The organism is Shewanella sp. (assembly GCF_048265805.1).
Taxonomy (GTDB): Bacteria; Pseudomonadota; Gammaproteobacteria; order Enterobacterales; family Shewanellaceae; genus Shewanella.
Genome location: NZ_JBLXAT010000001.1, coordinates 1 through 115,343 on the forward strand (window position 1 = coordinate 1; position 115,343 = coordinate 115,343).

The 115,343-nt window shown below is 48.9% G+C and carries 91 protein-coding genes and 1 riboswitch (1 of these 92 running past the window's edge); of the genes, 46 read left to right on the plus strand and 45 right to left on the minus strand.

Annotated elements, in window-relative coordinates; all coding sequences use genetic code 11:
• Positions 1 to 350: 350 nt before the first annotated feature.
• From ACN0TT_RS00005 to ACN0TT_RS00020, 4 genes are all read left to right on the plus strand, one after another.
• Positions 351 to 2,786, plus strand: a complete 2,436-nt coding sequence (locus ACN0TT_RS00005; RefSeq protein ID WP_417760100.1) for a 6-hydroxymethylpterin diphosphokinase MptE-like protein — start codon at positions 351 to 353, stop codon at positions 2,784 to 2,786.
• Positions 2,787 to 2,924: 138 nt separating this feature from the next.
• Positions 2,925 to 3,404 carry a DUF2947 domain-containing protein gene (locus ACN0TT_RS00010; protein WP_417760101.1) on the plus strand — a complete coding sequence of 160 codons (480 nt, stop codon included), beginning with the start codon at positions 2,925 to 2,927 and terminating at the stop codon, positions 3,402 to 3,404.
• 19 nt (positions 3,405 to 3,423) lie between these two features.
• Complete coding sequence (locus ACN0TT_RS00015) at positions 3,424 to 3,990, plus strand: chalcone isomerase family protein (RefSeq protein ID WP_417760102.1); 567 nt, start codon at positions 3,424 to 3,426, stop codon at positions 3,988 to 3,990.
• Between the two features lie 244 nt (positions 3,991 to 4,234).
• The gene (locus ACN0TT_RS00020; RefSeq protein ID WP_417760103.1) at positions 4,235 to 6,244 is read left to right on the plus strand and encodes a methyl-accepting chemotaxis protein; all 2,010 of its coding nucleotides are present in this window, start codon (positions 4,235 to 4,237) and stop codon (positions 6,242 to 6,244) included.
• A 190-nt stretch (positions 6,245 to 6,434) separates the two neighbouring features.
• Here ACN0TT_RS00020 and ACN0TT_RS00025 read toward each other — a convergent pair whose 3' ends face one another.
• The 3 genes from ACN0TT_RS00025 to ACN0TT_RS00035 form a co-directional block, all read right to left on the minus strand.
• Complete coding sequence (locus ACN0TT_RS00025) at positions 6,435 to 6,839, minus strand: YbaY family lipoprotein (protein ID WP_417760104.1); 405 nt, start codon at positions 6,837 to 6,839, stop codon at positions 6,435 to 6,437.
• Complete coding sequence (tesB, locus tag ACN0TT_RS00030) at positions 6,839 to 7,723, minus strand: acyl-CoA thioesterase II (RefSeq protein WP_417760105.1); 885 nt, start codon at positions 7,721 to 7,723, stop codon at positions 6,839 to 6,841. Before tesB ends, ACN0TT_RS00025 begins: the two co-directional genes overlap by 1 nt.
• A gap of 185 nt (positions 7,724 to 7,908) precedes the next feature.
• Complete coding sequence (locus ACN0TT_RS00035) at positions 7,909 to 8,790, minus strand: SDR family NAD(P)-dependent oxidoreductase (RefSeq protein ID WP_417760106.1); 882 nt, start codon at positions 8,788 to 8,790, stop codon at positions 7,909 to 7,911.
• 500 nt (positions 8,791 to 9,290) lie between these two features.
• Between ACN0TT_RS00035 and ACN0TT_RS00040 the strand changes: the two genes are divergently transcribed.
• Positions 9,291 to 10,166, plus strand: coding sequence for a 1,4-dihydroxy-2-naphthoate polyprenyltransferase (locus ACN0TT_RS00040; RefSeq protein ID WP_417760107.1), 876 nt, complete (start codon positions 9,291 to 9,293; stop codon positions 10,164 to 10,166).
• 96 nt (positions 10,167 to 10,262) lie between these two features.
• Here the strand turns inward: ACN0TT_RS00040 and gndA are convergent, their stop codons facing one another.
• Positions 10,263 to 11,792, minus strand: coding sequence for an NADP-dependent phosphogluconate dehydrogenase (gene gndA / locus ACN0TT_RS00045; protein WP_417760108.1), 1,530 nt, complete (start codon positions 11,790 to 11,792; stop codon positions 10,263 to 10,265).
• A gap of 199 nt (positions 11,793 to 11,991) precedes the next feature.
• Positions 11,992 to 13,908, minus strand: a complete 1,917-nt coding sequence (locus ACN0TT_RS00050; RefSeq protein WP_417760109.1) for a propionyl-CoA synthetase — start codon at positions 13,906 to 13,908, stop codon at positions 11,992 to 11,994.
• Positions 13,909 to 14,170: 262 nt separating this feature from the next.
• Here ACN0TT_RS00050 and ACN0TT_RS00055 point away from each other — a divergent pair, with 262 nt between their 5' ends.
• From ACN0TT_RS00055 to ACN0TT_RS00100, 10 genes are all read left to right on the plus strand, one after another.
• Positions 14,171 to 14,575, plus strand: a complete 405-nt coding sequence (locus tag ACN0TT_RS00055; RefSeq protein WP_417760110.1) for a MerR family transcriptional regulator — start codon at positions 14,171 to 14,173, stop codon at positions 14,573 to 14,575.
• A 55-nt stretch (positions 14,576 to 14,630) separates the two neighbouring features.
• Entirely contained in the window at positions 14,631 to 15,800 is a 1,170-nt protein-coding gene (locus ACN0TT_RS00060) for an isovaleryl-CoA dehydrogenase (RefSeq protein ID WP_417760111.1), read from the plus strand.
• A gap of 26 nt (positions 15,801 to 15,826) precedes the next feature.
• Positions 15,827 to 17,428: a carboxyl transferase domain-containing protein gene (locus tag ACN0TT_RS00065; protein ID WP_417760112.1), complete on the plus strand. Its 1,602-nt coding sequence runs from the start codon at positions 15,827 to 15,829 to the stop codon at positions 17,426 to 17,428.
• 8 nt (positions 17,429 to 17,436) lie between these two features.
• Positions 17,437 to 18,237: an enoyl-CoA hydratase-related protein gene (locus ACN0TT_RS00070; protein WP_417760113.1), complete on the plus strand. Its 801-nt coding sequence runs from the start codon at positions 17,437 to 17,439 to the stop codon at positions 18,235 to 18,237.
• Positions 18,230 to 20,227: an acetyl/propionyl/methylcrotonyl-CoA carboxylase subunit alpha gene (locus ACN0TT_RS00075; protein ID WP_417760114.1), complete on the plus strand. Its 1,998-nt coding sequence runs from the start codon at positions 18,230 to 18,232 to the stop codon at positions 20,225 to 20,227. The genes ACN0TT_RS00070 and ACN0TT_RS00075 overlap by 8 nt, the downstream gene beginning before the upstream one ends.
• Positions 20,227 to 21,114: a hydroxymethylglutaryl-CoA lyase gene (locus ACN0TT_RS00080; RefSeq protein WP_417760115.1), complete on the plus strand. Its 888-nt coding sequence runs from the start codon at positions 20,227 to 20,229 to the stop codon at positions 21,112 to 21,114. The genes ACN0TT_RS00075 and ACN0TT_RS00080 overlap by 1 nt, the downstream gene beginning before the upstream one ends.
• Positions 21,115 to 21,235: 121 nt before the next feature.
• Positions 21,236 to 21,934 carry a CoA transferase subunit A gene (locus ACN0TT_RS00085; protein WP_417760116.1) on the plus strand — a complete coding sequence of 233 codons (699 nt, stop codon included), beginning with the start codon at positions 21,236 to 21,238 and terminating at the stop codon, positions 21,932 to 21,934.
• A gap of 18 nt (positions 21,935 to 21,952) precedes the next feature.
• Positions 21,953 to 22,609: a 3-oxoacid CoA-transferase subunit B gene (locus ACN0TT_RS00090; protein ID WP_417760117.1), complete on the plus strand. Its 657-nt coding sequence runs from the start codon at positions 21,953 to 21,955 to the stop codon at positions 22,607 to 22,609.
• A gap of 190 nt (positions 22,610 to 22,799) precedes the next feature.
• Positions 22,800 to 23,060, plus strand: a complete 261-nt coding sequence (locus ACN0TT_RS00095) for a hypothetical protein (RefSeq protein WP_417760118.1) — start codon at positions 22,800 to 22,802, stop codon at positions 23,058 to 23,060.
• A gap of 251 nt (positions 23,061 to 23,311) precedes the next feature.
• Entirely contained in the window at positions 23,312 to 23,866 is a 555-nt protein-coding gene (locus ACN0TT_RS00100) for a GNAT family N-acetyltransferase (protein WP_417760119.1), read from the plus strand.
• A gap of 60 nt (positions 23,867 to 23,926) precedes the next feature.
• Here the strand turns inward: ACN0TT_RS00100 and ACN0TT_RS00105 are convergent, their stop codons facing one another.
• The 9 genes from ACN0TT_RS00105 to ACN0TT_RS00145 all read right to left on the minus strand — a co-directional run bounded on the left by ACN0TT_RS00105 (position 23,927) and on the right by ACN0TT_RS00145 (position 36,910).
• Positions 23,927 to 25,381, minus strand: a complete 1,455-nt coding sequence (locus ACN0TT_RS00105) for a S10 family peptidase (protein WP_417760120.1) — start codon at positions 25,379 to 25,381, stop codon at positions 23,927 to 23,929.
• 13 nt (positions 25,382 to 25,394) lie between these two features.
• Complete coding sequence (locus tag ACN0TT_RS00110; RefSeq protein ID WP_417760121.1) at positions 25,395 to 27,083, minus strand: hypothetical protein; 1,689 nt, start codon at positions 27,081 to 27,083, stop codon at positions 25,395 to 25,397.
• Entirely contained in the window at positions 27,083 to 27,514 is a 432-nt protein-coding gene (locus ACN0TT_RS00115) for a RidA family protein (RefSeq protein ID WP_417760122.1), read from the minus strand. The genes ACN0TT_RS00110 and ACN0TT_RS00115 overlap by 1 nt, the downstream gene beginning before the upstream one ends.
• Positions 27,511 to 28,794, minus strand: coding sequence for an aminotransferase class V-fold PLP-dependent enzyme (locus ACN0TT_RS00120; RefSeq protein ID WP_417760123.1), 1,284 nt, complete (start codon positions 28,792 to 28,794; stop codon positions 27,511 to 27,513). Before ACN0TT_RS00120 ends, ACN0TT_RS00115 begins: the two co-directional genes overlap by 4 nt.
• Before the next feature lie 25 nt (positions 28,795 to 28,819).
• The gene (locus ACN0TT_RS00125; protein WP_417760124.1) at positions 28,820 to 29,302 is read right to left on the minus strand and encodes a RidA family protein; all 483 of its coding nucleotides are present in this window, start codon (positions 29,300 to 29,302) and stop codon (positions 28,820 to 28,822) included.
• Positions 29,303 to 29,397: 95 nt separating this feature from the next.
• Positions 29,398 to 31,425, minus strand: coding sequence for an amidohydrolase family protein (locus tag ACN0TT_RS00130; protein WP_417760125.1), 2,028 nt, complete (start codon positions 31,423 to 31,425; stop codon positions 29,398 to 29,400).
• Entirely contained in the window at positions 31,422 to 32,894 is a 1,473-nt protein-coding gene (locus tag ACN0TT_RS00135) for a S10 family serine carboxypeptidase-like protein (protein ID WP_417760126.1), read from the minus strand. Before ACN0TT_RS00135 ends, ACN0TT_RS00130 begins: the two co-directional genes overlap by 4 nt.
• Positions 32,882 to 34,558: a hypothetical protein gene (locus tag ACN0TT_RS00140; RefSeq protein WP_417760127.1), complete on the minus strand. Its 1,677-nt coding sequence runs from the start codon at positions 34,556 to 34,558 to the stop codon at positions 32,882 to 32,884. Before ACN0TT_RS00140 ends, ACN0TT_RS00135 begins: the two co-directional genes overlap by 13 nt.
• A gap of 60 nt (positions 34,559 to 34,618) precedes the next feature.
• Positions 34,619 to 36,910: a TonB-dependent receptor gene (locus ACN0TT_RS00145; RefSeq protein WP_417760128.1), complete on the minus strand. Its 2,292-nt coding sequence runs from the start codon at positions 36,908 to 36,910 to the stop codon at positions 34,619 to 34,621.
• Between the two features lie 372 nt (positions 36,911 to 37,282).
• Here ACN0TT_RS00145 and ACN0TT_RS00150 point away from each other — a divergent pair, with 372 nt between their 5' ends.
• On the plus strand, positions 37,283 to 38,023 hold the full coding sequence (locus tag ACN0TT_RS00150; protein ID WP_417760129.1) for a helix-turn-helix transcriptional regulator: 741 nt from the start codon (positions 37,283 to 37,285) through the stop codon (positions 38,021 to 38,023).
• A gap of 36 nt (positions 38,024 to 38,059) precedes the next feature.
• Here ACN0TT_RS00150 and ACN0TT_RS00155 read toward each other — a convergent pair whose 3' ends face one another.
• The gene (locus ACN0TT_RS00155; RefSeq protein ID WP_417760130.1) at positions 38,060 to 38,773 is read right to left on the minus strand and encodes a DUF554 domain-containing protein; all 714 of its coding nucleotides are present in this window, start codon (positions 38,771 to 38,773) and stop codon (positions 38,060 to 38,062) included.
• Between the two features lie 377 nt (positions 38,774 to 39,150).
• Between ACN0TT_RS00155 and ACN0TT_RS00160 the strand changes: the two genes are divergently transcribed.
• Entirely contained in the window at positions 39,151 to 39,537 is a 387-nt protein-coding gene (locus tag ACN0TT_RS00160) for a hypothetical protein (RefSeq protein WP_417760131.1), read from the plus strand.
• A gap of 54 nt (positions 39,538 to 39,591) precedes the next feature.
• Here ACN0TT_RS00160 and yaaA read toward each other — a convergent pair whose 3' ends face one another.
• Together yaaA and ACN0TT_RS00170 are read right to left on the minus strand one after the other, a co-directional pair.
• Positions 39,592 to 40,368, minus strand: coding sequence for a peroxide stress protein YaaA (yaaA, locus tag ACN0TT_RS00165; RefSeq protein ID WP_417760132.1), 777 nt, complete (start codon positions 40,366 to 40,368; stop codon positions 39,592 to 39,594).
• Between the two features lie 104 nt (positions 40,369 to 40,472).
• A complete protein-coding gene (locus ACN0TT_RS00170; protein WP_417760133.1) occupies positions 40,473 to 41,921 on the minus strand; it encodes an alanine/glycine:cation symporter family protein in 1,449 nt (482 codons plus the stop codon).
• A gap of 385 nt (positions 41,922 to 42,306) precedes the next feature.
• Between ACN0TT_RS00170 and ACN0TT_RS00175 the strand changes: the two genes are divergently transcribed.
• From ACN0TT_RS00175 to ACN0TT_RS00195, 5 genes are all read left to right on the plus strand, one after another.
• On the plus strand, positions 42,307 to 44,673 hold the full coding sequence (locus ACN0TT_RS00175) for a phosphoketolase family protein (protein WP_417760134.1): 2,367 nt from the start codon (positions 42,307 to 42,309) through the stop codon (positions 44,671 to 44,673).
• A 231-nt stretch (positions 44,674 to 44,904) separates the two neighbouring features.
• Positions 44,905 to 46,014: an OmpA family protein gene (locus tag ACN0TT_RS00180; protein ID WP_417760135.1), complete on the plus strand. Its 1,110-nt coding sequence runs from the start codon at positions 44,905 to 44,907 to the stop codon at positions 46,012 to 46,014.
• Positions 46,015 to 46,266: 252 nt separating this feature from the next.
• Positions 46,267 to 47,220 (plus strand): transaldolase, encoded by a 954-nt coding sequence (gene tal / locus ACN0TT_RS00185; RefSeq protein WP_417760136.1) that lies wholly within the window; start codon positions 46,267 to 46,269, stop codon positions 47,218 to 47,220.
• A gap of 20 nt (positions 47,221 to 47,240) precedes the next feature.
• A complete protein-coding gene (pgi, locus tag ACN0TT_RS00190; protein WP_417760137.1) occupies positions 47,241 to 48,878 on the plus strand; it encodes a glucose-6-phosphate isomerase in 1,638 nt (545 codons plus the stop codon).
• A 187-nt stretch (positions 48,879 to 49,065) separates the two neighbouring features.
• Positions 49,066 to 49,251, plus strand: coding sequence for a DUF3545 family protein (locus tag ACN0TT_RS00195; RefSeq protein ID WP_417760138.1), 186 nt, complete (start codon positions 49,066 to 49,068; stop codon positions 49,249 to 49,251).
• A gap of 68 nt (positions 49,252 to 49,319) precedes the next feature.
• Here the strand turns inward: ACN0TT_RS00195 and ispH are convergent, their stop codons facing one another.
• The 6 genes from ispH to murJ are packed head-to-tail and all read right to left on the minus strand — an operon-like array spanning position 49,320 to position 56,625.
• Positions 49,320 to 50,249, minus strand: coding sequence for a 4-hydroxy-3-methylbut-2-enyl diphosphate reductase (gene ispH, locus ACN0TT_RS00200; protein ID WP_417760325.1), 930 nt, complete (start codon positions 50,247 to 50,249; stop codon positions 49,320 to 49,322).
• Positions 50,250 to 50,280: 31 nt separating this feature from the next.
• Complete coding sequence (gene fkpB, locus ACN0TT_RS00205) at positions 50,281 to 50,706, minus strand: FKBP-type peptidyl-prolyl cis-trans isomerase (RefSeq protein ID WP_417760139.1); 426 nt, start codon at positions 50,704 to 50,706, stop codon at positions 50,281 to 50,283.
• Complete coding sequence (gene lspA, locus ACN0TT_RS00210) at positions 50,699 to 51,205, minus strand: signal peptidase II (RefSeq protein WP_417760140.1); 507 nt, start codon at positions 51,203 to 51,205, stop codon at positions 50,699 to 50,701. Before lspA ends, fkpB begins: the two co-directional genes overlap by 8 nt.
• Before the next feature lie 10 nt (positions 51,206 to 51,215).
• On the minus strand, positions 51,216 to 54,035 hold the full coding sequence (gene ileS / locus ACN0TT_RS00215; protein WP_417760141.1) for an isoleucine--tRNA ligase: 2,820 nt from the start codon (positions 54,033 to 54,035) through the stop codon (positions 51,216 to 51,218).
• Between the two features lie 30 nt (positions 54,036 to 54,065).
• Positions 54,066 to 55,001, minus strand: a complete 936-nt coding sequence (ribF, locus tag ACN0TT_RS00220; protein WP_417760142.1) for a bifunctional riboflavin kinase/FAD synthetase — start codon at positions 54,999 to 55,001, stop codon at positions 54,066 to 54,068.
• 58 nt (positions 55,002 to 55,059) lie between these two features.
• The gene (murJ, locus tag ACN0TT_RS00225) at positions 55,060 to 56,625 is read right to left on the minus strand and encodes a murein biosynthesis integral membrane protein MurJ (protein WP_417760143.1); all 1,566 of its coding nucleotides are present in this window, start codon (positions 56,623 to 56,625) and stop codon (positions 55,060 to 55,062) included.
• Positions 56,626 to 56,880: 255 nt separating this feature from the next.
• Here murJ and rpsT point away from each other — a divergent pair, with 255 nt between their 5' ends.
• Entirely contained in the window at positions 56,881 to 57,147 is a 267-nt protein-coding gene (gene rpsT, locus ACN0TT_RS00230; protein ID WP_417760144.1) for a 30S ribosomal protein S20, read from the plus strand.
• A gap of 64 nt (positions 57,148 to 57,211) precedes the next feature.
• Here rpsT and ACN0TT_RS00235 read toward each other — a convergent pair whose 3' ends face one another.
• Positions 57,212 to 57,508 carry an ArsR/SmtB family transcription factor gene (locus ACN0TT_RS00235; RefSeq protein WP_037444692.1) on the minus strand — a complete coding sequence of 99 codons (297 nt, stop codon included), beginning with the start codon at positions 57,506 to 57,508 and terminating at the stop codon, positions 57,212 to 57,214.
• A gap of 133 nt (positions 57,509 to 57,641) precedes the next feature.
• Between ACN0TT_RS00235 and ACN0TT_RS00240 the strand changes: the two genes are divergently transcribed.
• Both ACN0TT_RS00240 and ACN0TT_RS00245 read left to right on the plus strand, forming a co-directional pair.
• Positions 57,642 to 59,036, plus strand: coding sequence for a M20/M25/M40 family metallo-hydrolase (locus tag ACN0TT_RS00240; RefSeq protein ID WP_417760145.1), 1,395 nt, complete (start codon positions 57,642 to 57,644; stop codon positions 59,034 to 59,036).
• A 185-nt stretch (positions 59,037 to 59,221) separates the two neighbouring features.
• Positions 59,222 to 60,352, plus strand: coding sequence for an FUSC family protein (locus ACN0TT_RS00245; protein ID WP_417760146.1), 1,131 nt, complete (start codon positions 59,222 to 59,224; stop codon positions 60,350 to 60,352).
• Positions 60,353 to 60,648: 296 nt separating this feature from the next.
• Here ACN0TT_RS00245 and ACN0TT_RS00250 read toward each other — a convergent pair whose 3' ends face one another.
• Positions 60,649 to 61,227, minus strand: a complete 579-nt coding sequence (locus ACN0TT_RS00250) for a thymidine kinase (RefSeq protein ID WP_417760147.1) — start codon at positions 61,225 to 61,227, stop codon at positions 60,649 to 60,651.
• A 235-nt stretch (positions 61,228 to 61,462) separates the two neighbouring features.
• On the opposite strand from ACN0TT_RS00250, the gene ACN0TT_RS00255 reads away from it, so the two are divergent.
• Positions 61,463 to 63,640 (plus strand): M3 family metallopeptidase, encoded by a 2,178-nt coding sequence (locus tag ACN0TT_RS00255; RefSeq protein WP_417760148.1) that lies wholly within the window; start codon positions 61,463 to 61,465, stop codon positions 63,638 to 63,640.
• Between the two features lie 75 nt (positions 63,641 to 63,715).
• Here the strand turns inward: ACN0TT_RS00255 and ACN0TT_RS00260 are convergent, their stop codons facing one another.
• From ACN0TT_RS00260 to ACN0TT_RS00270, 3 genes are all read right to left on the minus strand, one after another.
• Complete coding sequence (locus ACN0TT_RS00260) at positions 63,716 to 65,299, minus strand: Na+/H+ antiporter NhaC family protein (RefSeq protein WP_417760149.1); 1,584 nt, start codon at positions 65,297 to 65,299, stop codon at positions 63,716 to 63,718.
• A 75-nt stretch (positions 65,300 to 65,374) separates the two neighbouring features.
• Positions 65,375 to 65,560, minus strand: a riboswitch (Lysine riboswitch).
• A 79-nt stretch (positions 65,561 to 65,639) separates the two neighbouring features.
• Positions 65,640 to 66,563, minus strand: a complete 924-nt coding sequence (locus ACN0TT_RS00265; protein WP_417760150.1) for an electron transfer flavoprotein subunit alpha/FixB family protein — start codon at positions 66,561 to 66,563, stop codon at positions 65,640 to 65,642.
• A gap of 1 nt (position 66,564) precedes the next feature.
• Complete coding sequence (locus ACN0TT_RS00270) at positions 66,565 to 67,314, minus strand: electron transfer flavoprotein subunit beta/FixA family protein (protein WP_417760326.1); 750 nt, start codon at positions 67,312 to 67,314, stop codon at positions 66,565 to 66,567.
• A gap of 290 nt (positions 67,315 to 67,604) precedes the next feature.
• Here ACN0TT_RS00270 and ACN0TT_RS00275 point away from each other — a divergent pair, with 290 nt between their 5' ends.
• From ACN0TT_RS00275 to ACN0TT_RS00305, 7 genes are all read left to right on the plus strand, one after another.
• The gene (locus ACN0TT_RS00275) at positions 67,605 to 68,000 is read left to right on the plus strand and encodes an H-NS family nucleoid-associated regulatory protein (protein WP_417760151.1); all 396 of its coding nucleotides are present in this window, start codon (positions 67,605 to 67,607) and stop codon (positions 67,998 to 68,000) included.
• A gap of 160 nt (positions 68,001 to 68,160) precedes the next feature.
• Positions 68,161 to 71,199 carry an amidohydrolase family protein gene (locus ACN0TT_RS00280; RefSeq protein ID WP_417760152.1) on the plus strand — a complete coding sequence of 1,013 codons (3,039 nt, stop codon included), beginning with the start codon at positions 68,161 to 68,163 and terminating at the stop codon, positions 71,197 to 71,199.
• Positions 71,196 to 72,470 carry an amidohydrolase family protein gene (locus ACN0TT_RS00285; protein WP_417760153.1) on the plus strand — a complete coding sequence of 425 codons (1,275 nt, stop codon included), beginning with the start codon at positions 71,196 to 71,198 and terminating at the stop codon, positions 72,468 to 72,470. The genes ACN0TT_RS00280 and ACN0TT_RS00285 overlap by 4 nt, the downstream gene beginning before the upstream one ends.
• Before the next feature lie 78 nt (positions 72,471 to 72,548).
• The gene (gene rcsF / locus ACN0TT_RS00290; RefSeq protein ID WP_417760154.1) at positions 72,549 to 72,926 is read left to right on the plus strand and encodes an Rcs stress response system protein RcsF; all 378 of its coding nucleotides are present in this window, start codon (positions 72,549 to 72,551) and stop codon (positions 72,924 to 72,926) included.
• 15 nt (positions 72,927 to 72,941) lie between these two features.
• Entirely contained in the window at positions 72,942 to 73,694 is a 753-nt protein-coding gene (tsaA, locus tag ACN0TT_RS00295) for a tRNA (N6-threonylcarbamoyladenosine(37)-N6)-methyltransferase TrmO (RefSeq protein ID WP_417760155.1), read from the plus strand.
• Positions 73,694 to 74,359 (plus strand): acyltransferase, encoded by a 666-nt coding sequence (locus ACN0TT_RS00300; RefSeq protein WP_417760156.1) that lies wholly within the window; start codon positions 73,694 to 73,696, stop codon positions 74,357 to 74,359. The genes tsaA and ACN0TT_RS00300 overlap by 1 nt, the downstream gene beginning before the upstream one ends.
• A gap of 253 nt (positions 74,360 to 74,612) precedes the next feature.
• Entirely contained in the window at positions 74,613 to 76,325 is a 1,713-nt protein-coding gene (locus ACN0TT_RS00305; RefSeq protein WP_417760157.1) for a proline--tRNA ligase, read from the plus strand.
• A gap of 128 nt (positions 76,326 to 76,453) precedes the next feature.
• Here ACN0TT_RS00305 and grpE read toward each other — a convergent pair whose 3' ends face one another.
• Positions 76,454 to 77,095, minus strand: a complete 642-nt coding sequence (grpE, locus tag ACN0TT_RS00310; protein ID WP_417760158.1) for a nucleotide exchange factor GrpE — start codon at positions 77,093 to 77,095, stop codon at positions 76,454 to 76,456.
• Between the two features lie 92 nt (positions 77,096 to 77,187).
• Here grpE and nadK point away from each other — a divergent pair, with 92 nt between their 5' ends.
• From nadK to ACN0TT_RS00340, 6 genes are all read left to right on the plus strand, one after another.
• The gene (nadK, locus tag ACN0TT_RS00315; protein WP_417760159.1) at positions 77,188 to 78,066 is read left to right on the plus strand and encodes an NAD(+) kinase; all 879 of its coding nucleotides are present in this window, start codon (positions 77,188 to 77,190) and stop codon (positions 78,064 to 78,066) included.
• Positions 78,067 to 78,715: 649 nt separating this feature from the next.
• Complete coding sequence (locus tag ACN0TT_RS00320; protein WP_417760160.1) at positions 78,716 to 80,359, plus strand: L-lactate permease; 1,644 nt, start codon at positions 78,716 to 78,718, stop codon at positions 80,357 to 80,359.
• A gap of 82 nt (positions 80,360 to 80,441) precedes the next feature.
• The gene (locus ACN0TT_RS00325; RefSeq protein ID WP_417760161.1) at positions 80,442 to 83,246 is read left to right on the plus strand and encodes an FAD-binding and (Fe-S)-binding domain-containing protein; all 2,805 of its coding nucleotides are present in this window, start codon (positions 80,442 to 80,444) and stop codon (positions 83,244 to 83,246) included.
• A gap of 288 nt (positions 83,247 to 83,534) precedes the next feature.
• Positions 83,535 to 84,278 (plus strand): (Fe-S)-binding protein, encoded by a 744-nt coding sequence (locus ACN0TT_RS00330; RefSeq protein WP_417760162.1) that lies wholly within the window; start codon positions 83,535 to 83,537, stop codon positions 84,276 to 84,278.
• Positions 84,279 to 84,288: 10 nt separating this feature from the next.
• Positions 84,289 to 85,665, plus strand: a complete 1,377-nt coding sequence (locus tag ACN0TT_RS00335; RefSeq protein WP_417760163.1) for a lactate utilization protein B — start codon at positions 84,289 to 84,291, stop codon at positions 85,663 to 85,665.
• Between the two features lies 1 nt (position 85,666).
• Positions 85,667 to 86,236 (plus strand): LutC/YkgG family protein, encoded by a 570-nt coding sequence (locus ACN0TT_RS00340; protein ID WP_417760164.1) that lies wholly within the window; start codon positions 85,667 to 85,669, stop codon positions 86,234 to 86,236.
• Between the two features lie 72 nt (positions 86,237 to 86,308).
• On the opposite strand, the gene ACN0TT_RS00345 is transcribed toward ACN0TT_RS00340, so the two are convergent.
• From ACN0TT_RS00345 to glyA, 9 genes are all read right to left on the minus strand, one after another.
• The gene (locus ACN0TT_RS00345; protein ID WP_417760165.1) at positions 86,309 to 86,806 is read right to left on the minus strand and encodes a phosphatidylglycerophosphatase A; all 498 of its coding nucleotides are present in this window, start codon (positions 86,804 to 86,806) and stop codon (positions 86,309 to 86,311) included.
• Positions 86,807 to 87,763, minus strand: a complete 957-nt coding sequence (thiL, locus tag ACN0TT_RS00350) for a thiamine-phosphate kinase (protein ID WP_417760166.1) — start codon at positions 87,761 to 87,763, stop codon at positions 86,807 to 86,809.
• A 124-nt stretch (positions 87,764 to 87,887) separates the two neighbouring features.
• A complete protein-coding gene (gene nusB / locus ACN0TT_RS00355) occupies positions 87,888 to 88,295 on the minus strand; it encodes a transcription antitermination factor NusB (protein WP_417760167.1) in 408 nt (135 codons plus the stop codon).
• Between the two features lie 12 nt (positions 88,296 to 88,307).
• Positions 88,308 to 88,784 (minus strand): 6,7-dimethyl-8-ribityllumazine synthase, encoded by a 477-nt coding sequence (gene ribE, locus ACN0TT_RS00360; RefSeq protein WP_417760168.1) that lies wholly within the window; start codon positions 88,782 to 88,784, stop codon positions 88,308 to 88,310.
• Between the two features lie 120 nt (positions 88,785 to 88,904).
• The gene (gene ribBA, locus ACN0TT_RS00365) at positions 88,905 to 90,011 is read right to left on the minus strand and encodes a bifunctional 3,4-dihydroxy-2-butanone-4-phosphate synthase/GTP cyclohydrolase II (RefSeq protein WP_417760169.1); all 1,107 of its coding nucleotides are present in this window, start codon (positions 90,009 to 90,011) and stop codon (positions 88,905 to 88,907) included.
• 95 nt (positions 90,012 to 90,106) lie between these two features.
• Entirely contained in the window at positions 90,107 to 90,760 is a 654-nt protein-coding gene (locus ACN0TT_RS00370; RefSeq protein WP_417760170.1) for a riboflavin synthase, read from the minus strand.
• A 3-nt stretch (positions 90,761 to 90,763) separates the two neighbouring features.
• Positions 90,764 to 91,888: a bifunctional diaminohydroxyphosphoribosylaminopyrimidine deaminase/5-amino-6-(5-phosphoribosylamino)uracil reductase RibD gene (gene ribD, locus ACN0TT_RS00375; protein ID WP_417760171.1), complete on the minus strand. Its 1,125-nt coding sequence runs from the start codon at positions 91,886 to 91,888 to the stop codon at positions 90,764 to 90,766.
• Between the two features lie 2 nt (positions 91,889 to 91,890).
• Positions 91,891 to 92,343 carry a transcriptional regulator NrdR gene (gene nrdR, locus ACN0TT_RS00380; RefSeq protein WP_238895752.1) on the minus strand — a complete coding sequence of 151 codons (453 nt, stop codon included), beginning with the start codon at positions 92,341 to 92,343 and terminating at the stop codon, positions 91,891 to 91,893.
• 110 nt (positions 92,344 to 92,453) lie between these two features.
• On the minus strand, positions 92,454 to 93,707 hold the full coding sequence (gene glyA, locus ACN0TT_RS00385) for a serine hydroxymethyltransferase (protein ID WP_417760327.1): 1,254 nt from the start codon (positions 93,705 to 93,707) through the stop codon (positions 92,454 to 92,456).
• Positions 93,708 to 93,908: 201 nt separating this feature from the next.
• Between glyA and ACN0TT_RS00390 the strand changes: the two genes are divergently transcribed.
• Positions 93,909 to 94,913: an alpha/beta hydrolase gene (locus tag ACN0TT_RS00390; protein ID WP_417760172.1), complete on the plus strand. Its 1,005-nt coding sequence runs from the start codon at positions 93,909 to 93,911 to the stop codon at positions 94,911 to 94,913.
• 245 nt (positions 94,914 to 95,158) lie between these two features.
• Here the strand turns inward: ACN0TT_RS00390 and ACN0TT_RS00395 are convergent, their stop codons facing one another.
• The 3 genes from ACN0TT_RS00395 to ACN0TT_RS00405 all read right to left on the minus strand — a co-directional run bounded on the left by ACN0TT_RS00395 (position 95,159) and on the right by ACN0TT_RS00405 (position 99,269).
• Positions 95,159 to 97,621 carry a PepSY domain-containing protein gene (locus ACN0TT_RS00395; protein ID WP_417760173.1) on the minus strand — a complete coding sequence of 821 codons (2,463 nt, stop codon included), beginning with the start codon at positions 97,619 to 97,621 and terminating at the stop codon, positions 95,159 to 95,161.
• Positions 97,622 to 97,794: 173 nt separating this feature from the next.
• Positions 97,795 to 98,145 carry a DMT family protein gene (locus ACN0TT_RS00400; RefSeq protein ID WP_417760174.1) on the minus strand — a complete coding sequence of 117 codons (351 nt, stop codon included), beginning with the start codon at positions 98,143 to 98,145 and terminating at the stop codon, positions 97,795 to 97,797.
• Between the two features lie 230 nt (positions 98,146 to 98,375).
• Entirely contained in the window at positions 98,376 to 99,269 is an 894-nt protein-coding gene (locus ACN0TT_RS00405; protein WP_417760175.1) for a LysR family transcriptional regulator, read from the minus strand.
• Positions 99,270 to 99,447: 178 nt separating this feature from the next.
• On the opposite strand from ACN0TT_RS00405, the gene ACN0TT_RS00410 reads away from it, so the two are divergent.
• A complete protein-coding gene (locus tag ACN0TT_RS00410) occupies positions 99,448 to 100,203 on the plus strand; it encodes an SDR family NAD(P)-dependent oxidoreductase (protein ID WP_417760176.1) in 756 nt (251 codons plus the stop codon).
• 186 nt (positions 100,204 to 100,389) lie between these two features.
• Here ACN0TT_RS00410 and ACN0TT_RS00415 read toward each other — a convergent pair whose 3' ends face one another.
• Positions 100,390 to 100,812: a DUF6491 family protein gene (locus ACN0TT_RS00415; protein ID WP_417760177.1), complete on the minus strand. Its 423-nt coding sequence runs from the start codon at positions 100,810 to 100,812 to the stop codon at positions 100,390 to 100,392.
• Positions 100,813 to 101,561: 749 nt separating this feature from the next.
• On the minus strand, positions 101,562 to 103,463 hold the full coding sequence (locus ACN0TT_RS00420; RefSeq protein ID WP_417760178.1) for a methyl-accepting chemotaxis protein: 1,902 nt from the start codon (positions 103,461 to 103,463) through the stop codon (positions 101,562 to 101,564).
• Positions 103,464 to 103,839: 376 nt separating this feature from the next.
• On the opposite strand from ACN0TT_RS00420, the gene ACN0TT_RS00425 reads away from it, so the two are divergent.
• The 3 genes from ACN0TT_RS00425 to ACN0TT_RS00435 are packed head-to-tail and all read left to right on the plus strand — an operon-like array spanning position 103,840 to position 108,414.
• Positions 103,840 to 105,066 carry an efflux RND transporter periplasmic adaptor subunit gene (locus ACN0TT_RS00425; protein WP_417760179.1) on the plus strand — a complete coding sequence of 409 codons (1,227 nt, stop codon included), beginning with the start codon at positions 103,840 to 103,842 and terminating at the stop codon, positions 105,064 to 105,066.
• A 3-nt stretch (positions 105,067 to 105,069) separates the two neighbouring features.
• Positions 105,070 to 107,013: a MacB family efflux pump subunit gene (locus ACN0TT_RS00430; RefSeq protein ID WP_417760180.1), complete on the plus strand. Its 1,944-nt coding sequence runs from the start codon at positions 105,070 to 105,072 to the stop codon at positions 107,011 to 107,013.
• 3 nt (positions 107,014 to 107,016) lie between these two features.
• Entirely contained in the window at positions 107,017 to 108,414 is a 1,398-nt protein-coding gene (locus tag ACN0TT_RS00435) for an efflux transporter outer membrane subunit (protein ID WP_417760181.1), read from the plus strand.
• 541 nt (positions 108,415 to 108,955) lie between these two features.
• Here the strand turns inward: ACN0TT_RS00435 and ACN0TT_RS00440 are convergent.
• Positions 108,956 to 109,597, minus strand: a complete 642-nt coding sequence (locus tag ACN0TT_RS00440; RefSeq protein ID WP_417760182.1) for a VOC family protein — start codon at positions 109,595 to 109,597, stop codon at positions 108,956 to 108,958.
• A gap of 325 nt (positions 109,598 to 109,922) precedes the next feature.
• Between ACN0TT_RS00440 and ACN0TT_RS00445 the strand changes: the two genes are divergently transcribed.
• Entirely contained in the window at positions 109,923 to 110,999 is a 1,077-nt protein-coding gene (locus ACN0TT_RS00445; protein WP_417760183.1) for a GGDEF domain-containing protein, read from the plus strand.
• A 963-nt stretch (positions 111,000 to 111,962) separates the two neighbouring features.
• Entirely contained in the window at positions 111,963 to 112,172 is a 210-nt protein-coding gene (locus ACN0TT_RS00450; RefSeq protein ID WP_417760184.1) for a cold-shock protein, read from the plus strand.
• A gap of 1,397 nt (positions 112,173 to 113,569) precedes the next feature.
• Here the strand turns inward: ACN0TT_RS00450 and ACN0TT_RS00455 are convergent.
• A protein-coding gene (locus tag ACN0TT_RS00455; RefSeq protein ID WP_417760185.1) for a TonB-dependent receptor crosses the window boundary here: on the minus strand, positions 113,570 to 115,343 show its 3' portion. Its footprint extends 275 nt past the window's final position; the window shows 1,774 of its 2,049 coding nt (coding positions 276-2,049); its start codon lies off the right edge, out of view — the gene reads right to left on this strand; the stop codon is at positions 113,570 to 113,572.

Here is a 115,343-nt window from a genome sequence, read left to right on the forward strand (position 1 = left end):
GCAGCGGCGGTAGTTCTAGCTGAGCAGCTCTTAAAAAATGGCTATGCACTGGCGGATTTATGAGGGGATCCTTCAGTGCATTGTCACCAAGCGTTTCTGAAGGTGACTGTTGTATCTAGATTGTAGACATTTCTATGCCTACGTAAACACCGCTCATATTCATGTCCGGTTGAGAGCTATAATCTCACCCAGCTTGCCGCAATGGATTTCACCCATTTAGCACTGATGTGGTAGCCTTTTTACAACACAGCCAATGTTGGTAATGACTGAACAATAATCCTGCAACAGCCATCCACTAGCGGTCTGAGTTTTGCAGTGAAAAATAATTGTGCGTTACCCAAGGACCCAATATGCAATCAATCTCACCAGAAGTACTCCAGACTGTCACCGTCAGCCCATTCGGAGAAGTCTACTTTCCCGCCCTCAATCCAGCGACGTTTGAAAAAATCGACTCCAAATCATTATACGATCAGTCCTATAAAAATTTTTTCCAAATGAAGGATGTACTTCATATCGTTATCGGCTCAGATTCGGGATTGCTTGCTGACTACCTCCTCAATCTTGAAAAGCAAGAAGGTAGCCAGATTATTGTTGTCGAACTTGAAGATGTCACCAATCTGCTGAATATCGAAGTACCAGAAGAGTACAAAAACTATTTTCACACCACCACTTTTGAGGGATTGTCGCGACTTATTAATGATACCCAAATAAGTATCAGCGTTGGCAAAGGAAACTTTATTATTCATGAATCAAAGTCAGTACAGTCTAACCATATTCCAGAATATTTAGATTTAAAACTAAAATGCCAAAAGCTGATTAATACCAAAAAAATTATTGAACAGGTAAAATTACAGCAGAAAATCTTTTTAAGAAACCAGATATTTAGCATTCCAGATAACCGCATTGCTGCAAAAACGCTTTGTCAAAAGGCGAAGGATGCAACCATACTTCTTGCTGCTGGAGGCCCATCATTAGATCATAATTTAGAATGGATAAAGGCCAATAGAAATAATCTTATTATAATTACCATATCAAGGGTTGCTAACAAGCTAATATCCTATGGAATCCTCCCGGAGATTGTTGTCACTGTCGATCCACAAAAAGTAAGTTTTGATATTAGTAAGGACATGATGCGACACCAAGATAAATTTTTACTCGCATCGGCGTACCATACAACTCCATATATATCTAGCCAATGGTCTGAAAATTATGTCTATTTGGGTAACCGCTATCCATGGAAGAATGAAGACAATATAGAACTGAAACAAACAACGGTCACCAACTCTGCTATAGAATTGGCAGTACAGATGGGAGCTAGCAGAATTTTATTAACAGGGGTAGATCTCTGTTACTCCACCACAGGAAAAACACATGCCAAAGGCACCAAAGAGGAAGCTGCTGGAGCCGATCTAGTCACTCTCGGCGAATGGGTCACCACCTATGCAGGCGAGTTAGTTGAGACAACCGTCCAAATGAAGCTAGCTATCCAATCATTAGCAGAACAAGCATCTTTGTTAACAAGCAGTAAAATCATCAACTTATCCCCGCATGCAGCTAAAATAGAAAATATCGAACATATTCCTCAAGATAAAATTACACTAGAGGAAAGAAAGGATGATCTCACTAACGTTATTGAAGCGATACTAAAAGATGAACATAACAAAGTGGAATCTTTGTTAGCAACAAAAAAGGAGATAACCAAGGCGCTAAGAAATATCACCGAGATAAACGAACAGGCAGCGAAAGCGCTAAAATTATGTCAGCAAAACCAACACGCATTGTCGCCAGAAGCCGCTAAAAAGATCGAAAAAATCGAAAAAGAGATCAATAAATCGCCAAAAAAACTACTTTCATCAATAAAAATCTATGGCTTTTCAGAGTTTTCATCATTCTTAACCAGCCGCACGAAAGAGGACTGGGATGATAATTACATTAAAGAAATGAACTCAAACTACTATCAAGCCATGTTGTCATCAACGTCAGAATTAATACCGCAATTAACGCAAGCCATTGTGCGTACGCAAACGAGAATTGATGAGTTAGATGCAGAGTATCCGATCGAAAAGTTAGACAAGCTGTGGCGACAAGAAAATACCATCGGAAGAATATATAGCCGTGAGCAGGCATTAGGCACAGTCTTAAATGACGATATTAGTTTAAATCTAAAAAATGACTTCCATGAACTGGTAGAACATGCTGCTGATGGCTTCGCTCAAAAATTGGACTCAAGAAGAAAGAACCACGATTTAATCACTAAGAAAATTTTCCACTTAAAAAGTCAAAATAACGACATTGGTCTTAAGCGGATGGTAGATGCATTAGCCGCAAAGCAAAAAGACAGTGATGAATACACCACTGATTTCAACCTCGCCAGTGCCTACTACAACATTATGATAGGCAATAACACGGAAGCGTTAGCGCATTTACTGAACATTCCTGCAGACAAAATCGATCACATTCAACGCCGAGACATCGCCGCACTATCGCTCAAATTACAGCGACTTGATGTGGCAGAACATGCCTTGGCTGAACTGCAACTCAATTTTGACGACTTTAAACCCATCTATGCGCGAGTACTGCATTTGAATAATAAGTCGCAGGATGCGCTCAATACTTATCTCAACTTTTTAGATAAGTACCCTGAAAACATTCCAGTGTTACTTAACTTTGCCGAGTTTTTGCTCAATGTTAGTCAACATACCGCAGCTAAAACCATTTTTGAACAAGTATTGGCGCTAGATCCTCGTAATCCCGTGGCGTTAGGAATGATGAAGCATTTTGACTAAACTCTGTTTTACGGCGACAGTGCTGCATTGACACGCGTCCATATCGATACGCCCACCTTAGCGGCCAGTCAGCGGTTCTTGGGTTGTGCTGCATAACCAGATATAATCGCGCGATCACGTTATGTTAGGAGTGTGGGCTTGTCGCTTAGTTATCAACCGTTAGACCAATACCGTCGTCGTTGGATGTTCAATCACCACGAGTTACCTGTGCCAGAACAGGACCAGCCCTTCATTAAGCCGCTGACACAAAAATCAGCGATGGATGTGTGGAATCGTTGGGTGAGCAATAAAAACGTAGCGCCGGATGAATTTGCTAAGGGTGATTGGGCCGCACGCAGTAGCACTTGGCATCAGTCCGACGAATGGCAAGCAGCATGGGACAGCGATGATCATGAATTGCCTGAGTTAGTCAGCGGTTTTGTTGATTGGACTGAAGATACCGTAGTGTTTTTCTGCTACGAGAAATATGACGTAATCGAAACAACTTGGGGATGCTTCAAGCGTCATTGGAAGTGTTTCCTGTTTAACGACAATGAACCGCTGTTAATCAGCAGTCAAAACCGTCAAGCAGTTTGGTTCCACCAAGATGGTATGTGTGATATTGGCTTACGCGGTTAAACAATACGAGAAACTTATCATGAAAAAACTGTTTGTTTTTTGCCTTGCTTGGCTGTCAGTAGCGTCATTTCAGACGTCTGCCATTGAAGTGGCAGATACCCAAGTTGCCGACACCATGCAACTTGAAGGAGTACCAGCCTTAGTGCTTAACGGGGCGGGTGTGCGCACCAAGTTTTTTATGGATTTGTATGTCGGCGGCCTGTATTTACCTAGTAAAACCAAATCTGTAACCGAAGTGCTTGAGACAGATTACGCCGCCATCAATCTGACCATTTTATCAGGGCTAATCACCTCAGAAAAAATGGAAGATGCCATTCGTGAGGGCTTTGATGATGCCACCCATGGCAACACAGCATCGATTGCCACAGAGATTGAGCAATTCATCGGCTTATTTAAAGATGACATTAAAGTAGGCGATCAATTTTTACTGCTGTTTAGTAAAAAAGATGGCGTTTCAGCCTTTAAAAACCAACAACTGCAAGCAACGGTAGGCAACGATGCCTTTCGTGTGGCACTTATGAATATCTGGCTCGGAGATGAACCAGCACAGAATAGTCTCAAGAAAGCGATGCTCAACGCCAAGTAAGGCGAACAAAAGCAGTTAACGCGGGTTAGCTGCTTTTTTATATGCACAATTGGGGCTAATTTTGGCCCCTGTTAACGGATTCACTTTTTAGATTATCTAGTTAGTTAAACTAACAAAATCTGGTGGATGGCCGATACAAGCTATACTGAACATCGAACGTCCTGATGTAACCTCAAGCACGTCGCCGTATACTCAACCATGGCTAGCGCTTGAACAATCAATAATTTTAATAAGAGATTAGACAATGAACTACCGTAACTGGCCAATCGCCAAACAGATAGGGACGCTGTCATTTATACTAACCATCGTCGTGTTTGGCCTGATAGGTGCCATTTCGTATAAGTCCGCCGCGAATGCGCTGCGCGACAAGGCACTGACTGGTGTGCAAGCTCAAATGCATTCAGTTGAGGACTTACTGAAGCTGCAATACGACACATTACTTATTCTCGCTCGACGCAATAGTGAGGTGTTTCGCGAGATGTATCCAGGGCAGTTCTACAAGCCCGCCAATAAGACCATCAATATTCTTGGTAAAGAAACGCCAGCCTTGATGCAAGGTAACGAGCTAATCAACTCATCCAAAAGTAAAGTAGACCGCTATGCCAAACTCACTGGCGGTAACGCCACTATTTTTGTGCGCGATGGCGATGACTTCCTTCGAGTATCCACATCACTGACTAAAGCTGATGGCTCCCGCGCTTTAGGAACTTATCTCGGTCAAAAACACCCTGGCTACAGCAAATTGATCAAGGGTGAGACCTATGAAGGCTACGCTAAGCTGTTTGGTAAAGACTACATGACCATCTACCATCCGATGCGAGATCCACAAGGCAATGTGGTGGCCATTCTTTATATCGGTTTTGATATTACCGATTCGCTGCTGCAACTTCAGGAATCGATGAAGCAACTACGCATCGAAGAATCGGGGTATTACATGGTACTGCGTCAGGCTGATAACGCCCTAATTGCGCATCCATCATTACCTATTGGTAAACCAGTAGAAGCAAGCCAATTAGATGGTTTACCACTGGACCAGTTGCTGACTCAACATGATCAGATGTTTCATTTCGCCAACCACAGCGGTGACGAGATGGTGAGCTTGAGTGCTGCTATTCCCGGCTGGGATTGGGTGATTATTGGCCAAGCAAAATCAGCAGAACTGAATGAAGAAAGTCAATTCTTACTGTACGTCAGCATGCTGATTTCTCTCATCGGAATTTTGGCGATTACTGCATTGCTGTCGATAGTGCTGGTAAAAACCGTTAAGCCATTGCGCCGTTTGCAAGAGCACATGGAACAGCTTGGTAACGGTAACCTCAGCACTGATTTGCCTAACATCAGCAGTTCCAGTGAAAACGAAGTAGACCGTATCAGTTACAGTGCCAGCCTAATGACACAAAACTTACGCAAACTGATCCGCTCTCTGCTTGATTCTGTACAAACTTTAGAAGCTCAAGCCAGCACCGCGCAAAACACTGCCAGATTGAACGGTGAAGAGGCCAAAGCGCTGATGTCACAAACCGACCAAATCGCCACGGCTATTGAAGAGATGTCGACCTCAATCCGCGATGTGGCCAACCATGCCAACCAAAGTGCGGACCAAAGTCGTCAAGTAGATAGTGCCTCACAAGAAGGCCAACAAGCACTACTGCAGGTAGTACATGGCTTGGAAACACTGTCTGAACAGCTTACCCATAGCCATCAAGCAGTGGAAGGCGTTGCTAAAGAGAGTGAAGCTATCAACAAGATCACCGAAGTGATCAACGGTATTGCAGAACAAACCAACCTGCTGGCACTTAACGCAGCAATTGAAGCGGCGCGTGCTGGTGAGCAAGGCCGCGGCTTTGCGGTGGTAGCTGATGAAGTACGTACTCTAGCTAGCCGGACGCAAGCGTCGATCTCTGAAATTAGCCAAACAATTTTGCAACTGCAAAGCAAGGTACGTGATACTGCAACACGTATGGATGAAAGCCATACGCTGGGGCAAAAATCATCTGAGCAAGGCTCAGCTGCAAACCAGCAGCTAACTCATATTGCTCAGCGTATCGCCGACTTAGCAGTATCGGTCAGCAGCATCGCCAGCGCTACTGAACAGCAAAGTTCTGTGGCTGCTGATGTGACCCGTAGCTTGCATGAAATCACCGACTTAGCCAAAGAGGGCGATGCGCGGGCAAATGATACCGTACAGTCTGCCGATCAGTTAGCTGAGTTGGCGACCACTTTGAAGCGTCAAATTAGCGTGTTTAAAGTGTAATGTGCTAACTCGAGATGCAAAAAAGGTGCTGATATCAGCACCTTTTTTATTGCTCTTATTCCCCGCCCGGCAATACGTTGACATATAGAGAACGTCTTTATGACAACTCTCTACTCCGCCCTAGAAGGCGAAGTCTCTATACACCGCGAACCGATCTTAGGACGGACATAACGCTTGCCGCTGGCAACCGCTATTGAAGATTTTCCAGCGGTACCGCCTTCATCATCACTTCAACCGTATTTTTACCGTTATTAATAACAGGGTACTTATCATAGGTTTGGAAAATCACCTTGTTGTTGTACTGGATTAACGACACCACGCCATAGTTGATGCTGCTGCTGATGGTATCAGCTGGCAAAATGAACTTAAATGGCACAGGCACGCGAGCTATGTTAAAGGTCTTTTGCGCAACAATGACACCCGGAGTGTCTAAATCAATCACCGCGATGGTAATCGAACACCCCTGTGGCAGAGCCAGTTTTTCTCGGTAACTCGCCGCGCCATTAATCACTATAGGTGGATCTGGTTCAACCGTAACGCATCCCGCTACTGACAGTAGCATCACCAGTGCAAATACACCTTTAAGCAGCTTCATTAGTCATCCTTTTTTGTTTGATGTGAGTCAGTCATTCGCATAAGTCCTTCCTGCGTACATGAAGCAATTAGTCGACCTTGTTGGTCGAAAAACTGACCGCGAACATAACCTCGACCACCGCAAGCATTAGGACTTTCGATGGCGTACAGCAACCAATCACTTAAGTTAACTGGGCGATGGAACCAGATCGAATGATCGATGGTTGCCATGCGCATACCTGGTGTCAAAAACGATACACCATGTGGCTGAGCTGCAGTAACAAGAAAATTGAAATCAGACGCATAGGCTAGCAGATAATCGTGCATATCATGATCTGGCGGGACATGGCCGTTAGCACGGATCCACACGTAGCGGCGTGGTTCAGTTTCGTTAGGAGTTATCGGATTGAGTGGATTAACCAACCGCATCTCAATCGGTGCATCAGCCATAAATTTTTCTAACATTTTTGGCGGGACTTTGTCTCGCAACGTCATGGCTAATTCTTGTTGGTTCAGCAAGCCTTCAGGCCCTTGAACATCTGGCATAGGACTTTGATGGTCAAAGCCTTTTTCCTCGACCTGGAAAGAACAGGTCATGTAAAAAATTGGCCGACCTTTCTGTACGGCTTTCACGCGGCGCGCGCTAAAGCTACCGCCATCACGCATGGTTTCAACATCATAAATGATGGGTAATTTTTCATCACCAGCCCGTAAAAAATAGGAGTGCAATGAATGAATATGACGATCTGCTGGTACGGTTTGTCGTGCCGCGCTAAGCGCCTGCCCCATGACCTGCCCACCAAAAACATGGCCAAAGCCCAAATCTTGGCTCTGGCCACGATACCAACCCGTTTCAATACGTTCTAACGCCAAAAGTGACATTAACTCATCTAGCACGTGACTCATGAATGATCCTGCATCTGATATTCTCTTCGCCAAAGATTACCGCAGACCCATAACGGAATACCAGCGTTAACATTAGGAAGGTGCGAACTAGCCATTAGGATACGCCGAAATTGAGATCCACAGCTATTTTAAGCGGTTAACTCACCGGAACGGCGGCGTTTGCTTCATTCTTAGTAAACCATCCCCTATTTGAGTAACACCCCGTGTTCCTTGGAAGCTTGGGTTGCCCACTTCACTATCTGCTCCTCACCACTGCGGCTCACTGCTGAGCTGGTGCCCTCATTTAATTTGTGCCACAACTTCTTGAGCGCCTCCGGTGTGCAGCGGGCGGCGGACAAGTACAAAGGTTTGGATTGGGCAATATAGGCGCGACTAATACTGCCTGCCGCCGCGAGGAGATGCTGTCCAGATGGCGCATTTTCACTCATTAAATAGATGGCGGCAGCGACGGGAGTCTCCATGGAAAACATAGGCGCCACATCTGCGGCTAGATGCTGATATGTCATCGGTGTAAGCGCCTGCGCGCATAAGGTGTTTACGTGAATATTGTAATTAAGCCCTTCTTGGCTCATGCAGTTGGCAAGCCCAAGCAAGCCCATTTTGGCGGTGGCGTAGGCTGACTCAAAATAATCACCGAACAAGCCGCTAACCCCAGTTAACAGCAAAATGCGGCCATAGCCTTGGTTTTTCATATGCGGCCAAAAGGCGCGACAAAGCAGAAAGGCACCATCAAAGTCGACATCAATTTGCCGCCGCCATTCCTGTAGAGGAATGTTTTCCAGTGCATTGCGGTGGTGCACGCCCGCAGCGAGGATCAAGCCATCTATTTGTGAAAAGGTGGCAAGAATATCCTGAGTCACGTTATCAATGTTGGCCTCATCCGTGACATCACATTGCCAACAAACTACGTCTCCCCCCACCGCCTCTACTGCACACTTAACTTCCATTAGCGATTGGCTATCAATCAGCGCTAAGCTTGCCCCACGCTGTGCTAACGCGATGGCAAATGCTCTACCCAATCCGGACGCAGCGCCAGTAATGACCACAGTCCTATCGTTGAAGCGCATGTAGACTACTCCTGTCTTTAACGCACAGAGTTGCGCAGACGCGTTGTGTTGGTGGTACACATGACGTAAGTCCACCACAGCGGCGTTATGACTATCGGGACGATTCCTTGGCCCACGCCCAAATCCAATAAACTGTGACGCTAGCAGCTGGCGAACATTCATGTTTGATGATGGATCAAACGAAACATGTAATGAACGAGGCGCTGCCAACGACACTAACTCAACTAAACAGGCTGGATGCAGCAAGGTTCAACAACGATCTACCGTCCCTAGCAACCAAGGTCTACAACGGAGCGGGCAAAAGCTTGTCAGTTCAGACCTAAAACTCATGACAAATTTGTCGTGTACTATTGAGTATGGAGCCATTTTTTAGTTAAGGAAGGACAACAAATGTGCGCTAATTCAAACTCTTTTACATGCATTCTTCCTGTTGTACTAACTTTCCCAACAGAAATTGTTATCCTATAACCTTAGTATTTGGTCTAACTCACTGGTACAGAATGAACCCTTGGATCCTCGCCATTCGGCCGCGTACGCTACCTGCCGCTGCCGGTCCGCTGCTGATTGGTAATTTTCTCGCGCTACCGCTCGACAAATTTAGTATGCCAGTAGCAATAGCCTCTATGGTATGCGCTTTGTTGTTACAAATTGCTGTCAACTTAGCTAATGACTATTTTGATTATCGCAACGGTATTGATACCGCCGAGCGTGTCGGCCCAACTCGCGTAACCCAGAGCGGCATGATTAAGCCTGAAAGCGTGCGTAATGCCATGACATTCTGCTTATTGCTGTCATTGATCGTTGGCTCATTTTTGATTTGGCATGGCGGCTGGCCAATTGCCATTTTAGCGGTAGCCTCCATATTAGGTGCCTTAGGTTACAGCGGTGGCCCTTACCCGCTGGCATCACACGGTTTAGGTGAATTAGCGGCATTTGTATTCTTTGGACTGGTCGCCGTGGTGGGCAGTTATTACCTGCAAGCAGGCGCCACCACAACGGCTTCTTGGTTGTTAGGTTGTGCCGTCGGTTTGCTTAACGCAGCTATTATGCTGGTGAACAACACCCGTGATATTCGTACTGACACCCAAGCGGGCAAGAAAACTCTTGCGGTACGTATCGGTGAAGCACAGGCCAAAGTAATGTATCAAGCATTGGTATATTTGCCGTTCGGCTTGATCATTGCCGGCTTTTTACTGGGACAACTGCCAGGCTTTCCAGTGCTATTGGCTGGTCTATCACTGATTATGGCCCGTAAACTGTCATCCGATTTTGCTCAGCACTCTGGCGCGTCGCTGAACCCATTATTGGGACGTACAGCTAAACTCACCATGATGTTTAGTGCACTGTTTAGCGTGGGCTTAGTGGTCGGCGTATAAACATCGCAATTAATTTTACAACATCAAAAAAGGCTTCCCGAGGGAAGCCTTTTTGCTAAGATGCAAAGATTCGTTCGCACCTTCTTACTCATCTGATTAGCGAATTTTCACCAACTTACGTGGCGATTCACTCCAAGTGATATGGTAGAACTCACCTGCTGGCGCATCAGTACGTTCAAAGGTATGTGAACCAAAGAAGTCACGTTGGCCTTGCAGTAAGTTAGCAGGCAACACTTCACAACGCAGTGAGTCAAAGTAAGCCAATGCAGAGCTGATACATGGTACTGGAATGCCCTTCACTACCGCTTGCGCCACGACTTGGCGCCATTGGCCTTGCAACTCATTCAGCTTAGAAGCAAAACCGTCAGCCAGCAGCAAGTTGGCCAGATGGCCATTAGCTTCAAAAGCGTCGCTAATGGTGCTGAGGAAACCTGCACGAATGATACAACCTGCACGCCAGATACGCGCGATAGCCGCGTAGTCCAGTTCCCAATCTTGCTCTTTAGCTTGCATGGCAATCATCTGGAAGCCTTGAGCGTATGCCGTCACTTTGGCGCAGTACAAAGCGGCTTCCAATGCATTGATGGTTTGTTGCTGCTCTTCAGCAGAAACAGGGGCAATGGCGGGGCCTTGCAGTGACGTTGCCAGTTGTTGGCGCAGTGTTTTTTGCGTGCTCATTGAGCGGGCAAAAACTGCTTCAGCAATGGTTGATGCTGGGCAACCCAACTGCAAGCTGCTCACCGCCGTCCATAAGCCAGTACCTTTTTGACCCGCTTTATCGAGGATGATGTCCACCAAAGGCTTGTCGGTTTGCGGGTCAACTTGGCGCAATACTTCAGCACTGATTTCGATCAAGTAGCTATTCAGAACACCTTTATTCCAACGCTCAAACACTTCAGCGATTTGGACAGTGTTCATGCCTAAGCCGATTTGCATAAAGTGGAAGGTTTCGCAGATCAGCTGCATATCGGCATATTCAATACCGTTGTGCACCATTTTGACGTAGTGACCAGCACCCGCTGGGCCAATGTAAGCGGTACAAGGTTCACCTTGTTCGATCACGTCACCCGGTTGGTGACGTTCCAGTGGTTGGCCTGTCTCGCCATCAACTTTAGCCGCAATGGCTTGCCAGATTGGCGCAATACGATCCCAAGCGGCTTTATCACCGCTAGGCATTAATGAAGGTCCAAAACGTGCCCCCACTTCACCACCTGATACGGCTGAGCTAAAGAATGTCAGCTTGCCTTGATAGTGTTTCTCACGCGCAACGGTATCAGTCCACAAGCTGTTACCGGTATCGATAACGATATCTTCGGCAATTGCGCCCGCATCGATTAAGGCATCACAAATACTATCAACTGCTTTACCTGCGGGTACAGACAGCAAAAATACTCGTGGAGCCTTAACACTGGCCAACATATTTGCTAAGGAGTTTACCCCGAACAAACGTTGCTCACGTCCTGCAACCTCAGTGGCTGCTTGTTGCTCCACTGCCTGAACTTTTTGCTCGTCCAGATCAAACGCTGCAACAGAAAAACCATTATCAACAATATTGAGTGCGAGGTTTTTACCCATCACGCCCAGACCAATAACACCAATATCTGCAGCTTTTAACTCGGGTTCCATAATGTTTTCCCACCAAATTCTGTTCACACAACAGACAAAAATGTGCGATACATCCAATAATTAGTTCGCATTCTACTGAATGAGCTATTACCGATGCAAATAGATAGTAGTGATGAAAACTTACGGAAAAATCGATTGTTCCGAATCAAGATCACAAAAAGACCCGCCAACGCGGCGGGTCTTTACCAATCAGCAGCAATTAGGCATGTGCTTGCAACAATGAATCAGCATAGCCCATACGCGTGAGTGCTGTGCGTACAATGTCGAGCGTTTGCGGATCTTCAATGGTTGCTGGCGGGGTAAAGCTCTTGTTATCAGCAATATTGCGCATAGTACCACGTAGAATTTTACCTGAGCGAGTTTTCGGTAACTTCTGAACCGCGCTAACCAGCTTAAACGCTGCTACAGGGCCAATTTCCTGCCGCACAAGAGCGACGAGTTCGTTATGCAACTGCTCGTCACTGATGTCGACACCATTCTTCAGCACTACCAGTCCCAGCGGCACTTGGCCTTTGAGTTTATCGTCAACACCAATCACCGCGGCTTCCGCTACTGCCGCATGTTGGCACAAAACCTCTTCAAAACGACCAGTGGATAAACGATGCCCTGCCACATTAATAATGTCGTCGATGCGACTCATGATGTAGAGATAGCCATCTTCATCCATATAACCCGCGTCACCAGTGAGATAGTAGCCGGGATACATGCTCAAATAGCTATCGGCAAACCGCTGGTCGTTTTGCCATAACGTGGTGAGTGTGCCCGGCGGCAAAGGTAGTTTAATTACTACATTTCCGGACTGACCTGCGGCGACGTTTTCCCCCAATTCATTGAGCACGTCGACTTGATACCCAGGAACCGCACGCGCAGGTGAGCCCGCTTTTACCGGAATTGGATCAACGCCCATCAGGTTTGCCGCCACTGGCCAGCCAGTCTCGGTTTGCCACCAATGATCAATTACCGGTTTACCCAGTTTGCTGGCCGCCCAGTTAAGCGTTTCAGGATCGCAACGTTCACCTGCCAGAAATACGTTTTTAAGGCAGCCGAGGTTCACTTTAGCCGCATATTCAGCGTTAGGATCTTCACGCTTAATGGCACGAATCGCCGTCGGCGCGGTGAAAAAAGACTTTACCTGATACTTTTCAATGGTGCGCCAGAAGATCCCTGGGTCCGGAGTTCCTACCGGTTTGCCCTCATATAATACAGTCGTGGCCCCCACCAGTAGCGGCGCATACACTATGTATGAGTGCCCAACGACCCAACCCACATCAGAAGCCGCCCAAAAAGTATCACCGGCATCAATGTCGTAGACATGCTTCATTGACCACGCCAAGGCGACCGCATGACCACCATTGTCACGCACCACACCTTTAGGTTGTCCCGTCGTACCCGAGGTATACAAAATATAGAGTGGATCGGTAGCCGCCACCGCCACACAATCGGCCGCAGAGGCTTTGCAAACGGCCGCCTGCCAATCGACGTCACGCGGTTCAATCAACTCAGCTTGGTGCTGGCTACGTTGTAGAATCAGGCAGTGGTCAACCCTATGTGTGGCTTGTGCTAATGCTTTATCCAATAACGGCTTGTATGGCACCACGCCTGAAGGTTCTACCCCACAGGAAGCACTTAGCACTAACCTAGGTTTCGCATCATTGATACGCGTGGCCAGTTCGTTGGCCGCAAAGCCACCAAAAACCACGGAATGAATGACCCCAAGGCGAGCGCAAGCCAACATGGCATACACGGTTTCAGGCACCATCGGCATATAGATCACCACCCGATCACCTTTCACTAGCCCAAGCGATGCAATATAACCGGCGAGTCGACTCACCTGCGCCTGCAGTTCAGCGTATGTCACCGCATACTCCGTCTGCGTGACAGGGCTAAAATAACGAATCGCTACCCGCTCTCCCGCCCCACGGTTAACGTGTCGGTCAACGGCGTTAAAACAGGTATTAAGTTGGCCTTGGCTAAACCAGTGATAGAACGGCGCCTTGCTATCATCTAGTACCTTTTCCCAGGGCTGGTACCAGTCAATTAATTTGGCACACTCGCCCCAAAATGCGTTTTTGTCATCGAGTGACATTCTGTACAGGGCTAAACCTGATTGTGTCATTCAACTGTCCTCCCCAAGGACTACCTTTACGGCAAAAACACCCCTTCCTTTCCAACTTCATTATGAGTTGCTTTTTTAAGCACTCCCTATTAGACGTTAGCCTATAACCCTTAACCGAGCAGGGATTAACAGCGCCGACCACTGCGTTAATCTCAGCAACGTTCAGAAATTTGGCTAAAATTAAACAAGGTTATATTTACCTTTACGTAAACTTCATATATCTTGACTAGGTTGTTGTATTTTATGCAGGAAGCCGTAGCTCATGAGTATTAAGCCAAGTCCACAAACCTCTTATTCAATCAGCGAACTGTCGAAAGAGTTTGATATCACGACACGTAGCATTCGCTTTTATGAGGATCAGGGACTGCTTAAGCCCAAGCGCCGCGGCCAAACGCGCATCTACAGTATGAAAGACCGTGTGCGTTTGAAGTTGATTTTACGGGGTAAAAGACTGGGGTTTTCTCTAGCAGAAACGCGCAGACTATTTGAGCTCTATGATGCCGACAAAAGCAGTACATCACAACTCAATACCATGCTAACGCTGATAGAAGAAAAAAAACATGCCCTACAGCAGCAGATGGACGACATCAAAATTGTGCTGATGGAACTGTCATCCGCAGAAAACCAATGTCGCCAGTCGTTAGCAGAGGTCACCGATAAACGTTAACTAACGTTGGTCTCTGTACTGTTGTTACTGGGTTTCACAGTGACGGAGACCATGCATGGCGAGCAGCTACACACCACTGAATTTTGGCCTACCAGAAGAGCTCAATCTATTGCGCGATGCGGTGGCCAACTTTAGCAACACCGAAATTGCACCTATCGCTGCGGCTATCGACGCCGACAACCGTTTTCCAAAAGAACTTTGGCCGAAACTCGGCGAACTTGGCCTACTCGGCATTACTGTCAGCGAACAATATGGTGGCGCGGATATGGGCTATTTGGCGCATGTCATCGCCATGGAGGAGATCTCCCGCGCTAGCGCCTCAGTTGGCCTATCGTATGGCGCGCATTCTAATCTTTGCGTCAATCAGATTTATCGCAATGGCAGCGACGCACAAAAAGCCAAATACCTCCCCAAGCTAGTCAGTGGCGAGCACATTGGCGCCCTAGCGATGAGTGAACCCAACGCTGGCTCAGATGTGGTCTCCATGAGCCTTAAGGCCACTCGCCAAGGCGACCACTTTATCCTCAATGGCAACAAGATGTGGATCACCAACGGCCCTGATGCTGATGTATTGGCGGTGTACGCTAAAACCGCGCCAGAACTTGGCTCCCACGGCATTAGCGCGTTTATTGTTGAGCGCACTTTTAGTGGTTTTAGCACCGCGCAGAAGCTCAATAAACTCGGCATGCGCGGCTCTAGCACCTGCGAGTTGGTGTTCAACAACTGCGAAGTCCCCAGCGAAAACTTGCTCGGCGGCCTTAACCAAGGGGTTAAAGTGCTGATGAGTGGTCTCGACTACGAACGCGTAGTCCTAGCGAGCGGCCCGCTTGGCATTCTCTCGGCTTGCTTGGATGTAGCGCATCCCTATACCGCAGAACGGGTGCAATTTGGTAAAGCCATCGGCGAGTTCCAACTGGTACAAGCCAAATTGGCCGACATGTATACCGCCATGAACAGCGCCAAAGCTTATGTTTACGCCGTGGCACATGCTTGTGATAGCGGCCATGTCAGTCGCAAAGATGCGGCGGGTGCCATTCTTTATAGTGCGGAAGCGGCTACCAAAGCGGCGCTAGACACCATCCAACTGCTTGGCGGTAACGGCTACATCAATGATTATGCCGCTGGCCGCTTATTACGTGATGCCAAGCTGTACGAAATCGGTGCTGGTACGTCAGAGATTCGCCGCATGCTGATTGGCCGCGAGTTGTTTAACGAGCTTAAATAACCAAGCCCAACCAAGGAGCGATTGAGATGAGTGTGATAAGCAGCCAGATCAACCGTCATGCCCCCGAGTTTCAGGCGCGTTACAACGCCATGCAGGCATTGGTTGAGCAACTCAAACACGATAGTGAGCAGATCTGCCAAGGCGGTGGTGCTGCGGCACTTGCCCGCCATTGCAGCAAAGGCAAATTAGCACCGCGGCAGCGGTTAGCACAGTTATTAGATTGCGGCAGTCCGTTTTTAGAGATCGGCCTATTTGCCGCTCATCAAGTGTATGAGGAGTTCGTGCCAGCAGCGGGCGTCATTGCCGGTATTGGCCGTATTCACGGCATCGACTGCATGATCGTAGTGAACGATCCGACAGTGAAAGGCGGCAGTTACTTTCCGCTTACAGTAAAAAAACACCTACGTGCTCAGGCCATCGCCGCGCGCTGCCACCTCCCCTGCCTCTATTTAGTCGATTCCGGCGGTGCCTATCTGCCGTTACAAGCCGAGGTATTTCCCGACCGTGATCATTTCGGCCGCATTTTCTATAACCAAGCGCAAATGTCTGCTCAGGGTATCGCCCAGATTGCCGTAGTGATGGGCTTGTGCACCGCGGGCGGCGCTTATGTCCCTGCGATGGCTGATGAATCGATCATTGTCGCTAATCAAGGCACCATTTTCCTGGCGGGGCCGCCGCTGGTGAAAGCCGCCACAGGCGAAGAGGTGTCCGCCGAAGCACTGGGTGGCGGCGATGTGCACACCCGTTTGTCTGGTGTTGCCGACCATTTAGCGCAGGATGACAGCCATGCGCTGCAACTGGCGCGGCAAGCGGTTAATCACCTTAACCGCCCTGCGGTAAAACTGCCGACTGACTATCTGCCACCGCGTTATGCCGCTGATGAGCTGTACGGCATTGTCGGCACTGATCTTAAAAAACCCTTCGAAGTGCGCGAAGTCATTGCCCGCTTAGTGGATGACTCAGATTTTGCCGAGTTTAAAACCAACTATGGTGCTACCTTAGTGTGTGGCTTTGCCCATGTGCACGGTCATGCAGTTGGCATCGTGGCCAATAACGGCATTCTGTTCTCGGAGTCGGCCGAAAAAGGCACTCACTTTATTGAGCTGTGTTGCCAGCGCAATATTCCGCTGATTTTTCTGCAAAACATCACGGGGTTTATGGTTGGCCAAAAATACGAACAGCAAGGCATTGCCAAACACGGCGCGAAGATGGTGATGGCCGTCGCTTGCGCTAACGTGCCTAAGTTTACCGTTATTATTGGCGGCAGTTATGGCGCGGGTAACTATGGCATGTGTGGCCGTGCCTATGAACCGACGATGATGTGGAGTTGGCCCAATGCCCGTATTTCGGTGATGGGTGGTGAGCAAGCGGCTAATGTGCTCGCCACTGTGAAACGTGACAGCCTCGCTCGCCAAGGTAAGTCGTGGAGTGCCGCGGAGGAAGCTGAGTTCAAAGCGCCGATTCAGGCAACCTATGAACATGAAGGACATCCCTACTACGCCAGTGCCCGCCTGTGGGACGATGGCATTATCGACCCGGCACAGACCCGCGATGTTCTCGGATTAGCGTTGGGCGCGGCCAGTGTTGCCCCCATTGAACCGACGCATTTTGGCGTATTCAGAATTTAGGAGTCAGCATGCCATCAGTACTGTTCGAAAGTGATCATCGCGGCGTCTGTCGCCTTACCCTTAATCGCCCCGACAGCGCCAACGCCTTTGATGAACAGCTAATTGCCGAACTCACCGACGCACTGCAACATCTGGCTACATGGCAGGATTGTCGTGCTTTGATATTACAAGGTAATGGCAAACATTTTAGTGCGGGTGCAGATCTTAATTGGATGCAGCGCCAAGCACAGATGGACTTTGCCGCTAATGTTAGCGATGCCAACACGCTGGCGTTGCTGATGCGCACTTTGGATGAGTTTCCTCATCCCACTATTGCGTTGGTGCACGGTGCCGCGTTTGGCGGCGCACTTGGGCTATTGTGCTGCTGCGATATCGCCATTGCCCACCACTCTGCTCGTTTTTGCCTCAGCGAAGTCAAACTGGGGCTGATCCCTGCGGTGATCTCTCCCTACGTTGCCAGAACCATAGGTATGCGGCAAATGCGGCGCTACGCACTGACTGCCGAAGTCATCAACGCGCACGAAGCGTTATCACTTGGATTAGTGCACCAACTGGCAGACGAGTTACAGCCCACCTGTGAGCAGTTAGTCAATGCTCTGCTCAAGGGCGCGCCGCAGGCGCAAAAATACTGCAAACAGTTGTTAGGTCAAATCGCCCAACAGCCTATTGATACCGAACTGCATCAACTCACGGCACAGGCAATTGCCGAGGTACGCGCCAAAGCCGAAGCGCAGGAAGGCATTCACGCCTTTTTCGATCAGCGCTCACCGCAATGGCGCAGCCAAAACACGGAGGGCAACCATGGCTAATATTCGTACGCTATTGATTGCCAATCGTGGCGAAATTGCGTGTCGCATCATGGCAACTTGCCAGCGCTTAGGCGTTCGCACTGTTGCCATCTATTCTGATGTTGATCGTCACGCCAAGCATGTATCGCTGGCTGATGCTGCCTATTACGTGAGTGGCGATACTCCAGTCAGCGCGTATCTCAATATTGCAGCGATCATCGCCATCGCCAAACAAGCGCGCGCAGATGCCATTCATCCCGGCTACGGCTTTCTATCCGAAAATACCGACTTTTCTGCCACCTGCGATGCTGCGGGCATTATCTTTGTCGGGCCGCCAGCTAGCGCCATTGCGGCGATGGGCAGTAAAAGCGCCGCCAAGGCGATCATGGCTGCGGCGGGAGTTCCACTCATTCCCGGCTATCACGGCAGTGAGCAAACACTTACCGCATTGACGAGTGCCGCCGAGCACATCGGGTATCCGCTACTGATCAAAGCCGCGCTCGGCGGTGGTGGTAAAGGCATGCGCGTGGTTAATCATGCCGATGAGTTTGCCCCACAGCTTAATGCTGCCAAACGTGAAGCCAAAGCCAGCTTTGGTGACGAGCAGATGCTACTGGAAAAGTACTTCACCGGCCCACGGCACATTGAGGTGCAAGTGTTTGCCGACCAACAAGGCAACTGCATCTATTTGGGCGATCGCGACTGCTCACTGCAGCGTCGCCATCAAAAGGTGATTGAAGAAGCGCCTGCACCGGGGCTCAGCGCTGCCACCCGCCAAGCGATGGGGCAAGCCGCCGTTGCCGCGGCGCAGGCCATCAATTACGTCGGTGCTGGCACGATTGAGTTTCTGATGGATGAACAGCAGCAGTTCTATTTTATGGAGATGAATACGCGGCTACAGGTGGAACACCCCATCACCGAGATGATCACTGGCGTTGATCTGGTGGAGTGGCAACTGCGCATCGCCAGCGGTGAACCATTACCCTTAACCCAATCACAAGTGCAATTACACGGCCATGCGGTTGAAGCGCGTATTTATGCCGAAGATCCACAGCAACAATTTTTGCCCGCTTCGGGCATCTTGCAACGGCTGATATTTCCCGCCAGCAGCGCGCAACTGCGGATTGACTGTGGCGTGCATACTGGCACACAAATCGAAGAAAATATTAGCGCCTATTATGATCCGATGATCGCCAAGCTGATCGTGCATCAGCCCAACCGTGAACTTGCTTTGGCACAACTGCAACGGGCACTGCAACAAACGTGTATCGTGGGCGTTAAACACAATCTGGCATTTCTTGCAGCGCTAGCAAGCCATAGCGAGTTTGTAGCCACTCACTTTACCACGCACTTTATCAGTAACCATCTTGACCAATTGCTGCAGCAACCTAGCGACACTTGGCGTACTTGCGCCGCAGCGCTAGCGGTTATTTTGAGTGACCCGCATAGGGCAGCACTCACGGCGTTGAGACTCAATAGCCCAGCGACTTGGCATATCTACCTCGAACCCGTCGGCATGCAAGCGCAAGCCGTTTGGCTATTGGTGCAGCGCACAGATGCGGGCTATCGGCTATCCCTTAATGGGCAACAGCTGGCGTTTGAAGGCCAATTGTTAGCGGCAGAAATCCTACAAATCACACTGGCAGGCCGCAGTGAAACGGTGCCGTTTATGCGCCGAGGCGAGCGGCTCAGTCTGCTCTATCAAGGCCACACCTTTGATTATCAACTTATTCCCACGCATCAACCACAGCATTCCGCTAGCGAACACAGCTTTTGTGCCCCCATGAACGGTACCATCGTCACTCAGCTCGTCCCGCCTAATCAGCCCGTAAAGCAAGGACAAGGCTTGATAGTGATGGAAGCGATGAAAATGGAATATCAGATCAATGCACCGAGCGACGGCGTGGTCAGCGAGTTCTGTTTTACTGCCGGTGAGTTAGTCCAAGAAGGTGCCTTGTTGCTGCATTTTGTCGCGGACGAAGCCGATGGCGTCAGTGCAGGAGGTGTTTGATGTACCCAGCCCACATTAGCATCTACGAAGTTGGCCCCCGCGACGGTCTACAAAACGAAGCACCACTGCACATCGCTGACAAAATTAACTTGATTGAAGGTCTTGCGGCCGCTGGCATTCAGCGTATTGAGGCCGGCAGTTTTGTATCTCCCAAATGGGTACCACAAATGGCGGATTCCGCTGCAGTGTGCCAACAAATCACTCGTGCCCCGAAGGTGCGCTATTCAGCGCTAACGCCCAACATCACAGGGCTTAAGCATGCGGTAGCGGTTGGTATGGACGAAATTGCCGTATTTACTGCCGCCTCTGAAACCTTTTGTCAGCACAATATTCATTGTTCGATTAGCCAATCATTAGCCCGTTTTGAAGCGGTGTTTACTGAGGCACAACGGCTCAACTTGCCAGTACGCGCCTATGTATCATGTGTGCTGGGGTGCCCATATGAAGGCGACATTGCCGCCGAGCAGGTAGCGGCGGTAGCCCATACTTTACTGGAGATGGGCGCCTACGAGGTGTCACTGGGAGACACTATCGGAGTGGGCACGCCAGCGAAAGTCCGCCGCATGTTAGATACCGTTAGTGTCTGCGTGCCACCAGCCCAGCTGGCATTACATTTTCACGACACTTATGGCCAAGCACTAGCCAATGTACTCGCTTGCCTTGATAGCGGTATTGCCACTATCGATAGTGCCGTGGCCGGTCTTGGTGGCTGCCCTTATGCGCGCGGCTCATCTGGCAATCTTGCCACTGAAGATCTGCTGTATATGTTACACGGCCTCGGCATTCATACTGGTATCGATGTCAAGCAGTTGGCATCCGTTGGTCAGCAGGTCTGCCAGCGGCTAGGCATTGTCAATCGCAGCAAAGTGGCATTAGCGCTGCTATAGGGGCTGTTGATGTTGACCTTTGTTGAACGTTTCTGCAGCAGACAGAGCGGGATTTAGGCAAGGCAGGTGATATGCAGTGTAGTTATTCTCCACAAACAGCGCCTAACACAACGGAGGCGATATGAGCGGATTCAATAAAGTGGTCAGCACCTATCAGCAAGCGCTAGCAGGGCTGACCGATAATATGACCATCATGGTCGGCGGGTTTGGCTTGTGTGGCATTCCCGAAGGATTAATCGCCGAGATGGCGCGCATGCAGGTACGTGGATTAACCGCGATATCAAACAACGCAGGCGTCGATGATTTCGGTCTCGGTTTATTACTACAACAACGTCAGATCCGCACCATGATTGCTTCCTACGTAGGTGAAAATGCGCTGTTTGAGCAGCAGATGCTGAGTGGCGAGCTTGACGTTATCCTCACGCCGCAAGGCACCTTGGCGGAGAAAATTCGTGCCGCAGGCGCAGGTATTCCCGCCTTTTACACTGCGACTGGCTATGGTACCCCTGTTGCAGAGGGCAAAGAAACGCGCGAGTTCAATGGCCGCCACTATGTATTAGAACCCGCATTACCTGCCGACTTTGCGCTGATAAAAGCGTGGAAAGCGGACACCATGGGCAACCTTATCTACCGCCACACCGCAGCTAACTTTAATCCGGTGATGGCGACCGCTGGCAAGATCACTGTGGCAGAGGTGGAGTTGATTGTCCCTGCTGGCGAACTGGATGCTAACCATGTGCACACACCAGGGATTTACGTTGACCGACTGATTGTTGGCCAATTTGAAAAACGTATCGAAAAGCGCACCGTGCGCGGCTAACAGTCAAGGAGTCAACAGATGGCACTCACTCGTGAACAGATGGCTAAACGCGTGGCGCAAGAGTTACAAGATGGCGATTACGTCAATCTTGGTATCGGCATTCCTACGCTAGTGGCTAACTATATTCCGTCAAATATCCAAGTCATGCTGCAGTCCGAAAATGGCTTACTCGGCATGGGTGCCTTCCCGACTGAAGCTGAAGTGGATGCGGATCTGATCAATGCCGGCAAGCAAACTGTCACCGCAGTCAAAGGCGCCGCGTTTTTCTCCAGCGCTGACAGCTTTGCCATGATCCGCGGCGGCAATGTCGATCTGACAGTACTTGGCGCATTTGAAGTCGATGTTAACGGCTCCATCGCATCGTGGATGATCCCCGGCAAGGTGGTCAAAGGCATGGGCGGTGCCATGGATTTAGTCGCTGGCTCTAACAATATTATCGTCACCATGATGCACGCAGATAAGGATGGCCACTCTAAGTTACTGCCACAATGCCAGTTGCCGTTGACCGGCTATCAATGCATTCAGCGAGTATTGACCGATTTAGCCCTGCTTAAAGTTAAAGATGGCGCTTTTCATCTATTAGAACGCGCACCAGGAGTTAGTGTGGAAGAAATTCAAATGAAAACAGCAGGTAAGCTAGTATGCAACGATGACACACCAGAAATTGACGTTTAATAAACTTCAAAAACAAACAGTTACGTTAGTGTAAACAAAAAGATGTTTTGTGACACTGATCACATTAAAGTCTTTCTATCCTTTGTCGTCATACTGAATTCGCCTAAGGTGTGCGCTTCTTTTTTATCGCTGCTGTTTATTCACGCAACGACAGCGGTAAATCATACATTCACATTATCACTAGTAGATTATGGATACTTATCTTACTTCGCTGCTTTGTCTCGTGACTGGCGGCTTATTATTGATGCGTAATATCAGTCACCTACTGGATAACAGCCAACTGCACTGTTACTTACAACGTAGCCCCAGAGCACGCCGCTGGGTAAACTACTTTGGCTTTGACCGCAGCTTTCGCATTGCCAAAAAGCTGATCCTGCCGCTCGGTTGTGGCATCAGTTTAAGTCTTATCGCCTTTGGCGGCTGGAGCCTTTTCAGCGTTGCGGCGGCTTAACCGCCACCTTTTTATAGGCAACTTGCCAAATGGACTGAGCGTGCACGGTTAGCTCCACTTGGCGTCATCCTGCTTTTCGCGTATAAATATCAGTCAATTAACGTCACTAAAACATTAGATTAAGTCAACTGACCTTTGTTGCATTTAGCTTGTTCAGTTGACTAAGTGTCACTGACAGCGCCTCATTTATAACGCGGTTAATTTGAAAAATTCAAACACGCAAGGTCAATAGCCCCCAAGTAGGATTCGTTATGTTTCAGCCCCGCGAAACCACCATAGGTCCGCTCCAACTCACACCATTAACGCTGACACAAGCTCCTGCCTTTTTCGCTCATATAGAGCAGCAACGCCTGTGCTACCAAGACACTATCCCTTTCGTCAGTCGCACTCATACACTCGAACAGCTAACCGAATTGCTAACCACGAGTCTTGGCAAACAGCAACGCGGTGAAGCGCTGTTCTATACCTTGTGGCAAGGACAACAGATGGCAGGTTATCTGCTAGTACGAGAAATGGATTTACAGGCAAAGTGGGCTGAAATTGGCTATATGCTTGGTGTTGAATGGCACGGTCAAGGCATTATCACCCGCGCATGCCAATGGCTGATAAAGCAGTTATTTGATGAGCTACACATGAATAAAGTCGTCATCTGCTGCAATGACGATAACCATGGCAGCATCGCCGTAGCTAAGCGGCTAGGGTTTACTCACGAAGGGACACTGCGGCAGCACTTTGTGGTGAATGGCGTAAGACGCAATCTTTGCTACTTTGGCTTGCTACGGCATGAGTGGCAAGCCAAAGAGTAAAACGTGTTAGCACTGACATTATCAAAAGGGTCGCTGCGGCAACCCTTTTTATAATTAACATCAATGATGAGTTAGCAAACTACGCAAATCATCAGTGAATTGCTGCAAATTCGCTTCTACGGTGTAAGCCATATGTCCACCAGCATAGTATTTCAGCATTACTTGCGATTTCGGCCATGGTTCCTGCTTTAGTAAATACTCAGTTGCCCCAGTGGTGGTTTGCGTATCGTAATAACCCACGCCCACATATAACTGCAACTTTGGAAATGCCTTAAAGCCAGCGGTAACTCCATCCGCATATGGCCAGTTGCCAAAAGGTCCAGCCTTAGAGCCCCAATCCCATTGTGTTAGTGAGGTAATTGGGGATGAGACGTTATAGCTATCGGCATTGTCAACACCTAATTCGTTAGCCGCATATTGGTGAAACGCCTTATACAAAGGCGGATAAACTACCGTAGCACCATCCACCAGTTGCCCTTCCTTAGATGCTTTAGCGGTATACCTTCCGTCAGAGCCGCCCAACACCAACTGCTGTGATTTGAGTAATTCCAAACGGAACTGATTTTTGCTCAATCGCAGATTATACGCTAAGTGCTCTTCAGCACTGACACCGGTATAGCTGGCTAATTTAGAGGCAACCGCTTCACGTTCCTCAACTGACGCGGTATTACCTGCCAACAACACCCGCAAATATTCACCTTCAGCAAACAGACCTACTTGCTGCAAAACCTGTGGCAATGTTCTGCCCTGTTTATCCACCTTATCGTGATACCAAGCTAACGCGGCTAAGGTTTTCAATGAAACCACGTAAGTCATCACGTTACCTGGGCGTTGGGCAGTCTCCACCAAGTTCAACGCTTGTCCAAACAGATAGATACCGCGCAGATTAATCCGTTTATCCTCGGCACTCAGCTGTTGCACCGCGGCAGCAGTGCGCATGGTGCCATAGCTTTCACCAAGGATATAGACGGGTGATGATTGACGCTGGTGACGTTGCAACCAAGCATGCACAAAGGCAACAAACTGCTTAGCATCATTCACATTGCCGTAGTATTCCCCGGCTTTGTCTGCTACTTGCATTTTACTGAAGCCAGTATTGGCAGGGTCATAAAATACAATATCGGTAACATCCAGTGGTGAATACTGGTTAGCTACTAGGGCAAATGTCGCAGGATCCGCCTCAAGGTCATCAGGTATGGCTAGTCGCTTTGGCCCTAAAGCTAACATATGCAAGTAGATGGAAGGTGAGATTGGTCCACCATTAAACGCAAACAACACCGGACGTTGCGCGTCGTTGCCCACCTGATAGCTGGTACTCACAATCTTCACTGGATTATCGTTAAGCGGTGTCAGTAAAAACGGCTCAACTACCGATTGATAATGCAGTGTCTTACCAGCAAACGTTCCCTGATGCTGTTTAATAATCGGCGCTGAGATATCAGCCTGCTCAGCCAATACCCCCCCAGCGCACAAGAGCGCTAACATTAGCAGCGCAGATTTAATCATTCTGTTCATTCATCATATTCCTTTACTCAAAATGGCACGCTGCGGGACCTCGCTCGTTAAAATGCCATTGCCAGCCATCGACGAATGCTCCACGAGGTAGAAAACTAAAATATAAGGTTTGCTCACCGCGCTTGACGGTAATAGCCATCTTTTTCGAAGGATCAGCTTTTAACTCTGCCAGCGGCGTTATATGCACGATTTTATCGCCAGTTTTCAGCCCCGCTTTGGCGGCCTCGCTAGCGTCACGCAGTTTAAAGACCTCGCCAAGGCGCATCTCATCAAAGCCCAAGTCGAACGGACGGTATTTTTCCGCTTTCGCATCTAGGCAGCCAAAGGCCGTAGTTGAGGGTATTTGCAGTGCGCCTTGAGTCATCTGCTGAAAGTCGATTACCGCTTGTTCGCCAAGTTCGCGTTGAATGATTTGCTGCCATTCAGTGTTACCTATGGTTTCACCTTGCTGCTGGCGCTGATAAATCTCCAACACTAAATCATCCACACTACGCTGACCATTCGAGGCTTGCTGCAACCGTTGATTCAAGTCAAACAGGTACATAAAGCCACGGCCATAAGGCACTTTTTGTGCTCTGGCATCTTTCCAGAACAGTTCACCGGCATCATGATTGGTCAGCTTGACGTAGGGGTTGGCGTAATACGCGGCGGCACGCAGGTTAATTTGCCGCAGAAACTCTTTAGGATCTGATATGCCAGCACGTAACGACATCAGAATGGCGTAATATTCGGCGGTACCTTCGGTGTACCAAGCGGTTTGCGCATGTGATTCGGATGAATTCAGTTTCGGCCATGTGTGCGCCATTTCGTGAGCCAACAATACCTGCACACCTTCAGCAATAGTTTGCCCTTCACTGCCATAACCAAACATAAATGAATGAGCTAACCCCGTACCGCCCCCCGCGGGATATGGGTTAGAACGCGCAAAAACCCGATAATCGCGCTTATCTCCAAAGAAGTTGGCCATATAGCGGTAGAAAGTCTGTGTTTGTGGTGCCAATTGAGCCATATCGAACGGCGGCTTATCCAGCCAATACATAGTGAAATTACTGTTGTTTCCCTTCGGCCACTGCTGCAACTGCCCAGCGGCATAGTAGGCAAAACGCAGTGCCTCAGCAGGCATCACTGTATTTAATGTATTTTCACCATAGCTCGAAACCCCTCGGCTAGCGCTAGGCATTTTGGAGAGGTCCCATTTAAGCGTCACGCTAAAAGGCTGACCTTCCGCTGGCAAAGCCAAGAAATACACCCCTGCGCCCATGACCCCTTGTTGCTGAGTGCGTAGGTCAAATAAAGGACCGTTACGGGTACTGGCGTCGACGGCTCGCGGCGGAGTGTGGTACTCATAAGTTACATCACCAACGGTCGCTCGATCAGCAAAGTAACGCCGATATTGACCACTTGGATCAGCAGGCATTTCCTCGGCGGTTAGCGTCAATACGCCTTGCGCATCTTTAGCAGAAATGTCACGCGCTTGATAGGCGGCGGTTGGCGTTGAAACCAACTCAATCGGCATTGTTAATAGTGATTGACCAGCGGCTATCTGTGGCGCCTGTTGTGTCATGTGAATAGCCACATCAGTAACAACACTGTCCTTCATCGTAGGCATAATAGTGAGTGTCAAACTCGGTGGGGCATCGGCGGCAACAACTTGGCCTACGGCACTGGCGAACAGCGCAGCAGCTAATACTGATTTAACCATTACTTGGCCTCCTGCGGCTGATAAACGATACATTCCAGTTCGGCGGCGGCTCCTAGGGCTAAACCGTTAACGCCAAATGCGCTACGAGCGGGGAGTTTTTCTGGTGAGAAATAACTGATGTAGATACGATTGAAGTCCTGCCATTTGTTCATATCGCTGATCATTACCGTACATTTAATGATATCGTCCATGGCAAAATGCAGCTCCTGCGCACGGGCCTTGAGGTTGTCCATCAACTGAGTAATCTGCAGGTTAAAATCACTGGGAATGGTGCCATCTGGTCGGCCACCAATCATACCGGAGAGATACAAAGTGTCTCCAGCTCGAACCGCTTTGGCAAACGGCGCACCTTTTGTAGCGTAAAAGGTCGGTTCATCGGCCAATACCGCACAACTCAGTAGCAGCAATGCTACGGTGAACAAGGTTTTCATTTTAAGGCTCCTAGCAGGCGCTCAATGTCGGTTACGCTGTTATAAAAAGAGGGCGCTATGCGCAAATAGTGGCGATAAACGGTGACGCTAACTCCGGCTTTTTGCAGTTTGTTATACAACTTGGTGGCATCATCATTAAAAGCAAACGACACAATCGCGGAGGTGGAATCTACAGGCGTTAACGGTTGAAAACCTAGTTTGGGCATTTCAGTTTGCAGTTGTTGCAGTAATGGCTGACGCCATGCCTTGATGTTGTCCAAGCCCAGCTTATCGAGATAACCGAGTGAATAGGCCAACGCCGCTACCGCACCGTTCCCTAACGTTCCCACTCCCACAATTCCCGATAAGCCGCTCGTGGCTTGGGTTTCAATTAACGGGTAACCCGGTTTATCCATCGGCAGATAATGCGTGATGACTTTTCCTTCTTGACGGAAACCAATCTGACTGCGTTTTAGTGCTGCTTGGCTATCGCGGCGGGCATACATAATGCCGATGCCAAAATCGCCCATCAGCCATTTGTAGGTAGAACACGCCGCAAAATCTACGCCCGAGCCATGTAGGTCGATTGGCGTATTACCGGCAGCCTGAATGATGTCGGCATAGACCATCACGCCTTTGGCATGAGCCATATCGCACACAGCTTTTAAATCATGTTCAAAGCCGGCAACATTCGAGACTAACGTCAACGCAATTAACCGCGTATCAGGTTTAATTGCTTTAGCAATATCTTCCACATGAATACGTTGGTCACGGGCTTCAACGATGGTGTATTTCAGCCCCTGTTTAGCAAACTCGTTATACATAAATAGTGAGCCGCTAAAATGATAGACATCGGTGACCACACTGCCTTTTTCATGAAGCCCTAGACCATCAACAACGAGGTTTTCTGCCACGGTGGTGCTGGGAATCCACGCGAGCTCATCGGCATCAGCATTAAACAGTTTGCCAAAAAGCTTTATCGCTGTATCGCGGTCGCCGCTCATATTGACTTGCTGTTGTCCGGCATTCATGAGTCGAGCATCAAGGTATTGTTTAATGGCATCGGCAGCGCCAGTCGCAACTGGGTGCATATATGCCCCATTTAGAAAGGTGCCTTCAAATTCAAAATCGCGGCGGCTATTGTTAAGACCACCATAGGTTGTCTCACGTGGAGCCGCTGACACTGCAGTAGTAAAAGAGCTAGCCAACCCCATAGCAAGTGGCGCCGCGACAATTTTGCCCATCAAACTACGACGCTGTTGATCAACGGTTTTATCTACAGTGATATGTTGGTGTTTCATTAAAAACTCCTGTTAAATTTGGCCGCTAGTCAACTAGCTCAACTTCACCTTCAATCTCAACGCAGATCCCAAAAGGTAACTCCGCCATGCCAATAGCTGTCCGGCTATGTTGACCAACCTCCTCACCAAAGAGCGCGATAATCAAGTCAGAAAAACCATTGATCACATGGGGTTGCAGAGAAAACCCAGGAGCCGATGCCACCATGCCGAAGATACGTCCCCAGCGCGAAATACGCTCCAGAGATCCAAGTTCACGCTTTAAACTCGCTAAAATAGATAACGCCGTAGCCTGTGCCGCTTGGTAAGCCATCTCGGTAGATACATCCGCGCCGACCCTGCCAAAAAAGCCCAGTGTTCCATCTGCATTTTGCGGTCCATGACCGGAAATCAGGGCACGGTTGCCGAGTACTCGTACCATACGAAATGGCAGTACGACCCCGGCGGGGGGAACGAGTGGCGGAGGCAATACTAAGCCCATCTCACTCAATCGTTGTTCAATCACATTCATAAATTTTCCTCTGTTTTGCGGCCCGGCTGTCACGCATATGAATTGGTTAACTCAGCAGCCTACGACCGCAGCGCCATCAATGAGGGCGCTGATCGTTATTGTTGTTTTTTAGGGGGTTGGGTAAAGGGCTTAACACCTAGCGCTTGGTAAATCTCACTAGGAAAATACAGTTGCTCATCTTTAGCGACTAAGCGCGCACTACGCACCGCACTGATATCTTGTAACGGGTTGTCGGCAAGCAGCACAAAATCCGCTTTTTTCCCGACAGCGACACTCCCGAGCATTTGTTGCTGGCCTAGATATTCAGCACAACCTAATGTTGCCAATGTCATCACTTCGTGCGCAGGAATACCGGCTTTTACGTAAAGCTCCAGCTCTCGCAACACGGTAAATCCGGTCGTATCATCAGTACCGGGAAGTAGTTGAATATGATGCTCATGCATTAACTTAAGCACCGCCAAGATTTTGTTAAATGCGGTGCGATAATCTTTGTCAAGCGCAGGAGTGAGATCAGGTACAAAGGTACGTTGACGATACCTTTGATAGCCGATTGGCATATGTGACAGGTAGGCTTGATCGCCTGCTGCCACCTCCCCAGCTCTGCTCAACATTAATCGTTCAAGGATGACTGCGGTTGGGTCAATGGCAATCTGTTGCTGCGACATGGCCGTTATTGTGTGCTGCACCTTGTCGCTAGCAAGCTCTAAGTTCGCCGCGCGCGCCATTGCCGTTAAGCGCAACGGCGTACGGGTGTCCTCATCTGGCGTTAACAACCAACCCAACATCAATTGATTAATGTGAGTGATCTCGTCATAACCTGCTGCGATCATATGGTCAGCATCAGTAAAGGCGGGAATATGCCCAGTAACCCCCATGCCTAATCGATGGGCTTCTTTAGCAATCGCAGGCACCCACTCTGGAGTCATCGAATTGTAGATTTTGATCTGCCAATAGCCGTGATCTTTGTACCAACGTACTTTTTCTAATGCTTCAGCCTCAGAGTTCACCACAAAGCCATCGCGTGCCGAATAAGGACTACGGCCTTCGAGAAAGCCGTTCCGAGTAATCCGTGGCCCCGCCAACTTATCGGCGTTGATTTGTGGAATAAGTCCCAGCAAAAACTGGTTGTCATTGCCCATATCGCGTGTATTGGTGACACCAGCCGCCAAATACCAAAGTCCCGACGCTAAGGTGCTGTGGGAATGCATATCATGCAGTCCCGGAATTACCGTACCGCCTTCGCCATCATAAACCGCCACATCGCGACTCGCTTTGGCTGTCTGTGTCATTGGCGTCACCGCAGCGATCTTGCCGTTGTTAACAGTAATTGACACTAAGTCAGATCGTTTGCCGATTTCTGGCATAAATAGGTGCACATTGTCCAAACGCCAGCCGTGGTCGAAACGATGTGCCAGTTGCTGCTGTAACTGCTGCATCCGATCACTTTCTAAGGTGCTAGCCAGTTGCTGCAGTTTAGCCGCATCCGCTTCATAGCCTTTACGCACATTGACTTCTTGCGCACTAAACACGGCAAACAACTGCTGCTGGTCATCAAGTAACAACAGCGATGGCGATAATGACAGTCCTGACAACATGTATGCCTGTAGCACAATTTGCTGTTGGCCCTTGCCTAAGGTGACACTACGTAATTTGGTGAGATACGCATTGCCTGCCGGAAGTGTCGGCAATTGAGTCTTGCCCGATTGCAAAATGGCGCTGGCGTAACGGCCTAATAACCAAGGATCACCGTCGTTAGCAATGTACAGCGCTGGACTGCTGATGTTTAGCTTTCCTGCATCCGCTTGGCTTTTCCAGCTTACCTGTTGCTGTTGCCAACTAAAGCTTTCAGCCACATCACCGCCCATCAACGACGTGCCTTTGATGGTTAATTGCTGCGGAATACCTTGTGCGTTAACCGACAGCTGCGCCTTATGCTTTGGGCCGCGGCCATTGTTATCGACATAGTAAGTCACATCGCTATGACTCTGTTCGGTATCAGCTTTGATATAGCCCACGTTTTCACCATTGGCGATAACGCTGAACTCTTCAAGCTGCGCGAAGGCAGTATGTGCATAAAAGCCCAATGTGGCGAGAACCGCTGCACCTAAGGTGTTAAGTTTCATTTGATGAACTCCTTCAGCAACTTATCCAACTCAGGTCGCGCTGCTTTATCAGCAAACACCGAGTGGCCAGTTTGGAGTATCGCTAATGTCAGGTTCTGCTGCGGAATATCAGCTTGATTGAGCGCAAATTCCACCGCTTGTGTCGGTATAGCTAAGTCGTAGTAACCGGAAAGCACCAGCAGCTTGCTATCGGGCTTTTGCTTCACAAAGTCAGCCAAGTTAGCGGTCGGATTAAAGTAAAACGCTTCACCTTCAAAGCCTTCACGATGTGGTGCGTACTGCCAATGGAAGTTAATGTTGAGGTTCAATGCTTTATAAGGCGCATCATTGCTGATCCCCGTCAACTGTTGTAGGTAGTGGGTATACAGCGGCACCTTGATTTCCAAACCACCTTTTAATCCTAATGCTGGATCATCAAGCGCCGATACCTTGTCCTTTCTTGGCGGCGGCAACGGGGCTTCAACACGCGAGTCTAAGCGACCAAACACATTACCATCGCTCGCGAGTAGCATATTACGATAGTCTTCCACGCCCAGTTTCAAGGATTTATCTAACAGATCTTTGGCCGAGATCCCCAACATCGCCGCCAACTCTTGCGCGATTTTTTGCTGGGTATTTTTGGCTAATGCCGCCCCTTGCATTAACGCTGGGGTATAAACTTGGTAACTGTATTGTGATACCTGCTGATAAATCTGCTGCAACGATTTGTCTTGCAAGTTACCACGATGATAATGCGCCGCGGCAATCGCCATACTTGGCAAATTGAACACATAGCTCAACACATTGCCATCGGCTTCGGAGGTATCGCTGCCGTCGAGCAAAGGTGATATAAACAGCAAGCCGCCGACATTGAGGTCGGTCAGTTGCTTGGACATCAGCGCCAGTCGATAACCACCATAGCTTTCGCCACCGATGAAAATACGCGCATCGCTGCGATGATGCTCCGCTAACCAACGACGCACAAACTGCACAAACGCTTTGGCATCCCCTTCAGAGGTCCAAAACTTTAAGCGCGATGCTTCACTTTCTGGGGCTTGAGTCAATCCCGATCCCGGCGGATCAATAAACACCAGATCAACTTGGTCTAAAAGTGAGTGTGGATTATCGACAAAGGCATCTTTGCCGTCAGCCCCCTTCTGCTTTTGCTTGGGGCCTAAGCCATCGAAATGTAGCATTGAGGAGGATGAACCTGGGCCACCATTGAACAGAAACATGACTGGACGGGATGTTGTCGATTTAACGGTGTAACTGATGGCATCCATCGTGGTGCCATGCTCACCGCTTTCTAACGCTAACGTTTCTAAACAACCGCGATAACTGACATTTTTAAAACTATGGGATTCACCGCAATGGCTGCTCCACATTGCTTGGTCATCCTGTGCTACCGCAGACATACACAGCAGCGAAAACGCCGCAACGGTTAAGGCCACGGGCCTCGCTAAACAAGATAAAAATCTTAACGACGACATTCAGTCTCTCCCGCTGATCCATTCTTTTTCTGCCATTGATAACCTTCGGTCAAAGCGCCTGTCGGTACAAAAGAGATACTGGTTGGCTTACCGTTGCGTTCGACCAACAATGTCAATGGTGACGAAGGTTTTGATTGCTGTTCATCTAAGCCAACAGATTTCAGCACCTTATCGCCCTCTTTTAAGCCTGCTTTTGCTGCAGGAGAGTGGGGGTTTAAACCCTGGATGACGCGCGGAATTTGCATCAAGCTGCTGATATCAAATCCCAAATCAAATAACGGCATTGAGACTTTTTCACGAGTAAAACAGCGACCAAAAGCGCCATCTTCCGGTACCAAGAGTCCACCAGACTGCATCGCGGCATAATCTTTATCTGCATCAGCACCGATGTATTGCCGTACTAACTCCAACCAATCTTTGGCAGATACAGATTTGCCTTCGCGGGAACGCGCCAGAAAATCCACCAGCAGTTGATCAAGATTATGGGCACCGCCAGATGCCATACGAATACGTGAGTCAGTGACAATGAAATACAATGCGCCGCGGTAATAGGGTTGCAAGCGCGCACGTGCATCGGTCCAAAAAGCAGCAGTAGCGGCTTGCATCTCCATATTTTTGCGAGCATTGCTGTAATAGGTCAGCAGAGTGTTATTGACTGACTTCAGATAGGTATCGGCGTCAATCAATCCCAAGGCAAACGGTGCGCGATTTTCATACATGACCGCCAAGCCTTCTTGGAACCAACTTGCGCCTTCCAAATCATGCAGATATACGTGCACCATCTCATGGGACAAGATCTGCGTCATGTCGCTGAATTCAATGTCGTTGTTAGCCGCCACCATTAACGCGTCAGGGAGTTCAGTACCACTTTTGGAGATCATTGGATTACTGCGAAACGTCACAGTGAATGGTGGTAATGCTGGGAAGCCAAGGAAATCCGAATATTTCTGGTAGGCGTTGTGCGCCCATTCTAGCAATGAGGCAGTAGCGAATTTTTTCGGCTCAGCGGTAGATGCAGCTCTGAACGGTGCACTTTTGCCAGTGCCGTTAAAACGCGCTAAATCGCCAGCCATAAAATAAGTGGCCGCGATCCGCGCTGGCGTCGCTTCACCACTTACTGGCAGACTGTTAATAGTGGTGGAGCCTTTCGGCAGCGCTGAAATATCCCACGCGGCAGAAACTGCGTAGGTTTGCTCTGATTCTGGTAGCACTAAGAAGGTATTACCTGCCGCACTTATGCCTTTCGGTTCAGTGCGCAGCTCCCACGTAGGGCCGGGTGTGGTGTCATGTGATACTGCTACGCGATAAGTCACCGTCACGGTACCGACGGTGTCGCGTGCCGTTTTCCATGCAAACGGCATTTGCCCTAACGCATCAGCTAAGGTGGCGTTACCTTCATGTATCGCAACATTGCCTTGGCTATCGCTTACTTTCAGGCGAGAAATCCGTTCAACAATATGTTGCAACGGACCAAGCGTTTTCGAAATCACCAGTTGTGGCAATGGCTTATTGCTGGTAATTGTCTCAGTCACGTCCATAGCGACTGGCTTACCATGCTCAACAACTGGCGTCAGTGTCAGGTGAATACTAGGCAACTCATCGGCGCACACAGCACCAGAGAGCAGCATAAAACATGCGGCAATAGGATGAATTTTAAAGGTCATACGGCTCCCTTATGAAAAAAAGATGCCCGGCAGCATTGTCGGGCTAAAAGCTAAGGAAGGTTATAGATCCCAAGCGAGGGTCAAGCCGATGGTTTGTGGTTGAATCAAAACCGCACCGTAGTTTACGTCGGTGGTAGCTGTTGCGGTACCACGGCGGTTAGCACTGATATACCCCTCTTCATCAAACAGGTTGTTGGCATACAACGTCAGCGACCAGTTGTTGTAGTTCAGCGTCGAGCTGAGACCAACAGTGGTATAGCTAGGTAAGTGAATCCGTGAGATTTCAGACGATTGGGTAAATTGCATGTAGCGATCGCCCATGTAAGTCACATTGCCGCCAAAACTTAACTGCGCACCATTGCCCAAATCGACGGTATGTTGCAGCGATACAGTGCCAGAGTTTTTTGCGGAAAATGGCATACGGTCGCCATCTTTGCCGTAAGCAGTAGCATCTTCAACATAGCCAGGGATATCTTCTTTTAATGTCGCGTCGGTGAACGCGTAGCTAACCGCTAACTTCCAATCTTCGAGGAAGTCATAATTCACACCAAACTCGATACCTTGGCTCGCGGCCTTACCCGCGTTAGTGGTGTAGTTTGACCCGTAAGTCAAATCTACTTGGCTGATTTGCAGATCAGACCAATCGATGTAATAAGCAGTGGCATTTAACGCTAACGCGTCATCCAAGAAGCCGCCTTTGAAGCCTAGCTCGTAGCTTACTAATGAGTCTGAGTCGTAGCTTTCAGGAATACCATCGACGAGAGTGCCGTTACTGCCACCCGCACGATAGCCTGAAGATACGCGACCAAACACCATCATATCGTCATTGAAGTGATAGCGAGACGCCAACAAATAGGTAAAGACGTTATCACTGTAGTCGTCAGCCGTTTCCTCTTCATCAGTCAACATACCGCCCGCATATCCAGCGTTATCCATTTTGTTTTTCGCATAGCGACCACCAACGGTCACATCCCACTGCTCAGTTATTTTATAAGTGGTATTAACGAAAACGGCAGATTCTTTATAGGAGTCATCACCGGTAGAGATCAGCAGTGGCACAGCGGAGTAGTATTCTCCGGTGGCATTGTCTGACAGATAGAAATTCTGTGTGCTATCAACACTTTCTTTGGTATAGAACAAGCCAACCTGCCATTGAAAGCGAACATCATCTTTGGAAGAAAGACGGAATTCTTGGCTGATCTTATCTTCATCGTAACGGTTATCAATGAAGGCACCTGCTTCTTGGTATCCCAAGTCAAACATACTTGAAAATGCTGGTGCATAGCTACCGATAGAGGTGTAACCCACGTCTTGCTTCGCGGCAGCTCGGTGCTCAGTGTAACCAGTGATAGAGTCGAAAGACCCCCAACCTAAATCACCTGAAATCTTAGCCGTGTAAAAACGTGTTTGCCCTTCAAAGTTGTCAGTATCAACGCCACGAGAATGCTGATACTGGTCATATACTGGCGTAAGATCTGGTTCAACATCGACATAAGCAGTGTTCGCTTGAGAAGTGTTTTGGAACATTGCAGAACTGTGGAAAGTCCAATCGTCGTTGATATGCCAAATCGCTGCAATACGACCGCCTTCACTGTCGATGCTGTTGTCAGAGCCATCACGCTCATTACTCACAAAGGATGGATCTTGGCGTTTAAAGCCACTCACACGTATGGCAAAATCATCAGTGATAGGCAAGTTGCCTGAGGCACGAAGGCTATGCCCATTACCACCATGTGCAGTCGAAGAACCACCCACTTCGAGGTGACCGGTAGCATAACTTGAGTTAGGATCTATAGTGACATATTTCACCAAGCCTCCCATGCTGCTGGCACCATAAAGGGTTCCTTGTGGGCCGCGCAGCACTTCAATTTGTTGAATGTCAGAGGGATCCAAATCGGGGATCACACCAGTGTTAGTTGCTGAACCATATGGAACGTCGTCAATGGTCACACCAGATGTCGGGCGCGTACCAATACCAGCATCAGTGCCAACACCGCGCATCACAATGGTACTACTCATGGCACTAGACACGTAGCTCAGGCCGGGAATTTCCGCAAAATAATCGGCCAGTTTAGCTTTACCGGTCTCCGCGAGTTTCTTGGCATCGAGTACTTCCATTGATAATGCGACATCCTGTAGCCGCTCATTACGTTTAGAGGCCGTTACCACAATTTTCTCAAAATTTTGGTCTTTTTCGGCTTTTGCAGTATCAGGTTGAGCAGCTTCATCAGCCATAGCTTGAGCAGCGAACAAAGTCGCCGCACCAAGCACTAAACTGATGTGCTTTGCTAGTGAACTCAAACGATGTTGTTTTAGGGATACATACGGCATCATCTCTCTTCCTTTCTTCATTTTGTTGAAATCATTGGAAGGTGGCTGACGTGCCTATGCCCTCTTCCTCTGTCGATTCGCGGCACCTATCGCGCAACGATATTTTTATTTATTTTCATATTATTAAGTTAATTGCATTCGACGAAAAACAGCCAACATCTGAAAAGCGAGCCACCACACATGACCAACATATCATTAACGTTTTTAAAAACTCACATGCAACTAAAGTATATAATTTACACATTTAGTTTAGCTGTTCAACACTTTTTGTTGAAATAAATAAGCAAATTGTTAAAAATTGATAACGTGTTAAAGTAACTAAAATCGCCAAAATACCACTAGCGCACGGACGCAAAGTCATTCAGCTACAAATTGGATTGCTCAGGTAACTAAATGGAATCTAAAACTTTTCAGAAAATTGAACTTGCACGCTCACAGTTTTGTGCAGCAGAGAGACAACTCGTTTTAAGCACACTTAAAACCGTTGTTGAATTGCTAGAACACGTATTGAGTAACAATGTTGAAGTGGTATTGCACGATATGACATTGCCAGAAAGTTCTGTCATCGCATTAGCAAACGGCCATGTCACGGGTAGAGCGCTTGGCGACTCTATTCTTGCGGGGCCAAAAGGTGATGTAGGTTTTACTGAAGCATTTAAAAAGCTAAATGAACATGGAGATCATAACAGTGTCATCGCAAGCTATCACACTGTAGCCAAAAGCGGTTTAGCGCTGCACTCATCCACAGCTATTTTTCGCGATAGTGATGGTATTCCCTATGCAGCATTATGCTTTAATTCTGACATGACCATTCCTCAGGCCGCCTACTCATGGCTCAGCAAGATGTTAAATAAAGATATAACGCCAATCAGTAAGACTGCCTCGGCTCAACATCAGCCAGCACAAGTAGATACGTTAATGGAAGACATTATTGACTCGGCTATTAATGCCCACGCAAAACCGTTAGCTCAGTTCAGCAAAGAAGACAAAATCGCCGCAGTTGCTACCATGCAAAGCAATGGAATTTTTGTGGTAAGAGGTGGTGTAAACCGAGCAGCTAAAGCATTAGGTGTCACTCGCTTTACCATCTACAACTACTTAGATGAGCTCAAAAAAAGAAGCCAACCTAACTAAGTTAATTGGCTTCTTTTATCAAGGCGGCTCAACAGGCTAACCGAAGAAATGGCGCCACAGATAAGAGATTGGCAGCACCAAAAACAGTGCAGGCAGGAAGTTAACAACCGAGAAGTTCATGATCTTGGCAATACGCAATCCAACCGCGACCATGATGATGCCGCCCACCGCCGAGAAGTCACCGAATACAATGTCATCCATTAGCGGCATGATTGGCTTCGCCAGTATAAACAGCGCGGCTTGCACCACGAACTGCACCACCGCAGTTAAGCCAATACCAGCACCAAGGCCGATGGCGAAGATACTCGCGGTCAGAAAGTCCATCACCGCTTTGACGAGTAGCAGTTGGTAATCCCCATTCATACCTTCGGTCATGGCACCAATCACCCCGAGTCCACTGGCGCCAAACACCACAATTAACGCGGTGAATTGCTTGGCAAACTCCTCTTGAGTGAGTCCACGAGGCAGCGGAATAAAGCGATCTAACTTGCGTTGAATAAAAGTCGCGCCATTGGAGATGGAACGCTCGAAGTAGCACAACTCACCAATAGCGGTGCCAAAAATCAGCGATAACACCACCACTGGAACATTGTGTCCTTTCATCAACATGTTGATGCCAATCGCAATGGATGCCAGCGCGAATGTTGGTGGTAGTCCTGTTTGTAAACGTTTTGGAATATATCGAGCTAATGTCGCGCCGCAAAATGCGCCAGCCATAATAGCCACGCTATTAACGATGGGACCAATCATGGGGAATTCTCCGATATCGCTACGGCGTAGGGCGGAGCGATGAGGTAATGATAATTATCACAGCAACAAGAGTGACGTAACGACATCAAGCTACTGCTTTTGTTTTAACGGCATCATAGCATCATCATACCTACGATGCTGATGCTATGTGTTTAGCAAACATCCACTTATCGCGCTTATGCACACCACCAACACGGCCTAGTTAATGCCGGCTTTCAACCTTAAATCGCCCGTAACATATGACAAACGATAAGCGGCGAGGCTAAGCTACATATTTTTAATGTACGGCATACCATAAACTCATAGACGACGATGGCAAAATCGTACAAAAATAATGCGGCGACTTAACCATAACCAAAGCAATTCAAGGAGTGGATATGTGGGTTCAATTAGTTATTGCGGCATTATTTCTAGTCAGCTGCTGCATTGATGTTAGCGCGGCGCAACGACTATCAGCTAAAGATGCCAGCAAAAACATAGGCAAAGCTAATCTCGATATCGATTTTGTTGTGAGCAGCAGTAGCGATCAACAAGCCAGCGATGGCGTTATTTATCTGAATAGCCAGTCTGCGGCGCAAGACAGTGATAACCTACGCTTGTGTTTATCGGCCAATGCCATCGCCCAGTTACAAGAACGCGGCATTGTCAATCCAGCTAAAACCCTGCTTGGTAAACAGTTGCGTATTGCAGGAGCGGTGATGCGCCTTCAGGGGCAAGCCCTACTGCCAATTCAAAGCGCTGATCAAATTACCATTATTGCTTAACGCGCTGATTGCGAGCCTCGAATATCGTCGAGGTTCGCAACAGCTAGGGGCGGTTTAAGCTTGTTCTTCGCGCAGGAACAAAGGCGCTTGCGCGGTAGATTGTTCAGCAGAATAGTAATAACCAGCCACATCAAACTGCTGCAGTTGCTCAGGCTGCTGAATGTCTTGCTCAAGCAACCAGCGCGCCATCATGCCGCGTGCTTTTTTGGCGTAAAAACTGATAATTTTGTAGTGGCCGTTTTTGCAGTCTTTGAATACTGGCGATACCAAATTACCGTTAAGCTGCTTAGATTTAACTGCTTTGAAATACTCGTTAGACGCTAAATTAACAATCAACTCGGGTTCGTCACTCGATAGCGCATTGTTAATGGCGGTAGTGATTTCATCTCCCCAGAACTCATACAGATTCTTACCGCGTGGGTTTTCCAATTGCGTGCCCATCTCTAAACGATAAGGTTGCATTAAATCCAGCGGTTTGAGCAAACCATACAAGCCTGAGAGCATGCGTAGCCGTTTTTGCGCACGCATCACCACTTCCGGAGTAAGCGATTCGGCATCTAAGCCAGTATAAACATCGCCTTTAAAAGCATATAACGCTTGTTTGGCATTACCTAAGGTGAATGGCTGCTGCCACGAGGCGAAACGCGCAGCATTCAGACCAGCAATTTTATCGCTTACGCTCATCAACTTCGCAATTTGCATAGGTGTTAGCTGACGACACACGTCAATCAGCGCTTGGCTGTTATCTAAAAACATCGGAAGGCTATATTCCGCCACTGGCGCTGGTGTTTCAAAATCTAAGGTCTTTGCGGGGGAAACCAGGATTAACATATTCAATTCCTTCACGACAACTTTGCGGCAATGATAAGGGATTGATATAAAAAAACCACGTATTGTGCACGTGGTTTTTCCGATAAGCTTGACCGATGGAGTCGTTAACGCTCAGGGACTGGACGCGATTCTTCAGTCGTCACGTTCCATACTTGGTCGTCCATCTGCTGAGCAATATCAGGAAATTGCGTCTTATCAAACTCAGGTTCCTTCCCTGCGGCCAGTTGGTCGCGGTAATCCGTAATCACTCGGAACGCGACACCGGACAACAACACCAAGGCAAGAATATTCACTAGCGCCATCAGCCCCATTGATAGATTAGCTAAATCCCACACCAGCGAGATTTTAGCCAAGGCACCAAACATCACCATAGCCAATACACCGAGGCGAAAACCTAAAATCACACTGCGGCGATTGCCAATGAGAAAAATGACGTTGCTCTCTGCATAGGAATAATTGGCAATAATCGAGGTAAAACAAAACAGCAAAATGGCACCGGCGACAAACCAACCGCCCCAAACTCCGACATGAAATTGCAATGCAGTGATGGTCATGGCGATACCGTCATCACTGGCCTGCCAATCGTGCGACAACAAAATAATGGCCGCAGTGGCAGTACAGATTACTAAGGTATCAATAAACACTCCCACCATCTGTACAAAGCCTTGAGACGCAGGATGTGGCGGTGTAGGTGCAGCACAGGCAGCTACGTTAGCGGCACTGCCCATACCGGCTTCGTTGGAGAATAAGCCCCGCGCAACCCCCGACTGCATTGCTTGTGATACGGTGTAACCCACACCACCCGCCGCGGCTTCATGCCAACCAAAGGCGTTATTAATCACTAAGCTAAACACTGCTGGTAACTTATCAAAGTTCATCGCCACAACAATCAATGCCATCGCAATGTAGAACAATGCCATCACTGGCACGACAAATTCCGATACTCGCGCCACTTTGCGCATACCACCAGTAATAACTACGGCGCTTACCAAGACTAAGCCAATGCCAATCACCGTTGGCGAGACATCAAAGACTTGATTAACCGCACCAGCGATGGTGTTGGCTTGCACGGCGTTAAACACTAAACCAAAGGAGATGATCAGAAAGACCGAAAACAGCACACCCATCCACCGTTGCCCGAGCCCCTTCTCCATGTAATAAGCAGGCCCACCGCGATATTGACCAGTGCTATCTTTCACCTTGTAGACTTGGGCCAATGTTGACTCCACCATGGCGGTTGCCATACCCACCATAGCGATTAACCACATCCAAAAGATAGCCCCCGGCCCACCAGCACCGATAGCTACAGCCACCCCGGCCATGTTACCAGCGCCAACTCTGGCGGCCATACTGGTACAAAACACTTGAAATGAAGATAACCCAGCCTCGTCGGCCTGCCGACTAGTTAGCATAACTTTGGCAGAATGCTTAAGATGAGTAACTTGGATAAACAGCAAACTGACGGTGAAATAGACCCCGACCCCAACTAATGCATAAATAAGTAGTTGGTCCCACAAGAGGGAGTTGAGAAATTTGACAACGGTTTCAACCATAAACGACCCAAAAAGATGTCACAAAAATCGAGAATTCGACATCTTATCCTAGTAATAAAGTAAGTTTTAGTAGCAGTAAATTCTGAAAGTATCTTACGTTTTCACGACATTGGAGCAAATTTCGTCCAGCGTCAATTACGATCAATACTTTGGTCTATGAGATCAATCTCACAATACATGCATTTATACTATAAATGATTTTCTGTTTTTAATAACGATTAACTAATTGATTAGACAATATTTTTATTTTAACCACCCGCCAAGCTGGCAGCCCGCTAGCCAAACTAACTTCCAGAAACCTGATTTCCACCACATTTTTGTAATTTAACTACAAATATAGTTATGTCATACAAATTAACTGGTATTTGCTCAAGTGAGGCATCTTATGACCCAACAGCAAGAAATCGCTGCGCTGAAAAAGTATGTACGGGCCACTAACTTTTTGGCGACTTCACAAATCTACCTGAAAAACAATGTGCTTTTCAAACGTCCCCTACAGCACGGCGACATCAAGCCACGTTTGCTGGGTCACTGGGGTACTTGCCCAGGCATTAACTTTGTTTATGCCAACGTAAACCGTTTGATCACCAAGCACAACCGTAAGTTCTTGTATCTTGTAGGTCCAGGCCACGGCTTCCCTGCTGTACAAGCTAACCTGTTTATGGAAGGTTCTCTGAGCCACTACTACCCAGAAACCATTCCTTACAACGAAGACGGTATTTCAGATATCTGCCGTAAGTTCTCTGCCGCTTATGGTTACCCTTCGCACGCTAACCCGGAAGCACCTGGACAAATTCTGGAAGGTGGTGAACTGGGTTATTCGCTATCTGTCGCTTGGGGGGCAGTACTCGATAACCCTGATTTAATCGCGACAGTATTAGTGGGCGACGGTGAATCAGAAACAGGGCCTTTAGCAGCCTCTTGGTATGCTAACCGTCTAGTTTCTCCAAAGAATAACGGTGCGATTCTACCAATCGTGCATATCAACGGTTACAAAATTTCTGGTCCAACTCGTATGGGCCGTATGGACCGCGAAGAACTGGAAGCTGAATTCACTGGTTTGGGTTACTACCCTATCTATGTAGATAGCAACCTGCCAGAAGACGTGTACGTACAAATGACCAATGCAATGGACAAAGCGTACGACATGATCACCGAAATCCAACGTATCGCACGCAGTGGCGACGATGTATGTAAGCCACGTTGGCCAGTCATCCTAATGAAAACCGCCAAAGGCTGGACTGGTGTGCCTGAATTTGATGGTAAAAAACTGGAAGGCAACTGCGAGTCTCACCAAGTTATCGTTAACAAGTGCGCCACTGATGAACGTCACTTGACCGCACTGAATAACTGGTTAGACAGCTACAAGTTCCACGAACTGTATTCAATGAACGACAAAGGTGAGTTGATCTTTGATGCAGAGATCCAAAGCTTAATTCCACCAAGCGAATTGTGCTGTGGTCAACAACGTCTGAGCTACGGTGGTGAAGTGGTTCAAGCGGTGAAAAACCCTGAGCTGACCAAACTGGCTTATGGTCCAGACATCGTACGCGGTAGTCGCGGTTACTCCATGCTGAAAATGGGTGAATGGATGCGTGATGCGTTCAAACTGAACGAAAACGAACGCAATATCCGTATCTTCAGCCCTGATGAAACTTATTCAAACCAGCTGCAAGCAGTATTTGAAGCCACCGACCGCGCATGGCAATGGCCTATCGAAAGCTGGGATGACGACATGAGCCGTGATGGTCGTGTACTGGAACTACTGTCAGAAAACCTGCTGTTCGGTATGATGCATGGTTACACAGTGACTGGTCGTCACGCCATGTTCCCAACTTATGAGTCGTTCTCACAAGTTATCGCATCAATGGCTGACCAATACTGTAAATATGTGCATGCTAGCCAAGGTATTCACTTCCGTAAGCCTGTACCTGCATGCAACGTCGTATTGTCTTCACTGCTGGAACGCCAAGACCACAACGGTTACTCACACCAAAACCCATCATTCTTGGGGGCAATGCTTGAGAAACACGCTGAGATCGTATCGGCTTATCTGCCAGCAGATGCTAACTCAACCTTGGTTTACACCGAAAAAGCTTTCGCTGGTCGTGACAAACTGAACATTCTGGTCGCTGGTAAGAAAGAGCTGCCACAATGGTTGAGCTTGGAAGAAGCGCGTAAACAAGCTGAAGACGGCGTCATGGTTTGGGACTTCGCTTCTGACGAAAACCCAGACGTGGTTCTGGCAGGTTGTGGTGATTACGCAACACAAGAAGCCATGGCAGCATTGGTACTGGTACGTGAACAACTGCCACGCGTTAAAGTCCGTTTCGTCAGCGTTACCGAGTTGAACGCCAACGGCTTGGGTAGCTTAGAGTTCTCATCTAAACCTTGGTTGCTGGACGATATCTTCACCACGGATAAAGGTGTGGTATTTAACTATCACGGTTATCCAAACACCATCAAGAAACTGGTGTTTGACTATAAAGGTGCACATCGCTTCCGCATCAAAGGTTACGAAGAAGAAGGTTCAACTACTACGCCATTCGATATGGGTGTACGTAACGGTACTTCTCGTTATCACTTAGTGATTGATATGGCCTACAAACTGTTCCAACAAGGTGTAATCGATGAGACAACTCACTCACGTATTACCACCGACATGTTGCAACGTCTGGTTGACCACAAAAACTACATCAAAGCTAACGGTGTAGACCCAGAATACATTGAAAACTGGGAATGGAAACGTTAATAGATAGTTAAATATCTATCTAAATTTGAAGAGCCACTGAAAAGTGGCTCTTTTTTTATGCAAAAACAGGAAAAATCTCTAAATCATCCTAACCTATTAAAATATAAGTGCGGTTCAACAGGAATTCAGCTTGAGCCACTAATAATGTGCCCGCGATACCAAAGCGTAAGTCGTAACGCTGAGGCGTGCGCGACGCAAAGCAACAAACAATATTTTTCAAGGATTTGGAGAATGATGATGAAACTGAAATTAACCCACCTTTTAGTGCTTGCAGCGCTACCTACTGCAGCCTATGCAGATGAATCACTCAGTCCTTGGTACGTTGGTGCCGGTGCTGGTCAAACTAACTTTGGTCCCAACTGTGAAATGACCGAGATGCAAATCTGTGGCGATGATGAACCGTTCGCCTATGAAGCATTTGGTGGTTACATGATCAATGACTACCTGTCATTAGAACTTGGCTGGCGCCACCTAGGCCATTCCACATGGATTGACTATGACAATGTAGCTAACGACGTTGGTGTTAAAGGCTTTACCTTAGGTGTGGTTGGCTACTGGCCTTTAGGTAATAGCTGGAAATTAGTTGGTGAAGCTGGGGCGTTTAACTACACCACCCAGAACGAAATCAACTGGGGTGAAGATCGCCTAGAGCACAACGATGTTGGCCCTTACTTAGGTGCGGGTATCTCTTATGACATTACTAAAAAGCTGTCGCTAGCAGCTAAGTATCGTCGTTATGAAGATATTGATGAATCTCGTGTAAGCAACCTTGAGATGGACGCTAACTACTGGGGTATTACACTGAGCTATCGCTTTGGTGGCAGTGAACCAGAGCCAACGCCAGAACCTGTTGTAGTGGCGGCAGCGCCAGTTGATTCAGACAACGATGGCGTAACTGATGACCTTGATCAATGTCCAGATACCCCAATGGATCACAAGGTCGACGCGCAGGGTTGTACCATCTACATCGACAAATTGGACGACTTGAGAATTGAAGCCCAATTCGATAATAACTCTACCGTCCTGAAACCTGATTCTATGGGTGAAATCGAAAAAGCGGCGAAGTTCCTCAACAAGTATCCAAAAGCACAAGTTGAAATTGCAGGCCACGCTTCTTTACCTGGTAAAGAAGATTACAACCTGTGGATTTCCCAGAAACGTGCGGATGTAGTCGCCAAAGTGTTAGTTGAACAATATGGCATTGATGCTAACCGCATCACCGCCAAAGGCTATGGTGAATCTGAACCACTGATGCAAGGTTCTTCTGCGGAAGCCAACGCAGCAAACCGACGTATCGTCGCTAAAGCCGTGTTTAAAGAGAAACAACCTCTGCTGAAATAAACACTTATATTCGTCTAAAAGCCGCTGGTTCCAGCGGCTTTTTTATTTTTGTCATACGCAATTAGTATTCAGCGAGTAAAATCAGTACACTGACCACATCAAATTTGCCTCAGTCGACTGCTTTTTTTTGGTTGATTTCAGCCACAATTGTAATTTTTTTTCATTGACGAATTGAAAAAGTAATACAATTTAGCGTCTAATAGCCAATCTGAAAAGCAGCATTAATGACAGCTTATCTAAAGGAAGTTATCCATGGCCAATACCTTAGCGCAATTAAAATCAGTTACGACTATTGTTGCCGACACCGGTGATATCGAAGCAATCAAACGTTACCAACCTGAAGATGCCACGACCAACCCATCGTTGATCCTTAAGGCATCTCAAATCCCTGAATATGCTGCGTTGATTGACGAAGCCGTTGCATGGGCAAAAGCACAAAGTAGTGATGCCGCTCAACAACTGGAAGATGCCAGCGATAAACTCGCCGTAAACATCGGTTTAGAGATCCTCAAAATCGTTCCAGGACGCATCTCTACTGAAGTAGATGCACGTTTATCTTTTGATAAAGAAGCATCAATCGCCAAAGCCAAAAAACTGATCAAACTCTATAAAGATGCTGGTATCGATAAATCACGCATCCTGATCAAACTGGCGTCAACGTGGGAAGGCATCTGTGCCGCCAAAGAGTTGGAAGCCGAAGGCATCAACTGTAACCTAACACTGCTGTTTAGCTTTGCCCAAGCGCGTGCATGTGCAGAAGCGGGCGTATATCTGATCTCACCATTTGTGGGTCGTATTCTGGACTGGTACAAGAAAAGCACCGGTAAAGATTATACTGCCAGCGAAGACCCAGGCGTAGTATCAGTCACTAGCATCTACAACTACTACAAAAAACACGGCTACAACACCGTAGTAATGGGTGCAAGCTTCCGTAACACGGGTGAGATCATCGAACTAGCTGGCTGTGACCGTTTAACTATCGGCCCTAACCTGCTGGAAGAGTTGGCGAATGCAGATACCGTTATTGAAACAAAACTGCAAGCAACAACAGACGTTGAAGCAGCACCCGCACCACTGACCGAAGCACAATTCCGTTGGGAATTTAACGAAGATCCAATGGCAGTGGAAAAACTGGCTGAAGGTATCCGTAACTTTGCCATCGACCAAGGCAAATTGGAAACCATGCTGACCGCGAAACTCGCTTAATCAACCGCAGGACAGACATCATGACTCAACTGACACAATCTCCTGCTTGGCAGGCGTTGTCACAGTTAAGTGGCAACCTGCCGCACATGCGTAAACTGTTTGCTGATAATCCACAGCGCTTTGAACAGATGACGCTAAAGCAGTGTGGTCTTTTTCTTGATTACTCTAAAAACCGCGTCACCGATGCCGTAATGCAACAATTGCTGGCACTGGCTGAAGAAGCGGGTTTAGAGCAAAAAATTGCTGCCATGTTCAGTGGTGCCATTATCAATACCACCGAACAACGTGCAGTATTACATACCGCATTACGCGCACCTGCCGATGCGGATATCCGTGTTGACGGTGTTAACGTGGTACCCGAGGTACAAGCAACACTGGCGAAGATGGAACAGTTTGTAGCTGATATCCATCAAGGTAACTGGAAAGGCTATACTGGCAAAACCATTACTGACGTGGTTTCTATCGGTATCGGTGGCTCATTTTTGGGGCCCAAAATAGCCTCTGAAGCCTTGCGTCCGTACTGGACTGGCCACGTCAACGTGCACTATGTGGCTAACGTCGACGGCACGTCTATCGCCGAAAAACTAAAGCTAGTTAATCCTGAGACTACCCTGTTCCTGACATCGTCAAAATCATTTGGCACGCAGGAAACGCTGACCAACACACTTAGCGCCAAAGCTTGGTTCCTTGCCAATGGTGGTAGCCAGCAAGATGTGGCGAAACACTTCGCTGCCATCACCTCTAACGTGGCTAAAGCGACTGACTTTGGTATTGATGAAACCAACATTTTCCCAATGTGGGATTGGGTTGGTGGTCGTTACTCGCTGTGGTCAGCTATCGGTTTACCGATTGCGCTGTTGGTTGGCATGGATAACTTCCGTGGTTTGCTAGCAGGCGCTCGCGAAATGGACGCACACTTTGCCTCTGCACCATTTAGTGAAAACATGCCAGTGCTGATGGGTATGTTGTCACTGTGGTACAACAACTTCTTTAATGCCCAATCACACGTAGTGTTGACTTACGATCACTACCTGCGTGGCTTACCCGCTTACTTCCAGCAGCTCGACATGGAAAGCAATGGTAAATCCGCTAAGATGAACGGTGCGCAAGTCGACTACAGCACAGGGCCAGTGATCTGGGGCGGTGAAGGCACTAACGGCCAACACGCCTATCACCAGTTATTACACCAAGGTACTGCGCTGATCCCAGCCGATTTCATCATGCCACTGCAAAGCCACAATCCGTTGGGCGAGCACCATATTCAGTTAGCCTCTAACTGCTTTGGTCAAACTCAAGCATTGATGCAAGGTCGCACTTTCGATGAAGCGATGGCTGAACTGCAAAATAGTAAGCTGTCTGACGCTGAGAAAACCGTTATTGCTAAACACAAAGAGATGGCGGGTAATAAACCAAGCAACACCATCTTAATGGATAAGCTGACACCACAAACGCTGGGTGCCCTGATTGCGCTTTATGAGCACCGCACGTTAGTACAAGGCACTATCTGGGACATCAACTCATTTGACCAATGGGGCGTAGAACTGGGTAAAACCTTAGGGAATGATGTGCTGGATCGTCTTGCCGCTGACAGTGATTGTGATGCACTAGACGCTTCAAGCAACGGTCTTATCAACGCGTTTAGAAAAGGTTGTATCTAGCGCTAAACTGATAATATCTAAGCAGTTAAAAAGCCGATGTTAACCATCGGCTTTTTTGTTCTAATTACCGTAAACTTATTTTCATCTAACCGTCGCTTTTTAGTAACAGCCACGAAACATTCCGCTTGCACTCTGTTTAATATCTATGCTATTAAATTGCTGAGAAAAACTACAACAGGAGGTTGCCATGGATCGTTTAGGCTACGGTAGTGCGCTAGAAGAGTCGAGTGAGACCCCAAGTCGCTCTCGGGGTTCAAGTAAAAAACGTAAGTGGCGCGAGATTGAAGCGCTAAAAGAAAAACATCGTTTGTTGAAAGAATTACGCGATATCGACAGCAGCTTTGAAGATGATTTAGACAGCTTGCTGATTTAACTTCACAAGTAGAATTTCCTGTAAAAAAGCCCCGATATTCGGGGCTTTTTTGTTAACTAATTAGCAGCTCACCGCAACTCTGCAGGTACCGCAAATACGGTATCCTCTTCTCGTCCTTCTACTTCTGTCACCACACTCGGGGCTGCAGCAGCAACGGCTTCGACCACTTGTTGCACTAGCACTTCTGGCGCAGAAGCACCGGCGGTAACCGCCACTTTCGCGACGCCATCAAACCATGTGCAATTGATGTCTTCCGCGGTATCGACCAGATAAGCGCGGGTGCCAGACTTTTCAGCCAATTCGCGCAAGCGGTTAGAGTTAGAACTGTTCTTCGAGCCAACCACAATCAACATATCAACATCAGAGGCCAGCTTTCTCACCGCATCTTGGCGGTTCTGTGTGGCGTAGCAGATATCATCTTTGCGTGGTCCTTCAACGCTAGGGAAACGCGCCTGCAACGCCGCAATGATGTCTTGAGTATCATCAACTGACAATGTTGTCTGGGTCACGAAGCAGAGATTATCAGGATTCTTCACCTGCATCTTAGCGACGTCTTCTACTGACTCTACCAGATACACGCCACCTTCAGGATTGTCGTACTGTCCCATGGTGCCTTCGACTTCTGGGTGGCCTTCGTGACCAATCAGAATGCACTCAATGCCTTTACGGCTGGCACGAGTCACTTGCAGATGCACTTTAGTGACCAGCGGACAAGTGGCATCAAAGACTTTAAGACCGCGAGACTTGGCTTCTTGACGCACAGCTTGCGACACACCGTGAGCACTGAAAATGACGATACTGTTGTCTGGTACTTGATCAAGTTCATCAACGAACACTGCACCACGGTCTTTGAGGTTCTGTACCACATAACGATTGTGTACCACTTCGTGACGCACATAGATCGGTGGAGAAAACAGCTCGAGGGCACGTTCAACAATACTGATAGCACGGTCAACGCCAGCACAAAAACCACGAGGATTCGCCAGCAAAATATTCAGCCCACCAGCAGCAGGTTTTAATGCGGTCATCTTAGCGCTCCTCAATCACTTCAATTTGAAACGTTAATGTCTGTCCCGCCAGCGGATGGTTCATGTCCACGGTAACAGAATCGCCAGCGACTTCACGCACAATCCCAGGGATTTCACTACCACCAGGGCCGGCAAAACCCACAATAACACCGGCTTCCAGCTGCATATCAGCAGGAAACTTGCTGCGGTCCAGATAATAGATAGCATCAGGGTTAGGTTCACCAAAGGCATCTTGCGGCGCCAGCGTAAATTCCGTCGTATCTCCCACCTGCAGATCAACCAAAGCCTGTTCAAACGCTGGGCTTAAACTATCATCGCCAATGTTTAACAAGGCGGGTTGTTTACTGTTACGGGTGTTTTCAGCGGTTGAACCATCATCGAGTTTGATCACCATATGGCACAGTAGTGAACGGGTAACATCAGCCATTGCTTTTATCCTCGCGCGGCTTTTTAACGAAGAAACCTTCAAAGATAATCAGCACTGCGCCAACGCAGATCGCTGAATCTGCAATGTTAAACGCAGGGTAATGGTAGTTTTGGTAAAAGAAGTGCAGAAAATCTACCACAAAGCCGTGCATCAACCGGTCTATCAGGTTTCCGATGGCGCCACCAATAACTAAGGTAAACGCTACACCAGTGAGTTTATCGGTCCAGTGTTGGCGACGTAACCACACGGTCAGCACCACACTAAAACCAATAGCGACCAAGGCGAATAGCCAGCGCTGCCAACCACCTGCATCATGCAGGAAGCTAAAAGCAGCGCCAGTATTTTGCCGATAGGTCAGCGAGAAAAACGGTAGCAGGTTGAGCGACTCGTTAAGCTTAAAGGTAGCCAGAATGATCTGTTTAGACAGTTGGTCGGCGAGGATCACCAAACCAACTATCCAATACCAGCGCAGGCCACTTTGTTTCCAATCAGCGGGCATGCGGGTCACCTTATGCAAAGTTGCGATGTTCGCCATCACCTTCAATGTTGGTCACACAGCGACCACACAGATGCGGATGAGCTTGGTTCACACCTACGTCTTCACGATGGTGCCAGCAACGCTCACATTTCTCAGCGGCGGTTTTAGCCACCAACAGTTTTAAACCTTTCAGCTCAGTGTCGGCAGCTTCAGCTACGGCATCAGCCAGTGGTGCAACAATGGCTTTTGAGGTCAACAACACAAAGCGTAACTCGTCACCGAGCTTGGTCAGCGTAGCCGCTAAATCAGCGTCGGCAAACAAGGTTACTTCCGCTTCCAGCGCACCACCGATAACTTTGTCACGACGGCCTTGTTCCAAAGCTTTGTTGACTTCGTCACGTACGGTCAGCAGTTGCTGCCAGTAATCGTCGCTCAGGTCATCATCTAAGGTGACGCTACGCAGGCCGTCATACCACTCTTGGGTAAATACGTATTGCGCCCGCTCGCCTGGCAGCAATTGCCAGATTTCATCGGCAGTAAAGCTGAGGATTGGCGCAATCCAGCGTACCAGCGCTTCTGAGATCAAATACAACGCTGATTGACAGCTACGGCGCGCATTACCATCCGCCTTAGCGGTGTATTGACGGTCTTTGATGATATCCAGATAGAAGCTACCCAGCTCTACTGAACAGAACTGCATCAGTTTCTGAGTCACTACGTGGAAGTTGTATTCGTTATAGGCTTGCAGCAACTCTTGTTGTACTGCGTGTGCACGACGTACCACCCAACGATCCAACGCTACCATGTCTTCAATGGCGACCATATCGGTTGCTGGATTAAAGCCACTTAGGTTAGCCAACAAGAAACGGGCGGTGTTACGGATACGGCGGTATGCGTCAGCACTGCGTTTCAGAATTTCATCAGATACGGTCATTTCGCCGCTGTAATCGGTAGATGCTACCCACAGACGTAAAATATCAGCACCTAAACTGTTGGTCACTTTCTGCGGCGCGATGACGTTACCCAATGACTTAGACATCTTACGGCCTTTGGCATCCACGGTGAAACCGTGAGTCAGCACTTGGCGATAAGGCGCTTCGTTGTGCATAGCGGTCGACAACATCAAAGATGACATGAACCAACCGCGGTGTTGGTCTGAACCTTCTAAGTACAGGTCAGCACGCTTGCCTTGGAATTCAGGACGCGTACCTACCACTGTAGAGAACGTTGAACCTGAGTCATACCACACGTCTAAGGTGTCAGTGACTTTACGATATTGATCAGCGTCATCACCTAAGATTTCGGCCACATCAAGATCCCACCAAGCTTGGATACCTTGTTGTTCGATACGATGTGCGATGCGCTCCATCAGCGCTACGCTGTCGGGATGTAGCTCTTCGGTTTCCTTGTTCACAAACAAGGTGATCGGTACCCCCCAAGTACGTTGGCGGGAGATACACCAATCAGGGCGGTTCGCTACCATCTTCTCGATACGGGCTTCCCCCCACTCTGGGATCCATTGCGTTTGACCAATTTCAGTCAAAGCTTGGCTGCGCAGGCCGTTGTTATCCATTGAGATAAACCACTGCGGCGTGGCACGGAAGATAATCGGTTTTTTATGGCGCCAGCAATGCGGATAACTATGGTTGTATTTTTCAAAGTGCATTAACGCATGGCGTTCTTTGAGCAAATCAACAATCGCATCATTGGCTTTAAAGACAAACTGACCAGCGAACAGCGGCGTATCTTCTTTATAAACGCCCTCATCGTTCACTGGGTTGGCCACTTCCAAGCCGTATTTGTTACCGACCACGAAGTCATCTTGACCGTGACCAGGAGCGGTGTGAACCACGCCAGTACCTGAATCGGTTGTCACGTGATCGCCCAGAATGACTGGAACACTGAAGTCATAGAATGGATGTTGGAACTGCATCAGCTCCAGTGTTTCGCCTTTAGCACGGCCCAACACTTTAGCATCGGTCGCGCCGTAACGTTTAACGCAATCTTCCCACAACGCTTCAGCCAACACTAAGTGCTTAACGCCGCTTTCCAGCTGCAGTTCAACCAGTACATAGTCCAAGTCTGCACTCACGCACAAAGCGCGGTTAGCTGGCAATGTCCACGGTGTAGTCGTCCAGATCACCATGGCAATATCGCTGATATCGCCAGCGCCAAAAGCGGCCGCCACTTTAGCGCTATCTACCGCGGTAAATGCAACATCGATAGCTGGTGAAGTTTTATCTTCATATTCCACTTCCGCTTCAGCCAACGCAGAACCACAGTCAGTACACCAGTGAACTGGCTTAACACCTTTTTGCAGGTGACCGTTATCAATAACTTTTGCCAATGAACGGATGATGTTAGCTTCTGTGTCAAAATTCATGGTCAGGTATGGATTGCTCCAATCACCCAACACACCTAAGCGGATAAAGTCATTGCGCTGGCCATCTACCTGTTTAGCAGCATATTGGCGGCACTGCTCACGAAACTCGGCGGCAGAGATCTTTTGCCCAGGCTTACCCACTTTTTGCTCAACTTTAAGCTCAATAGGCAGACCGTGGCAGTCCCAACCGGGAACGTACGGCGCGTCAAAACCTGACAAGGTTTTTGACTTGATAATAATGTCTTTAAGGATCTTATTAACTGAGTGACCAATATGAATGTCGCCGTTCGCATATGGAGGGCCATCATGCAGAATAAATAAATCACGGCCAGCACGGCTGTTGCGGATCTGCTGGTACAGGTTGTCACTGTTCCAACGATCCAGCATTTCGGGTTCCCGGTTTGCCAGGTTGCCACGCATCGGAAACTCAGTTTCCGGCAAATTCAGAGTTGATTTATAGTCGCTCATCGATCCTTTACCATTTTGTTGACTGAAAAATCAGCCTGCATCTTTGCTGAGTAAGGCCTTCGCCTTGTCAACATCATAATTAATCTGTTGTTTTAGCGCGTCCAGAGACTGGAACGGCTTTTCATCACGAATCTTAGCCACCAGTTCTACGGCGACTTTTTTTCCATACAAATCGTCATTGAAGTCAAACAAGTTCACTTCCAACTGGCAGGTTTGCCCTTGTACTGTAGGGCGGTAACCGATATTGGCTACACCGTCGTACACATCACTGCCGTCCCACCATAATCGCACCGCAAACACTCCTTTGATCGGGACGACTTTGCGTTTTAAGGCGATGTTCGCCGTAGGAAAGCCGATGGTACGGCCAATTTTTTCCCCATGTGCGACGCGGCCAGACATGACATACGCATGCCCCAATAAACGCCGCGCCAGCTCCAAATTACCTTTAGCTAACGCCTCGCGCACCATGGTCGAACTAACACGCTGGTCACCGACCAGAAAACTTTGCGTGCTCACCACCGCAAAGCCGTACTGCTCACCCGCTTTGCATAGCATCTCAAATGTGCCACGGCGTTGTTGACCAAAACGAAAATCGTCCCCAACGACCAAATATTTAACGCCTAGCTGTTTCACTAACAGCTCAGCAATAAACGCTTCGGGCTGCATACTGGCAAAACGTTGATTGAAGTTAACGCACAGTACGCGTTCAATACCTAGCTCTTCCAACAACCGCAGTTTATCTGCCAACAAACTTAAACGTGCTGGCGCATTATCACCACAAAATAGCTCTTGTGGCTGCGGCTCAAACGTCATAGCCATCGCAGGCAAGCCTAGATGGTGCGCTCGTTTAACCAGATTACCAACCACTTCTGCATGACCACGGTGCACCCCATCGAAATTACCAATGGTTAACACGCACCCATGATGTTTGGGCAGAATATTGTGAATTCCGCGAATCAATTCCATACCAAAAACGACCGCTTCGGCGCAAATTGGCGGATTATATACCAGCTCATGATGATAATCAGCCCTTGGACACAGGTTTTGGCTGCCATGGACGAATCCCCGTGACCAGTAACACCACAGCATATACCGCTGCCCCTGCTGCAATTAAGCCCAGCAGATGCTGAACCCGTTCAGCAAAATGCCACTGCGCCCATTGCTGCACGTCTGGAGTGAAATACACCAGTAAGGCCACCATAGCGCATACTGCGAGGAGCACCTTGGCAATAAACACTAACGTTTTACTACTCAATCGATACACATCTCGCTGATGTAAACCGCGGTATAGCAGACAAGTATTCAACGCCGCAGACATAGATGTCGCGATCGCCAAGCCCACATAGCCAAAAGGAACCGCCAGCATAATGTTAAACACCATGTTACTGACCATAGCAATAATGCCGTACTTCACCGGCGTTTTAGTATCTTGACGCGCGTAGTAGCCTGGCGCTAACACTTTAATCAACATAAAGCTCAGCAGCCCCGAGCCATAAGCCACTAACGAGGCGCCCGCGTGCGCCACATCGCTCACGCTAAACTCGCCGCGCATAAATAGCACCATTAACATCGGCTGGGCTAACACAATCAAGCCGGCCATAGCAGGCGCACCGAGCAGAATAACCGCCCGAATGCCCCAATCCATGGTGTCATTGAAATCTTGCTTATCTGCCGTCACAAACCGCTTAGATAATGCTGGCAGAATGACGGTGGCAATCGCAATACCAAATAAGCCGAGCGGAAACTCAAGTAAACGGTCGGAGTAATACAGCCAACTGATAGAACCCGTCACCAGAAAGCTGGCAATAAAGGTGTCTAACAGCAAGTTGATCTGTGACACGCTGACACCAAATAACGCCGGCAGCATCAGCTTACGAATTTTAACCACGCCTTCGTGGTCCCATCCCCACCGCGGCCGAACCAAAGCTCGCTCGCGCAACAAGAATGGAATTTGAAATAGAAATTGAATCACCCCGCCAGCAAACACCCCCCACGCTAAACCAATTTCAGGATGGTCTAACTTCGGGCTGAGAAAAATAGCTGCGGCAATAATCGCCACGTTCAAAAATACCGGAGTAAATGCCGACACCGCAAAGCGGCCACGAGTATTAAGGATGGAGCCCGCCAAGGCGGTAAAAGTGATAAACCATAAATAAGGAAAAGTAATTTTTAGCATCAATGATGCTAGCTCGAACTTAGCGCCATCAGCTTCACCGTGAAGCCATGCGACAAACCATCCTGCACCAAACAATGCTGTCAATGCTGGCGACGCCAGCACACCAATCACAGTCACTATGGAGACCAATACCCCCAATGTGCCAGCAACTTTAGCCAGCAGTTCGCGCACCTCATCGCTGCTCTTGGTTTCTTGATATTCGGTGAGTACCGGCACGAAGGCTTGGGCAAATGCGCCTTCGGCAAACAGCCGTCTGAGAAAGTTAGGAATTTTGTTGGCAAAGAAGAATACATCGGCGCTCACCCCCGCGCCCATTAGGCTCGCTACCACCACATCACGTACTAAGCCCAACACTCTGGAAATCAACGTCATTGCACTCACAATGAGCCCAGAACGAACCAGTTTTCTACTCAATCAACTCACCCTAAATTTGGTAGGCCAGCCAATACAGCGCAAAATCTCAAAATTTCCTTTTTGGGCTGTCACACGCTAGTTTTTACTGTTAGAATGCGCCCCATCTTACACGAGTTGGGTTGAGGAACACCAAATCGCTGCGGAATAATTTGCTTTTATGGCGGATTTTCCACCGGTGTCGTTGACAACGTCGCGAAAAACGTGCATTCTCCTCGGCCTTTAAAAGTTATCATTCCAGTTTTTAGGAGTTGCACCTTGGCTAATAGCAAGACTGCAAAGAAACGCGCAATTCAATCTGAAAAGCGTCGTCAACACAATGCGAGCCGCCGCTCAATGATGCGTACTTACGTTAAAAAAGTTATCGCTGCTATCAGAGCTGGTGACCATGCTGCTGCTGTTGAAGCTTTCAACGCTGCACAACCAATTCTTGACCGTATGGCAACAAAAGGCCTGATCCACAAGAACAAGGCTGCTCGTCATAAGTCTCGTTTGAACACTCGTATCAAAGCACTGGCTGCTTAATTGATTCGAATGTCATAAAAAAAACCGGCGAAAGCCGGTTTTTTTTATGTCTGCTATTAGATAATTAGTGGCAATACATATTATCGAGCAGACGAATGATCTCACGAACCTCTTCACTTTTCAGCGAATAGTATACCGTTTGGGCCTCTTTGCGCGTTGTGACCAAATTATCCTTGCGCAGCCACGCCAGATGCTGTGATAACGCTGACTGACTCAACCCGAGTTTCTTATTCATTTCACCAACGCACATCTCGCCTTCATTCAGCAGATAGCACAAAATAAATAACCGTCTCTCATTAGCCAGCGCTTTCAGCAAAACCACCGCGTGGTCCGCTCGCTGTTGCATTAACTCAATATTCATACGAGCTTTCTCTCCTAAAATAAATTCCACCCCTAATATAGCGTTGGCTTACACAGATAGACGGGACGCAAAGCACATTTTTTGGTACATTATTTCGAAAAATGGGACACACATATAAAAAATAAGGAATTATATGAGAAACCCCCTAATAATTTTTACGTTGAGCGCGATATTAACTGGATTTTCCAATGGTTCCTATGCAACAACTTCCGATTTAAATCAAAAGGTTGCAACATCTCTCAATTCAAAAGCACAACAATCTGACCTAGCTTACAAAATTGCGGAATCTTTGACAGTCGAGATAGGTCCTCGCTTGGCTGGCAGCCCAGAAGATCTGCGCGCAGTTGACTGGGCTACCGCTAAATTACAATCACTTGGATTTGATAAAGTCTACAAAGAACCCGTGGTAGTGCCTGTTTGGCAACGGGGAACAGCGAGTGCTCGTGTTGTCGCCCCCTACCCTCAGCCGTTAGTGCTCACCGCTTTAGGTGGCAGTGTAGCAACGCCTGAAACTGGGCTAACTGCTAATATTGTTCGTTTCGACAATCTTAATGCGCTAAAACATGCAAATAAGAAGAATGTTGAAGGCAAGATAGTTTTTATCGACGAAAAGACCGAACGTTTCAAAACCGGTGCTGGTTATGGCAAAACGGTGGGAGCGCGAGTTAATGGCGCAGTAGAAGCCGCTAAACTCGGCGCGGTAGCCATTGTTATTCGCTCTATCGGTACAGACAGCGACCGTATGCCGCATACAGGCATGATGCGTTACGATGACAAGGTCAGCAAAATTCCAGCAGCGGCACTGAGCAGCCCTGATGCTGACCTACTGACTGCCATGCTGGCACGCACGTCTGATGTCACCATTGAGCTAACATTAACGCCTAAAGATCTAGGTACCACCACAACTTACAACGTCATCGGTGAAGTTACTGGTGCATCAAAGCCTGATGAAATCGTGCTGTTAGGCGCCCATCTCGACTCATGGGACGAAGGCACTGGCGCGATTGATGATGCATCTGGTGTGGCAATCGTCACCGCTGCTGCCAAGCTGATTAGTGAACTGCCAGAACGCCCGGCGCGCACTATTCGAGTGGTACTGTTTGCCGCAGAAGAGATCGGTATGGTGGGGGGTAAAGCTTATGTTGAGCAACATAAAGCTGAACTGAGCAAACACTACATCGCCGCCGAGTCTGACTTTGGTGCAGGCCCTATCTATCGCGCTGATTTGCGTGTGGCACCATCCGTATTTAGCCAAGCGCAGCAGCTGTTAGCCCCTCTAGCCAACGCAGATGTTGAGCAAGGTGATAATAATGCCCGTGGTGGTTCAGAAGTCTCTTTGCTGCCAGCGCATGGCGTGCCCGTTGCTTCATTGCGTCAAGATGGGCGTGATTATTTTGATTACCACCACACCCCCAATGACACCTTAGATAAGATCGATCCCGCAGCATTGGCGCAAAACGTGGCGGTGTATACGCAATTTGCCTATTTGATGGCGCAATCTTCCCTTGAGTTACGTCCAATCAAGTAATATTCCAGCGCCACATCAGTGCCGTTTGCTGCTGCCAGCGGTACTGATGTGATACAATTCACACTCTCCCCATCATGGTCGAAAAATCGACCAACATTCATGCGTTTTGGCGGTAATTCAGGCGCGCCAACAGCAGTTATTTGCAATAATTACTTATCTTTCAAAAGTATCAAAACAACGGAATATTGACCGTGTTTGAACAAGCTTCGCAACTGTCAGCCTTTATTTACCGTTACGCTCGAATCGTTCATACCTTCAAAATCGCCTTAGCCTTGTCGATTGTGGCAATCATTAATGGCTTCTGGCCGGTCCCCCATTTCATCTGGGCCATGGTAACGATTGTGATCATCATGATGGGCTTACCTCAAGTAGGTGGCGCCATTGAAAAATCGCTGCAACGTGCCATAGGCACATTAATCGGCGCGGCCTATGGCGTGTTGCTGGTAATTTTTATCGAGCAATATTGGCACATGATGGGGCTGTTGATCCTCGGGGTTGCGGTGGTATGTTTCCTCAACGCTGGGCGCTACAGCTACGCATACTTAGTCACGGGCTTCACTATGATCATGGTCATTGGCGATGCCAACCACGATACCTCTGAAGCGTTATGGCGAACGGCAAATATTCTTATCGGCTGTGTGGTGGCCGTGCTGGTATCGCTGTTTGTTTTACCGATCAAAGCCAAACAGGACTGGCGTGCCCAGCTGGCAAAATCCTTTTCGTTAATGGCCAAAGTGCTAGAAGCGCATTTGGGGGAGAACGCCGATAACAAAGCGGTACGCGCACAGTTGGAAAACACCATGAAAGCGGTGTTAGCACAGAAAAAACTGCGTTTCTCCCTCGAGTGGGAAAGCCAAACACTGAAAAAACATGCGGACACTGTCACTGAGCTGGCCGATGAGCAAATACGTGTCATCACGCTGTTAGAGCTACTGTTACAATCGCAATTAAATCACACCGATCAAACAGCACTGCAACAAATTCAGCTGTTTGCCCAAACGATGCAGCAGCACCTGCTGCAATTGGCGGATTATATGTCAGGTAAGCAAGCCGAACAGCCACAACTGCCAGCAGGCTTCAGCTATCAACTTGAGCAGCAGTTGATTACGCTGCAGCGACTGGCACAAACCGAGAGTACTGAGGCGGCACAATCGGCCTTTATTCTTAACGGTTATAGCTGGTTAATTTTCCAGCTAGCATTGGCGTTGACGGGCATCAATACCCAATTGGATAAATTGGTTGCGGCTTATCGCCATAAGGCGCGCTTATTGGCCAGCGTTGGCCTCAAGTCAGCTAAATCGCAGCGACAGGACTAGGGGAGGTGTGAACCAGTCTTCGCGACACTCTGGATTGGGAAGCCATAGCAGTTCAAGGCAGCTAACCGCGGACATGCTGGAGCATGGCAAAATTGGCTAACGAAGAAATGTGTTAGCTTATAAATCCCCGTAGAGCGAGGCATACAGCGTCATCTGCCATGTTGCCGTTTTGGCAAAGGGTTCACCATTCGCGGCAAACTGCGCCTTGCATCTGAAAGCGGTATCCCATGCAGAGCACGCATGGGACTTATTCGCACCGTCCCTAGCTATCCTGCCCCGCTGCTGCGGCGTTTAGATTACTGCCACACCAATTCGCGGAAGTGTTTACGGCACACGGACTCGTAGCTTTCGTTGCCGCCAATCGCTACCTGAGCGCCCTCTTTAATGGCATTGCCTTGGCTATCACGGCGCACCACCATATTGGCTTTGCGGCCACAGAAACAGATAGTTTTCAGCTCAACTAATTTATCCGCCCATGCCAACAGATATTGGCTACCGGAGAACAATTCTCCTTGGAAGTCGGTACGCAGGCCGTAACACAAGACCGGAATATCCAAGCAATCCACCACATACGCCAGCTGTTTTACCTGCTCTTTACTGAGGAACTGAGATTCATCCACCAGCACGCAATGCAAAAGCTCACGTTCATGCTCAGCGGTAATTCGCGCCGCCAGATCATCACTGCCACCAAAGATGGTTGCTTCACACTGAATACCGATTCTTGAAGCAACTTTGCCCATACCAAAACGATCATCAATCGCAGGCGTTAGCACTAAGGTATGCATGCCACGTTCACGGTAGTTATAAGATGATTGCAGTAATGAGGTCGATTTACCGGCATTCATCGCCGAATAGTAAAAGTAAAGCTGAGCCAAAACTGGCGCTCCTGTAATTCGCAATGGCGGCCATCTTACCCTGTTTTCGTTAAAAAATCAGTGGCGACTCATCGCGATAAACTCCCACCACACGGCGGCCCAATGCAAATTGTTACATTTTTAATACAACCGATGTAACACCTGCGCGCGCCTCAGCCAGTTGTTTAAGATTGACTTAACGCCTAATTGCTAGCTTGCGCTACTTATTCGCCGTTAACCAAAGGAAAATAATAACATGCGTAAGACGCTCATTGCCGTGATGCTCGGGCAGCTATTGCTCGTCACAGGTTGTTCTCAATCTGATGAGGCAAACGAAACCACCGCCAATACTGCCGCTAAAGCACCTGCCGCAACGCCTGATACAACTGCTAATACCGCACAACAAAACCCGCTGTTCAGCACCAGCCAACTGCAGTACCAAGCACCTGATTTTAGCGCGATTAAAACCGAGCACTTTCAACCTGCGTTAGAAGCGGGCATCGCCGCGCAGATGGCAGAAGTGTTGGCAATTGCCGAGCAAACTGACGCGCCAACCTTTGCCAATACCATTGAAGCATTGGAGCGCTCTGGTGCATTGTTAAGCCGCGCCTCTGCCGTGTTCTATAACCTGAGCGGTTCTAACAGTAATGAAGAGTTCCGTCGCATTCAGCGTGAAATGGCGCCTAAAATGGCCGCCCACACGGACAATATTCATCTGAATGCCAAACTGTTCAATCGTATCGATAGCCTGTATCAACAGCGCGAGCAGTTAACGCTGACCAAAGAAGAAGTCCGTTTGATCGAGGTTTATCATCAACGTTTTGTACTGGCTGGTGCGCAGTTGACCGACGAGCAGAAAGTACAAATTCGTGCCCTCAACGAAGAAGAATCTACCCTGACCAACGAGTTCCAACAGCGCTTGTTAAAGCTGACCAAAGAAAACGCAGTGTTGGTTGCCGATGTCAAACAGCTGGACGGACTGTCTGATACCGCTATCCGTAACGCAGCTAAAGACGCTGCCGATGCCGGTCACGAAGGGCAATATCTGCTGAACCTGACTAACACCACTCGTCAACCGGTACTCGCACAACTGAATAACCGTGAATTACGGCAGCAGATCTGGTTGGCATCGTCAACTCGTGGCCTCAGCGGTGATAATGAAACGACCTCATTAGTGGCCCGTTTGGCGCAACTGCGCGCGCAAAAGGCTGCACTACTCGGCTATGAAAACTGGGCAACATATCGCCTAGCACCACAAATGGCTAAGGCACCAAGCGCTGTGTTTGACATGTTTGGCTCGATGGTGCCCGCCGTGGTTAAAAATACCGAGAAAGAAGCGGCAGCGATTCAAGCAATGATCACCAAAACCGGTGGCGATTTTGAGTTACAACCGTGGGATTGGGCTTATTACGCTGAAAAAGTACGTAAAGCCGAATTTGATCTGGATGAGAACAGCCTCAAGCCCTACTTCGAGTTCAACCGTGTGCTCGAAGACGGTGTTTTCTTCACCCTGAACCAATTGTATGGTGTAACGTTCAAACCACGTCCCGATCTGCCGGTATATCACCCAGATGTGAAAGCGTGGGAGATGTTCGATGCCGACGGTAGCAGCATGGCTATTTTCTACGGTGACTACTTTGCCCGCGAAGGCAAACGTGGTGGTGCGTGGATGAGTTCTTTTGTACGCCAAAGCGAACTGCTGAATCAAAAACCTGTGGTCGTCAACGTCATGAACATTCAGAAAGCGCCAGATGGCGAACCCACGTTTGTTAGTTACGACCAAGTCACCACTATGTTCCACGAACTGGGCCATGGCACTCATGGTATGTTCTCTAAAGTGAAATACCCAAGCCTGTCAGGCACAGCGGTATCGCGTGACTTTGTCGAGTTCCCATCCACATTTGAAGAGGACTGGGCTGGTCATCCAACGGTGTTAGCTAACTACGCTAAGCACTATCAAACGGGCGAACCATTGCCAGCAGATATGCTAGAAAAACTGCTGAACTCTCGCAGCTTCAACATGGGCTTTGACACACTGGAATATATGTCTGCTGCCCTGCTCGACTTGGAATGGCACAGCCTGAAAGCTGATGCGCCACAGCAAAATGTGGCCGAGTTTGAAGCCGCCGCGCTGGCAAAACATGGGGTTAACCTCACTGCGGTACCGCCGCGTTACCGTTCAACTTACTTTGCACACGCCTTCCCAGGCGGCTATAGCGCCAGCTATTACGCCTACATGTGGAGTGAAATTTTGGCGGCAGATGCTTTCGCCTACGTACAAACTCAAGGCGGCCTCAATCGCGAAATTGGCATGAAGTTCCGTAACGCGATTCGTGAAGTTGGCAACAGCGTGCCACCGATGGAAGCTTATGAAAACTTCCGCGGACAGCAGCCCACCACTGACGGCCTGTTAAAACGTCGCGGCCTGCTGTAACCACTAACAGTCCGAAGCAACAAGCGCAGCCATTGTTGGCTGCGCTTTTGTGTGAAACAGATAGCGATTCAACCACTATCTACGGGCGCGAGCTCTTAACCAGAACAATGCGACAATAAATACCACACTACAAGTCGCCAACCCGGCGGCGACTGAGTTGGTAAAGCCCATCACCAGATAACCAAGCACGGATAACAACGCCACCACTAAGGCGTAAGGCAATTGCGTCATGACATGGTCAATATGATGGCAACTCGCCCCAGTAGACGACAAAATGGTGGTATCGGAAATAGGTGAACAGTGGTCACCAAACACCGAGCCAGATAACACCGCGGCCATCATCGGTAATAACATCGACGCATGGCTACCCATTGCCATATCCGCCGCAATTGGCAGCATAATGCCAAAGGTGCCCCAACTGGTGCCAGTCGCGAATGCAGTAAGTCCAGCCAAGATAAATAGCGCAGCAGGCAGCAAAGCAAACGGAATATTACCCGAAGCTAAACTCGCCATATATTTACCGGTTTCCAGCGCGCCAATCACCCCAGAAATCGTCCAAGCGAACAGCAAAATGTAGATGGCAGGCAACATCGACTTAGCGCCGACCCACAACGCCTGACCAATATTGCTCAGCGGCAACCGTTGCATAAATGCCAACAGTAACGTCATTAGCAAACCTGCGCATGCACCAAAGAACAGTGAAGACGCCACATCCGTTTGCTCAAATGCTCCAATCCAGCTAAACGGCAATGCTTTCTCTGCTAAAGCATTCGCGCCAGATGACAACATAAAGTAGATAGTTGCCCCGACCAATACACCAATCGGCAAAAATAGGCCGCGAACCTTACCGCCATCCGCTTCGTTGAGTTCAACCGCCGCCCCCGGCGGATTGCCTTTGCTCTCATCGTAGAGTTGACCACGACGCGCCGCCTGCTCATGTTGTTTCATTGGGCCAATATCAAGCTCGAAATAAGCCACCATAAACAGCAAAAGTAGCGCGAAAATGGCGTAAAAATTCATCGGTACCATTTCAACAAACGCAGCCAGATGACCAATATCATCGATACCATGTGTCGCCAAAATGCCGCCAATAAGCGCAATGATATAAGCGCCCCAGCTAGAAACAGGTGAGATAACACAGACAGGTGCTGCAGTGGAGTCCAGCAGATAAGCCAATTTTGCGCGTGAGATGTAATAACGGTCAGTCAGTGGCCGTGAAATACTCCCCACCACTAAGCTATTAAAGTAATCATCAATAAAGATAGCCACACCTAAAAACATGGTAAGCATCTTGGCATCGCGGCGTTTGCGAATATGTTGTTTACCCCATTCGGCAAAGGCTCGTGCCGCACCACTGGCGGTAATCAACGCGGTGATCATGCCCAGCAAGATTAAAAAACCAAGCACATATAAGTTCCAACTATTGGCGCTACCACCTTGCCAAAAGTGCTCAGTTCCGGCGTTCCAAAAAAGTCCGGAGACCTTCTGTGCTAAGTAACTACCACTGTCGATAATCGACCATTGGTTCAACAATAACACGCCAACTAAAATACCCACCCCTAAAGAGACAAGCACTTTACGGGTAAGAATGGCCAGTACAATCGCGATAGTAGGGGGGAGAATAGATAATGCCGAGTCGGCATAACTGGTAATGGTCATATGTCGTTATTCTTTTTGTTAACAGTATTGACTGAATGGAGAGCAACGGCATATCAAGGCAAAAGAGCCAAACCTGATATCAGTAGCGCTCCACGGGGTTGAGAATGCTCAACCAACCATGACAAGACTGCCCCTCTTCGACGACAGTCCCAGCAGTAGACGTGACGCATCTAGCTGCTTCGGCACTCACTCCTTTCATGGCACATCAAACGGAATCACCTGCTTGCCATTACTCTTAGTGAGCGCACCTCTACTGTCAGCATCCAGGTTGTAGACGCTGACGCAAAAGAAAAGGCGGTTAAGGGACAATCCTGAACCGCCTCTATATTTAGCGCACAGATTAAATCATTTCTATCAGGCTCGGCAAGGCTTCAAACAGATCAGCCTCTAATCCATAGTCCGCCACTTGGAAAATTGGCGCCTGCGGATCTTTATTAATGGCAACGATAACTTTAGAGTCCTTCATGCCGGCAAGGTGTTGAATAGCACCGGAAATCCCCACCGCAATATACAGTGAAGGCGCTACAATCTTACCGGTTTGCCCCACTTGCAGATCGTTAGCGACGTAGCCAGCATCGACTGCCGCTCGAGATGCGCCGACAGCGCCCCCCAATTTATCCGCCAATTGCTCAATCAAGGCAAAGTTCTCGGCGCTACCCAAAGCGCGGCCACCAGAGACCACCACATTGGCGCTGCTAAGTTCAGGGCGTTCTGAGGCAATCTCGGTTTTGCTGACAAACTCGCTGAGCGGCTCAAATACCTGCGAAACCGCTTCCGTGGTTGCACTACCATCTTGCCCTACCGTATCAAATGCCGAGCTACGAATAGACACCACTTTGATCTCATCTAAACTTTTTACCGTAGCCAGTGCGCTACCGGCATAAATCGGCCGCACAAACGTTGCGTCATCAACAATTTCAATGATATCGGACACCATAGCAACATCGAGCAACGCAGCTGCCCGCGGCAGTAGATCTTTACCAAAAGCCGAGGCCGCCGCCAAAATATGGCTATAGCCTGTGGCATTGGCGGCGATGAGTTCAGCGACATTTTCCGCCAATTGGTGTTGATATACCGAGTGCTCGGCGACTAGCACTTTATTTACGCCAGCCAACTGTGTTGCCGCTTTGACCGCATTAGCGCAATCGGCACCAGCAACCAAGACATGAATCTCACCGGGCAGTTGGCTCGCCGCCGCTACGGCTTTTAACGTATCAGCTTTCAACTGATGATTATCATGTTCTGCAATAACTAATACTGCCATATCAAATCACCTTCGCTTCGTTTTTCAATTTATCGACCAAAGCGGCCACAGAATCGACCATCACGCCCGCTTGTCGCGCTTTGGGTGGCGTGACACTGACCAACTGTTGATGGGCTTTCAAAGTGACGCCAAGAGAATCCGCGGTGACCGTATCAAGCGGCTTTCTTTTAGCTTTCATAATATTCGGCAAGGTCGCGTAACGCGGCTCGTTCAAACGCAAATCAGCGGTAAGTACCGCAGGCAGAGGCAACTTAACCACTTGTACACCGCCATCGACTTCACGAGTCACGGCTACACCGCCATCAATCACTTCAACTTCAGAGATAAAAGTCGCTTGCGGCAATTTACCTAGCGCCGCTAGCATCTGCCCCGTCTGATTGTTATCACCATCAATCGACTGTTTACCGAGGATCAAGAGTTGTGCTTGCTCCTGCTGTTGCACGGCTAACAGCAGTTTAGCAACCGATAACGGCACCAGTTCTGTATCAGTGGTGACATGAATCGCACGGTCTGCGCCTAACGCTAGCGCCGTGCGTAGTTGCTCCTGCGCCACGCTAGCGCCAATAGTTACCACGACAACCTCAGAGGCTTTACCCGCTTCTTTTAAGCGAATGGCTTCCTCAACGGCAATTTCACAAAAGGGATTCAACGCCATTTTAACGTTGGCAAGCTCAACGCCGGAGTGATCAGCGCTGACACGCACCTTCACATTGGCATCGACAACCCGCTTCACTGCCACTAATACTTTCATCATTCAGTCCTTCAAGTCACCAGTGCTGTTGACGGTTACAGATTACCGCTGACTTTATGTCACGTTTACGTTCACGTCAACACAAAATCAAACAAATGTTTAACTTTAATACGCTATTATTTTATCGGATAGATAAAACCCTCCATCCATTTTAATTCTCAATTAAGTAAAATATTCCTTAAAAATAAAAAATATCACTTTATGAAGATAAATTTATTTGATTCCAGCACATGTTGTTTCTATTATTTACCCATATGTCCTTACCCACCTTATTAAGGGAAGAAAATTTAATGAGCGAATTTCTAGATATTTTGACCCATGGTCGCCGCTTTAAAGCTGCAGTTAAAGATTTGAGCGTAGAAGAGTTGAAGGCTGTTGCTGAGAAACTTGAAAAAGTTATCGTTGAACGTGCAGAAGAAGCCAAAGAGGAAGAAAAACTGCAAGCGGCTCGCCTCGCTAAAATTGAAGATATTCGGCAGCAGATGGAATCTGTTGGTCTGTCTGTTGAAGATTTAGGCGCAACACCAGCTAAGCCAACTAAAAAACGCGCTCCACGTCCACCAAAATACCAAATTGAAGTTGACGGTGAAATGGTAACTTGGACTGGCCAAGGCCGTATGCCAACCGTGTTCAAAACTCAAGTGGACAACGGTCATTCAATGGACGAGTTCCTTATCGAGAAATAATCACTCGATAAATAAAAAGCCCCGTATATCGGGGCTTTTTTATGTCATTTACCAAAACAATCCGATCCATATTTCTTACATTTATCGCATAGCTTTTACATTTTGGCTAAGGTACCTTGTATGCAGTTTCAATCTACATATTTCAGGGGTCTATGCTTAGATGAAAATATCACTATTTCCAGTCGCGCTGCTGTCAGTTGCTAGCTCGATTGCCTACGCCGGAGACGGGCAGCAGAGCGACAACACACCCAAACTCACCGCTCTGGCCCACGCCACCGTAGTGTTAGCGCCGGGTAAACAACTCAGTAATGCGACCGTGCTTATTGAAGACAACCGAATAAAAGCCATTCTTAAAGACAATGACATACCAGCCGGTACTTTTACCATTAATCTTAATGGTTACATAGTATACCCAGGTTTTATTGATCCCTATACCAATTACGGCATTGAATATAAACCAGAAAAACAAACATATCAGCCGCCGGTATATGAGATTAAACGTATTGGCGGTAATGCTGCCAACGGTGCTATTCACGCCGAAAAAGAGTGGTTTAGTTATATCTATCCCAACGATAAAGATGCACAAAAATGGCGCATAAATGGTTTTACTAGCGTGCAAAGTGCCGTTATGGATGGCATATTTCGCGGTACAGGCGTGAGTGTATCTCTGGCTAATAAAACCGCCAACCAAGTGATTTATAAAGCGCGAACACACCACTTTATCTCTTTTGATAAAGGTAGCTCGCCACAAGACTATCCAAGCTCATTAATGGGTAGCATTGCACTAATAAGGCAAACATTTAGTGATGCGCGTTGGTATAACGAAAATGTCGCTAAAGCAAAATCTTACCCCGATATTGCCATGCCGGAGTTTAATATCGCCCTTGAAGCATTAGCCGACCTTAAACAAACGGGGGCAATATTTGCCGCTGATGATCTCAATAGTGAGCTCCGTGCGGCCAAATTATTAAGTGAAGAAAATTTAACAGTACATTTGTTAGGTAATGGTCAGGAATACGCACGCGTTGATGAGTTACAACAATATCGACCACAACTGATTGTACCTCTCAACTATCCAGCAGCACCGGATGTCACTGCAGAAGAAAGCGCCAATAACACCTCGCTGGCGAGTTTGCGTCACTGGGAGCGAGCACCAAGTAATGCTGCCACGATTGCCGCCCATAAAATTCCATTTGCCTTCACCCAATATGGCATCGATGCAGACGCCTTCTGGCCTCGTTTAAGAATGGCGCTAGCCGCTGGTCTATCTGAACAACAAGCGCTGGCAGCGCTCACCACCGATGCAGCCGCCGCGGCGGGGATTGATAATATCGTCGGTAAAATTGCGCCCGGCTATATGGCGGACTTAGTGATTGCTGAAGGTAATCTATTCAAAGATGGGCGAATCGTCAGCGTATGGACCCAAGGTGAAGAACATAAGCTACTGCCTGCCGCCCATGTTTGGCAGGGCGAATATCAGCTCGCGGTGGGCGAATTGGAATTGTCACTCAATCTCACGGTTCCAGCTAAAGGCAGTGTCAAAGGCAGCCTTACCGCCGGTGATGAGGAAGTGAAGCTGCAGCACCTGCAAGCTGATGATCAACGAGTCTCCTTTAGCGCCGAGTTAGGTCAAGCAGGCTTAGCTGGAGTGAGCAGAATTAGCTTGTGGCGTGACCAACACGGCGTTCAAGGCCGTCTAATCACCGCTGACGGCAATGTAGAGCCGATTAATGGTCAGCCGCAACCAGCCACTGTTGCCTCCGAGTCAAACAGCCAACAGCCGACACCGAGCTACGCCAGTAAGCTGGTACATCCGCTGCAAGCCTTTGGGGTAGAACAGCTACCACAGCAAGAAAACCTGCTGTTCAAACATGCCACCGTATGGACCTCTGCAGCGCAAGGCGTGTTAGAAGATGCTGATGTGTTAATCACCCAAGGTAAGATCCGCCGCGTTGGCAACAATTTAGATGCCCCATCCGGCTATCAAGTGATTGATGCTACTGGTTTACATCTCACAGCGGGTATTATCGACGAACACTCACATATCGCCATTAATGGTGGCGTAAACGAAGGCACCGACGCGGTCACCGCTGAAGTACGTATTGGTGATGTAGTCGATCCAGATGCTGTCGCCATCTATCGCTCACTGGCTGGCGGGGTGACCACCGCCAATTTGCTACACGGCAGTGCTAACCCTATCGGTGGTCAGTCACAAGTGATCCAGCTGCGCTGGGGGGAAACCGCTGAAGGGCTCAAATTTGAGCAAGCGCGCCCAGGCATTAAATTTGCGCTGGGTGAAAACGTCAAGCAGAGCAATTGGGGCGAACGCTTTAGTAAACGTTTTCCGCAAACCCGTATGGGCGTAAAAGCGCTGTTTACCGATGCCTTTAATGCCACACGCGAATACCAAGAACAACGTGACGACTACGCTGAACTGCGTTCGCGCGACAAACGCAAAACCCTTGAGCCACGCCCTAACCTGCGGTTAGAAGCGGTAGAACAAGTGCTCAACAGCCAGCGCGATGTGCACATTCACTCTTACGTGCAGTCGGAAATTTTAATGTTCCTCCGTTTGGCAGAGCAGTTTGATTTCCGCGTGAAGACTTTCACCCACGTATTGGAAGGCTACAAAGTCGCGCCGGAATTGGCTGCCCATGGTGCGGGGGCTTCGACCTTCGCTGATTGGTGGGCCTACAAATTTGAAGTGTATGACGCTATTCCACAAAACGCCTGCTTGATGGCACGCAAAGGCGTAGTGACGTCGATTAACTCGGACGACTACGAAATGCAACGCCGTCTGAACCAAGAGGCCGCCAAATCCATTATGTATTGCGATATGAAACCAGGAGACGCTTGGAAGATGGTCACTATTAACCCTGCCAAACAGCTGGGCGTAGACCAACTGACAGGCTCTATCGAAGAAGGCAAACAGGCCGACTTGGTGCTGTGGGATCATAATCCTCTGTCAGCGTATGCCAAAACTAAAGCGGTGTGGATTGCTGGCAAGCGCTATTTTGACCGCGCAACTGACGAACAACGAATTCGCGATACTGCGATAGAAAAAGCGGCATTGATACAAAAAGTGCTCAGTAGTGACGATGCTCGTAAACAGGGAGAAACCAGCAGTAAACCCGCGGAGCCCATCTGGCATTGTGATACCGATTTCCACGCATGGACTCAGCAACAGGAGGCCCTATGATGCGTCTAACAACAACCATTGCCTTTATCTTTGGCGCCGTGTTTAGCGCACAGGCGCACGACATGGTGCCAGCGGCGCCGCAAAGCCAACCTATTCTGGTGAAAAACGCCACGCTGCACACAGTGCTCAATGGCGTACAACCACAAACCGACCTGTTACTGATCGATGGCAAGATTGCCGCGATTGGTCAACAACTGAGTGCAGATAACGCCACGGTAATTGATGCCAGTGGCAAACATGTCTATCCCGGATTAATCGCGTTGGATACCACGCTTGGATTAGTGGAGATCTCAGCCGTACGCTCCACCAACGACATTAAAGATGTTGGCACTGACAATCCACAACTTGAAGCCAGCGCTGCTTTTAATCCGGACTCAGAACTCATCCCTACCGTGCGTGCCAACGGCATTGCGTATGCCCAAGTCGTGCCACGAGGCGAAGGGCTGGCGGGTCAATCAGCGTTAGTGAATCTCGACAGCTGGACCGTGGAAGATGCGCAGCATACCGCGGCAGTGCAAGTTCACCTAAACTGGCCCACTATGCCACGTTGGGGCGTAAGAACCGATGAACAAAAAGCTAAGGCGAAAGCCGCTTATGAACAAAAGCTGAAGGAGATTGATCAACACTTTGAATCCGCCTATCGTTACGCGTTAGCGGCCAAAGCCAAGCAGATCAAAACACCGGATGAGCGCTGGCAGGCGATGCTGCCATTATTTGATGACAGCGGCAAGCTGTTTGTCCATGCCGACAAGCAGCAAGCCATTGAAGATGCCGCCGCTATTGCCAAAAAATACCAACTGTCACTGGTGATCGTCGGGGGCTACGATGCATGGCGCGCCGCCGATGTGCTCAACGAGATGCACGCCAGCGTGGTGTACACTCATATGCTAGATCTGCCTGAGCGCAGCGATGAACCCATCGGCCAAGCCTTTAAAATTCCTGCATTATTGAAATCCGTCGGCATTCCATTTGCTATTGGCTTTAGTGATGATTGGGACAGCCGTAACCTACCACTCGCGGCAGCGCAAACCGTGGCATGGGGCTTAACACCAGATGAAGCGCTCAAGGCCATAACCCTTGATGCTGCTAAGATTGTTGGTGCGTCCGATTTAGGGGCATTAGCCGTAGGTTATGCGGGATCTATCGTCATCAGCAGCGGCGATATTCTCGACCCTGCATTTGGCAAAATTGAAGCACTTTATATCGAAGGACGTAAAGTTGATTTGAACAATCGCCACCGTCAGCTTTATCATAAATACCTTACTCGCTAGAGTACCTTGGCTTATGTCGCTCCCCAGATTGCTGGGGAGCATTTCAAAAGGTACTCAACTACATAAAGGCCGCTAGCCATGAAAGTCGCTTTCCCTGTTGTATCACTCTCTCTGCTGTTACTCAGTGGCTGTAGTAACTACACCTTTCACTCCAATCTCGATAAAGATGAGATCAATAACTACTTCAAACCATCACAAGTGACGCTGTACGAAAACCGCATGCCAGATGCGCCCTACACCGCACTGGGGATGATTGAAGGTACCGATTGCCAAATTGATGAAAATGCCTCGCCCGCCAGTCTTGCCAACGCACGGACGGATGCTCGCCGTAAAGCGGCCGACAAAAATGCTAACGGCATTATCATGCAAAAATGTGCAGCCATTCCTGAGCCAGCAGAAGGCTGTTTCAGCCGTACTTTATGTATTGGCCAAGCCATCAAAGTTAGCGGCCAATAATTAGCGGTGATTTGATTGACCACAGAACATTTTGAAAACCGCATCGAAGCGGTAGCGTTTTGCCGCACCCCGTATAAACAAAAATTTGGTATTCCACGTCAGCCCGGCTTAGTCGATTTTATTCGCGGCTACGTGGAATTAGTACCGCCTTATAATCACCTCGATGCGGTGCGCGGTATAGAGCAATACAGCCATTTGTGGCTGCTGTTCTCATTTCATGAAAACCTCGCCCAAGGTTGGAAAACCACCGTGCGCCCACCGCGCTTAGGCGGTAATGAAAAACTGGGCGTATTTGCCACCCGCTCTACCTTCCGTCCCAATGGCATCGGCCAATCGGTGGTAAAACTGCACGGCGTTCGGCAGCACAAAGGCAGAGTCCAGTTAGAAATTTCCGGCATGGATCTGCTCGATGGCACGCCGATTGTGGACATCAAACCTTATATTCCATTTTCTGATGCTGTCACCGATGCCCACGCAGGAATCGCACAAGCGCCGCCAGTCGCCGTCAGTGTCAGTTTCAATGAAATTGCACAAACCAAGCTCGCTAAATGGGATAACCAATACCCACACCTCGCAGAGTTGATCAGCGCGGTACTCGCGCAAGATCCGCGCCCCGCCTACAAAAAGGCCAAGGACGATCCTAAGCGTTATCAAGTCGCACTGTATGACTTGGATATCTTTTGGTTCGCCCGCGAGCACGGCATTGAAGTGGTAGATATTGTGGATGCGCCTCAGCAACGCAGTGTGACAACAGAGGAACCCAGCTGATGACGGCGGCGAAGCCAACGGCTGAAGACTATATCGCCCAACATAAGCGCCGCCTCAGCTGGATGCCGTGGTTGTGGTATCGGTTAAAACCAACGCATTTGCTGTGGGCCGAGCCGTGGCAACAGCAAATTCAGACCGAACTGCAACAGCTAGAAACCATTACGATCGGCGCTAACTGTTTTATTGCACCAGAAGCACAACTGTTTGGCGAGCCGAATCGCGGTATCAGCATCGGCAATCGATGCATGATTGCCGCCGATTGCTTTCTACATGGCCCCATAACCATCGGCAATGAAGTCAGCATCAACCACGGTTGCTCGCTCGATGGCGGCGGCAAAGGCTTAATCATTGGCGATCAAACGCGTATCGCCAATAACGTCACCATCTATGCCTTTAATCACGGCATGGCGCCAGATATGCCGATCTACCAGCAAAGCAGCCAATCGCAAGGCGTGGTGATTGGTCAAGATGTCTGGGTCGGCGCCCAAGTCGGTATCGTCGATGGTGTAACCATTGGTGATCATGCGGTGATTGGCATGGGCGCCATCGTCACCAAAGATGTCCCTGCCTATGCGATCATGGCGGGAAATCCCGCTAAAATCATTGGTGATCGTCGTGATAAACCCGCCACCAAAGCGGACGGCCAACGCGGCACTACCAACTAACGTTTTGTTATTACTCGTTTGGGAAAACAGCGAATACGTTCTGTGCAAGCCCTGCGCTAGCCAACTTTGCTACGCTACACCATCTCTGCAATTAACAGCCCGAGCGGAGACGGCTTACCATGCCTGCGTGGCGTAAAGCGTTATTCGCACCTATATACATGAAAAAAATGCGTCTAAGCCACCAGCGTTGGGTGACAAGCTCAAAGCAGGTGATAAAATGGCGCCCATCAAAATCACATGGGACTTTAGGTAAATGCGAATTAGCCAATACCTGCTATCAACACAGAAAGAAACCCCTGCCAACGCAGAAGTTATCAGTCATCAACTTATGCTGCGCGCTGGTATGATCCGTCGTAATGCTGCTGGTCTTTATAGTTGGTTGCCGAGCGGCTTGCGTGTACTGCGCAAAGTGGAAGCCATCGTGCGCGACGAGATGGAAAAAGCGGGCGCCGTTGAAATTCTGATGCCGATGGTTCAACCGGGTGACTTGTGGGTTGAATCAGGCCGTTGGGACAAATTTGGCCCAGAACTGCTGCGTTTTGTTGACCGTAACAACCGCGACTTCGTACTCGGCCCGACTCACGAAGAAGTGATCACTGACTTAGTACGTAAAGAGATCAGTTCATACAAGCAGCTACCACTGACCCTGTATCAAATTCAAACCAAATTCCGTGATGAAGTCCGGCCACGTTTTGGTGTGATGCGCGCACGTGAATTCCTAATGAAAGATGGTTACTCATTCCATCTGGATAAAGAAACGCTGGATGCCACTTATCAAGCGATGTTCCAAGCCTATTCCAACATTTTGGCACGCTTGGGTTTAGAGTTCCGTCCAGTATTGGCCGATACAGGCTCTATCGGTGGCAGCATGTCACACGAGTTCCATGTATTGGCACAAAGCGGTGAAGACCTGCTGGCATACTCAACTGGCAGCGATTACGCCGCTAACATTGAGAAAGCGGAAGCGCCACTGCCAACCACAGAACGTGCGGCGCCAACGCAAGAGATGAGCTTGGTTGACACGCCAAACGCCAAAACGATTGAAGAGCTGGTTGAACAGTTCGGTTTAGCAATTGAGAAAACGGTGAAAACCCTGATTGTACGTGGTGACACTGAAGAAGCGCCACTGGTTGCACTGTTGGTACGTGGCGATCACGAACTGAACGAAACCAAAGCTGACAAACTGCCAGGCGTATTGTCGCCACTGGAGTTTGCAACGGAAGAAGAGATCCGCGCCGCTATCGGTGCAGGTCCTGGTTCATTAGGCCCAGTTGGTCTGAACATGCCAGTATTTATCGACCACTCTGTGGCGGTAATGAGCGACTTTGACGCCGGTGCTAACCAAGATGGTAAACACTACTTCGGTATCAACTGGGAACGTGATGTCGCCCAACCACAAGCTGCCGACATCCGTAACGTGATCGAAGGTGAAGCCACGCCAGACGGTAAAGGCACTTATGCCTTCGCTCGCGGTATCGAAGTCGGCCACATCTTCCAATTAGGCACGCGCTACTCAGAAGCGATGAACGCCACCGTATTGGATGAAAACGGCAAAGCACAAACCTTGCTGATGGGTTGTTACGGTGTGGGCGTGAGCCGTATCGTAGCAGCCGCTATCGAGCAAAACCACGATGACCGCGGCATCATTTGGCCAGATGCCATTGCGCCATTCAAAGTGGGCATTCTGCCAATGAACATGCACAAATCTCATCGCGTAACTGATATCGCTGAGAAACTGTATCAAGACCTCGCCGACGCGGGTATTGAAGTGATGTTCGATGACCGTAAAGAGCGCCCAGGCGTAATGTTCGCCGATATGGAACTGATTGGTATTCCGCATACTATCGTGATCGGTGACCGCAACATCGACAACGGTATGTTCGAATACAAAAATCGCCGTACAGGTGAGAAACAAGACGTACCGATGGACCAAATTGTTGAGTTCATCAAAAACGCTGTGTGCTAATTCGCTGACGAATTAAGCAATGCTGATAAAACGCTCCGCCTGCCGGGGCGTTTTTATTTGCACTAACTCACAAATTCAGCATAAAAAATGCAGCCAAAAAAGGCTGCATTTTTCATCGATGATGCTGCTCAAGCTTGGGTATCAACGCTAGCGGTTTCGCCACCTTGGGATACCATCACCATTGCTGGGCGCAATAGACGATCATTCAGCAGATAACCTTTCTGCATTACCAACATCACAGTGTTTGCTGGGTATTCTGCACTAGGTTGCATACCGATCGCTTGATGTTGATCAGGGTTAAATGGCTCACCCACTGGGTTCACCGCTTTAACACCGAACTTCTCAACCGCACTCACAAAGGTTTTCAGCGTCAGCTCTACACCTTCAAACAATGGCTTGCTCGCTTCGTCCGCAGTAACCGCGCCAGACAGCGCCCGCTCTAGGTTATCGATAACCGGCAGCAGCTCGTTGACAAACTTTTCCAAAGCAAATTTGTGCGCTTTTTCAACATCTAATGCTGCACGACGGCGCACGTTTTCCGATTCAGCGGCGGCACGCAGTACCGAATCTTTCTGTTCGGCCACTTTGGCTTCAGCTTCAGCGACTGCTTGTTCCAACTCTTCAATACGGAAGTTTGCTTGGGTCAGCTCGTCAATCACGTCAGCGACGTTTTCACCAGCGGTTTCAGCGGCGCTTGCTTCAGTTTGTTGAACAGTTTCTACCACTTCTTCAACCTGCTCTTGTCCTGCTTTTGATGACTCGTTGCTCATTTTTACTCCAGCTAAAAATGCTTTGTTTCTGCATACTCTGCGCATATTATGGGGATCAATTTAGCTGTTTCAACCCTAGGCTCGTTAATTTTATGACCTCGGAATTTCATACCATCGGCCTCATCGGCAAACCTCACCATCAAGGCACCCAGCAAACGTTAACGCGTTTACTGCACTGGCTGCATCAAAAAGGGTACGAGGTACTGGTGGAGGAGCGAGTCGCATCAGAGCTTGGGGCCAAGGTCGAAGCGGTCGATTTGCTTGAAATCGGTGAACGCTGCCAACTGGCGATTGTGGTTGGCGGTGACGGTAACATGCTGGGCGCTGCCCGCGTGTTAGCGCGGTTTGATATCGCTGTGATCGGTGTTAACCGCGGCAATCTAGGCTTCTTAACTGACCTGTCGCCCGATGCGTTTGAAGAGCCACTTGCCGAGGTATTAGCTGGCCGCTACGAAATTGAGCACCGCTTTTTGCTGGAAACCAAAGTGTATCGTCACGGTGAAGTCAAAGCCTGTAATACGGCGGTGAACGAGGCGGTGCTACACCCAGGTAAAATCGCGCATATGATTGAATTTGAAGTCTATATTGACGACAGATTCATGTATAGCCAACGCGCCGACGGCATGATTGTTTCCACGCCGACTGGCTCAACCGCCTATTCACTGTCCGCTGGAGGTTCGATTTTAACGCCGAATCTGGCGGCATTGATTTTAGTACCAATGTTTCCGCACACCCTCTCCTGCCGTCCAATTGTGATTGATGCTGCTAGCATCATTAAGTTGGTGGTATCACCGCACAATGGCGAGCCGTTAGAAGTGGGTTGTGATGGCCACGTGACTTTGGCGGTGCTGCCGGGTGATGAGATAATTATTCAGCGCAGCAGCGAACAGCTGAAGCTGATCCATCCTAAGGGACACAATTACTTCCACGTACTGCGTAATAAGCTCGGTTGGGGCAGTAAGCTATTCTAAGCCATCGCGGCTTGCCGTTGAGCAGATGATGACTTGCCCACTGTTGTTAATGTTGCCAAGTGTCGTTGACCGATAGTGTTTTTTTCAAACAGATAGCATCAACTTTTGATAGTTAACTACACTTAACAATTAATCGCCGATATTTTTCCGTCTTTTTAAACGCCGCTACCTTACCGATGCGGCGTTTTTTATTGCCGTAAACTGCTGTTTTAACTTTATTTATATTACTTATTCAGTTTTTACATATTTAACAACTGCCAACTACGGGTGATATAGATCACATTCGACTTTTGTAAAAAAGCTCCAGCTTTACACCATGGATGAAAAAACCAGATCACTTTATTGCAAAAAGCAGCAAATTTAGCGGTGTAAATTAACTAATAGAATTAAACTCCATCGGTATATTCTTTTACAGAATTAAACGCCAATTTATTTTGCGACTAATGTCACATTCACTCTGTTTCAGTTTTCGCTTAAGTTCTCATTGATAAAAACTGCCAAAATTCCTCCCTAGCAAGATGATCCAGATCATGTTGATGTGGCTTGAATTGATAAAGATTATGCTGAATTAAAAAATGACCGGTAGTTGTATGTGGGGAAGCCGGGCAGATAACACATAACAAAGCAACATGATAATAAAGGGGCAACAATGAGCTTTCTGCAACTTCTCGCTAGTTTAAGCCCAGTGATCAGCGTGATGCTGTTCCTGGTGATATTGCGCTTACCTGCATCTAAAGCCATGCCAATCTCGGCATTGATCACCGCTTTGGCCGCAGTATTTGTTTGGCAAATGGACACTAACATGCTAGCGGCCTCGGTTGTTGAAGGCCTATTGTCAGCTATCACACCACTCACCATTATTTTCGGCGCAGTTTTCCTACTCAATACACTCAAATATTCCGGCGCAATGGACACCATTCGCGCAGGGTTCACCAACATTAGCGCCGACGCGCGCGTACAGGTCATCATCATCTGCTGGCTGTTTGGCTCCTTTATTGAAGGGTCAGCTGGTTTTGGTACGCCAGCCGCAATTGGCGCACCATTATTAGTATTGCTGGGCATTCCACCGGTCGCCGCGGCGGTCGTGGCACTGATTGGGGATTCTGTGTGCGTATCGTTTGGCGCGATTGGTTTACCAGTCACCTTTGGTATGGAACAAGGGCTGATCCAAAATGGTACCAGTATGGCTAGCGGCTACTTTGCTGAGCATGGTGGCAACTTTGCCGGTTACGCACAGTTTATTGCCCACCATATGATCTCCATGGATTTGATCATAGGGTCATTGATCCCCTTAGTCATGGTATCGGTGTTAACCGGCTTCTTTGGGCGCAATAAGTCATTTAAAGAAGGTCTGACCATTTGGAAATTTGCCCTGTTCGCCGGTTTTGCCTTCACTATTCCCGCTTGGACGATTAACTACTTCGCAGGCCCTGAGTTTCCATCAGTGATTGGTGCGTTGATCGGCATGGCGATTGTTATCCCTGTCGCACGTAAAGGCTGGTTACTGCCAGCAACGCCTTGGAATGACTTTGCTGAAAACGATGCCAACGAAGAAACCGCGCAGCATACAGAAGTACGCTTCTCACAGTTTGCCGCGTGGACGCCTTATCTGATCATGGCTGCGCTGCTGGTGCTGTCTCGCGTGGTTACCCCATTTAAAGCGTGGTTGAACAGCTTCAATATCAGTGTGGCCGATATTATGGGCACCAGCTTAAAAGCCAGCTTTGCCACCTTCTATGCTCCCGGCATTTTCTTTGTGGTGGTGTGTGTATTGGGCTTTTTCCTGTTCAAAATGAATAGCCACGCCATTAAGACCTCGGTGGCAGTTTCATGTAAGTCGATGGTACCGACCATCATCTCATTAGGTGCATCAGTGCCTATGGTAAAAATATTTCTTAACTCCGGTACTAACGATGCGAGCTTGTCATCTATGCCTGTGGCGTTAGCCAACCTGTTGGGAAGTTCTCTGGGTTCAGTGTGGGAGTGGGTCTCACCGATTGTCGGCATCTTTGGTGCCTTCTTGTCAGGTAGTGCGACCTTCTCCAACATGATGTTCTCCGGCTTGCAATACAGTGTTGCCGATAAAATCGGTGGCAATCACACATTATTCCTTGCACTTCAGGGCATGGGCGCCAATGCGGGTAACATGTTGTGCGTGATGAACGTTGTAGCAGCCGCTACTGTGGTGGGTATGGCTGGCCGCGAATCTGAAATCATCCGTAAAACAATGCCGGTGGCGATTTGCTATGCACTACTAGCTGGTACTATCGCCTTTGTTTGGGGCGGATATTAACAGCTGAGGGCATAATAACGCTGAGCGGAAACCAACGTAGTTTCCGCCTATTCAGTGAGTTCAATGTATAAAGAGATGCATTATGTCTATTAATTATCAAGCAGTTGTACAGGACTTGCGTCACTCTCTGGGAGAAAGTGCGGTTAGTGATGATCCAGTGCGCCGTTTTGCCTGGTCGACCGACGCCAGTTATTTTCGCATAGTGCCTGAAGTGGTAGTGCATGCAGAAAATTTGGAGCAAGTGAAGAAAACACTTGCCGTGGCAAGAAAACACCAAGCTCCTGTCACCTTCCGTGCCGCAGGTACCAGTCTGTCCGGCCAAGCCATTGGTGAAGGCATTTTGTTGATGTTAGGGTTTGATGGATTCCGCACCTTAAAAATCAACAATGACGCTTCAGCCATTACGTTAGGTGCCGCCGTCATTGGCAGCGATGCCAATACTGCGCTCAAACCGTTCAACAAGAAAATTGGCCCCGATCCAGCTACGCTGACCTCTGCGATGGTCGGCGGCATCTACTCCAACAACGCCTCTGGCATGTGCTGCGGTACCGCGCAAAACAGCTACCAAACTGTTAAGTCGGTCAAGCTGGTACTTGCGGATGGCACCGAGTTAGATACTGGTAATGAAGCCTCTAAAGCGGTATTCCGTGAAACCCATGCCAACCTGTTGGAGCAAGTCAAAGGCCTTGGCGAAATGGCTCGCGGTAATGAAGCTTTGGCGGCGCGTATTCGCAAAAAGTACGCCATTAAGAACACCACAGGTTACAGCCTGAACGCTCTGGTCGATTATGAAGATCCGTTCGATATTATCGAGCACATCATGGTCGGTGCCGAAGGGACGTTGGCCTTCGTTAATGAAGTGACCTACCACACGGTTGTCGAGGCAAAATACAAAGCGTCAGCCATGGCTGTATTCTTCAATATGGAGGATGCAGCTCGCGCTATTCCGCCGATTATTGGCGATAGCGTGGCCGCCGCTGAGTTGCTCGATTGGGCGTCAATCAAAGCCGTGACAGGCAAGCCTGGCATGCCAGATTGGATTGGTTCACTGCCGGAAGGCTCAGCGATTTTGCTGATTGAATCACGCTCTGACGATGAAGCAACCTTAGACGGTTACACCAAGGATGTGATTGAAAAACTGGCCTTCTTGGAAACCGAACGTCCGATTACTTTCAGTAAAGATCAGGCGGTGTATGGTAAGTACTGGGCGATGCGTTCAGGACTGTTCCCAATCATCGGTGGCGCTCGGCCCAAAGGCACCTCGGTCATCATTGAAGACGTGGCATTTGATGTTCAGCATTTAGCTAACGCAGCACATGACTTAACTGAGCTGTTCCATAAACATGGTTACCATGAAGGGGTGATCTACGGCCACGCACTGGCCGGTAACTTCCACTTCATTATTACGCCAACGTTCGCCACTCAAGACGATATCACCCGCTTCCATAACTTTATGGATGATGTCGCCGATATGGTGATCAACAAATACGATGGCTCAATGAAAGCCGAGCATGGTACGGGTCGCGCGGTTGCGCCATTCGTAGAAGCAGAATGGGGGCCAGAAGCTTACACCTTGATGAAAAACATCAAGCAGGTATTCGACCCTCAAGGTCTGTTAAACCCCGGGGTTATCCTCAACGAGGATAAAAACGTGCACGTCAAAAACATCAAGCCATGTCCCGTGGTCGATGACTTTGTTGACCGTTGCATTGAATGTGGTTTCTGCGAAAAAACCTGTCCAACCACAGCACTGAACCTGACCCCACGGCAACGTATTGCCACCTTGCGTGAGATCTCTCGTTTAGAGAGTGAAGGCGACAAGGAAGGCGCGGAGAAAATGCGGGCAGCGGCTAAATACGATGTTGTAGATACCTGTGCCGCCTGCCAGTTGTGTACTATTGCTTGCCCAGTGGATAACAGCATGGGCAACTTAGTTCGCAAGCTACGCACGCCATATATCACCAGTACCCAGCAAAAAGTGCTCGATTTTCAAGCCAAAAACTGGGGAGCCGTTAATACGGCGTTAAGCACAGGGTTTAATATCCTCAACGTGCTGCATAAAGTCACAGGCGATAGCATCACCGGTGGTTTGATGAAAGCTGGCCGAATGATCTCTAGCGAAGTACCGTACTGGAATCCTGATTTTCCCAAAGGTGGCAATCTGCCGCAACCGTCCGCGCCTGTGGCAGGCCAACCAAGCGTGGTTTACTTCGCCGCCTGTGGTGGCCGTACCTTTGGTAAAACGCCGCAAGATCCAGATGAACGCACCTTGCCAGACGTCACAGTCACTCTGTTGGAACGCGCAGGCTTTAACGTCATCACTCCACCTAAGACTCGCAGTCTATGCTGCGGCCAGATGTGGGAATCTAAAGGTGACTTTAAAAACGCTAACGGCAAACGTGATGAGCTGATCGATGTCCTGCGCGACATATCTAACAACGGTGAAATCCCGATTGTGATTGATGCGCTGTCTTGTACCTACCGCACCTTGACCGGCAACCCTGAGTTTACCATCCTCGACTTGGTTGATTTTATTCATGATGAAGTGATGCCAAAACTCACCATCAAGAAAAAATCTGCAGTGGCGCTGCACTTAGGTTGCTCTGCACGCAAGATGCACATTGAGCCGAAGATGGAAGCGATTGCGACAGCTTGTTCTAGCAATATTGTGCGGCCTGCGGGCATCACTTGTTGTGGCTATGCGGGTGAAAAAGGCCTGTATAAGCCGGAAATCAACGAGACAGCACTGCGCAATATCAAGCAGTTGCTGCCAACTGAGGTGACCGAAGGCTACTACGCCAACCGTATGTGCGAAGTGGGCTTAAGCCACCACAGCGGCATCTCCTATCGCCATCTGGCGTTTCTGTTAGAAGAATGCAGCCGTTAACCGACGGGCATAAAGAGGAGCTTCGGCTCCTCTTTTCATTTATGCAACAGTAAAAAATAACAGCCAAAAATAAATATAAATTTAGTCATTATTTTCATCAAGTTAGACAATTCTCAAAAATGAGAAAATCCACTTAATCATTTACTGATTAAGCACTTTAGCTAACAAAATGAAAGGTATATATTCGACAACGTATTGCGCTAACACTGAATAAATCGAGCAGCTAACAAACTGCCACCAGCCAATACCACGTTGTTTTGTCGTGTAAAAGCACTTAAGGAAATAACCATGAAAATTGCATTATTTATTCCCTGTTTGGTGAATCAGCTAATGCCCCAAGTGGCTATCGCCACGCTAGAATTACTCGAGAAACTGGGGCACCAAGTGATTCTGCCACAAGGGCAAACCTGCTGCGGCCAACCCATGACCAATTCAGGCTGCTTCAACGAAGCGCGCAGCACCGTACTTAAACTCTTAAACGCGTTTAAAGGGGTCGACTGTGATGCCATCGTCTGCCCTGCCGCCTCTTGCTTGGTAGCGGCCAAAGAAAACTTCCACGAGTTTGATAACTCGGCCGAAGCACAAGCGGTGATCGACAAACTGTATGAACTGACCGAGTTTCTGCACGATATTGCGCCAGTAGCTGAGTTCAAACGTCCGCTCGCATACAAAGTCAGTATGCAGATGTCTTGCCACGGTTTGCGGATGCTGACACTGGCAAAAGCCACTGAGTCGATGACACCGGAGTACAACAAGCTCGAAGCGCTCCTCAATAAAATCCCGAGTATTGAAGTGGTCTATCCCGAACCGCACGATGAATGTTGTGGTTTTGGCGGCACCTTCGCCATGGATGAAGGCGCAGTATCTGCCAAAATGGGCAAAGACAAAGCAACGGCTCACGCCAACACTGGCGCCCGCTATGTAGTGGGTTATGACCCATCCTGCCTGATGCACTTAGATGGCATGATCCGCCGTCTCGAGCTACCCATTGAAACCCGCCATCTGGCGCAAATTCTCAACGACGCAATATAAGGAGGGCAGCATGGCAACTACCGCAACCGCTAACCACGCAGAAAAAGCCGAGATATTCTGCCGTGACGAAAGCCGCGTCGATTGGCACTCCAAAGCATTATGGTTACTGCGTCAAAAACGCGACCGTGCCGCTAGCTCACTGCCCGAATGGGAACAGCTGCGTGAATTAGGCTCACAATACAAACTGCATACCCTGTCGCACCTAGGCCAATATCTGGAGCAGTTTGAGGCCAACTGCCTCAAACAAGGCATTCAAGTGCATTGGGCCATAGATGGTGCTGAGCACAACCGCATCGTGCATGAGATTTTAAGCAAGCACCAAGTCAAAAAGCTGGTGAAGTCCAAGTCGATGCTCACTGAAGAGTGCCACCTCAATCCCTACCTGGAACAGCATGGCATTGAAGTGATCGATACCGACCTTGGTGAACGTATTATTCAGCTCAACAAGCAGCCGCCTTCACATATTGTGGTGCCCGCCATTCACCTCAAGAAAGAGGAAGTGGGAGAACTGTTTCATGAAAAAATCGGTACTGAAAAAGGTGCCAGCGATCCGACGTACCTAACCCGCGCGGCGCGGCGACACCTACGCGAACAGTTCCTCAGTGCCGATGCAGCCATGACGGGCGTAAACATGGCCATTGCCGACCAAGGTGCGATTGTTGTCTGCACTAACGAAGGTAATGCCGACATGGGCGGCAACTTGCCGGGGCTGACGCTGCACTCAATGGGCATCGACAAGATGGTGCCCAATATGGAAGCCGCCTCGGTACTGCTGCGTACCCTCGCCCGTAACGCTATCGGTCAGCCGATTACCACCTATAGCAGCTTCTATCACGGGCCAAAACCGGGCGGTGAAATGCACATTATCATCGTCGATAATGGCCGCACCAAAGCACTGCAAGATGAACTGCTGGCCGAATCACTCAAATGTATTCGCTGCGGCGGCTGCATCAATACCTGTCCGGTGTATCGCCGCAGTGGTGGCTACAGCTATAACTACTTTATCCCCGGCCCTATCGGCATTGCCGTGGGGGCCCAGCAAGATGACACCAACACCACCGCTTGGGCATGTACCTTGTGTGGGTCTTGTACGTATGTGTGCCCAACCAAGGTACCGCTGGACAAGATCATCGCTTATCAACGTCGTCTAAAAGCGGAGCAAGGTAAGCTGCCTTACGGGAAAGAACGCTATATGCCGATTGTTGGCAAAGTGATGGGCAGCGCCACCGTATTTAACTGCGCCATGAGCGTGGCGCGCTTTAGCTTACGCCATCTACCACATGCCATGCTAAAACCGTTCTCTGGTGCGTGGGGCAAATATCGTGAATTACCCAAAGCGCCAAAAACCAGCTTTGAAACCTGGTACAAACAGCACAGGAGTAAATAGCATGTCGAGCAAATCTGATATTTTGGCCGCGCTTGGCAGCGGTGCTCTTCAGCCTCAACCACTACCTCAAGTGGATATCAAACCGCGACTCGATGATCTCGTCGGTCAGTTTGAAGCTAGTGTGCAAGCCGTCGGTGGCACCTTAGTGAAAGTGGATGCGCTAAGTGCTCTACAACAACAGGTGGCGAGCTTGGTCGCTGATGGACAGCAAGTGATTTCTCAAGTCGCTGAGGTGAGTGGCAACCGCGCCACACCATCTGATCCCCATGCGCTGCGCGACATCAACTATGCGGTGATCCAAGGCGAGCTAGCCGTTGCCGAAAATGGCGCGGTATGGGTAACAGAACAAGGTGCCGGCATCCGTATTGCGCCGTTTATCTGCGAAAACTTGTTGCTAGTAGTGCGCGCCGAGCAACTGGTGGCCAATATGCATGAAGCATTAAAGCGGGTGAATCTCGAAAACGTGGGCTATGGCACCTTTATTTCAGGGCCATCAAAGACCGCCGATATCGAGCAAGCCTTGGTGATTGGTGCTCACGGCGCCTGCACACTGACGGTTTATTTGTTGTGATGTAACACGCCGTCATTACCAACAAAAACACCAGCGAGATGCTGGTGTTTTTTTTGGCTCAGGCAACAGCCGTTACACGTTGAAGTAAAACAGCGCAGCCTGCATACAGATGAAGGAGAGTACCCCAGCCAGAATATCGTCGGCCATCACGCCTAAGCCGCCATCAACATTACGATCTAACCAGCGGATCGGCCACGGTTTCAAAATGTCGAAAATACGGAATAACACGAAGCCCGCCAGCAGCCAGTGCCAAGTGATCGGCGCAGCAAACATGGTGATCATGTAGCCCGCCACTTCATCCCACACAATCGCTTTGTGGTCGTGAACGCCTAAGTCTTTCGAGGTCTTATGGCAGATGTAGATGCCCAACACACACGCAAAAAATGTCACCACTACATAACCAGATTGTGGCAGCAGAGACATTAGCAACACCACCGGAATCGCCGCCGCAGTACCAAAGGTACCCGGTGCAACTCTGGCTAAACCACTACCAAAACCCAAGGCTAAAAAGTGGATCGGATTACGTAAACTCAACGGCGCCAACGCCGGACTTTTAGCAAAAAACTTCATCTAAAAATGTTGAAACCCTGATGCTGTCGGTACATATTCCTTGCCCGCTAACATTAGCGTCAACTTTTGTTGGGCATAGATTTGACCAATCTTAGTGAATTTCACCCCAGCGTGACTCAATGCCACATCAAGGGCACCTCGCTGGGCTTCAGGTACGGTGAATAGCAGTTCGTAGTCTTCACCGCCGCACAACGCATAATGACGTGCCGCTTCGCTGTCTACGCTGTCACGCATCGCTTGCGATAATGGCAATTGCTCAACCTCAATCACCGCGCCGACACCAGAAGCTTTCATCACATGTTGAATGTCAGAGTATAAGCCATCAGACAAATCGATGGCGCTAGAGGCAATGCCGCGCAGCGCTTGTCCCGCTAACACCCGAGGCGTTGGATGATAATGGCGGTTGACCAGATACTCACGATGCTCAGTGTGCACTTGACGCTTGTGCTGCAAAATATCCAGCCCTAAAGCCGAGTCACCCAAACTGCCAGTGACATAGATCCAATCGCCCGGACGCGCGCCGCCGCGGGTCAAGGCTTTGCCTTCTGGGATCTGGCCGTTAACAGTAATCGTAATTGAACGTGGTCCACGAGTGGTATCACCACCGACTAACGAGATCATGTAGTAATCAGCCGCTTCAAACAAACCGTTACTGAACTGCTCTAACCATGTCTCATCGGCGGTCGGCAAAGTCAGCGCTAATGTCATCCACGCAGGCTCAGCGCCCATGGCAGCTAAATCGGACAGGTTCACCGCGAGTGCTTTGTAGCCTAACGCCTGTGCTGGCATGTCTGGCAGAAAATGCACATTTTCCACCAGCGTGTCACAAGAAATCGCTATCGATTTATGCTCGGCCGGTTGTACCAACGCGCAATCATCGCCGATGCCCAGCTTAACATCTTTACGCAGATGTCCTCGTCCGTTGAAGAAGTGGTCTATCAGTTGGAATTCTTTCATGCTAATCCTGACCGACTGCACGGTCTGCTGCAATGAAAAACGGTATCCGCGGATACCGTTTTATTAAAGAAAGTACGAACGCACATTCGCCAAATAACCGAGTGTATTTCGCACGTTCTTTAGCTTATTTCTGCTTGATAAGTTTGTCGAGAATACCGTTCACAAACTTATGGCTGTCGTCAGCACCGAAGGCTTTTGCCAGCTCAATCGCTTCGTTCACCACCACTTTTTGTGGCGTGTCTTTACGATAGCTCAGTTCAAATGCTGCCAAACGCAAAATCGCTTTCTCGATTGGGTCAACGTCTTCAAATGGACGCAGCGCCAAAAACGGGATCACCAGTTGGTCAAGTTCGGCGTGCTTGGTCGCAGCACCAACGAACAGTTCGCGAAAATAGGGAATATCTACACCGTCGACAGTTTGTTCTGTCAGAAACTCGTGCTCAACGTCTGCAACATTGTTACCGCTCATTTGCCAAGAATAGATGGCTTGAACCGCTAAGCGGCGGGCTCTGCGGCGTTCAGATGGCTTCATGAAATACCTGTCTTACAGTTGTTCTTCGAGTGCTTTCAGCACGTTTACCATTTCCAGCAAACTCAGGGCAGCTTCGCCACCTTTGTTGCCAACTTTAACACCAGCGCGGTCGATGGCTTGTTCGATAGTATCAGTGGTCAACACACCGAAAGATACTGGCGTATCGAACTCCAACGCCACTTGCGCTAGGCCTTTGTTACATTCACCAGCAACAAAGTCAAAATGCGGGGTACCGCCACGGATCACGGCGCCCAGCGCTATGATACCGTCAAATTTACCGCTAGCCGCCACGCGACGAGCAGTTAATGGCAGCTCATATGCACCTGGCACACGAACTACTGTGATATTGTCTTCGCTTACCTGACCAAAACGCTTCAGAGTGTCTAATGCACCATCCAGCAGACTGTCGACGATAAAGCTGTTAAAACGGGAAACGACGATGGCCACCTTGGCGTTTTTCGCTTCGATATTACCTTGAACAACGTTCATCTTATTACCCAAATATAAGCTAAAGCACCCGGCCCGGGCGCAAAATTGGCGCTATGATAGCACGCAAACTGCGCCTAAGCCCCCTAAATGATGTTTCAATACGCCATTTTATTTAGCGCATTACTCGTCAGCAATGTATTCGCTAACTTCCAAACCAAAGCCACTCAAGGAGTGATAGCGCTTTGGCGAACTCAGCAGGCGCATTTTCTTCACGCCCAAGGATGCCAAAATCTGCGAGCCAACCCCGACACGTTGCGAGGTTTTTGGCTTCTTCGGCGTTGGCACCAGCGCGTGGTTATCTTCCGCTTCAAAAGCTTTGACTTTGGCGATGATATCTTCGTTTGGCTCTTGGTTGCCAAGCAGTAACATCACTCCGCCCTCTTGGCCAATTTTCGCCATTGCTTTATCCAGCGGCCAGCTGCGCACTTCATCACGCTCGGAGAACAGTAAGTCGTTGAAGGTGTTTTTCAGATGCACCCGCACTAACACGTCATCCCCGATTTCACCACGCACCATGGCGTAATGTAGTTGGTTATCCACGGTGTCGCGAAAGGTGTGCAGCGCAAACTCACCAAAGCGAGTCGGCAGGTGGCATTTGCCTTCCAGTACCACAGTAGTTTCGTTGTTGTTACGGTATTCAATCAAATCGGCAATGGTGCCAATTTTGATACCATGCTCGGCGGCAAAGACTTCCAACTCTGGGCGGCGCGCCATGGTGCCGTCTTCGTTAAGGATTTCGACAATCACCGCAGCAGGTTCTAACCCAGCTAGACGCGCTAAATCACAACCCGCTTCGGTGTGGCCCGCACGTACCAACACGCCACCAGGTTGCGCCTCCAGCGGAAAGATATGCCCTGGCTGCACGATATCAGTTGGTTTCGCGTTTTTAGCCACAGCGGCTTCAACTGTACGCGAACGGTCATGCGCGCTGATACCAGTAGTGACGCCTTCGGCCGCTTCAATCGACAAGGTAAAGTTGGTGGCGAATGGCGAACCGTTGTCGCGTACCATCAGCGGCAAATTCAGCTGGCGGCAGCGCTCCTTGGTAAGCGTTAGACAGATCAAGCCACGCGCATAACGCGCCATAAAGTTGATCGCTTCGGGAGTGATTTTCTCAGCGGCAATAATAATGTCGCCTTCATTTTCGCGGTCTTCATCGTCCATCAGAATGACCATTTTGCCCTGACGGATATCTTCTACAATCTCTTCAATGCTATGAATCGCCATAATACGACCTTGGGTTTCCACTCACTTTTGAGCAGTAAATTTTAACGTGTTGTCGATAAACAATCAGCACCTATGCCTCTAAAGCACGGCACAGATCAACGAATAAAGCCAGATTTTGCCAGCAGTTCCATGGTGACGCCGCCCGCCGTTGGTGCGGCCGGCGCTTGCATCAAACGCTCCAGATAACGGGCGATTTGATCCACTTCCAGATTGACGCTATCGCCTGCACGCAGCAACGGCAGCGTGGTCTCACCCGAGGTATGCGGCACAATAGTTAAGCGGAAGCGATGACCTTGCACTTCGTTCACCGTTAAGCTTACGCCATCAATAGCAATTGAGCCTTTATGCGCAATATAACGTGACAATTCAGCAGGCGCTTCCAACCAGTATTCAGTGGCTTGGCCGCGTGGATGCACTTCAACTACTCGTGCTTGACCATCGATGTGACCACTCACGAGATGGCCGCCCAAACGCGTAGAGGGCGTCACTGCTTTTTCCAAGTTAACCGCCTGACCAACTTGATAGTTGTCAAAGCCGGTGAGACTCACGGTTTCGGCAGAAACATCGGCGGTGTAACTGTCAGCCGTTAGCGCCACTACGGTCAAACACACACCGTTGGTAGCAATGCTGTCACCAAGTTTAACATCGCCCATATCGAGCTTACCCACCGCAACAGTCAGGCGGATATCATCACCGCGGCGCTCAATTGCGCGAATGCGGCCAACCGATTCAATAATGCCGGTAAACATGGGTTATGTACCTATTTTAAAAATCATACGCGTATCAACACCAAGCTGGCGCTGATCGATAAGAGTTAACTGCGGGATATCAATCATCTGCTGATAGTCTGGCAGATTGAGTAGATTGCGGCCATGTGCACCCAGCACTTTCGGCGCTTGATACAACACTAATTCATCCGCTAATCCCGCCTCGATAAAAGCACCACACAAGGTTGCGCCCGCTTCTACCAGCACGAGATTGTGCTGGGCGCCGAGATGCGCAAGTAAGGCGGCTAAATCGACGCGATTATTCGTTGCTGGCAGTTGTAGACACACCACATGGGCAGGTAACTGCGCTTTAAAATCTTCGGCGTAATCTTGGCTGCTGACTAGCAGCACTGGCGATTCAATGCTCAGTAATTGGGCATCCGGCGGCATACGACAGTGAGAATCGACCACCACTCGCAGCGGTTGAATCAACGCGTCTTCCGTCAGTGTCTCCGCTAAACCGCCCAGCTCACTGTGGCGTACATTCATGGATGGGTCATCCGCTAGAACCGAGCCGATGCCGGTAATGACCGCACAACTTAGCGCCCGTAAACGCTGCACATCACGTCGAGCTGCTGAGCCAGTAATCCATTGGGATTTGCCGTTTGATAATGCGGTTTTACCATCAAGGCTCGCCGCCAATTTCACCCGCACATAAGGGCGTTGCCGCTCCATGCGTGATAAAAACCCCGGATTCAACGCCCGTGCTTCTGCCTCGAGTAAACCGTTAGACACGTCAATCCCCGCGTCTTTAAGCATATTCAAACCGCGCCCCGCCACTTGCGGGTTGGGGTCAGTCATGGCAGCGACGACGCGCGTTAAGCCGTGATCGATGAGCGCTTGAGCGCAAGGAGGGGTGCGGCCGTAATGGCTGCAAGGTTCCAGCGTCACATAGGCTGTGGCACCACGCGCTTTGTCGCCCGCTATCCGCAGTGCGTGTACTTCGGCGTGTGGGCCACCAGCGCGTTGATGCCAGCCTTCACCGACAATCTCACCGTTGTCATCCACGATAACGCAGCCCACATTAGGATTCGGCCGCGTGGTGTAGCGTCCGTTGGCGGCGAGTTGAATGGCACGCGCCATCATGGCGCGATCAAGCGTTGACCACATAGTTATTTCTTCTGCAATTTGGCGATAGCTTCACCAAACTCTGACACATCTTCAAAGGCGCGATACACCGAGGCAAAACGGATGTAGGCCACTTTGTCGAGTTCGATCAGCTGCTCCATCATCAGGTTGCCGATCATCTCGGAGGTCACTTCGCGCTCACCCGTAGCGCGCAGTGCCGATTTAATCTTGTTAATTGCGTCTTCAATACTATCGATAGACACTGGACGTTTTTCAGCCGCCCGTAACATACCGCCACGGAGTTTTTCTTCATCAAACGGCTGACGTGAACCGTCACGTTTTATCACCCGCGGCATCACCAACTCGGCACCTTCAAAGGTAGTAAAACGCTCATGGCATTGCGTACATTCACGGCGGCGGCGCACTTGATGGCCTTCGGCGACCAGACGCGAGTCGATCACTTTAGTATCTGTTGCACTGCAAAATGGGCAATACATGGAATGTCTCCTGCGAGATAAAAGAATGGCGCTCGTTTGTAGTCCAATACAAACGAAAATGGCCGCTAACTATAGCGGCCATGGGAGTTTATCGCATTCACCTATAAAGGTTAACCATAAACAGGGAAGCGAGCGCACAGTTCCAGCACTTTGGCTTTCACGTCGGCGATAACCGCTTCGTCTTGCGCGTTATCCAGTACGTCGCAGATCCAGTGGGTCAACTGCTTGCTTTCTGCTTCTTTGAAGCCACGGCGAGTGATTGATGGCGTACCGATACGGATACCTGAAGTCACAAATGGTGAACGTGGGTCGTTAGGTACTGAGTTCTTGTTCACGGTGATGTTGGCGGCGCCCAGTGCGGCATCGGCTTCTTTACCGGTCAGTTCACGACCGATTAAGTCCACCAGCATCAGGTGGTTTTCAGTGCCACCAGAAACGATTTTGTAACCGCGTTCCAAGAACACTTTTACCATCGCTTTGGCGTTAACAACCACTTGTTGTTGGTACGCTTTGAATTCTGGTTCCAACGCTTCTTTGAAGGCTACCGCTTTACCCGCGATAACGTGCATCAGTGGGCCACCTTGACCACCAGGGAATACGGCCGAATTCAGCTTTTTGTACAGGTCTTCATCGTCAGCGGCAGAGATGATCAAACCACCACGTGGACCCGCCAGCGTTTTGTGAGTTGTGGTGGTCACTACGTGTGCATGTGGTACTGGGTTAGGATAAACACCCGCAGCGACCAAACCAGCAACGTGTGCCATATCAACGAACAGGTAAGCACCGATTTTGTCTGCGATTTCACGCAGTTTTGCCCAATCAACAATGCCAGAGTAAGCAGAGAAACCACCGATGATCATCTTCGGTTTATGTTCCAGCGCTAATGCTTCGAGTTGGACGTAGTCGATTTTACCAGCATCATCAACACCGTAAGGGATGATGTTGTACAACTTACCAGAGAAGTTAACAGGTGAACCGTGGGTCAAGTGACCACCGTGAGCAAGGTTCATCCCCAGTACGGTATCGCCAGCTTGCAGCAATGCCATGTACACAGCGCTGTTTGCTTGTGAACCTGAGTGCGGTTGCACGTTCGCATAAGTGGCGCCGAACAGCTCTTTAGCACGTTCAATCGCTAAAGTTTCTACGACGTCAACGTATTCACAACCACCGTAATAACGTTTGCCTGGGTATCCTTCAGCATACTTGTTGGTTAACTGTGAACCCTGCGCTTCCATGACGCGTGGGCTAGTGTAGTTTTCAGACGCAATCAGCTCAATATGTTCTTCCTGACGGCGAGTTTCGTCATCAATCGCCTGTTTCAGCTCAGGATCATAATCAGCAATGTTCATACTTTTCTTCAGCATCGGATACTCCAGCTGGACAATATCTAGTAGGTAGGGTTGCGCGTATTCTACTCTGAGCTGCGTCACAATCCCACCCTTGCACATGATGAAAATCTCTCGGGTTTTAAATGATACTGTTTCAAGGAGAGAACAAATGCTGCAACAATTCTATACTTGTTGAATGGACGAACAGCTGTAAAGATATAACCCCTTGGTTTTTATATGGACATTAGATATTTGCGTCAATTAATCCTTATCGTCATCACGTTGCAATTCGGCATGCTGCAAGGATGCGCTAATTACGTGGCCAATCAGATCGCCCACCCACAAAAATCACAGGCTGAAATTGTGGCGCCAGAAGCGTTTTATGCGCCACTACGACTGCAAAACCACACCGATTGCCAAGCGCCGTGCTTACACTATGTGACGGGTACGCCGCTTACTGATGATAAGCCGCTGCCATTAGAAAACAGCTTTGCCCTAAGCGACATGGGCCAAACCATTACCCTGTCACCGAACGAACAGCACTGGCAAGGTACGGTAATCCTGATCCACGGCTATACCGCCAATTGGAGCTGGATGATTGGTTGGAGTAACTATTTTCAGAGTTTAGGATTTCACACCGTGATGCCCGATCTGCCAGAGCACGGCAGCACCAGCATTGACGACTTTAGTTTTGGCGTGCGTGATACCAGCTACCTCAAACCATTACTTGAGCAGCTCGATCTGCCTAGGCCGTGGATTATTGTCGGTCACTCCATGGGCACTATTGTGGCGAGTTATCTAGCGCAAGCCACAGATGCCAGCGGCTTATTGTTATTAGCCCCCAGCAGCCCGTTGTCACAAGCCTCAATGCATGCCGCGCAAGCGTTTCATCCGTTTGCCAGCCGCTTTATCCCCGATAGCAGTTTAGAGGCCGGCAGCCAGCGCGCCTTAGCGCAACTCAAGATTGATGATAAACAGACGGATTTACGCGAGATTTTAAGCAACTGGCCGCAACACACTATGGTGCTCAATGCCAGTGATGATGAGGTGATTGGCAACCAGTGGATTAAAGATCTAGCGCAAGTGCGCCCGTACGAGTATCACCAACTGACGGGTAACCACGCGGATATTCTCAAACCGACACCAGCATCAAAAAAATTAGTCTTAGATTGGTTGAATGGATTAACGCTGCAACCCACGGTACCGCTAGCGCCGCTCGCTCTACCTGCCACAGCGAAGTAACCAGCACAATAAGCGTTTAAATAAAGCTTTCGAGGGGATCTATTTAGGCATCAAGTGCAGCTTGTGGAAACCGCAACACGACATATCGCTGGCCTTGCCATCATTCGGCGCAGTCAACAGCAAAATGATTGATAAAGGTCAACCGCCGCGATTGATACCATCATCATTTGATTTTGCTCGCACAAAAATAACAACGCCAATATGCTTCACCATATTGGCGTTGTATTCAGTCTCTACGGCGGAAGTTAATAGAGGTCGCGGTGATAACGCTGCTGTTGCTGCAACGCATTTAACGCTTCGTCACCCAGTTGCTGCTGCAAGGCTAATTGGACGCCAGCACCAATCCCGTCGATATTACCGCACACATAGATATGTGCGCCGTCAGCCAGGTATTGCTGTAAACGCTCACTATGCTCAGTTAATAACTGCTGCACATATATCCCCGGTTGGAAGCGGTCATGACAGCGGCTCCACGCATAATCTAATATGCTGATGGTGCCGTTGTCGACGTAACGTTGCAATTCATCACCATAGTAATTGTCTAGCTCAGCGTAGCGTTCACCAAACAGCAACCACACCTTAGATGTAAAGCCTTTGGCTGCACGTGCCGCCAAGAATCCTAAGTACGGTGCTAAGCCCGTCCCCGCACCAAGCAATACTAGCGGTACATCGTGCTCTGGCAGTTGGAAGGCAGTATGCGACTTGATACGCAGTTGCAGTTTGTCACCAACATCAACCGCAGCCAATAACCCTGAACCCCGTCCAAACAAGCCATTATCTAACACGACTTTACGCACCATCAGCCGCAGCTGCTGGTTACTATCAGTGCTGGCAATGGAGTAGCTGCGCACGGCTAAATCAGCGGTTTGCGCAAGATATTCGTCCACCGATTGACTGGCGACTGCCACACCAAACTCTTTATACAGCGATTGTACTTGCCATAACGGCATAGGCTCGCCGTAAGCAGTCACCACTTCGTCGCCACTAAAACCTATGCTACTCAGGTGCGCACGACTCTGCGCTTCAGTGGCATATGGCATCAGCTCGACCAGATCACCGGGCGACCATTGTTCATCAATGTGCAATACCACATCATACACTTCACGGGTTGTATCTTGATTCAAACAACGGCTACTCACCACCGTCGCGGCACTAAAACCGCTATCGAGTTCAGCGACATTGAGAGATAACTGCTGCGCTAGTGCCTGATTCCACTGCTTAATCGTTTGCTCGGCACCGCGGTCAACTTCGGTCAGCGGCAATAAGGTGGCCGCACCGAGCGCATTAAAGCGTTCAGCCAACCAGTGACCGAAGGCGCAGAACTGTTGATATTGGCTGTCACCAAATGCCAATACCGCCACCTGTACGTTTTGCAGTACAGTGTTGGCTTCGGCCAAGCGCTGTTGGAATTGCAGTGCTGTATCCGGTGGCTGGCCTTCGCCATAGGTAGACGCCAGCAAGACCACTTGGCGATATTTCACCAATTCATCCGGTTCGATTTTGCTGACACAACGCAGATGCGCGTTACGCTCTTGCTGCGCAAACCATGCCTGCAAACGCTTGCCATAAGCCGCGGCAGTACCACTTTGGCTCGCGTAGGCAATGAGTGTATCGGCGGCACCGGACACCGCTTCTTTTGGCCGTGAACGGCGGTTGAAGAACAGCCAAACGCCAGTCACTGCGAACGACCCAAAAGCTAACGCGCCCAATGACCAGATAATTCGCCCCGGTAAGCCGAAATACAAACCAGTGTGCAAGGCATAGATGTTTGCCAAAATATAGTCACCACCACTCAAGTCAGCGTAGCGTTGCTGTGCCAGCACCTTGCCTGTAGCCAGATCAAGGCTCAAAGCAGAAAATGCGTGATGATGCGGCGCATCAGTATCCAGATAACGAATATTTAGCGCATCCCCCGGCTTACGCGGCATATACAAGCGCGCAAAATGGCCGTTCGGGACCGTGGTTTGCAGCGTCTGCCACACGGCGTCGAGATTCACTTCGTTACTGCTGCTCTTTAGCTCCAGCTTAGGTTTTGGTGTTTCTAGCGCACTGCGCAAGCCATCACGATACCAATCAAACGCAAACCATGGGCCAGTAATCGCCATGATGAAAATCGGCACAAATAACCAAGTGCCAAGCAGTGCATGCCATTGCCATAACAGATGACGGCCAGAACTGCCCTTCTTCCAAACCAGCCAATCTTTAACGTTGCGCCAGTTATCGGGAGCACGGCGAATAATCCCCGCAATTAAGAAGATAATAGCCATCACCGCCGCAGTGCCAGTGAACAAGCTGCCGATAGAGTTAGGCATCAACAGCCAACGGTGCAGCGCCATCACATCACCAAAGAATTCGCTGATGGCAGGACGGGGGCCTAGGATTTCGCCAGTGTAGGGATTAAAAGTGCGCCATTCGCGTTGCTTAGTTTTACCATCGCGATACAAAGCGCGCGCAGGTTCATCCGGTGCTTGTTCTAAATAGATTCGCTCCAGTTGTTTGTCAGGTAAGTTAAGCGCTGACAGCAGCTGTGCCGGTGCCATAATTTGCGCTTGTGGCGTCACTTTTGGCGTCGGCCATGCACCCACTATTTGATCTTCAAAAGCTAATAAGCCGCCGGTTAATCCCACAACCAACAACACTGCTGCACTGGCAAGACCTAACCATTGATGTACGCGAAAACTGATCCGCTGAACCCACTTTTTTGACATAAATCTATATGAGAATTGTTTTCAGTTGCATCAATATATAAGCAATTTATCAATTGAGCTAGTGATTCAGTGACCAAATTTACCGAACTTTGCGTTAGGCATCAGATAACACTAATTAGGTCATATTCAACATGCTTAATTTTTAGCAACCATCTGAAAAAAGTAAGGTTCAATTAACTTAACTTGCTGCGAAACACAAAATACACCGCCCCAACTAAACAGAGTCCGGCCCATAAATAGTCCAGCTTTAACGGCTCTTTGAGATAGAACAGCGAAAACGGCACAAACACCATTAAGGTGATCACCTCTTGCAGGATCTTCAATTGACCAACACTCAGCACGGTATAGCCAATACGGTTAGCAGGTACCTGCAATAGATATTCAAATAAGGCGATGCCCCAACTCACCAGTGCGGCAATCAGCCAAAATTTATTATTAAGTTCTTTGAGATGGGCGTACCAAGCAAACGTCATAAACACGTTACTGCAAATCAGTAAGCAAACTGTGATTACAATGGGATTCATCGTCGTAGTTACCACCCCCGAAATGCGGGAATTTGACCAAAGGTGGCGCATTTTACGCCGCCGCACGAGCGCGGTAAATCAGCAACTGATAAAGAAATGTGACACACCACAGCTAACCCGTCAGACGCTCACTGGCGACCGACGTTTTACAGAAAACACGTTGCTAAATGTGACATCTATATGCCGCCAGCGGGGCGTTACTTGGCAATTCTTACGCGATGTTAGCGAGATTACAGTTCGCTCACCAAACTGGCAAGCCAATCAATAAACAAGCGTAACCGCTTAGGCTGGTGCCGACGCGATTCATAGAGGATTGCCACTGGCATCGCCTGCGGCTGAAAGCTCGGTAATACTGACAGCAACTGCCCTTGGGCAATGAACTGCGCCACACCATGCAGCGGCAACTGGGCGATACCCAGTCCATTTAAGCAGGCACTCAAATAAGCATCGGTGGTGCTAACTGAAACTAAGCTTGGCATCGCCACACTGGTATGTTGCCCATCAAGGCAATATTCAAAACCATCAGCCTGCTGACGCAGGCCCGGCGCGTAATCAATGAGGTAGTGATTAGCGAGATCCGTCAGCTGCATTGGACAACCGTAACGCGCGACATAGCTTGGACTGACACAATTGACCAATGGCAATTCGCCTAACTGTTTGGCTATAAGGTCGCTGTCATTGAGCGCACCAACGCGCAGCACGCAATCCACCTGCTCTTTAATCGGGTCGATGCGATGGTCAGCACCCATTAGCCGAATACGAGTTTGCGGGTGAGCCGCAAACCACTCCGGCAACCGCGGCGCCAACACTTGTGAGAAAAAACGCCCCGGCATATCGACGCGGATCTCCCCCGCAATACTATGGCTTTGCTGTTGGAACTGATTTTCTAACCCTTCAAACTCATCCAATAACTTGACGCAGAGCGGCAGAAAGCGCTCTCCTGCCTCAGTCAAGGTGACTCGCCGTGTGCTGCGGTGCAGTAGGCGATTTTGTAGATGGCTTTCCAACCGCGTTATCGCGCTGGATACTGCCGATTTAGGGACGTTCAGCCGCTCAGCCGCTTGGGTAAAACTGCCAGTTTGCGCCACCACAGCAAAACGCTTCATGCATTCCAGTTTATCCATAGCTACTCCTAATTGCCGCCAGCGACTGTTTTTGCCTTGCCATTAGCGTACTCGATTTTGGCTAATAGCATTGTTCACATTAAGTGAACAGTCTTATTGGATTTAGCTAATTTATCAAGCCAACACCATTCACTAAGCTAAGCCACGTTGATTTGTGATAACCGATGAGGATAGAACCATGAATAAACTTGCAGTGATTACCGGCGGTAGCCGAGGCCTTGGTCGCAGTGGTGCTTTAGCACTAGCACGCGATGGCGTGGATATCGTGCTGACTTACCTGACCAATCAGCAAGCTGCGATGGCGGTAGTGGACGAGATAAAAGCATTGGGACGGCAGGCGGTAGCCTTGCCACTGGATATGCGTGACTTTGCCACCTACGCCGCTTTTGTTGAGCAGTTACAACAACTGCTACCACAACAGTTCCGCCGCAACGATATCGATTATTTGCTTAACAATGCTGGCACCGGTTTGCACAAACCGTTTGCCGAGACCAGCATGGAGGAGTTTGATAATCTTTATAATCTCCACCTGAAAGCGCCCTATTTTTTCACGCAAGCGCTGCTGCCGCTGCTAAAAGACGGTGGTCACATTCTCAATGTGTCGTCAGGATTAGCACGTTTCTCGCTGCCGGGAGCCAGCGCCTATGCCATGATGAAAGGTGGTGTGGAAGTAATGTCGCGTTACTTGGCAAAAGAGTTGGGTGAACGTGGCATTAGCGTTAATACGCTGGCACCAGGAGCTATCGCCACCGACTTTAACGGCGGAACAGTGCGCGATAATGCGCAGGCCAATCAATTTGTTAGCAGTGTAACCGCCAAAGGTCGCGTCGGTGAGGCCGAAGATATTGGCGCAGCCATCGCCATGTTGCTGAGCGATAACAGCCACTGGCTCACTGGCCAACGGATTGAAGCTTCAGGCGGCATGTTTTTGTAAGTTTGACATCAAGGTTGACGCCCATACTGCCAAGGCTGTGGGCGTTCCAGCCAATTACGACGGCAGTCGCCAACGTTGTAGTTCATTAGCGCCCTGAGTTTTTCGTCAGTGTCGCAACTAAGTATCGGCGCTGTCTGTATACAACAAGTCGCTAACGACGACTTGTTGTATACAGACAGCAACAACCTATTGTTGGTCACCTAAATGCCGTAGTGCCAGCGCCTGATCTGAGGTTAATGGATAAATAGCTTTAATCATGCACTTAGACGGCAGCAGTTGCGGATTACCAATCGTAGCCTGACGGTCACTAAACTGCACAATAAGACTGTTGCGGCCAACCATAACAGACGTGGCGTTGGCGATATTTGAGCAACGGTTCTGCAGAGTAAATAGATAATCATCGCCACGGCTGGTGATCAACACGCTGTACTCGGTTAACGCTTCCCAGCGCCGCAACTTGAAGTTTTTAATATCACGCGCCGGAACCAACTGCTGCGCCACAATATATTGTTGATACGCCTCATCCTTCTGCGCCGCCGTGGTATTCGATGTGGCACTCGAACAGCCTGCCAACACGCCAACTATTATTAGCAGATAATATGATTTCATGTGATAACTCCTTGTTGTTTGCAGTCAATGCGCTGTCTCGGCGATATCCCATTAATTGACAGAGCGCACTCACCGACATCCCTATTCAATATACCGTGCGATAAAAATCGCTCAGCTATGTTAATGAAGCTAACCTATTAATCATACACAGAAATCATAAGCAAATATGTCATACGGCTCACTAGCGGCTGGTCTTTATTGCATACAGCGTTCAGATGCAAGGTGCAGTTGCCACCAATGCTGAGCCATTGACACAAAAATCTAACGCGTGATGTACGAGACGTGGCCAGCGACGCGTAGTCAACTAAGCAAGCTGGATGCACAAACTTCAGCTTGCCGTTAAATGGCCCCTTCGGGCAGCGACAGCGCGGAATTTATCCAGCGTTAGGTGCGATTAGTGGATAATGACTACTTAGCACGGCACCTGCCTGACTTACCCCCCGATCTTCCTGCTGTAAAAACGAACAACAAAGGTCAACAGCCACTAGGGGCTGTTGACCTTTAGCGTTTAATTTTTGTTCAAATTAAACGCGTTATGAACGAGGCGAGGCCTGCGACGCTTAGTCAACTAAGCAAGCTGGGCACAACAATGTTCAGGAGGCGTTTAAATGAACCCTTCGGGCAGCGACAGCGCGGAATTTATCCAGCGTTAGGTGCTGTTTGTGGAGAATAACTACACGGCACATCACCTGCCTTGCCTAAATCGCGCGCTGTCTACTGCAAAAACAACCAGCAAAGATAAACAGCCCCTAGGCCCGAAACTGCTTAACGAGCTGCTCTTGCGCTGCAACCAGATGCTCTAAATGTTCACTCGATGCAGCCAAAGCGCTGACACCGGCATAGCTGTCTTCAGTAGTCTCGGCAATTTGGCGTACATTGCTGGCAATATGCTCACAACTGCTTTGTTGCTCAACAGCAGCGCTGGCGATCTGTTCGCTATTACGGCTGACGCCATCAATCAATTGCTGGATCAGGCGCATACAATCGGCCGTATCGGCGCTGTGCTGTAAACCCTCGGCCATCGCGGTTTGACAGTTTTCCATCAAAGACACTGTGGCATGGGCACCTTGCTGCAGCTGCTCAATAATCTGTTTAATGGTGTTGGCCGACTCACCGGTTTGTTGCGCCAAAGTTCGCACCTCACTGGCAACTACCGCAAAACCGCGGCCATGATCTCCGGCGCGCGCCGCCTCAATGGCAGCATTTAGCGCCAGCAAGTTAGTTTGCTCAGCCACACTTTTAATCACATCTAACACGCCACCGATATCATTGGCCGAGCGATCTACCGTTTGCAGTGAGTCACTGGCTTCACGTAGGTGACTGGCGAGCGTTTCATTACTGGCCATACTGACACAGACCTGCTCTCGTCCTTTGGTCACGGCAGCGCCCATTTCGATAACGCTGTCCAGTGACTGCGCCGCCGACTGAGCCACCTCTTCTACCGCTGCGGCAAGTTGGCTCATAGCGGTATTGACCTGCTGCGTTTGCGCCCGCTGCGCATCCAATGCGCTATGTGTGCTGTGCGAGCGTTCACGAGTCTGTTCTGACACCTGCGTTAACTGCGAGGCGCCATCCGTGAACTGCTGCAACATCTGTCGAATATGGCTGATAAGCGTGTTAGTGCTGTTGGCCAGTAAGCCAAACTCATTATGACTGCTATAAGCAACATGTTGGCTCAAATCTCCCGCGACAGCGGCATTCTGCACCTGCAGCAACTCGTTAAGGGGACGTTTAATTGAGAGGTAGATATTCAGTGTGACCCACAATGCCAACGGCAACGAACTCAGCAACATGCCGAGAGTTAACCAGAAACCGATCTGCAGCGCTTGCGTGACCTCAGTGGCGCTATCGGTGACTAACTGATGTGCCGCTTGGTCGACCGCTCCCAACACTGCAATGGCGTAATCAATCGTGCCACCGGTTAAATCGATCAACGCTTGGCGTTGCTGTTTGGCTTGCAGTTGTTGGACTTTGGCCTGTTGAAGCGTGTTGAGCCGCTGTGTCAATGTCGACGGCGCCGCGGTTAATTGTGATTGCAGCACTTGTTGCGCTTGGCTGAGTTCAAACTCATCACTGGCGGCTACCAATGCTATGACAGCCGGTTGCAACTCAGTGATTAGTGCATTGTGCTCGAGTTGCCGCCATTGCTGTTGCGCGGCGATTAACGCTTCGCTGGCATTGAGCATGGCAAGCTGCTGCTCTCCGAGCTGTTTGCCTTGGGCAAAGTAATCTTCGTCGAGGCTCAACAACGGCGCAATCAATGACAGCAACGATTCATGTTGCTGCGCTAGTTGCTGTAACTGTTGCAACGCGGCATCAAACTCGGTTTGTGCGCTAACAAAGTTATCAATGGCGGTGATGGCGAGATGGCTATCGTCAATACTGGAAATGCTTTTCAGTTGGCGGTCGGCATTGAGTAACACCTTACCCAGCTGGTTGGTTTGTAGCACCAACGGCGTGGCGCTATCGGTCATCAAGCGTAATTGCTGTTGCACTTGCTGCCCATAAAGAAGATTGGCGGCGGCACTGACCAGCAGCAACATGCCGAGTAGAGAAAATCCCCCAATCACTTTTTGAGTCAGTGATAGCCGCACCCGCAGGCGTCGACCAAGGGCAAAAAATTGAGTGAAAGTAAAACGCCGAGCAGCCATTAACACATCCTTCAACGGACCTAGCCACGGCGTAACGGCATCATTTACCTAAGTCTGCCGTGACATTAAATAGCGCTAGTTTAAGAAGCTTCAATGACAGAACCATGACATCACAACATTCCGCTCATTCCCCCTCCATTAGTGCCCCCAATTTCCACGTTCAAAATATGTGCAAAGGTTAATAATTATTAACAAATTGTGTCTATCGCGCTGATTTACTGCATTTTTATACGTTGATTTGTTTATCTTTACTAAATCCTTACACTTTCACACGCTGTGAAAAACGGAAACTGGATATACTGCGAGCAGGTTCAGTTTTATCACTTTGGTTCCACTGACATTGGGTTGTAGTGGACATTCAGGGATCGTCTGCAAAATGAAAAAATCCGCTAAACGCAAGCTCATTACTACCGTTACCGTGCTCGCAGTGATTGTGCTCGCTGTCGTGTTCTACTACAGCTCGCGCCCGAAACAGGCGCCGGAATATGCCACTGAAACCGTGCAGCGAGGTGACATCGAAAACACCGTACTCGCCAACGGCATGTTGCAAGCTTATAAGTTAGTCAACGTTGGTGCTCAGGTATCAGGGCAGATCAAAAGCATGGCTGTTGAGCTAGGCCAAGAAGTCAATAAAGGCGATTTGATTGCGCAGATTGATAGCCTGACCCAGCAGAACAGCTTAAAAAACGCCCAAGCGTCACTCAACAGCATCAAAGCCCAATACCGTGCTAAGGTGGCCCAAATTCACCAAGCTGAACTCGAATTTGCCCGCCAAAAAGCGATGTTGGCCGATAACGCCAGCTCCAAGGCGGATTACGAACAGGCCGATGCCAATCTTACTGTCTATAAAGCCGAACTGGAGCAGTTGATTGCCCAACAAGCACAGGCGGAAATTCAGGTAGACAACGCGAAAGTGGATTTAGGCTATACCACGATTTCGGCACCGATGGATGGTACTGTGGTGTACAACGCGGTGGAAGTCGGCCAAACGGTAAACTCCAATCAAACTACCCCAACCATTATCGAGATGGCGCAGTTAGATAAAATGACCGTCAAAGCGCAGATTTCTGAAGCCGACGTCGTCAATGTTAAGCCCGGCCAACAGGTGTATTTCACCATTTTGGGCAGTCCGAATAAGAAATACTTCGCCACGCTGCGCGCGATTGAGCCTGGGCCGACCTCGATGGATGGTAATGATAAAGACATGACCTCTAGCGACTCTGAAGCTATCTACTATAACGGCCTGTTTGATGTCGAAAACGCCGACCGCGCGTTGCGCATTGGCATGACGGCACAAGTCTCTATTGTGCTGCAACAAGCTAAAGACACGCTGTTAGTTCCAGCGCAAGTGCTGCAATTAGCCAAGAAAGGCCCAAGCAACGGCGGCGCCAAGCCAGCGCGACGCAGCGAAAATGGTGCCGCCAGATATCAAGTGCCAGTATTAGTTAACGGCGAGCTGCAATATCGCGACGTAAAAGTAGGCATCAATAACAAGGTGTATGCCCAGATCATCGATGGCCTGCAAGAAGGCGATATGGTCGTGATCGGTATGCCATCAGGCAACAGTTATTCCAGCCGCTTTGGCCGCTCTGTGAGACTGTAATTTATGAGCAATCCATTACTTGAAATCAGTGGTGTGTATCGCTCGTTTCCCGCGGGCGAGCAGCAACTGACGGTATTACACGACATCAATCTCACCATTGAGCGTGGTGAAATGGTGGCAATTGTCGGCCAATCCGGTTCCGGTAAGTCTACCTTGATGAACATTCTCGGCTGCTTGGATAAGCCGTCTGAAGGGAAATACTTCATCAATGGCCAAGATACCTCGAAAATGGAAGCCGACGAACTGGCCGAACTACGCCGCGAATACTTCGGGTTTATCTTTCAGCGCTATCACCTGCTGGGCGATCTCACTGCCGTAGGCAACGCTGAAGTGCCAGCGATTTATGCAGGTAAGGACCGCCATGAGCGCCATGAACGTGCAGAGCAGTTGCTGTCACGTTTAGGTTTGGGCGAACGTCTTGATCACAAACCGAGCCAACTCAGTGGTGGGCAGCAGCAACGTGTCAGTGTCGCGCGCGCCTTGATGAACGGTGGCGATGTGATTCTGGCCGACGAACCTACTGGTGCACTCGACAGTCACAGCGGTGAAGAGATGATGCAGCTGTTGCAAGAATTGCATCAAGATGGACACACCATCATCATCGTGACCCACGATATGCAGGTGGCCGAATATGCCGATCGCATCATTGAGATTAAAGATGGGGTGATCTTCGCCGACCGCCGCAACAAACCGATCTCGACTGCCAAAGCGATTCCAGAGAAAAAAGCCAAGCCACGTAACTGGATGGCAAACTGGGATAACTTTACCGAAGCACTGAAGATGGCGCTGCTGGCCATGTCGTCGCACCGGTTGCGCACCTTCTTGACCATGCTGGGGATTATTATCGGTATTGCCTCGGTGGTTTCAGTGGTTGCACTGGGCGAAGGTTCACAGCAAGCGATTTTGCAAAACATCAGTTCAATGGGCACCAACACCATTGACGTGCGCCCCGGTAGTGGCTTTGGTGATCGGCGTTCAGGCCGGATCCGCACCCTCACCGCCACCGATGCTGATGCGTTGAATAACCTGCCGTTTGTGGATAGTGTCACACCGTCTATCAGCACTAGCGTGACGATTCGTTACGGCAACCAAGCGAAGAGCGCCTCCGTCAGCGGTGTTGGCCCAGATTTCTTCCGCGTACGAGGTTATGAATTAGCTGCGGGGCAATATTGGGATGCCGCCAGTGTTGATACCTTGGCACAGGAAGCGGTTATCGATGACAACACCAAGCGCGAGCTATTTCCGGATAGCAACCCGATTGGCGCGGTGATTTTCCTCGGTAATCTGCCCGTACGCATTATTGGTGTCACCGAGAAAAAACAGAGTGCCTTTGGTAACAACGATGCGTTGACGGTGTGGGTACCATTTACCACTGTTGGCGGTCGTATGATGAGCCAACACTATCTGGATAGTATCTCGGTAAGGGTCAGCTCCGATGCGCCAAATGCTGCGGCAGAACAAGGCATTATTAGCCTGTTGAAAATGCGCCATGGCACAGAGGACTTCTTCACGATCAACACTGATACCATTCGACAAAATATTGAAAAGACCACCGCCACCATGACATTGCTGATCTCCGCCATCGCGGTTATCTCACTGGTCGTCGGCGGCATCGGCGTAATGAATATTATGTTGGTATCGGTGACGGAACGTACCCGCGAAATTGGCGTACGTATGGCTGTGGGTGCACGCCAAGGCGATATTCTGCGTCAGTTTTTGATTGAGGCGATTTTGGTCTGCCTGTGCGGCGGTATCCTAGGTATTAGCTTGTCATTCTTAATCGGTTTTGGCTTCTCCTCCGCAGGAAGTAGCTTCCAGATGATCTACTCCACCAGCTCGATTGTCGCCGCCTTTGGCTGCTCTACCTTGATTGGGGTGTTATTTGGTTTCTTACCGGCACGTAATGCTGCCCGTCTCGACCCTGTCGACGCTTTGGCCAGAGAGTAATAGATGATGAAACAACACAAAATACAAATCCACTTAGCCGCACTTGCCGTGTGCAGTACCCTGCTCACTGGCTGTGGAGTGTTTACCCGCAGTGAGTTTACCGAACCACAAGTGACCATTCCCGCCAGTTGGCAGCAAACCCAAGTGGCAGGCCAAGTGAATATGGATCCTTGGTGGACCTCGTTTGATAACCCCGAACTGAATCAACTGATTGAGCAAGTGCTGGCCAACAACAATGACTTGGCGTTAGCCACATTGACGCTACGACGTGCTCGCTTGCAAGCTGGCATTACCGATGACCAATATTGGCCACAACTGTCAGCCAACACCGGGGTTAATAAAAGCAAACCGTTAGATGGCGGCGACAGCAGCACTAGCTACAACGCTGCGGTGTCAGTTAGTTATGAAGTTGACCTGTGGGGCCGCGTCAGTGCCGATGTTGACCAAGCACGTTGGTCCGCCATGGCGAGCCAACAAGACCGTGAAAGCACGGCGCAAACCTTAGTCGCCACTACTGCCTCGTTGTACTGGCAGATTGGCTACTTAAAGCAGCGGTTGCAGCTAAGCCAGAACAGTATTGATTACGCCAAGCAAACACTGACACTGACTCAGCAACAATATGCCACTGGTGCAGTATCGCAGTTGAACGTGCTTGAAGCGCAGCGCAGCTTAGCGGGGCAAGAAGCCAGCCACAGCGAGTTAGTACAGCAGTTGGTAGAAGCGCAAAATGCCATGGCGATTTTGTTTGATAGGCCACCAGAGCAATTTCCGGTCAGTATTGATAAATTGCCCGAGGGCAAGGTGCCACAAATCAATGCGGGTGTTCCCGCCGATTTATTGGTGCGTCGCCCCGATATCAAAGCGGCGTTGTATCAGTTAAAAGCCTCGCTGGCCGCTAAAGATGCCACGTTCACTCAGTATTTCCCGGCACTGACACTCACAGGTTCGGTCGGCGATAGCTCCAGTCAGTTAAAAGACTTATTGCGTAATCCAATCGGCACATTAGGCGCAGGATTAACCCTACCGTTTTTGCAATGGCGACAGATGTCGCTCAACAATGACATTGCTGATATCGATTATCAATCAGCCACCATTAACTATCGGCAAGCGCTATATCAAGCATTTGAAGATGTGGACAACGCCATTTCGGCGCGGCAGCAGTACGCCTACCAAGGCGAAAAACTGCAGCTGCAATATGATTCAGCGGTTGCTGCAGAGAAGATCTATGCCAGTCAATATCGCAATGGTGCAGTGAGTATTCAAGATTGGCTCAATGCGCAAGAAACCATGCGTAACGCGGAAGCATCGTTACTGCAAAACCGCCTCAACCAACTGACGGCACAGTCCACTTTGTACCAAGCGCTCGGAGGTCGAGATATTGCGCCAGCAATAGTGCAATAACCGCCGCCAAGCACTTGATAAATTGCCACGAAAAAAACCGGCGTGGGAACGCCGGTTTGGCTTCTGCCACAGTCCCGTGAGCCGACGGGAAACGGCAAAAAATCGCAACAAAAATGTCGTGCTAACACTGGTATGGAAATTTAGCCAGCAGTCACAACTCAACCTCACAGCCCGTCCAAAGCCGCTATCACACCAAAAGAAATAAAACTTTTAAATTCAATAGGAAAAATGGTTAACCGCGCGAGAATTACGCGATAAGGTTCTTTCGCTAACGTCGCTAGATTGAGCATAGTTCGGATATCACCGGACTGCATTACCGTCGATAAAAAAATCTGTTGCTGGTAGAAAATTGTCTCGCCTTTCATCACCTTAAATGGCTAAAAAAATTTACCACGTCAACAGCAATAATTTGCATGCTGAGTGAAAGGAAATCACCGTGCAATCTGAATCGCTAACAAGCAAAAAGTTAACAGTGCTAGTCGTTACTCATCAGCAGGTAAACAACATCGATACAACCTGACGAACACCGATGCCAATAACACTACCAACGTAACAACAGCGGCAATGCTGGCCGAAAATCATGACTCTCGCCAAGCGCACCATGATCAAAAGTCAGCTCCATCAACGGGGTAACATCGGCAAACAGTTCGATACCACTATGCGCCATCACCGCTTGGGCCGTGGCAGACAAACTATGGCCTTGGGCAATCGTCAGTTGCACTGCGGTTAACTGATGCAACTCCGATTGCCAATTGATGTTTTGCCGTTGGAACGGCTGAGCTTCACCATCGGGTATTTCGATAAAGAACCACAACGGCTCACTGGTTGGATTATCGCTGGCGAGTGATAAACGGTAACCGTCTGGCAAAAACTCTGGGCGATAGTCTAACGTTTTCAAGTCAGGATATGGCTGTTTGAAACATACGCCGAACGGTGAAGTATTGCTGTCGGTTTGCAGCAACCGCTCAGCCAGTCGAGTAACGCGGGTGGCATGGCTACGCAGTTGCGCTTCATCTTCAACAAACAGCAGCTCCAAATAGCAATTGCCAAAGAAAAAACAACGGCTGGCGGTGCCTTGTCCGCTATGGCTACGCGCCACGCCATCGTGCAGCCCGAAGGCGTTTAACAACTCGACTTCTTGCGCGCCAGGACTACAGAAAATAACTAAATGATCGATCTCCATATTGCTAGCCTTAGTTGAAAACTGCAGATACATGTCGCTAAGCCTTTGGACGACATATTGCTAACTACATAAAAATAAAGCAGAACGCTGCCATTACTGCAAAAAACATTTTGCCCAGAACACCAGCTATATTCATTAGTAGCAGCACGCACCGCAAGACTGAATAGACATTTATTTGACATCCTTGTAAATTTTGCATGTAACCACCTACATTTTATAAGAATTTATAACGTAGATTTTTTGACGCAACACGCGTAAGGTTTGCCGCGAAGACTAAAACAACAATATCAGTCCCCTTTTCACACATTTAAACTGGTCAACGGACATGCCAAAAACTTCAATGCTGCAGGCTATATGGGACAATGGTCATCATTATCGCCGTGGTTTATTGCGTACTATGCTGTGGATAATTGCGCTGCTGGCATTTTTAATGGCATTCAGCAACGTTTATGCCGTCAACGGCCGCCCGTTCATCATTGTGGAAACTATTGTGGGGCTCTACTGTGTGGTGTTTTTATGGCGTTTACCGCAGATTAAGTGCCTACGGCTATGGAGCGGCTTATTACTGCTGATGGTGTTCAGCATTATTGCCAGCGGTATTGCAACTAAGGCAATGCATGTCGATGGCTTTTTTTGGCTAATGATGATGCCACCACTCAGTTTACTGCTGATGGGGTTACGCGCTGGAGCAGTATTATCCTTACTGTTTGGCAGTATTGGCGTGGTATTAATGATCACCACTCAACCACTCGATGATGGCAGCCTTGATGTGCCGCTCATGGTCAATGCTATCGCTAGCTACCTTGCCATTTGGATCATGAGCCACGTTTATGAAACCCGCCGCCTCAGTGTGATTAACCAACTGCAGCAGGTCGCGTCTCACGACCCACTGACTGGCCTGTATAATCGCCTGCACTTAGAAACCATTTTTAAACGCTTGGTGCTTCAGCATCAACAATTACCACAGTCACGACATTTTGCGTTGTTGTTGATTGATGTGGATTTTTTCAAGCAGTTGAATGATAACTACGGCCATGAAGCTGGTGACTTAATACTGGCGCAGCTGGCGGAAGAGCTCCGCCGCAACACACGCGCTACTGATTGGTTGTTTCGGGTAGGTGGCGAGGAGTTTTGTGTGCTGTTAGCACAGAGTGATGCCAGCAACGCGTATCATGTGGCGGAGCATTTGCGGAAACAGCTGGCACAGCATCGCCTCAATTATCAAAATCACAGCATCAATTTCACTATCAGCATCGGTATTGCCAGTTGGCCAAACGATGGCGAGAACCTCGATACACTCTACCGCAACGCCGATGCCGCGCTTTATCAAGCCAAACGTGACGGACGCAATATTACAGTAAGTTGCACCGCATCAAACACGGCTGAAGCGATGGCGAATTAGGATTTCGCCGCTCGCTTACTTTGGTGGATAGCGGTCGACTCGCGCATGCTCAGTTAAGGAGCGACTGTCGTTTCCACTTTAGTGCTGAGGTGATAACTTTCTTGGGATGTGTAATTACGGTCGGCGGTGTATGAACATACGGCCTTTAGTATTGGACTGATATAGATGCAGCGCGGCATAAATGGGATTTCGTTTACTCACCCCCCAAACAGCGCGCTTTAGTGTTGGCCTATGGGGAGAAAGATTTTTTACTGTGTCATTGCTTGCCCTCGAAAGATTTAAAGCCGATATGTCCGCACACCCGACTGCGCCCAAAACATCCTTGTGCTTCAACAATTCTAAACTATGAGTTACCTAGCTCGCATCGGTCAAAATCACAGAGCCAGTTAGATGACAGGATAGTTGCAAGCTCATTGATAAATGGCGCATGGTGCTTTCAGGAGCGCGGAAGATGGCGTTGAATATGCTTAGAACGGAAACATCCTGACCAGTCTGGCTCCCCAAACAAAAGCAAGTATACCGTAGCACCGACTACCTAGAGCAGGTACTAACAGCGGTTTTAAATACGTTGTGTGATATTTAAGCTTTCTTGCTCTTGCGCTGGTGCTGACAGTAGCCGAGGCGGGACATCGTACGCCCCGTACCATTTAACCGCAAGATTGCCATCTGCAGTAGTTACTACAATCTATCATCAAATAATGTTCTGCACGCTTTTGAAGACAGCTTTTAAGTATTGCTAGCTATATGGGCAGTAATTATTCGCTGAATAAGCGAAATAACACTGGACTTATGCAGACAATCTCACTACTATGAGCCCAGCTTAAAAGAACGCTTCGAATTAAAACCTACATTACGCCGCATTAGTCATAATTCTTCGTCCTGCAGTTTCTAAGTTAAAGGCTGATTTCCAAGCTAACTCGCCTAATAAAGGCTTATAACACTCTATATTTAAAGGATATTATTATGTCTAATAAAACTATCGGTACTGTAAAATGGTTTAACGCTGACAAAGGTTTCGGTTTTATCGCTCAAGAAAATGGCCCAGATGTGTTTGCACACTTCCGCGCTATTACTGGTGAAGGCTTCAAAACTTTGGACGAAGGTCAAAAAGTTGAATTTGAAGTAACTCAAGGTGCTAAAGGCCCTCAAGCTGAAAACATCGTTGCTCTGTAATTAGACACCGAGTTTTAGCTAAAAGGCATATCTTCTGATATGCCTTTTTTGTTGGGGCTTACCCCGCCCTATTCCACCCAGCCATACCTCTTACCTAAAAACCACATCGCCATCCCTATGGGCAATAAATCACATTACCTCTGCTACGGTAAAGGCGCTAACATCGAAAGCCATATACCAAGCACGGTACCATCAGCATTATTTTAGGGATGAAACCATGTCATCATGATTGATGAAAGCCATCTATTGCGCGCCAAACAACAAGCAGAACCCCGCACAAAAATATCGGTGTATTAAGATTGGCTATTTAGATTGATAGTGCCTGGATGCAGAAATTGACATAAACATTGTGCAGACGAGAGTAGTTTGGTTGGCTTGGGTATATCGACATATTTTTTTATTGAGCATGTTTACACTGCTGTTTTCTTAACCCCACCAGCTACGCTCCCGAAATAAAGCGCAAAAAAACAGCGATAAAATTTAAGCCCAACTCCCACTCTGTGGCAAAATCATTAAACCGACTCAATGAACACCATCACCACAAAGCTGCATGATAGTTATATCAATACTGAAACCATTGGGGCAGTACACCTTTGGTCAACTTCAGCCAGTCCAGCCCCTGCCGTTCCGCCGCTAAAGAAGATGCCTGCCCCATCGCTGCTGTATCTAACGATACTAATAATACCGATTACATTGTGGGTCCCCACCCGCACGGTAATTAGGTATTAGATTTTCACTCCGGTGAATACCTAGCAATATCAAAAGATATGACTCAACAGCAGTACCGATATCTGCTACCACTGTCTATTGTGAAGGAATAGTATTGTATGAATATTTAATAATCAAATAACGTTACATCGAAGTGTCTGTTATATCACAGTTCTGCGATCTATTTTTTTTACCAATTAAAAACAATTGGTTAACATTGATAAGCAGTCACAAAACGGCAATATTCAAAATAACATTAGACTAAAGTATCAAAATTATCCCCTTACCGATAATTGCATAGACACTAAAGAAACGACAGGTGAAAAAAGAAAATTACTATATAAAAAACAACATATTGACCTGAGTACGATTGAAAATACCCTCCACTCAATGTTAGGTAAAATTCGGCGTCAAAGTTAACCGTTTTCGGAGCATATTTTTTGGCAACAGCACTCCAGCAGAAGAGTCTATCCATTTTTAATTAACAAAAACTATTAATGGTTAAACCGCTAATAGACAGTTCCACTTCTATACGTCACAACGAATCGCACAAATAAAAATAGGCACCACGATGATGCCTATTTAGATTTAGTTATTAATCGCTATTAACGATATCAAGTTGACGCAGCGAGTTATTATTTACTGGTCAATTCATCTTACCAATTAAATATTAAGCCATCGGCTATTCGTTAAAATGAATAGGTCACCGATACTCCCATGTTTCTTGGGTCAGCCACTGAAGCATATCCGGTAGGATAACGTCCATCGGGTGCCGTACGGCTCAATACTGCGAGTTCATCAAAGGCGTTGTTCACAAATGCAGTGACTTGCCAGTCAGCCGATTTATAACTGGCTTGAAAACGTACTAAGGTATAGTCGCCCGCTTTATTACCTTCAGTATTGGCAAAATCACCATAGTATTCGCCAACATAGTTAGCTGAAACTCCAGCGCTAAATTCATTGGTTACCCAATAAGTGAAGCCAAGATTCCCGGTAAAAGATGGCGCATTATTTAGCTCATTACCATTGGCGCTTTGATAATCCTCGCCAGCATCTTTAATTTCACTATGCAGCACACCAATACCGGCATTCACTTGCAGCGCATCTGTCACATCGGCGTTAATACCTAGCTCCGCACCATAGGTCACTACATCATCCATGTTGGTGATATAGCGACTAGCGTTGAGTGACTGGAAGCCATCGTAATCGTTATAAAACAGGTTAGCCGTCAAGAATAGATTGCCATCGAGCAATGCACTACGGCTACTCAACTCATAGGTCATCACTTCTTCTTCGTCGTAATAGTAATAATCTTGCGCGGTAAAGTTGAGCGCGCCGCCCCCCGCGTTGTATCCCTTACGGGCGCTCAATGCCAAGGTAGTTGCGTCAGTAATGGCATATTGCAACTCCAGTTTTGGCAGGAAGATGTCGATATCTTTATCTAGATTGGCGTCAATGGCGCCATAGATAAAGTGGCGGCTCTGCGACTCACGCTCTAGACGAGCCCCTGTCAACAGGCTCCACTTATCAGTCAGCGTGAAGGTCACTTCGCCATAGGCCGCGAGGGAATCACTGGAATCATCGCCGTTATAAGCGGCTGAACCGATACTAAGAACATCGTGCTCACGTTTAAAATAATCTAGACCGACAAAACCAAAGGCGGCATCGCCACGTTGGTTGAAAGACAACTTAGCATCAAGGGTGTAATTATCTTCATCAAAGCCTAACACCTGCTTTTCTGCTTCAGTTTCGTCGTAGCTATCAAACCCCCAGTGATAATCCATGTAAGCGGCTAATACTTCTAAGCGCAGATCATCATTAAACTCATAATTGGTTTGCAAACTGGTGGTCTTTACTCGCGTTTTAATATCGCGAAAATAGATGCGGTTAAATGCCGACAGATCATCCGCTTTATAGAAGATACGGCCAACGTCGCCCTTTTCATCGCTATCGGAGTAGCTCAGCAGCATTGACAATTTGTCGGTTGGCGTCCATTTCAACTTGGTGCGAACATGTGTTGCTTTCACTTTATCCAGATCGTAATCCGGAGGATTGCCTTGATAGCCGCTATCATCAGTAATAGTATTGCCGTTGAGTTGCTGCGCGCTGACTCTGAATGACAAGGTATCGGTCACCAGCGGCCCTGACAGTGCCACCGAGGTATCTACGTAACTGTCTTCATTGCGATACCCGACTCGCGCAGCACCATGCCAATCATTGGTTGGATCTTTGGTTTTAATGTAGATCGCACCCGCCATACTGTTACGGCCATTGCTAGTAGATTGCGGCCCACGGTAGACCTCCATCTGCTCCATATCCCACAAGCCCATATCGCCACTATTATCGGCGACAAAAGGCTGCGCGACGCCATCAACTAGAATGGATACCCGCCCTTTAGCACCACCAGAGATAGAGTTAAAGCCGCCAGCAGACCCATTACCGCTAACACCGCGGATATCGGGT

What these genes read in the sequence shown, in the direction of transcription:
- ACN0TT_RS00005 (WP_417760100.1), top strand. Translation starts at nt 351, where the DNA reads ATGCAATCAATCTCACCAGAAGTACTCCAGACTGTCACCGTCAGCCCA.
- ACN0TT_RS00015 (WP_417760102.1), top strand. Translation starts at nt 3,424, where the DNA reads ATGAAAAAACTGTTTGTTTTTTGCCTTGCTTGGCTGTCAGTAGCGTCA.
- ACN0TT_RS00020 (WP_417760103.1), top strand. Translation starts at nt 4,235, where the DNA reads ATGAACTACCGTAACTGGCCAATCGCCAAACAGATAGGGACGCTGTCA.
- ACN0TT_RS00025 (WP_417760104.1), bottom strand. Translation starts at nt 6,839, where the DNA reads ATGAAGCTGCTTAAAGGTGTATTTGCACTGGTGATGCTACTGTCAGTA.
- tesB (WP_417760105.1), bottom strand. Translation starts at nt 7,723, where the DNA reads ATGAGTCACGTGCTAGATGAGTTAATGTCACTTTTGGCGTTAGAACGT.
- ACN0TT_RS00035 (WP_417760106.1), bottom strand. Translation starts at nt 8,790, where the DNA reads ATGCGCTTCAACGATAGGACTGTGGTCATTACTGGCGCTGCGTCCGGA.
- ACN0TT_RS00040 (WP_417760107.1), top strand. Translation starts at nt 9,291, where the DNA reads ATGAACCCTTGGATCCTCGCCATTCGGCCGCGTACGCTACCTGCCGCT.
- gndA (WP_417760108.1), bottom strand. Translation starts at nt 11,792, where the DNA reads ATGGAACCCGAGTTAAAAGCTGCAGATATTGGTGTTATTGGTCTGGGC.
- ACN0TT_RS00050 (WP_417760109.1), bottom strand. Translation starts at nt 13,908, where the DNA reads ATGACACAATCAGGTTTAGCCCTGTACAGAATGTCACTCGATGACAAA.
- ACN0TT_RS00055 (WP_417760110.1), top strand. Translation starts at nt 14,171, where the DNA reads ATGAGTATTAAGCCAAGTCCACAAACCTCTTATTCAATCAGCGAACTG.
- ACN0TT_RS00060 (WP_417760111.1), top strand. Translation starts at nt 14,631, where the DNA reads ATGGCGAGCAGCTACACACCACTGAATTTTGGCCTACCAGAAGAGCTC.
- ACN0TT_RS00065 (WP_417760112.1), top strand. Translation starts at nt 15,827, where the DNA reads ATGAGTGTGATAAGCAGCCAGATCAACCGTCATGCCCCCGAGTTTCAG.
- ACN0TT_RS00070 (WP_417760113.1), top strand. Translation starts at nt 17,437, where the DNA reads ATGCCATCAGTACTGTTCGAAAGTGATCATCGCGGCGTCTGTCGCCTT.
- ACN0TT_RS00075 (WP_417760114.1), top strand. Translation starts at nt 18,230, where the DNA reads ATGGCTAATATTCGTACGCTATTGATTGCCAATCGTGGCGAAATTGCG.
- ACN0TT_RS00080 (WP_417760115.1), top strand. Translation starts at nt 20,227, where the DNA reads ATGTACCCAGCCCACATTAGCATCTACGAAGTTGGCCCCCGCGACGGT.
- ACN0TT_RS00085 (WP_417760116.1), top strand. Translation starts at nt 21,236, where the DNA reads ATGAGCGGATTCAATAAAGTGGTCAGCACCTATCAGCAAGCGCTAGCA.
- ACN0TT_RS00090 (WP_417760117.1), top strand. Translation starts at nt 21,953, where the DNA reads ATGGCACTCACTCGTGAACAGATGGCTAAACGCGTGGCGCAAGAGTTA.
- ACN0TT_RS00095 (WP_417760118.1), top strand. Translation starts at nt 22,800, where the DNA reads ATGGATACTTATCTTACTTCGCTGCTTTGTCTCGTGACTGGCGGCTTA.
- ACN0TT_RS00100 (WP_417760119.1), top strand. Translation starts at nt 23,312, where the DNA reads ATGTTTCAGCCCCGCGAAACCACCATAGGTCCGCTCCAACTCACACCA.
- ACN0TT_RS00105 (WP_417760120.1), bottom strand. Translation starts at nt 25,381, where the DNA reads ATGAACAGAATGATTAAATCTGCGCTGCTAATGTTAGCGCTCTTGTGC.
- ACN0TT_RS00110 (WP_417760121.1), bottom strand. Translation starts at nt 27,083, where the DNA reads ATGGTTAAATCAGTATTAGCTGCTGCGCTGTTCGCCAGTGCCGTAGGC.
- ACN0TT_RS00115 (WP_417760122.1), bottom strand. Translation starts at nt 27,514, where the DNA reads ATGAAAACCTTGTTCACCGTAGCATTGCTGCTACTGAGTTGTGCGGTA.
- ACN0TT_RS00120 (WP_417760123.1), bottom strand. Translation starts at nt 28,794, where the DNA reads ATGAAACACCAACATATCACTGTAGATAAAACCGTTGATCAACAGCGT.
- ACN0TT_RS00125 (WP_417760124.1), bottom strand. Translation starts at nt 29,302, where the DNA reads ATGAATGTGATTGAACAACGATTGAGTGAGATGGGCTTAGTATTGCCT.
- ACN0TT_RS00130 (WP_417760125.1), bottom strand. Translation starts at nt 31,425, where the DNA reads ATGAAACTTAACACCTTAGGTGCAGCGGTTCTCGCCACATTGGGCTTT.
- ACN0TT_RS00135 (WP_417760126.1), bottom strand. Translation starts at nt 32,894, where the DNA reads ATGTCGTCGTTAAGATTTTTATCTTGTTTAGCGAGGCCCGTGGCCTTA.
- ACN0TT_RS00140 (WP_417760127.1), bottom strand. Translation starts at nt 34,558, where the DNA reads ATGACCTTTAAAATTCATCCTATTGCCGCATGTTTTATGCTGCTCTCT.
- ACN0TT_RS00145 (WP_417760128.1), bottom strand. Translation starts at nt 36,910, where the DNA reads ATGAAGAAAGGAAGAGAGATGATGCCGTATGTATCCCTAAAACAACAT.
- ACN0TT_RS00150 (WP_417760129.1), top strand. Translation starts at nt 37,283, where the DNA reads ATGGAATCTAAAACTTTTCAGAAAATTGAACTTGCACGCTCACAGTTT.
- ACN0TT_RS00155 (WP_417760130.1), bottom strand. Translation starts at nt 38,773, where the DNA reads ATGATTGGTCCCATCGTTAATAGCGTGGCTATTATGGCTGGCGCATTT.
- ACN0TT_RS00160 (WP_417760131.1), top strand. Translation starts at nt 39,151, where the DNA reads ATGTGGGTTCAATTAGTTATTGCGGCATTATTTCTAGTCAGCTGCTGC.
- yaaA (WP_417760132.1), bottom strand. Translation starts at nt 40,368, where the DNA reads ATGTTAATCCTGGTTTCCCCCGCAAAGACCTTAGATTTTGAAACACCA.
- ACN0TT_RS00170 (WP_417760133.1), bottom strand. Translation starts at nt 41,921, where the DNA reads ATGGTTGAAACCGTTGTCAAATTTCTCAACTCCCTCTTGTGGGACCAA.
- ACN0TT_RS00175 (WP_417760134.1), top strand. Translation starts at nt 42,307, where the DNA reads ATGACCCAACAGCAAGAAATCGCTGCGCTGAAAAAGTATGTACGGGCC.
- ACN0TT_RS00180 (WP_417760135.1), top strand. Translation starts at nt 44,905, where the DNA reads ATGATGATGAAACTGAAATTAACCCACCTTTTAGTGCTTGCAGCGCTA.
- tal (WP_417760136.1), top strand. Translation starts at nt 46,267, where the DNA reads ATGGCCAATACCTTAGCGCAATTAAAATCAGTTACGACTATTGTTGCC.
- pgi (WP_417760137.1), top strand. Translation starts at nt 47,241, where the DNA reads ATGACTCAACTGACACAATCTCCTGCTTGGCAGGCGTTGTCACAGTTA.
- ACN0TT_RS00195 (WP_417760138.1), top strand. Translation starts at nt 49,066, where the DNA reads ATGGATCGTTTAGGCTACGGTAGTGCGCTAGAAGAGTCGAGTGAGACC.
- fkpB (WP_417760139.1), bottom strand. Translation starts at nt 50,706, where the DNA reads ATGGCTGATGTTACCCGTTCACTACTGTGCCATATGGTGATCAAACTC.
- lspA (WP_417760140.1), bottom strand. Translation starts at nt 51,205, where the DNA reads ATGCCCGCTGATTGGAAACAAAGTGGCCTGCGCTGGTATTGGATAGTT.
- ileS (WP_417760141.1), bottom strand. Translation starts at nt 54,035, where the DNA reads ATGAGCGACTATAAATCAACTCTGAATTTGCCGGAAACTGAGTTTCCG.
- ribF (WP_417760142.1), bottom strand. Translation starts at nt 55,001, where the DNA reads ATGGAATTGATTCGCGGAATTCACAATATTCTGCCCAAACATCATGGG.
- ACN0TT_RS00235 (WP_037444692.1), bottom strand. Translation starts at nt 57,508, where the DNA reads ATGAATATTGAGTTAATGCAACAGCGAGCGGACCACGCGGTGGTTTTG.
- ACN0TT_RS00240 (WP_417760145.1), top strand. Translation starts at nt 57,642, where the DNA reads ATGAGAAACCCCCTAATAATTTTTACGTTGAGCGCGATATTAACTGGA.
- ACN0TT_RS00255 (WP_417760148.1), top strand. Translation starts at nt 61,463, where the DNA reads ATGCGTAAGACGCTCATTGCCGTGATGCTCGGGCAGCTATTGCTCGTC.
- ACN0TT_RS00260 (WP_417760149.1), bottom strand. Translation starts at nt 65,299, where the DNA reads ATGACCATTACCAGTTATGCCGACTCGGCATTATCTATTCTCCCCCCT.
- ACN0TT_RS00265 (WP_417760150.1), bottom strand. Translation starts at nt 66,563, where the DNA reads ATGGCAGTATTAGTTATTGCAGAACATGATAATCATCAGTTGAAAGCT.
- ACN0TT_RS00270 (WP_417760326.1), bottom strand. Translation starts at nt 67,314, where the DNA reads ATGAAAGTATTAGTGGCAGTGAAGCGGGTTGTCGATGCCAATGTGAAG.
- ACN0TT_RS00275 (WP_417760151.1), top strand. Translation starts at nt 67,605, where the DNA reads ATGAGCGAATTTCTAGATATTTTGACCCATGGTCGCCGCTTTAAAGCT.
- ACN0TT_RS00280 (WP_417760152.1), top strand. Translation starts at nt 68,161, where the DNA reads ATGAAAATATCACTATTTCCAGTCGCGCTGCTGTCAGTTGCTAGCTCG.
- ACN0TT_RS00285 (WP_417760153.1), top strand. Translation starts at nt 71,196, where the DNA reads ATGATGCGTCTAACAACAACCATTGCCTTTATCTTTGGCGCCGTGTTT.
- rcsF (WP_417760154.1), top strand. Translation starts at nt 72,549, where the DNA reads ATGAAAGTCGCTTTCCCTGTTGTATCACTCTCTCTGCTGTTACTCAGT.
- ACN0TT_RS00300 (WP_417760156.1), top strand. Translation starts at nt 73,694, where the DNA reads ATGACGGCGGCGAAGCCAACGGCTGAAGACTATATCGCCCAACATAAG.
- ACN0TT_RS00305 (WP_417760157.1), top strand. Translation starts at nt 74,613, where the DNA reads ATGCGAATTAGCCAATACCTGCTATCAACACAGAAAGAAACCCCTGCC.
- grpE (WP_417760158.1), bottom strand. Translation starts at nt 77,095, where the DNA reads ATGAGCAACGAGTCATCAAAAGCAGGACAAGAGCAGGTTGAAGAAGTG.
- nadK (WP_417760159.1), top strand. Translation starts at nt 77,188, where the DNA reads ATGACCTCGGAATTTCATACCATCGGCCTCATCGGCAAACCTCACCAT.
- ACN0TT_RS00320 (WP_417760160.1), top strand. Translation starts at nt 78,716, where the DNA reads ATGAGCTTTCTGCAACTTCTCGCTAGTTTAAGCCCAGTGATCAGCGTG.
- ACN0TT_RS00325 (WP_417760161.1), top strand. Translation starts at nt 80,442, where the DNA reads ATGTCTATTAATTATCAAGCAGTTGTACAGGACTTGCGTCACTCTCTG.
- ACN0TT_RS00330 (WP_417760162.1), top strand. Translation starts at nt 83,535, where the DNA reads ATGAAAATTGCATTATTTATTCCCTGTTTGGTGAATCAGCTAATGCCC.
- ACN0TT_RS00335 (WP_417760163.1), top strand. Translation starts at nt 84,289, where the DNA reads ATGGCAACTACCGCAACCGCTAACCACGCAGAAAAAGCCGAGATATTC.
- ACN0TT_RS00340 (WP_417760164.1), top strand. Translation starts at nt 85,667, where the DNA reads ATGTCGAGCAAATCTGATATTTTGGCCGCGCTTGGCAGCGGTGCTCTT.
- ACN0TT_RS00345 (WP_417760165.1), bottom strand. Translation starts at nt 86,806, where the DNA reads ATGAAGTTTTTTGCTAAAAGTCCGGCGTTGGCGCCGTTGAGTTTACGT.
- thiL (WP_417760166.1), bottom strand. Translation starts at nt 87,763, where the DNA reads ATGAAAGAATTCCAACTGATAGACCACTTCTTCAACGGACGAGGACAT.
- nusB (WP_417760167.1), bottom strand. Translation starts at nt 88,295, where the DNA reads ATGAAGCCATCTGAACGCCGCAGAGCCCGCCGCTTAGCGGTTCAAGCC.
- ribE (WP_417760168.1), bottom strand. Translation starts at nt 88,784, where the DNA reads ATGAACGTTGTTCAAGGTAATATCGAAGCGAAAAACGCCAAGGTGGCC.
- ribBA (WP_417760169.1), bottom strand. Translation starts at nt 90,011, where the DNA reads ATGGCGATTCATAGCATTGAAGAGATTGTAGAAGATATCCGTCAGGGC.
- ACN0TT_RS00370 (WP_417760170.1), bottom strand. Translation starts at nt 90,760, where the DNA reads ATGTTTACCGGCATTATTGAATCGGTTGGCCGCATTCGCGCAATTGAG.
- ribD (WP_417760171.1), bottom strand. Translation starts at nt 91,888, where the DNA reads ATGTGGTCAACGCTTGATCGCGCCATGATGGCGCGTGCCATTCAACTC.
- nrdR (WP_238895752.1), bottom strand. Translation starts at nt 92,343, where the DNA reads ATGTATTGCCCATTTTGCAGTGCAACAGATACTAAAGTGATCGACTCG.
- glyA (WP_417760327.1), bottom strand. Translation starts at nt 93,707, where the DNA reads ATGCTGAAGAAAAGTATGAACATTGCTGATTATGATCCTGAGCTGAAA.
- ACN0TT_RS00390 (WP_417760172.1), top strand. Translation starts at nt 93,909, where the DNA reads ATGGACATTAGATATTTGCGTCAATTAATCCTTATCGTCATCACGTTG.
- ACN0TT_RS00395 (WP_417760173.1), bottom strand. Translation starts at nt 97,621, where the DNA reads ATGTCAAAAAAGTGGGTTCAGCGGATCAGTTTTCGCGTACATCAATGG.
- ACN0TT_RS00400 (WP_417760174.1), bottom strand. Translation starts at nt 98,145, where the DNA reads ATGAATCCCATTGTAATCACAGTTTGCTTACTGATTTGCAGTAACGTG.
- ACN0TT_RS00405 (WP_417760175.1), bottom strand. Translation starts at nt 99,269, where the DNA reads ATGGATAAACTGGAATGCATGAAGCGTTTTGCTGTGGTGGCGCAAACT.
- ACN0TT_RS00410 (WP_417760176.1), top strand. Translation starts at nt 99,448, where the DNA reads ATGAATAAACTTGCAGTGATTACCGGCGGTAGCCGAGGCCTTGGTCGC.
- ACN0TT_RS00415 (WP_417760177.1), bottom strand. Translation starts at nt 100,812, where the DNA reads ATGAAATCATATTATCTGCTAATAATAGTTGGCGTGTTGGCAGGCTGT.
- ACN0TT_RS00420 (WP_417760178.1), bottom strand. Translation starts at nt 103,463, where the DNA reads ATGGCTGCTCGGCGTTTTACTTTCACTCAATTTTTTGCCCTTGGTCGA.
- ACN0TT_RS00425 (WP_417760179.1), top strand. Translation starts at nt 103,840, where the DNA reads ATGAAAAAATCCGCTAAACGCAAGCTCATTACTACCGTTACCGTGCTC.
- ACN0TT_RS00430 (WP_417760180.1), top strand. Translation starts at nt 105,070, where the DNA reads ATGAGCAATCCATTACTTGAAATCAGTGGTGTGTATCGCTCGTTTCCC.
- ACN0TT_RS00435 (WP_417760181.1), top strand. Translation starts at nt 107,017, where the DNA reads ATGATGAAACAACACAAAATACAAATCCACTTAGCCGCACTTGCCGTG.
- ACN0TT_RS00440 (WP_417760182.1), bottom strand. Translation starts at nt 109,597, where the DNA reads ATGGAGATCGATCATTTAGTTATTTTCTGTAGTCCTGGCGCGCAAGAA.
- ACN0TT_RS00445 (WP_417760183.1), top strand. Translation starts at nt 109,923, where the DNA reads ATGCCAAAAACTTCAATGCTGCAGGCTATATGGGACAATGGTCATCAT.
- ACN0TT_RS00450 (WP_417760184.1), top strand. Translation starts at nt 111,963, where the DNA reads ATGTCTAATAAAACTATCGGTACTGTAAAATGGTTTAACGCTGACAAA.